At 71.1% G+C, this 106,126-nt stretch carries 88 protein-coding genes, 1 tRNA gene and 1 pseudogene (1 of these 90 only partly in view); 63 read left to right on the top strand and 27 right to left on the bottom strand.

What is annotated here, in order from left to right; translation table 11 throughout:
- The 3 genes from O7631_RS33070 to O7631_RS33060 all read right to left on the bottom strand — a co-directional run.
- Window positions 1–779: ABC transporter permease (locus O7631_RS33070; RefSeq protein WP_278147799.1), on the bottom strand; the 779-nt coding region annotated here is incomplete at its 3' end.
- Entirely contained in the window at window positions 776–1,711 is a 936-nt protein-coding gene (locus tag O7631_RS33065) for an ABC transporter ATP-binding protein (RefSeq protein WP_278142475.1), read from the bottom strand. The genes O7631_RS33070 and O7631_RS33065, both read right to left, overlap by 4 nt.
- 141 nt (window positions 1,712–1,852) lie before the next feature.
- A complete protein-coding gene (locus O7631_RS33060; RefSeq protein WP_278142474.1) occupies window positions 1,853–2,500 on the bottom strand; it encodes a hypothetical protein in 648 nt (215 codons plus the stop codon).
- Between the two features lie 157 nt (window positions 2,501–2,657).
- Here O7631_RS33060 and O7631_RS33055 point away from each other — a divergent pair, with 157 nt between their 5' ends.
- The 9 genes from O7631_RS33055 to O7631_RS33015 all read left to right on the top strand — a co-directional run bounded on the left by O7631_RS33055 (window position 2,658) and on the right by O7631_RS33015 (window position 12,314).
- Window positions 2,658–3,434: a GNAT family N-acyltransferase gene (locus O7631_RS33055; protein WP_278142473.1), complete on the top strand. Its 777-nt coding sequence runs from the start codon at window positions 2,658–2,660 to the stop codon at window positions 3,432–3,434.
- The gene (locus O7631_RS33050; protein WP_278142472.1) at window positions 3,431–4,369 is read left to right on the top strand and encodes a lysophospholipid acyltransferase family protein; all 939 of its coding nucleotides are present in this window, start codon (window positions 3,431–3,433) and stop codon (window positions 4,367–4,369) included. Before O7631_RS33055 ends, O7631_RS33050 begins: the two co-directional genes overlap by 4 nt.
- A gap of 425 nt (window positions 4,370–4,794) precedes the next feature.
- Window positions 4,795–5,622 carry a DUF4097 family beta strand repeat-containing protein gene (locus O7631_RS33045; protein ID WP_278142471.1) on the top strand — a complete coding sequence of 276 codons (828 nt, stop codon included), beginning with the start codon at window positions 4,795–4,797 and terminating at the stop codon, window positions 5,620–5,622.
- Window positions 5,619–6,230, top strand: a complete 612-nt coding sequence (locus O7631_RS33040) for a PadR family transcriptional regulator (RefSeq protein WP_278142470.1) — start codon at window positions 5,619–5,621, stop codon at window positions 6,228–6,230. The genes O7631_RS33045 and O7631_RS33040 overlap by 4 nt, the downstream gene beginning before the upstream one ends.
- 85 nt (window positions 6,231–6,315) lie before the next feature.
- The gene (locus O7631_RS33035) at window positions 6,316–7,017 is read left to right on the top strand and encodes a response regulator transcription factor (RefSeq protein ID WP_030336721.1); all 702 of its coding nucleotides are present in this window, start codon (window positions 6,316–6,318) and stop codon (window positions 7,015–7,017) included.
- Entirely contained in the window at window positions 7,014–8,600 is a 1,587-nt protein-coding gene (locus tag O7631_RS33030) for a HAMP domain-containing sensor histidine kinase (protein ID WP_278142469.1), read from the top strand. The genes O7631_RS33035 and O7631_RS33030 overlap by 4 nt, the downstream gene beginning before the upstream one ends.
- A 62-nt stretch (window positions 8,601–8,662) precedes the next feature.
- Entirely contained in the window at window positions 8,663–10,249 is a 1,587-nt protein-coding gene (locus O7631_RS33025) for a trypsin-like peptidase domain-containing protein (protein WP_278147798.1), read from the top strand.
- Between the two features lie 182 nt (window positions 10,250–10,431).
- Entirely contained in the window at window positions 10,432–11,100 is a 669-nt protein-coding gene (locus tag O7631_RS33020) for a BON domain-containing protein (protein WP_278147797.1), read from the top strand.
- Between the two features lie 158 nt (window positions 11,101–11,258).
- Window positions 11,259–12,314: a glycosyltransferase family 4 protein gene (locus O7631_RS33015; RefSeq protein WP_278148097.1), complete on the top strand. Its 1,056-nt coding sequence runs from the start codon at window positions 11,259–11,261 to the stop codon at window positions 12,312–12,314.
- Between the two features lie 186 nt (window positions 12,315–12,500).
- Here the strand turns inward: O7631_RS33015 and O7631_RS33010 are convergent, their stop codons facing one another.
- Window positions 12,501–13,940: a serine/threonine-protein kinase gene (locus O7631_RS33010; protein ID WP_278147796.1), complete on the bottom strand. Its 1,440-nt coding sequence runs from the start codon at window positions 13,938–13,940 to the stop codon at window positions 12,501–12,503.
- Window positions 13,941–14,104: 164 nt separating this feature from the next.
- Here O7631_RS33010 and O7631_RS33005 point away from each other — a divergent pair, with 164 nt between their 5' ends.
- From O7631_RS33005 to O7631_RS32965, 9 genes are all read left to right on the top strand, one after another.
- Window positions 14,105–14,938: a patatin-like phospholipase family protein gene (locus O7631_RS33005; protein ID WP_278147795.1), complete on the top strand. Its 834-nt coding sequence runs from the start codon at window positions 14,105–14,107 to the stop codon at window positions 14,936–14,938.
- A complete protein-coding gene (locus O7631_RS33000; RefSeq protein ID WP_278147794.1) occupies window positions 14,938–15,942 on the top strand; it encodes a 1-acyl-sn-glycerol-3-phosphate acyltransferase in 1,005 nt (334 codons plus the stop codon). Before O7631_RS33005 ends, O7631_RS33000 begins: the two co-directional genes overlap by 1 nt.
- Window positions 15,943–16,050: 108 nt before the next feature.
- Window positions 16,051–16,371 carry a divalent-cation tolerance protein CutA gene (gene cutA, locus O7631_RS32995; protein WP_278141470.1) on the top strand — a complete coding sequence of 107 codons (321 nt, stop codon included), beginning with the start codon at window positions 16,051–16,053 and terminating at the stop codon, window positions 16,369–16,371.
- A gap of 48 nt (window positions 16,372–16,419) precedes the next feature.
- On the top strand, window positions 16,420–19,989 hold the full coding sequence (locus tag O7631_RS32990) for a hypothetical protein (protein ID WP_278147793.1): 3,570 nt from the start codon (window positions 16,420–16,422) through the stop codon (window positions 19,987–19,989).
- 136 nt (window positions 19,990–20,125) lie between these two features.
- Window positions 20,126–21,178, top strand: coding sequence for an acyl-CoA desaturase (locus tag O7631_RS32985; RefSeq protein ID WP_278147792.1), 1,053 nt, complete (start codon window positions 20,126–20,128; stop codon window positions 21,176–21,178).
- A 591-nt stretch (window positions 21,179–21,769) separates the two neighbouring features.
- Window positions 21,770–30,220 (top strand): DNRLRE domain-containing protein, encoded by an 8,451-nt coding sequence (locus O7631_RS32980; RefSeq protein WP_278147791.1) that lies wholly within the window; start codon window positions 21,770–21,772, stop codon window positions 30,218–30,220.
- Between the two features lie 161 nt (window positions 30,221–30,381).
- Window positions 30,382–30,627, top strand: coding sequence for a hypothetical protein (locus O7631_RS32975; protein ID WP_278147790.1), 246 nt, complete (start codon window positions 30,382–30,384; stop codon window positions 30,625–30,627).
- An 85-nt stretch (window positions 30,628–30,712) separates the two neighbouring features.
- Window positions 30,713–31,006, top strand: coding sequence for a 4a-hydroxytetrahydrobiopterin dehydratase (locus tag O7631_RS32970; protein WP_278147789.1), 294 nt, complete (start codon window positions 30,713–30,715; stop codon window positions 31,004–31,006).
- Window positions 31,003–32,157: an FHA domain-containing protein gene (locus tag O7631_RS32965; protein ID WP_088987833.1), complete on the top strand. Its 1,155-nt coding sequence runs from the start codon at window positions 31,003–31,005 to the stop codon at window positions 32,155–32,157. The genes O7631_RS32970 and O7631_RS32965 overlap by 4 nt, the downstream gene beginning before the upstream one ends.
- Window positions 32,158–32,319: 162 nt before the next feature.
- Here O7631_RS32965 and rocD read toward each other — a convergent pair whose 3' ends face one another.
- The 4 genes from rocD to O7631_RS32945 form a co-directional block, all read right to left on the bottom strand.
- Window positions 32,320–33,534: an ornithine--oxo-acid transaminase gene (gene rocD, locus O7631_RS32960; protein WP_278147788.1), complete on the bottom strand. Its 1,215-nt coding sequence runs from the start codon at window positions 33,532–33,534 to the stop codon at window positions 32,320–32,322.
- Window positions 33,531–34,346, bottom strand: a complete 816-nt coding sequence (gene ddaH, locus O7631_RS32955) for a dimethylargininase (RefSeq protein WP_278148096.1) — start codon at window positions 34,344–34,346, stop codon at window positions 33,531–33,533. The genes rocD and ddaH overlap by 4 nt, the downstream gene beginning before the upstream one ends.
- A gap of 565 nt (window positions 34,347–34,911) precedes the next feature.
- A complete protein-coding gene (locus tag O7631_RS32950; RefSeq protein WP_278147787.1) occupies window positions 34,912–35,826 on the bottom strand; it encodes a DMT family transporter in 915 nt (304 codons plus the stop codon).
- 218 nt (window positions 35,827–36,044) lie between these two features.
- Window positions 36,045–36,308, bottom strand: a complete 264-nt coding sequence (locus tag O7631_RS32945) for a hypothetical protein (RefSeq protein ID WP_278147786.1) — start codon at window positions 36,306–36,308, stop codon at window positions 36,045–36,047.
- 403 nt (window positions 36,309–36,711) lie between these two features.
- On the opposite strand from O7631_RS32945, the gene O7631_RS32940 reads away from it, so the two are divergent.
- The 3 genes from O7631_RS32940 to O7631_RS32930 are packed head-to-tail and all read left to right on the top strand — an operon-like array spanning window position 36,712 to window position 38,649.
- Complete coding sequence (locus tag O7631_RS32940; protein ID WP_278147785.1) at window positions 36,712–37,599, top strand: helix-turn-helix transcriptional regulator; 888 nt, start codon at window positions 36,712–36,714, stop codon at window positions 37,597–37,599.
- The gene (locus O7631_RS32935) at window positions 37,592–37,792 is read left to right on the top strand and encodes a DUF397 domain-containing protein (protein WP_278147784.1); all 201 of its coding nucleotides are present in this window, start codon (window positions 37,592–37,594) and stop codon (window positions 37,790–37,792) included. Before O7631_RS32940 ends, O7631_RS32935 begins: the two co-directional genes overlap by 8 nt.
- Before the next feature lie 47 nt (window positions 37,793–37,839).
- On the top strand, window positions 37,840–38,649 hold the full coding sequence (locus O7631_RS32930) for a DNA-formamidopyrimidine glycosylase family protein (RefSeq protein ID WP_088987838.1): 810 nt from the start codon (window positions 37,840–37,842) through the stop codon (window positions 38,647–38,649).
- 90 nt (window positions 38,650–38,739) lie between these two features.
- On the opposite strand, the gene O7631_RS32925 is transcribed toward O7631_RS32930, so the two are convergent.
- Window positions 38,740–39,612 (bottom strand): aminoglycoside phosphotransferase family protein, encoded by an 873-nt coding sequence (locus O7631_RS32925; protein ID WP_278147783.1) that lies wholly within the window; start codon window positions 39,610–39,612, stop codon window positions 38,740–38,742.
- Between the two features lie 63 nt (window positions 39,613–39,675).
- Between O7631_RS32925 and O7631_RS32920 the strand changes: the two genes are divergently transcribed.
- From O7631_RS32920 to O7631_RS32910, 3 genes are all read left to right on the top strand, one after another.
- On the top strand, window positions 39,676–40,557 hold the full coding sequence (locus tag O7631_RS32920; protein WP_278147782.1) for a fructosamine kinase family protein: 882 nt from the start codon (window positions 39,676–39,678) through the stop codon (window positions 40,555–40,557).
- A gap of 388 nt (window positions 40,558–40,945) precedes the next feature.
- Window positions 40,946–42,211 (top strand): AGE family epimerase/isomerase, encoded by a 1,266-nt coding sequence (locus O7631_RS32915; RefSeq protein WP_347403533.1) that lies wholly within the window; start codon window positions 40,946–40,948, stop codon window positions 42,209–42,211.
- Window positions 42,208–43,161, top strand: a complete 954-nt coding sequence (locus O7631_RS32910) for a carbohydrate kinase (protein ID WP_278147781.1) — start codon at window positions 42,208–42,210, stop codon at window positions 43,159–43,161. Before O7631_RS32915 ends, O7631_RS32910 begins: the two co-directional genes overlap by 4 nt.
- A gap of 109 nt (window positions 43,162–43,270) precedes the next feature.
- Here O7631_RS32910 and O7631_RS32905 read toward each other — a convergent pair whose 3' ends face one another.
- From O7631_RS32905 to O7631_RS32895, 3 genes are all read right to left on the bottom strand, one after another.
- Window positions 43,271–44,239, bottom strand: coding sequence for a LacI family DNA-binding transcriptional regulator (locus O7631_RS32905; protein WP_269683770.1), 969 nt, complete (start codon window positions 44,237–44,239; stop codon window positions 43,271–43,273).
- A gap of 72 nt (window positions 44,240–44,311) precedes the next feature.
- Window positions 44,312–45,691, bottom strand: coding sequence for an FAD-dependent oxidoreductase (locus O7631_RS32900; RefSeq protein ID WP_278147780.1), 1,380 nt, complete (start codon window positions 45,689–45,691; stop codon window positions 44,312–44,314).
- 23 nt (window positions 45,692–45,714) lie between these two features.
- Complete coding sequence (locus O7631_RS32895; protein ID WP_278147779.1) at window positions 45,715–46,851, bottom strand: glutamate--cysteine ligase; 1,137 nt, start codon at window positions 46,849–46,851, stop codon at window positions 45,715–45,717.
- Window positions 46,852–47,010: 159 nt separating this feature from the next.
- Here O7631_RS32895 and O7631_RS32890 point away from each other — a divergent pair, with 159 nt between their 5' ends.
- The 3 genes from O7631_RS32890 to O7631_RS32880 all read left to right on the top strand — a co-directional run bounded on the left by O7631_RS32890 (window position 47,011) and on the right by O7631_RS32880 (window position 49,638).
- The gene (locus O7631_RS32890) at window positions 47,011–47,304 is read left to right on the top strand and encodes a DUF6412 domain-containing protein (RefSeq protein WP_278147778.1); all 294 of its coding nucleotides are present in this window, start codon (window positions 47,011–47,013) and stop codon (window positions 47,302–47,304) included.
- A gap of 100 nt (window positions 47,305–47,404) precedes the next feature.
- Window positions 47,405–48,148 (top strand): membrane protein insertase YidC, encoded by a 744-nt coding sequence (locus tag O7631_RS32885; protein WP_278147777.1) that lies wholly within the window; start codon window positions 47,405–47,407, stop codon window positions 48,146–48,148.
- 104 nt (window positions 48,149–48,252) lie between these two features.
- On the top strand, window positions 48,253–49,638 hold the full coding sequence (locus O7631_RS32880) for a cellulose binding domain-containing protein (protein WP_278147776.1): 1,386 nt from the start codon (window positions 48,253–48,255) through the stop codon (window positions 49,636–49,638).
- 51 nt (window positions 49,639–49,689) lie between these two features.
- Here O7631_RS32880 and O7631_RS32875 read toward each other — a convergent pair whose 3' ends face one another.
- Complete coding sequence (locus O7631_RS32875; protein WP_278147775.1) at window positions 49,690–50,361, bottom strand: DedA family protein; 672 nt, start codon at window positions 50,359–50,361, stop codon at window positions 49,690–49,692.
- 59 nt (window positions 50,362–50,420) lie between these two features.
- Complete coding sequence (locus O7631_RS32870; RefSeq protein ID WP_278147774.1) at window positions 50,421–51,035, bottom strand: DUF1349 domain-containing protein; 615 nt, start codon at window positions 51,033–51,035, stop codon at window positions 50,421–50,423.
- 57 nt (window positions 51,036–51,092) lie between these two features.
- Here O7631_RS32870 and O7631_RS32865 point away from each other — a divergent pair, with 57 nt between their 5' ends.
- Window positions 51,093–52,745 (top strand): alpha-amylase family protein, encoded by a 1,653-nt coding sequence (locus O7631_RS32865; protein ID WP_278147773.1) that lies wholly within the window; start codon window positions 51,093–51,095, stop codon window positions 52,743–52,745.
- 42 nt (window positions 52,746–52,787) lie between these two features.
- Window positions 52,788–53,546: a 3-oxoacyl-ACP reductase FabG gene (gene fabG, locus O7631_RS32860; protein WP_278147772.1), complete on the top strand. Its 759-nt coding sequence runs from the start codon at window positions 52,788–52,790 to the stop codon at window positions 53,544–53,546.
- Window positions 53,547–53,652: 106 nt separating this feature from the next.
- Here the strand turns inward: fabG and O7631_RS32855 are convergent, their stop codons facing one another.
- Together O7631_RS32855 and O7631_RS32850 are read right to left on the bottom strand one after the other, a co-directional pair.
- Window positions 53,653–54,069: a hypothetical protein gene (locus O7631_RS32855; RefSeq protein ID WP_278147771.1), complete on the bottom strand. Its 417-nt coding sequence runs from the start codon at window positions 54,067–54,069 to the stop codon at window positions 53,653–53,655.
- Window positions 54,062–54,489 (bottom strand): annotated as a pseudogene (locus O7631_RS32850) (hypothetical protein). The gene O7631_RS32855 and the pseudogene O7631_RS32850 overlap by 8 nt, the downstream one beginning before the upstream one ends.
- A gap of 335 nt (window positions 54,490–54,824) precedes the next feature.
- Between O7631_RS32850 and O7631_RS32845 the strand changes: the two are divergent.
- Entirely contained in the window at window positions 54,825–55,730 is a 906-nt protein-coding gene (locus O7631_RS32845; RefSeq protein ID WP_278148095.1) for a Gfo/Idh/MocA family oxidoreductase, read from the top strand.
- Window positions 55,731–55,908: 178 nt separating this feature from the next.
- Complete coding sequence (locus O7631_RS32840) at window positions 55,909–57,165, top strand: erythromycin esterase family protein (RefSeq protein ID WP_278147770.1); 1,257 nt, start codon at window positions 55,909–55,911, stop codon at window positions 57,163–57,165.
- 100 nt (window positions 57,166–57,265) lie between these two features.
- Here the strand turns inward: O7631_RS32840 and O7631_RS32835 are convergent, their stop codons facing one another.
- Together O7631_RS32835 and O7631_RS32830 are read right to left on the bottom strand one after the other, a co-directional pair.
- Complete coding sequence (locus tag O7631_RS32835; protein ID WP_278147769.1) at window positions 57,266–59,467, bottom strand: MMPL family transporter; 2,202 nt, start codon at window positions 59,465–59,467, stop codon at window positions 57,266–57,268.
- Window positions 59,467–60,054, bottom strand: coding sequence for a TetR/AcrR family transcriptional regulator (locus O7631_RS32830; RefSeq protein WP_278147768.1), 588 nt, complete (start codon window positions 60,052–60,054; stop codon window positions 59,467–59,469). Before O7631_RS32830 ends, O7631_RS32835 begins: the two co-directional genes overlap by 1 nt.
- A 281-nt stretch (window positions 60,055–60,335) precedes the next feature.
- On the opposite strand from O7631_RS32830, the gene O7631_RS32825 reads away from it, so the two are divergent.
- A complete protein-coding gene (locus O7631_RS32825; protein WP_278147767.1) occupies window positions 60,336–61,325 on the top strand; it encodes an IS481 family transposase in 990 nt (329 codons plus the stop codon).
- Here O7631_RS32825 and O7631_RS32820 read toward each other — a convergent pair.
- Window positions 61,322–61,708 carry a helix-turn-helix domain-containing protein gene (locus tag O7631_RS32820; protein WP_269683771.1) on the bottom strand — a complete coding sequence of 129 codons (387 nt, stop codon included), beginning with the start codon at window positions 61,706–61,708 and terminating at the stop codon, window positions 61,322–61,324. The genes O7631_RS32825 and O7631_RS32820 overlap by 4 nt on opposite strands.
- Window positions 61,709–61,831: 123 nt before the next feature.
- Between O7631_RS32820 and O7631_RS32815 the strand changes: the two genes are divergently transcribed.
- The 5 genes from O7631_RS32815 to O7631_RS32795 all read left to right on the top strand — a co-directional run bounded on the left by O7631_RS32815 (window position 61,832) and on the right by O7631_RS32795 (window position 67,785).
- Window positions 61,832–63,448 carry an MFS transporter gene (locus O7631_RS32815; protein WP_278147766.1) on the top strand — a complete coding sequence of 539 codons (1,617 nt, stop codon included), beginning with the start codon at window positions 61,832–61,834 and terminating at the stop codon, window positions 63,446–63,448.
- Window positions 63,445–64,404 (top strand): ATP-dependent DNA ligase, encoded by a 960-nt coding sequence (locus tag O7631_RS32810; protein ID WP_278147765.1) that lies wholly within the window; start codon window positions 63,445–63,447, stop codon window positions 64,402–64,404. The genes O7631_RS32815 and O7631_RS32810 overlap by 4 nt, the downstream gene beginning before the upstream one ends.
- A 105-nt stretch (window positions 64,405–64,509) precedes the next feature.
- Window positions 64,510–64,959, top strand: coding sequence for a helix-turn-helix transcriptional regulator (locus tag O7631_RS32805; protein ID WP_278147764.1), 450 nt, complete (start codon window positions 64,510–64,512; stop codon window positions 64,957–64,959).
- Window positions 64,960–64,964: 5 nt separating this feature from the next.
- Complete coding sequence (locus O7631_RS32800; RefSeq protein WP_278147763.1) at window positions 64,965–65,375, top strand: VOC family protein; 411 nt, start codon at window positions 64,965–64,967, stop codon at window positions 65,373–65,375.
- Between the two features lie 28 nt (window positions 65,376–65,403).
- A complete protein-coding gene (locus O7631_RS32795; protein WP_278147762.1) occupies window positions 65,404–67,785 on the top strand; it encodes an excinuclease ABC subunit UvrA in 2,382 nt (793 codons plus the stop codon).
- Between the two features lie 53 nt (window positions 67,786–67,838).
- Here O7631_RS32795 and O7631_RS32790 read toward each other — a convergent pair whose 3' ends face one another.
- The 5 genes from O7631_RS32790 to O7631_RS32770 form a co-directional block, all read right to left on the bottom strand.
- Complete coding sequence (locus O7631_RS32790) at window positions 67,839–68,291, bottom strand: hypothetical protein (RefSeq protein WP_278147761.1); 453 nt, start codon at window positions 68,289–68,291, stop codon at window positions 67,839–67,841.
- 174 nt (window positions 68,292–68,465) lie between these two features.
- A tRNA-Arg gene (locus tag O7631_RS32785) sits at window positions 68,466–68,537 on the bottom strand.
- Between the two features lie 92 nt (window positions 68,538–68,629).
- On the bottom strand, window positions 68,630–69,322 hold the full coding sequence (locus tag O7631_RS32780) for a winged helix-turn-helix domain-containing protein (protein ID WP_269683772.1): 693 nt from the start codon (window positions 69,320–69,322) through the stop codon (window positions 68,630–68,632).
- Between the two features lie 785 nt (window positions 69,323–70,107).
- A complete protein-coding gene (locus tag O7631_RS32775) occupies window positions 70,108–70,779 on the bottom strand; it encodes a DUF305 domain-containing protein (protein WP_278147760.1) in 672 nt (223 codons plus the stop codon).
- Between the two features lie 8 nt (window positions 70,780–70,787).
- Window positions 70,788–71,597, bottom strand: a complete 810-nt coding sequence (locus tag O7631_RS32770; RefSeq protein WP_278147759.1) for a DUF3105 domain-containing protein — start codon at window positions 71,595–71,597, stop codon at window positions 70,788–70,790.
- Window positions 71,598–71,694: 97 nt separating this feature from the next.
- Here O7631_RS32770 and argS point away from each other — a divergent pair, with 97 nt between their 5' ends.
- The 9 genes from argS to rho all read left to right on the top strand — a co-directional run bounded on the left by argS (window position 71,695) and on the right by rho (window position 86,394).
- The gene (gene argS / locus O7631_RS32765) at window positions 71,695–73,362 is read left to right on the top strand and encodes an arginine--tRNA ligase (protein WP_278147758.1); all 1,668 of its coding nucleotides are present in this window, start codon (window positions 71,695–71,697) and stop codon (window positions 73,360–73,362) included.
- Window positions 73,363–73,422: 60 nt separating this feature from the next.
- The gene (lysA, locus tag O7631_RS32760; protein ID WP_088987861.1) at window positions 73,423–74,808 is read left to right on the top strand and encodes a diaminopimelate decarboxylase; all 1,386 of its coding nucleotides are present in this window, start codon (window positions 73,423–73,425) and stop codon (window positions 74,806–74,808) included.
- Between the two features lie 8 nt (window positions 74,809–74,816).
- Complete coding sequence (locus O7631_RS32755; protein WP_278148094.1) at window positions 74,817–76,127, top strand: homoserine dehydrogenase; 1,311 nt, start codon at window positions 74,817–74,819, stop codon at window positions 76,125–76,127.
- A gap of 138 nt (window positions 76,128–76,265) precedes the next feature.
- On the top strand, window positions 76,266–77,315 hold the full coding sequence (gene thrC, locus O7631_RS32750; protein WP_278147757.1) for a threonine synthase: 1,050 nt from the start codon (window positions 76,266–76,268) through the stop codon (window positions 77,313–77,315).
- A gap of 116 nt (window positions 77,316–77,431) precedes the next feature.
- Entirely contained in the window at window positions 77,432–80,710 is a 3,279-nt protein-coding gene (locus O7631_RS32745) for an efflux RND transporter permease subunit (protein ID WP_278147756.1), read from the top strand.
- Window positions 80,711–80,850: 140 nt separating this feature from the next.
- Window positions 80,851–81,687, top strand: coding sequence for a polysaccharide deacetylase family protein (locus O7631_RS32740; protein WP_278147755.1), 837 nt, complete (start codon window positions 80,851–80,853; stop codon window positions 81,685–81,687).
- A gap of 11 nt (window positions 81,688–81,698) precedes the next feature.
- Window positions 81,699–82,943 carry an MFS transporter gene (locus O7631_RS32735; RefSeq protein ID WP_278147754.1) on the top strand — a complete coding sequence of 415 codons (1,245 nt, stop codon included), beginning with the start codon at window positions 81,699–81,701 and terminating at the stop codon, window positions 82,941–82,943.
- A 123-nt stretch (window positions 82,944–83,066) separates the two neighbouring features.
- On the top strand, window positions 83,067–84,011 hold the full coding sequence (thrB, locus tag O7631_RS32730) for a homoserine kinase (protein ID WP_278147753.1): 945 nt from the start codon (window positions 83,067–83,069) through the stop codon (window positions 84,009–84,011).
- Window positions 84,012–84,306: 295 nt separating this feature from the next.
- A complete protein-coding gene (gene rho / locus O7631_RS32725) occupies window positions 84,307–86,394 on the top strand; it encodes a transcription termination factor Rho (RefSeq protein WP_278147752.1) in 2,088 nt (695 codons plus the stop codon).
- Between the two features lie 388 nt (window positions 86,395–86,782).
- Here the strand turns inward: rho and O7631_RS32720 are convergent, their stop codons facing one another.
- The gene (locus O7631_RS32720; RefSeq protein ID WP_278147751.1) at window positions 86,783–87,679 is read right to left on the bottom strand and encodes an AAA family ATPase; all 897 of its coding nucleotides are present in this window, start codon (window positions 87,677–87,679) and stop codon (window positions 86,783–86,785) included.
- A gap of 275 nt (window positions 87,680–87,954) precedes the next feature.
- On the opposite strand from O7631_RS32720, the gene rpmE reads away from it, so the two are divergent.
- Both rpmE and prfA read left to right on the top strand, forming a co-directional pair.
- Window positions 87,955–88,179 (top strand): 50S ribosomal protein L31, encoded by a 225-nt coding sequence (rpmE, locus tag O7631_RS32715; protein WP_088987870.1) that lies wholly within the window; start codon window positions 87,955–87,957, stop codon window positions 88,177–88,179.
- 124 nt (window positions 88,180–88,303) lie between these two features.
- Entirely contained in the window at window positions 88,304–89,392 is a 1,089-nt protein-coding gene (prfA, locus tag O7631_RS32710) for a peptide chain release factor 1 (RefSeq protein WP_278147750.1), read from the top strand.
- A 64-nt stretch (window positions 89,393–89,456) separates the two neighbouring features.
- On the opposite strand, the gene O7631_RS32705 is transcribed toward prfA, so the two are convergent.
- On the bottom strand, window positions 89,457–91,004 hold the full coding sequence (locus O7631_RS32705; protein WP_278147749.1) for a GGDEF domain-containing protein: 1,548 nt from the start codon (window positions 91,002–91,004) through the stop codon (window positions 89,457–89,459).
- Between the two features lie 72 nt (window positions 91,005–91,076).
- On the opposite strand from O7631_RS32705, the gene prmC reads away from it, so the two are divergent.
- The 4 genes from prmC to O7631_RS32685 all read left to right on the top strand — a co-directional run bounded on the left by prmC (window position 91,077) and on the right by O7631_RS32685 (window position 95,504).
- Window positions 91,077–92,024, top strand: coding sequence for a peptide chain release factor N(5)-glutamine methyltransferase (gene prmC / locus O7631_RS32700; RefSeq protein ID WP_278147748.1), 948 nt, complete (start codon window positions 91,077–91,079; stop codon window positions 92,022–92,024).
- A complete protein-coding gene (locus O7631_RS32695) occupies window positions 92,024–92,671 on the top strand; it encodes an L-threonylcarbamoyladenylate synthase (RefSeq protein WP_088987874.1) in 648 nt (215 codons plus the stop codon). The genes prmC and O7631_RS32695 overlap by 1 nt, the downstream gene beginning before the upstream one ends.
- Window positions 92,672–93,283, top strand: a complete 612-nt coding sequence (locus tag O7631_RS32690) for a phosphotyrosine protein phosphatase (RefSeq protein ID WP_278147747.1) — start codon at window positions 92,672–92,674, stop codon at window positions 93,281–93,283.
- Window positions 93,284–93,389: 106 nt separating this feature from the next.
- Complete coding sequence (locus O7631_RS32685; protein WP_278147746.1) at window positions 93,390–95,504, top strand: transglycosylase domain-containing protein; 2,115 nt, start codon at window positions 93,390–93,392, stop codon at window positions 95,502–95,504.
- Window positions 95,505–95,514: 10 nt separating this feature from the next.
- Here O7631_RS32685 and O7631_RS32680 read toward each other — a convergent pair whose 3' ends face one another.
- Window positions 95,515–96,978, bottom strand: coding sequence for an SDR family oxidoreductase (locus O7631_RS32680; RefSeq protein WP_278147745.1), 1,464 nt, complete (start codon window positions 96,976–96,978; stop codon window positions 95,515–95,517).
- Between the two features lie 35 nt (window positions 96,979–97,013).
- On the opposite strand from O7631_RS32680, the gene glyA reads away from it, so the two are divergent.
- The 11 genes from glyA to O7631_RS32625 all read left to right on the top strand — a co-directional run.
- A complete protein-coding gene (gene glyA, locus O7631_RS32675) occupies window positions 97,014–98,303 on the top strand; it encodes a serine hydroxymethyltransferase (RefSeq protein ID WP_278147744.1) in 1,290 nt (429 codons plus the stop codon).
- On the top strand, window positions 98,296–98,721 hold the full coding sequence (locus O7631_RS32670; protein WP_278147743.1) for a hypothetical protein: 426 nt from the start codon (window positions 98,296–98,298) through the stop codon (window positions 98,719–98,721). Before glyA ends, O7631_RS32670 begins: the two co-directional genes overlap by 8 nt.
- A gap of 189 nt (window positions 98,722–98,910) precedes the next feature.
- Window positions 98,911–99,147 (top strand): AtpZ/AtpI family protein, encoded by a 237-nt coding sequence (locus O7631_RS32665; RefSeq protein WP_091405894.1) that lies wholly within the window; start codon window positions 98,911–98,913, stop codon window positions 99,145–99,147.
- An 11-nt stretch (window positions 99,148–99,158) separates the two neighbouring features.
- Window positions 99,159–99,956 (top strand): F0F1 ATP synthase subunit A, encoded by a 798-nt coding sequence (atpB, locus tag O7631_RS32660; protein WP_278147742.1) that lies wholly within the window; start codon window positions 99,159–99,161, stop codon window positions 99,954–99,956.
- A 65-nt stretch (window positions 99,957–100,021) separates the two neighbouring features.
- Window positions 100,022–100,255: an ATP synthase F0 subunit C gene (locus O7631_RS32655; RefSeq protein ID WP_091405890.1), complete on the top strand. Its 234-nt coding sequence runs from the start codon at window positions 100,022–100,024 to the stop codon at window positions 100,253–100,255.
- A gap of 32 nt (window positions 100,256–100,287) precedes the next feature.
- Window positions 100,288–100,827 (top strand): F0F1 ATP synthase subunit B, encoded by a 540-nt coding sequence (locus O7631_RS32650; protein ID WP_112584053.1) that lies wholly within the window; start codon window positions 100,288–100,290, stop codon window positions 100,825–100,827.
- A complete protein-coding gene (locus O7631_RS32645; RefSeq protein WP_278147741.1) occupies window positions 100,827–101,648 on the top strand; it encodes a F0F1 ATP synthase subunit delta in 822 nt (273 codons plus the stop codon). Before O7631_RS32650 ends, O7631_RS32645 begins: the two co-directional genes overlap by 1 nt.
- A 165-nt stretch (window positions 101,649–101,813) precedes the next feature.
- Window positions 101,814–103,466: a F0F1 ATP synthase subunit alpha gene (atpA, locus tag O7631_RS32640; protein WP_278147740.1), complete on the top strand. Its 1,653-nt coding sequence runs from the start codon at window positions 101,814–101,816 to the stop codon at window positions 103,464–103,466.
- 4 nt (window positions 103,467–103,470) lie between these two features.
- The gene (locus O7631_RS32635; RefSeq protein WP_278147739.1) at window positions 103,471–104,400 is read left to right on the top strand and encodes a F0F1 ATP synthase subunit gamma; all 930 of its coding nucleotides are present in this window, start codon (window positions 103,471–103,473) and stop codon (window positions 104,398–104,400) included.
- Complete coding sequence (gene atpD, locus O7631_RS32630; protein WP_278147738.1) at window positions 104,400–105,836, top strand: F0F1 ATP synthase subunit beta; 1,437 nt, start codon at window positions 104,400–104,402, stop codon at window positions 105,834–105,836. The genes O7631_RS32635 and atpD overlap by 1 nt, the downstream gene beginning before the upstream one ends.
- 220 nt (window positions 105,837–106,056) lie before the next feature.
- Window positions 106,057–106,126 carry the 5' end (the start) of an LCP family protein gene (locus tag O7631_RS32625; protein ID WP_278147737.1) on the top strand. The gene runs 1,073 nt beyond the window's last position, so 70 of the gene's 1,143 nt are visible here — the first part of the coding sequence; it begins with the start codon at window positions 106,057–106,059; its stop codon lies off the right edge, out of view.

The following is a 106,126-nucleotide window of genomic DNA, read 5'->3' as shown; positions in this document are numbered from 1 at the left end:
GTCACCACCGCGTACCCGATCAGGACGGCGGCCCCGGCCCAGCGCGGCGGGTTGCCCGGGATGTCGGCCCCGGTGACCATCAGCGACGAGGCCAGCGACGGCACCAGCAACTGGAGGTTGTTGATCCAGTCACCCCACCGGTCGGCCAGGATGGCGATCACGAAGATGGCGCCGATCGAGCCGCCCAGGTAGAGCAGGATGCCGGTCACCGTGGCACCGATCTGGCTGCGCAGCAGCACGCCGATGCCGACTCCGAACACCGCCCAGAGCAGGTACGCGAGCAGGTTCAACCCGATCGCCCGCCACGCGGCCTCGTTGCCCAGTTGTGAGTCGAGCCCGATGGCGTTCAGCACCGCCGAACCGGCGACCAGGTTGAACGCGGTGGTCACCAGCCAGAACAGCAGCGCCAGCACGCCCGCCGCCACCAGCTTGGCGCTCATCACGGCGGTGCGGTGCGGGTTGGTGAGGAACGTGGTGGTGACCGTCTGGTGGAAGAACTCGCTGGTCACCACGATGATGCCGAGCAGCATCACGATCAGCAGGCCGAAGAACTGCCCGGTGGTGAACAGGTTCGAGGAGAGCGCGTCCGCGCTGGACGCCGCCGCCAGGGTGTCGGCCTGGTCGGCCGGCACCTCGCCGAGGTTGCCGTTGGTCAGGGTGTCGGCCTGCAGCCAGTTGATCAGCAGGGTGAGCGCCCAGAGCGGCAGCGAGATGAGCGCGAAGATCCACCAGGTGTTGGTGGTACGGATCTTGAGCAGCTCGGATCGGACCAGGTTCATCGGATGCCCGCCTTTCCGGCCGTCAGCTCCAGGAAGACCCGTTCCAGGTCGGGCCGTTCGGTGGTCAGTTCGTGCAGTTCCACGCCGGCCGCGAGGGCAGCGCGGCCGATGGCCGGCGCGTCCACCCCGGTGACCAGCAGCACGCCCTGCTCGTCGACGTTCACCGTCGCCGACTGCGCCTTGAGCGCAGTGGTCAGCGCCTCGGCCTGCGGCGTACGTACCCGGACCTGCGCGCCCTGTGCCATCGACCCGAGCACCTGGTCGACCGGGCCCTGCCGGATCAACTGGCCGGCGGCGATGATCACCACGTCGTCGGCGAGCAGCTGCATCTCGGACAGCAGGTGGCTGGAGACCAGCACCGTACGACCCTCGTGGGCGAGGTTCTTGAGGAACCCACGCATCCACCGGATGCCCTCCGGGTCCAACCCGTTGGCCGGCTCGTCGAGGATCAGCACCCGGGGGTCACCGAGCATCGCCGCGGCGATGCCGAGCCGCTGCTTCATGCCCAGCGAGTAACCCTTGAACTTGCGCTTCGCCGCCGGGGTCAACCCGACCAGTTCCAGCACCTCGGCGGCCCGCTGCTTGGGCAGCCCGGCCGCCGCGCAGATCACCCGCAGGTGGTTGATGCCGGTGCGGCCCTTGTGCGCGCTGGACGCCTCCAGGATCGCGCCGACGTGCCGCAGCGGGTCGGCGAGGTCCGCGTACCGGCTGCCGCTGATGGTGGCCGTGCCGGCGGTCGGGGTGACCAGGTTCAGCAACATGCGCAGCGTGGTGGTCTTACCAGCGCCGTTCGGGCCGAGGAAGCCGGTCACCCGCCCCGGCGCCACGGTGAAGGACAGGTTGTTCACCGCCCGGACGTTCTTGTACTGCTTTGTCAGACCGGACACCTCGATCTGACCGTCGCTGGTGGGGCTTCTCTGCCCGTCAGTCATCGTTCTCCTCCCGTGCGTGGCGTCGAGGTACGCCGTGGCACAGCGTGACGGCCCAATGCAACAAGGTCAATCAGGCACGGTCCGTATGTCCTGATCCGTCTCAGGGTGGAGACGGGTCCTCCCTGCGGTTGACGACCGGGATCAGCGGGCGATCCAGGTCGCCCGTGCCGCGCCCAGCAACGCGCCGTCCGGGCCGTACAGGCTGGTGTGCACGGTCGCCTTGCGCCCGTCGACGCCGAGCAGCGCCCCGGTCACCACGCACTCGTCGCCGGGCGCCGGCAGCGCGGCGACCACGGCGGCGATCCGGCCCAGCAGGTACGGGCGTCCGGGCGCGAGCACCGTCCACCCACCGGGACAGTCCAACGCCGCCCAGACCGTGGCCTCGCTGACTTGTCCGGGGGCCCGGAACGGCGCGGCGGTCCGCCCGTCCGGCAAGGGGCCGGGAAAGATCCGCAGCCCGTCGGACCGCTGCGGTCCGCAGACGTAACAGCCGGGGAACGGATGCTCGACCAGCCCCGGGTAGCGGGTCGCGGCGGCCACCGCGGTCTCCAGGTCGACCGGGGGTACGACGGCATCGACCGCGTCGACCGGGCGTACCTCGGCCACCAGGTCCCCCGCCGGGTCCCGGACCTCGCCGTCGACCAGCCGCAGCTCGGTCTCCAGCGGCGGTGGTCGGCGCAGTGTCACCTCGACCGGCCCGGTTCCGCCCGCCTCGGCGGCGAACACCCCCGCGCTCCATCCGCCGTTGCCGGAGCCGGTGGGCCCGTTGTAGCGGGACTCGATGCGCATCGTCGACCTCCAGGTGGCGTACCAGCGTCCTCGCCGGCCGTCCCGGCAGCCTCGCACGGGCGGAACCCTGTGGTGCTCGCGGTCTCGCCTGCCGGCGTTCATCCGATCGACACCGGTGGTCCCCGTGAATGGCAACCCAGGCACCTACACAGATCCCATGGCCGTTCTGCATGCCGCTGGCGCACCCCTGAAGACCAGCGGATACACCCTGCTGATCGCCGACGACCCCACCCAGGTCGCGGCCGCGCAACGCCTGCGCCACGAGGTGTTCGCCACCGAGCTCGGCGCCACCCTCCGTCCCGGCCAGGCCGGGCTGGACGTGGATCCCTTCGACGCGTACTGCGACCATCTGATCGTCCGTGAGGACAGCACCGGCGCGGTGGTCGGCACCTACCGGCTGCTGCCGCCCGGCCGGACCCCCCGCCGGTACGCCGAGGGCGAGTTCGACCTCACCGCGCTCGACTCCCTCCGCGACGACCTGGTGGAGACGGGCCGGTCCTGTGTGCATCCGGACCACCGCTCCGGCGCGGTGATCAACCTGATGTGGGCCGGTCTGACCCGCTACCTGCACCTGCGCGGCTCCCGCTGGCTCGGCGGCTGCGCCTCGGTGCCGGTGGACGACGGTGGACGGACGGTCGCCGAGGTCTGGGCCCAGGCCCAGACGCGGCACCTGTCGCCGCCGCCGCTGCGGGTCCGTCCGCTCCGACCCTGGTTCGCCGAACCGGCGGCCGCCGCACCGGTGACCGCCGCCGAGCCGGCTGGGCGCGTCGTGGTGCCGCCGCTGCTGCGGGGCTACCTCCGGCTCGGCGCGTGGATCTGCGGTGAACCCGCGTACGACAGCGACTTCGGGTGCGCGGACTTCTACGTGCTCTTCTCGCTGGACCGGATGAACCCGCGGTACCTGCGGCACTTCCTGGGCGGGGAGCAGCGGTGACCACCGTGGCGCACGACCTGTGGCGGCCCTCCTCGGGCTGCGACGACGACTGCCTGCCGGTGGCCGGTGAGGTGCCCACGGTGCCGGTGGCCCGTCGGGCGCTGCGATTGGCGGCGGCGGCCGGCATGTTGGTCGCCGGGGTCGGCCTGGTGCTGCTGCTGCCGGTGCTTCCAACCCGGGAACGGCAGGCGGCGGTACGCGGCTGGGCCCGGGCCACCATTCGCGCCTTCGGCGTCCGGCTGGTGATCCGGGGCCGGCTGCCCCGACGGCGGGCGCTGCTGGTCGCCAACCACGTCTCGTGGCTGGACATCCTCGCGGTCCTGGCGGTCGCGCCCACCCGGATGGTCGCCAAACGGGAGATCCGCTCCTGGCCGGTGGTCGGCCTGTTGGCGGCGGCGGCGGGCACTGTCTTCGTGGACCGGTCCCGCCCGAGAGCACTGCCGAGCACCGTCGGCCGGGTCGCGGACGCGTTGCGCGCCGGCCGGTCGGTGGCGGTCTTCCCGGAGGGTACGACCTGGTGTGCGGGTGACGGTGCCGACGATTGCCGCCCTGGTGGTGGTTTCCGGCCCGCGACGTTCCAGGCGGCGATCGACGCAGGCAGCCCGGTGGTGCCGCTGCGGCTCGCCTACCGCTGCGACGCGACCGGCTCCGCGACCACGGCGACCGCCTTCCTCGGCGCGGACACCCTGCTGCGGTCGGTGGCCCGGGTGGTCGCGGCGCGGGAGATCGTGGTTTCGGTGACGATCGCCGCCGCACTGCACCCCGCCCGGGACGCCGATCGGCGGTTGCTGGCCCGGGCCGCCGAGTCGGCCGTACACCTGCTGCCCGCATCGGACGCGGCGACGCGGACCCGCTTGCGTGCGGTTCCCACAGTGGCCCCGGCGGTCCCCGTCCCGACGCCGACCACAGGAAGCGACCTGGACCTGGCGGCCTAAGCCCGCCCGCCCCCGCCCGCCCCCGTCCCCGCCCCCGCCCTCCACCCCGCGCCCTCCCGGGCCCCCGCCCCGCGCCCTCCCGGGCCCCCGCCCCGCGCCCTCCCGGGCCCCCCGCCCCGCGGCCTCCGCCGCGGGATCACCCGCCAAGATCCGCGCAGGATCGGGGATGTTGCTGCCTCCGGAGCGCCTGAGGCAGCAACATCCGGGAAGTTGCGCGGATCTTGGGCGCGGCGCGGCGCGGCGCGGGGCGGGTGGCGCGGGCGGCGCGGGGCGGGCGGGCGTGGGTGGTGTGGGGGTTTCGGCAGAGGTCTTGGGGGTTGGTGGTCTGGCGGCTCGCGACCTATCTTGTGATGTCGCGATGTATCGCGTTAGTGTCTCCTGGTGTGGCACGTGTCGGCGTGTCGCATCGTCGAGAGGGGGACGCCATGGCCGGATGGACGGTCGAGAGCCCGCAGCGGCTCACCGTGGACGGTCCGGTCACCCGGCTGGACGTCCGGCTGGTGAGCGGACGGCTCAACGTGGTCGCCACCGACGGCCCGACCCGGATCGACGTCACCCAGGTCGGTCGCCGGCCGGTAGTGATCGACCACTCCGACGGCCGGCTCAGCATCCGCCAGGAGCGCGGCCGGAGCTGGTCGGACGTCCTGCGGTGGTTTCGGATGATCCACCGGTACCCGCGGGTGGACGTCTCCGTCGCCGTGCCCGCCGACGTCCTCGCCGATCTGGGTCTGGTCGCGGGCTCGTTGGTCGCCTCCGGCCTGCGCCGGCAGACCACAGTGCACGTCGTCTCCGGCCAGATCACCCTGATGGGCCTGCGGGGCAACACCTCCGCGACCATCACGTCCGGGCCGGTGGAGGCGCTCGGCATCCGTGGCGACCTCTCCATGGAGACGGTCTCCGGCGAGGTGATCCTCGCCGACAGCGCCGCCGACCGGGTGCGGGCGCAGACCGTCTCCGGCGCGATCACCTGCGACCTGGTGGAGAACCCTCGACGCAGCGAGATCCGGCTGACCACCATCTCGGGCGGCATCACCGTCCGGGTCCGCGAGGACAGCGACCTCGCCGTGCAACTGCAGACCGCCTCGGGCCGGATCACCAGTGGCTTTCCGCAGATCCGCACCTCGACGTTCCCACTGCGCAGCAGTGAAGGGGTGCTCGGCGCGGGCGAAGGTAAGCTCTGGGCTTCCGCGACCTCGGGGAGCATCGCCCTGCTCGCCCGAGCCGTCGACGACGATGGGGAGGAGTTGCCGTGACCGCCGTGTTCAGCCACGGACGGCTCCGGCTCTACCTGCTCAAGCTCCTCGACGACGGCCCGAAGCACGGGTACGAGCTGATCCGCCTTCTGGAGGACCGGTTCCTCGGGCTCTACGCGCCCAGCGCCGGCACCATCTACCCCCGCCTCCAACGGTTGGAGGCCGAGGGCCTCGTCAGCCACACCGCAGCCGGTGGCCGCAAGACGTACGACATCACCGACGCTGGTCGTGCCGAGCTGCGCCAGCGGGCCGGCGAGTTGACCGAGCTGGAAGCGGACATCGCCGCCTCGGTGGCCGACCTCTCCAGCCTGGCCGGCGAGATCCGCAGCGAGGTACGCGGGTCGGTACGCGACCTCAAGCGGGAGCTGAGCGAGGCCACCCGGCAGACCCGGCGTACCCGGTGGGAGACGCCCGCACCGCCGCCCCGGCCGGCGTCGGCCACCGGGCCGCACGCCGCGCTGCTCGACGAGTTCGACACGCGGCTGGCCGCGTTCACCTCCGAGGTGGGTCAACTCGTGCGCGCCCGACGGTTCAGCGAGACGCAACTCCGCACCGCGATCAGGTTGCTCGACGGCGCCCTGGACGGGCTGCGCCGCCTGTTGCGCTGAGTCGGAAAACCAGTCGACCGCGACTCACAGGGTTTTTGCAGGAACCGTCCAGCGCCGACGCAGTGATGTCACCGATGATGGGCCCATGCCCGCTACCCAGACCGAGGCGCGACTCCTCGTGGTCGAGGACGACCCCAACATCCTCGAACTGCTCTCCGCGAGCCTGCGGTTCGCGGGCTTCGACGTGGCCACCGCGACAAGTGGGAGCGCGGCGCTCAACGCCGCCAAGGACCACCGGCCCGACCTGGTGGTCCTCGACGTGATGCTGCCGGACCTGGACGGGTTCGAGGTCATCCGCATGCTCCGCGAGGGCGGCACGCGTACCCCGGTGGTCTTCCTGACCGCCCGGGACGCCACCGACGACAAGATCCGTGGCCTCACCCTGGGCGGTGACGACTACGTCACCAAGCCGTTCAGCCTGGAGGAGTTGACCGCCCGGATCCGCGCCGTGCTGCGCCGCACCACGACCGGCGAGCAGGCACCCTCCCGGCTCACCTTCGCCGACCTGGAGTTGGACGAGGAGACCCACGAGGTGCACCGGGCCGGGCAGCGCGTGCAGCTCTCGCCGACGGAGTTCAAGCTGCTGCGGTACCTGATGCTCAACGCCAACCGGGTGCTGTCCAAGGCGCAGATCCTCGACCACGTCTGGAACTACGACTTCCGCGGTGACGACAACATCGTCGAGTCCTACATCTCGTACCTGCGGCGCAAGGTCGACACCACCCAGCCTCGGCTGATCCACACCCTCCGTGGCGTCGGGTACGTCCTGCGCAAGCCGGCGGCGTGAACCCGGTCCAGCAGGCGAAGGGGCGGGTGCGCGGCGTTCCACTGCGGATCAAGCTGGTCACCTCGGTGCTGGCGCTGGTCGCCGTCGCGCTGCTGGTGATCAGCGTCTCGACCGCGTACTTCCTGCACAACTACCTGGTCGACCAGATCGACCTGGAGCTGCGTAGCTCGGCCAAGGGAATCCAGTCCATCACGGAGAAGGGGATCCAGTCGATCACGCCGTCGACGAACACCGTCTCGCTGCCCAGCGACTACGTGGTCGTGCTGACCGACGCGCGGACCGGCAGGGTGCAACCGCCCCTGTACGACTCGTCCCGCTTCGGGGTGGACGATCTGCCGCCGTGGCCGAGTGACGCGAGCGGCTTCCAGGCGCAGGACGAGGCCCGCGAGGGAAATCCGTTCACCGTTCGGGCCCGGGACAGCTCGGTGCGCTGGCGGATGCTCTACACCGAGCTGCCCAACGGCCAGATGGCCGTGATCGGCCAGCACCTGACGGATGTCGACCAGGCCGTCAAACGACTGGCCTGGATCGACCTGCTGGTCGGCGGTGCGGTGCTGATCATGCTGGCCTCGGTCGGCGCGGCGATCGTCCGCACCAGCCTGAAACCGCTGGTGGAGATCGAACGCACCGCCGCCGCCATTGCCGGGGGTGACCTGACCCGCCGGGTGCCCGATCCGGAGCAGGGGCAGGAGCATCCCACCTCCGAGCTGGGGCGGCTCTCCCGCGCGCTCAACGCGATGCTCACCCAGATCGAGGTGGCGTTCACCGCCCGAGCAGCCTCGGAGACCGCGGCGAGGTGGGCGGAGAGCGCCGCCCGGGACGCGGCGGCCTCCGCCCAGGCATCCGAGGCGCGGGCCCGGCGCTCGGAGGAGCGGATGCGGCAGTTCGTCGCGGACGCCTCGCACGAGCTACGGACCCCGCTGACCACCATCCGTGGTTTCGCCGAGCTGTACCGGCAGGGCGCCTCCCGCGCGCCGGAGCAGACCGCCGGCCTGCTGCGCCGCATCGAGGACGAAGCGGCGCGGATGGGACTGCTGGTGGAGGACCTGCTGCTGCTCGCCCGCCTGGACCGGGAACGGCCGCTCTCGCTGACTCCGGTGGAGCTGCCGGTGCTCGCCTCCGACGCGGTGCACGCGGCCCGGGCGATCGCCCCGGACCGGCGCATCGAGCTGGAGATCGCGCCCGACGCGGGCCCGCTCGTGGTCTCCGCCGACGACGCGCGGCTGCGCCAGGTGATCGGCAACCTGGTCACCAACGCGTTGACCCACACTCCGACCGACGCCGAGATCCGTGTGCGGTTGCGCAGCGAACCGGGCGGCTTCGCCGTGGTGGAGGTGGCCGACACCGGCCCGGGCCTCTCCCCGGAGCAGGCCGAACGGGTCTTCGAGCGATTCTACCGGGCGGACGCGGCACGGACCCGGCGGGCTGACGGCAACACCGGCACCGGCCTCGGCCTGGCCATCGTGGCGGCGTTGGTCGCGGCTCACCACGGTTCGGTCGAGGTGGCCGAGACGCCGGGTGGCGGGGCTACCTTCCGGGTCCGGCTTCCGCTGCTGGCACAGGTCGACGACGCCGGCGAGTGACTTTCAGCCAACTTCCAGGACGGTTCCAGCTTGATCGCAGAGCTGGGGGGGAAGGTAGTGCCATGACCGAGTTCGAGTCCGACCCGCAGCGCCGGCCGGCCCCCACCGACGCCGAGCCGTCGCACCCCACCGCCGAGCTGCCGCGCGACGAGCGCGCGCAGTCCGACTCCCCGACCACTCCCATCGAGGTCGTCTCCACCAGCGGTGACGACACGCCGACGAGCGCCGTGACCCCGACCGCGTCGCCCGCGCCGGCCGGCCCCTCCGCGCCCGCCCACCAGCCGACCGGGTACGAGCCGCCGACCGCCTACCAGCCCTCGGCCGCCACCCCGTCCGCGCCGCCGTACCCGGTCTCCGGCTACCCGGCGCACGGCCAGTCCGGCTACCCGCAGCAGAGCGCCGGTCAGTACCCCGGTGCTCCCTGGTACCCGGGCCAGCAGTCCGGCTGGGCCGGCGGGGGCCAGCCGGGCATGGCGTACCCGGGTCAGCACCAGCAGCACGCCCAGCACCCCGGGCAGCACCCCCAGCACCCGGGCCAGCCGGTTCCTCCGTGGGGCCCGCAGGTCGCGCCGCCCGGCAGCGGCCCTCGGCCGGGTCGGATCGCCAAGTTCGCCGGGGCCGGCGTCGCGGTGTTCGCCCTGATGCTCGGGTCGGGCGTCGCCGGTGGCGCGCTCGCCCTGGCCCTCGACGGTGACGGCGGCGGCGTCACCCGCACCTACTCGGCGGCACCGGTGATCAACGGCGCGGACCTGCCGAAGATCGCCGCGTCCGTGCAGGACAGCGTCGTCTCGATCACCACCGACAGCGGTGAGGGTTCCGGGGTGGTGCTCAGCGCCGACGGGTACGTGCTGACCAACAACCACGTGGTCGCCTCCGCCGCCGGTGGCAACGTGCTGGTGATCTTCGCTGACGGCAAGAAGGCCGAGGCGAAGGTCATCGGCACCGACCCGAAGACCGACCTGGCCGTGGTCAAGGCCAACGGCGTGAGCGACCTCAAGGCGGCCAAGTTCGGTGACAGCGACGCCATGCAGGTCGGTGACCAGGTGCTGGCGTTGGGCAGCCCGCTCGGCCTGCAGGGTTCGGTGACGTCGGGCATCCTCAGCGCCCGCGACCGCACCATCCGGGCCGGCGAGGGTCAGCCGCAGGACCCGACCCAGCAGCAGAGCCAGACCGTCAGCTCGATCTCCGGCCTGCTCCAGACCGACGCGCCGATCAACCCCGGCAACTCCGGCGGCGCGCTGGTCAACACCCGGGGCGAGGTGATCGGCGTGAACACCGCCATCGCGACCTCCGGCCAGAGCACCGGCAACATCGGCGTCGGCTTCGCCATCCCCAGCAACAAGGCCAAGGACGTCGCGGGCAAGCTCCAGCGCGGCGAGAAGGTCAGCCACCCGTCGCTCGGGGTCGGCGTCAACCAGGCCGAAGGCGGCGGCGCGCTCGTCGCGTCGGTCACCCCGGGCAGCCCGGCCGAGAAGGCCGGCCTCCAGCGCGGCGACGTCGTCACCCGGTTCGGCGACAAGCCGGTCAACGACTCCGACGACCTGGTCGGCGCGGTGCAGGCCGGCAAGGTCGGCGACCGGGTCGAGGTGCAGTTCAAGCGCAACGGCGACGAGAAGACGGTGACCGTGACGCTCGCCGAGACGCCGTGACACACATCTGAACCTGCCTCCCTCCGGCGGCGGGTGGTGGAGCCGAGGGGGTCGGCTCCGTCACCCGCCGCTCTTTTCCGCCGTGACGGCGGTTCACCCTGATCGGGTGAACCGCCGTCACCCGGTTCTCCGGCACCTTCGGGAGCGACGAGTCTCGGCGACCGGAACCGGGGGTAGGTGTCGTGACCGACGTGGTGGATGTCCGCGACGACCAGCGGATCCAACGCGACGTCCTGGCGCAGCTCGCCTGGGACGCCCAGCTGCAACCGAACGAGATCGGTGTGAGCGTCGACGAGGGTGTGGTCACGCTGACCGGCTTCGTGGACGGTGCCGCCCGCGGTTGGGCGGCGACCCGGTGCGCGCAGCGGGTCCGCGGCGTCCGGGCGGTGGCCGACGAGATCGAGGTGCGGCTGCCGGGCACGCCGGGGCGTACCGACGGCGAGGTCGCCATCGCCGCCGCCCGCGCGCTGGAGTGGGACAGTTTCGTGCCCGCCGAGCGGCTGGACGTGACGGTGGCCAACGGGTGGCTGATGCTCCGCGGTGAGGTCGAGTTCGGGTGGCAGCGGCGTGCCGCCGAGGGGGCGGTGCGCCGGCTCGACGGCGTACGGGGGATCACCAACCTGATCGAGGTGCGACCGCCGGCGCCACCGGCCGAACTGCTGCGTCGGGACGTGCAGCGGGCGCTGGCGCGCACCATCGGTGCCGAGCGGGTGACCGTCGAGGTGGACGGCGACACGCTCGTCCTGGCCGGGGTGGTCCGGTCCTGGTGGGAACGCGACCAGGTCGAGCGGGTGGCCTGGTCCGCGCCGGGCGTACGGGTGGTGCACGACCAACTCCTGGTCGGCGGGTGAGCGTCCGGCTTGTCCGGTTTACCGGGGGCGTCCCGGGGAACTCGCCGCCGACCGTTCCGACCGCCGGTGACGCTTGCACCGGGGACCAACGCGGAGGACTCGTGGCCCTGATCCACCCGCCCGCGGACCGGCCGAGAGGGCGGTCGTTGCGCATCGCGATGGTGGTCCCGCCATGGTTGTCAGTGCCGCCTCCCGGCTACGGCGGCCTCGAACAGGTCGTCGCCGGCCTGGTGGACGCCCTCAGCGTGCAGGGACACGCGGTCACGCTGTTCGGTGCCGGTAGCGACCACGGCACGGCGGCCGACGGCTTCGTCTCCACAGTTCCCGAGGTCCAGTACGAGCGGCTCGGCGAGTCACTGCCGGAGCTGGCCCACCTGGCCCGGGTGAACCGGCTGATCACGGCCGCCGACTTCGACGTGATCCACGACCACACCACGATCGGCCCGCTGGTCGCCGGCCGCCGGGCGGTGCCGACGGTCGCGACCGTGCACGGCAACCCCGTCGGGGAGTACGGCGACGTGCTGAGCGACGTCGACCAGGGCGTCGCCCTGGTGGCCATCTCGCACGCTCAACGTCGCTTGAACACCGACCTGCCCTGGGCCGGCACCGTGCACAACGCACTGGACATCAGTGGTTTCCCGCGGAAGAACGCGCCCGGCCGGGGGCCGGTGCTGTGGCTGGCCCGGTTCAGCCCGGACAAGGGCCCGGAGGTCGCCATCCGGGCCTGCCGGGAGGCCGGGTTGCCCCTGCTGCTGGCCGGCAAGTGCAACGAGCCGGCCGAGCGTCGCTACTACGAGCAGGTCGTCGCGCCGCTGGTCGACGAGGACGTGACTGTCGTGCTCAACGCCGACCGCGCGGAGACGCTGCGGATGCTCGTCGACGCCCGCTGTCTGATCATGCCGATCCAGTGGGACGAGCCGTTCGGCATGGTGATGCTGGAAGCGATGGCGACCGGCACACCTGTGGTGGCGCTCAACCGGGGCGCGGTGCCGGAGCTGGTGCGCCCCGGGCTGACCGGGCTGGTGTGCGAACGGCCGGAGGAGCTGCCCGCCGCGGTGCTCGCCGTCGAGCAGCTCGACCCGGAGGACTGCGTGGCGCACGTCGCGGAGAACTTCTCGGTCGAGCGGATGGCGAACGACTACGTCGAGGTCTACCGAGGTTTCGCCGTCAGGGGTCACGACCTCCGCGAATCGGCCTGGGTGCCGGTCCGCTGACCTGCCCCGGTCTGTGGGCGCGGCCGGCGGTGACCGTCGGTCACCTCCGTCAGGGCGGATGCGACGGTGCGCGATATACCTCAGAGTCATATTTATGACTCTGAGGTATATCGCTCAACAGCACATCGGCACGGTGGGCCAGCCGAAGCGGATGGCGACCACCGACCAGACTTCGGACCCACTCGTCTAGACCCGGGCTGCCCCCAGGTCGGCGATCGCGGCGTCGAGCTGCGACGCGTACCCCGGACTGATGCCACCCTCGCCGAGGCGCACCGCGACCTTTTCCCGCAGCCGGGCCACCGGCGGCGCCAGTTCGTCGCGGCCGGAACTGACCGCGGCCGTCAGGTTGCGCAGCTCGTTGCGCAGGTCGAGACCCACGTCGTCACGGATCTCCCCGGCGTTCAGGCCTGCGGTGATCAGCCCGTCGACCCGGCCGGCCGCCTCGACCAGGCTCCCCGGACGCGACGTGGGCGTGTTGCCGGTGCTCGGCGTCGTCGGCGAGGGCGTGGTCGGCTCGGACGACGGTGGAACTGGCGGGTCGCTGGGCGAGGTCGTCGTCGGGCCCACCGAGGGCTGCGTGCGGGGCGTCGGCCGCTGCTCGGGCAGCAGGGCCACACCGGCCAGTGCCACACCGACGGCCAGGACGAGCAGCAGTGCCAGCCGTCGTCGGGACCAACCCGAGTCGGCCGCCGCCCCTTCGGCCGCCGCCCCTTCGGCCGCCGGCGGCGGGTCGACCGGCTGCGGCGGAAGAGGCCGGGTGGGCACCCGGATGGTCGCGGCCGGGGGATCGGGCGGCAGCAGATGGCCGCGCAACACTGTGGCGACCTGCCGGGCGGTCGGCCGGTCGGCCGGATCCCGGGCGAGGCTGCGCAGGCAGATCCGGGCCACCGGCGGGGGCAGCTCCGGCAGCTCGGCGAGTGTCGGTGGCGGGCCGTCGGCCAGGGCGGCGCTGAGCTGCTCCCAGGTGTCGGCCGGGTACGGAACCCGACCGGTGAGCGCCTCGTACAGCAGCACGCCGAGTGAGTACACGTCGGTGGACGGCTGGGCCGGCGCGCCGTCGAGGCGTTCCGGCGCGACGTACGCGGGCGTGCCGAAGGTCTCGCCGTCCTCGTCCTCGTCCGGTGCGCCGATCCGGGTGGCGATGCCGAAGTCGAGCACCTTGACGCCCGTGCCGGTCATCATCACGTTGGCCGGGGTGATGTCCCGGTGCACGATGCCGAGCCGGTGCGCCGCGGCCAGTGCCTCCGCGACCTGCGCGCCCACCTGGACCGCCTCGGCCCACGGCAACGGCCCCTCGGTGAGGCGCAGCTCCAACTCCTCGCCGTCGAGCAGCTCCATCACCACGAACGAGGTGATCGAACCGTCCGGATCGACAGTCTCGCCGTAGTCGTGCACCGAGGTCAGGTGTGGGTGCACCAACTGGGCCGCGGCCCGGGCCTCCTCGCGCACCATGCCCCGGAAACGCGCGTCGGCGGCCAGCGAAGGAGCGAGGACCTTGAGGGCGACCAGCCGGTCCAGCACCTCGTCCCGGGCGCGCCAGATGACCGACATGCCGCCGGCACCGATCTGGTCGAGAAGTCGATATCTGCGAGCCAGCAACCGGCCCGGATGCAGTGCTGCCTTCACAGATCGCACCTGCCTCAGGGGTGGGAGCGGTATCAGGTTGCGCGAATGTGTCCTGCCTGTCAACGCCGTCGCCGCGCCGGTCGGCGGGCGGTGCCTGGTGTGCGCCGACCGCCCGGCGACGGTGGCCGGCCGGTCGGCTGCGCGCCCGTGCCAGGATGAGGGGCATGGCGGGGGGACCTGTGGCATTCGTGCTCGGCGGCGGGGGCGTGCTCGGCGCGGTCGAGGTGGGCATGTTGCGCGCGTTGTTCCGCGCCGGCATCAAACCCGACATGGTGCTCGGCACCTCGATCGGCGCGGTGAACGGCGCGCTGGTCGCCGCCGACCCGACGGAGGCGGTGACCGACCGGCTCGTCCGGCTCTGGGCCTCGCCGGAGGCGAGCGAGGTGTACGGGGACTCGGTCGCCCGGCAGTTGCGCCGCTTCGCCGCCCGTACCCATCTGCACTCACCTCGCCCACTGCGCCGGTTGCTGGAGACCGAGCTGGGGGTGGACACCACCTTCGCCGACCTGCGGGTGCCCTTTCGCTGCTGCGCCGCGCACATCGAGCGGGCGGCCGAGCACTGGTTCGACAGCGGTCCGGTGGTGCCGGCGGTGCTGGCGTCGGCCTCGGTGCCCGGCCTGCTCCCGCCCATGCAGATCGACGGCGCGCACTACGTGGACGGGGGCATCGTCAACTCCATCCCGATCGGCGAGGCGGTGGCCGTCGGCGCACGTCGGATCTACGTCCTCCAGGTGGGCCGCATCGAGCGGGAGTTGACGCCGCCCCGACGGCCGTGGGAGATCGCCCAGGTCGCGTTCGAGATCTCCCGCCGACACCGGTTCTTCCGCGAGTTGGCGGCGCTGCCCGAGGGAGTGGAGGTGCACGTCCTGCCGACCGGTGGGCTCAACCCCCGCGACGACACGCCGTGGGCGTACCGGGACATGGCGGCCGTGGGGCGGCGGATCAGCCGGGCGTACACCGCCTCCCGCCGCTACCTCGCCACCCACCAGGAGCGATGATGCCGCTGCCCCCCAGGTGGCTGCGTCGGTTGCTGTTCGCCCCCGCCGTGGTGGGGCTGGCGTTCGTGGTGGTCACCACCCTGCCGATCTGGGCGCTGCTCGCCGCCGCCGCGTCTCCGCTGGTCCCGGGTCGGTTGCGGCCGCTGCGGCTGCTCTGGATCGGGTGCGTCTACCTGGTCTGGGACGCCGCCGCGCTGATCGCGCTGTTCCTGCTCTGGGTCGCCTCCGGCTTCGGCTGGCGGACCCGGTCCCCGGCCTTCCAACGCGCGCACTACGTGCTGGCCGGCTGGTTCCTGCGGGTGCTGTTCTGGCAGGCACGGTGGACACTGCGGCTGAGCATCGACGTGGTGGGCACCGACCCGGACACCGCGCTGCCCGGCCGGCCCGAGTTGGTGCTGTGCCGGCACGCCGGGCCGGGCGACTCGTTCATCCTGATCCACGGGCTGGTCAACTGGTTCAAACGGGAGCCACGCATCGTCCTCAAGGACAGCCTCCAGTGGGACCCGGCGATCGACGTGCTGCTCAACAGGCTGCCCAACCGGTTCATCGCGCCGACGCCGGAGCGCGGCGAGGAGACGGTACGCCAGGTCGGACACCTGGCTGCGGGCCTGGACGACAACGACGCGTTCGTGATCTTCCCGGAGGGCGGCAACTTCACCCCCAAGCGGCGGCTGCGTGCCATCGCCCGGCTGCGCTCGCTCGGGATGGAACGGATGGCACTGCGCGCCGAGCGGATGCGTCACGTACTCGCCCCGCAGCCCGGCGGAATGCTGGCCGCGCTGGACGCCGCCCCGGACGCCGGGGTCATCTTCGTCGCCCACACCGGGTTGGACCGGATGCTCACGGTGGCGGACGTCTGGCGGGAACTTCCGATGGACAAGCGGATCGTGATGCGGTTCTGGTCCGTGCCGCCGGAGGACATCCCGGTCGGGCGGCAGCAACGCATCGACTGGCTCTTCGACTGGTGGGCGCAGATCGACACCTGGATCGCCGCCAATCGTTAGGCCCGCGGCCGCGAGCGACCGGCACTCTCGGTGAGCGTGGTGACGCGGAGCGTGGCGATAGCGGACGAAAGGCGGGCTCGGTGGCTTCGTGCCGCGTAGGGTGCGGTCGTGGACCAGATCTGCGTCGTGACGACGGTGGTGGATGCGCGTTCGGTCGCCGACGTGCTGGCGGCTGCGGCCGTCGCCGGCAGGCTCGCCGCCTGCGCCCAGGTGGGTGGTCAGGTGGACAGCACCTACTGGTGGAGGTCCGGAGTGGAGACCAGCACCGAGTGGTCGGTGCAGTTCAAGACCGCACCGGACCGGCTGACCGCGTTGGTGGACCAGATCCGGGTCAGTCACCCGTACGAGGTGCCGGAGATCCTGGTGTCCACGGTGGAGAGCGGTGACCCGGCGTACGCCACCTGGGTGCACGAGCACACCCGACCCTGAGTACGCGCACTCTGGGCCGCGCCCCTGTCGCTTTTGAATGATGGCCGGGTGGACGACACCCGCTATCCCTGCCCCGCATGCGGCGCACCTGCCGATCTGAGCGCCGGCTGCCCCGGCTGTCGGCGTGCGCCCGATCCCGTCGCCGCCGAGGTGGTCGGTCTGGGTCGGCAGATCGCCCGGTTGGAGCCGGAGGTGGAGCGGGCCCGCCACACGTACACCGAGCTGGCCGGTCGCCTGTCGGCCCTGTCGCGGCGACGGGCCGAGCTGGCGGCGGTCGTCCGGGCGGGGTTGGCGGTTCCCCCTGTGGCACCTTCGGTCCCTGCTCGGGTCCCGGCCCCGGTCGCCACCGTGAGCGCGGCGCCGGGCGCCGCCGAGACGTCGACCCGGACGGTCCAGGGGGTGCTCTTCGTCCTCGGTGGACTTCTGCTCGGCACCGCGGCGGTCGTGTTCACGGCGGTGGCCTGGGCGGCGGTGGGGGTCGCCGGGCGGGCGTTGATCCTGGCGGCGTTCACCGCGCTCGCGCTGGCCGTTCCGCTGCTGGCGGTGCGCCGGGGGTTGCGCGGCACGGCGGAGACCTTCGCCGCGGTGGGGTTGCTGCTGGTGGTGCTGGACGGTTATGCGGCCTGGTCGGTCGACCTGGCCGGGGTGGCCGGCTGGCCGGGCAGCCGGTACGCCGCGCTGGTCGGGGGGGTCAGCGCGGCGGTCGCCGCGGCGTACGGCCGGTGGAGCGGGTTGACCGGGCCGTGGTTCGCCGGGCTGGTGGCCGCGCAGCCGGTGTTGCCGTTGCTCGCCGTCGGGGCCGAACCGGGTCCGGCCGGTTGGACGCTGGTCCTGCTCGGGGTGGCGCTGGGGAATCTGGTGGTGCTGGTCGGGCTGCGCGGCCGGGACGGGGCGGCGCGTGTGGTCGGCCGGGTGCTGGCGGGGATCGGACACGTCGGCGGGCTCGTCGCCGCCGCCGCATCCGCCCTGGTACCGCTGGCCGTCGGGCGGGCGGGCGGTTCGCCACTGCTGGCCGGGGTGCCGTTGCTGCTGGTCGCGGTGACGGGCCTCGGCGCGGCCTGGCTGGTCGGCGGGCGGGCGCTGCGCGGGGTGGCCGCCGGGCTGCTGGTGCCGGTCCTCGCCCTCGCCCTGCTGCGCCCGGTGGCCGAGCTGCGGCCGTCGATGCTGCTGATCGCGGCGGCGGCGGTGGCGCTCGGGCTGGCGGTCGCGGTGTGGAGGTTCCCGGTCGCGACCGGCGGGGACGCGGCCGGTGTCGGCGGTTGGCGGACCGGCCCGCGCGCTGGGGCGTTGCTGGTCGCGGGCGGCACGGCGCAGGTGGTCGTACTGGCCACCGCCGTGTTGGCGGTCGCCGCCGTGGGCCGCTCGCTGCCGCCGTGGGGCGGGGCGGGGCTGGGACCGGACCTGGACTGGGGCTGGCAGTTGGCGCCGGCCGTGGCGTTGGCGGTCGCCGCGACGGCGCTGCTGCTGCCCCGGAAGGCGCAGACGGTGCTCGCCACGGCCGGCGCGGTGGCGGTGCTGCTCGCCCTGCCCGCCGGCTGGGCGGCCTCCTGGCCGGCGGTGGTGGCCGTCGACCTGGTCGCAGGGGTGGCGCTGCTGATCGCCGTACTGGTCCGTCCGGCGACCCGTCCGGCCGTCCTGCTCACCTGCGCGCTGGGCGGCGCCGTCCTGCTCGGGCACGGGCTGCTGGTCGCGCTGGCCGCCCCGGTCGGTGTCCTGGTGGCACTCGGCGTGATCGTCGCGGTCGGGCTGGCGCTCGTCGTCCGGCGGGGCTCCGGGGCGTACCGGCGGGTGGCCGGGGTGGGTCTGCTGGTCGCGCAGCTCGCGCTGCCCGGCGTCGCCGTGGTGGCGCTGTTCGCCGGGGGCGCGCCGACGTGGTGGCAGGCGCGGCTCGCGCTGGTGGCCGCCGGGCTCGCGCTGGTCGCGGTGCTCGCGGCGCGTCGCCACCGGGTGGAGCTGACGGGGTACGCGGTGACCGGTGCCGTGGTCGCCGTCATCGTGCCCGGGCTGGCACCGCTGTTCGTGGCGGGCGACGAGCCGATCGCGCTGTACGCGGCCCTGGCGGCGCTGGGCGTGGCGTTCGTCGCCCGTTGGGATCGGCCGGAGCCGGTCGCCGACCAGCCGGCGCGGGCGGGCGAGCCGGCGGTCGGAGAGTCGCCGGTCGACAAGCCGTCGGTCGGGGAGCTGCCGGTCGGGGGGCCGGCGGTTGTGGGGCTGCCGGTCGGGGGGCCGGCGGTCGGGGGGTCGTCGGCGGTCGGGGGGCCGCCGGCGATCACCCGGTCGGGGCCCGTGCTGGTGGTGGGTGGCGCTCTTGGCCTGGTCGCTGTCCTGGCGGCCCTGCCGAGGGTGTGGACCGCGCTCGTCCTGCCGTACGACGGTCCGGCGCGGGTCTGGTCGGGGGTTCCCACCGTCGTCGCCGATCCGGCGTCGTTGCCCGTCGGGCTGGCGTTGGTGGTGCTGGCGGTGGCCGCGGTGTTCACCAGTGGTCGGGCGGTCCGCCCGGCGGTGCTGCCCGCACTACCCTTCGCCGCCGGGGCGCTGCCGGTGCTGCTCGTCGCGGTTGGCACGCCGTGGCCGGTGCTGCCGGCCGCGGTCCTGCTCGCCGGGTTGGCCGCGTTGCTCCTCGCCGCTCTGGTTGGGCCTCGCCCGGCGCTCGCACCGGTCGTCGTACCCCTGGGTGTGGTGCTGGCCGCCTCCGGGTTGGCGGGGCTGCTGGCCACCCGGGCCGGGTCGCTCGCCGCAGAGGGCGCGCTGCTGGTCGCGGCGGTGGTCGTCGCCGCCGGGGGACGCACTGTCGGGGTGCGTGTCGCCGGCTGCCTCGCGGCGGTGGGTGCGGCGTCCGCGCTGGCGGTGACCGCCTCGCTGGCCGCCGGGCTGCCGTTGCGGGGGGCCGCGTACCCACTGGTGGCGGTGGCGGCCCTGGTGCTGGCCGTCGCCGCGGCGACGCCGGCGCGGGCGCTGGTCGGTCGGGTGCTGGACGCTGCCGCGCAGGCGGTGGCGTTGGTGGCGGCGATACTCGCCGCCCAGGTGGCGCAACACCTCGCCACGATCTGTGTGCTCTGGGGGGTCGCCGTCGCGGTGCGGCTGCTGCGCCGGGGCGAGTCGACCGGCCGACGGTGGGCGTTCGCCGCGGTCGCCGCCGGCAGCGAGTTGCTGGCAGCGTGGGTGCTGTTGGCCGCCGGTGGGGTGACGGTGCTGGAGGCGTACACGGTGCCGGCGGCGGGGCTCGCCATCGGCGCGGGCCTGCTGGCGCTGCGGGCCCGACCCGGGCTGACCAGCTGGCCGGCCCTCGGCCCGGGGCTGGTCGCGGCGCTCGCGCCGAGCCTCGTGTCGGTGTTGATCGGGCCGGATCCGCAGCCGTGGCGGCGACTGCTCCTCGGCGCGGCGGCGCTCGGAGCGGTGCTGGCCGGCGCGACCCGCCGCTGGCAGGCGCCGGTGCTGCTCGGCGGTGGGGTGCTGGCGCTGTTGGCGCTGCACGAGTTGGCCCGAGGCTGGGATCTGCTGCCCCGGTGGATCTACCTGGGTGTCGGTGGGCTCGCCCTGGTCGCGTTGGCCGCCACCTACGAGCGACGGCGACGTGACCTGGCGCGACTGCGCTCTGCGGTGGGCCGACTGAGCTGAGCCGAACCATGGGGGGTAGGGCCTGCCCTACCCCCCATTCGGGGGCTGTCGGGGTTACTCAGCGCTACCGCGATCGGGAGACTTGACGACAAGCCCGAACCACCGTGGAGCGGGCGCTGGCTGATCGGGGGCAGGGATGGCGCTCGGAGCGGTGGCGGAACCGCCGGTGCGGCGGCGAGGCAGCGACTACGCACAGTTGTCGCGACGGATCAGTCAGGCTGGGCTGCTGGAGCGCCGCCCCGGCTGGTACGTCGCCCGCATCGTGCTCACCCTCGGCGCGTTCGTGGCCGGCTGGGTGGCCGTGTTCCTGCTCGGCGACTCCTGGTGGCAGCTGCCGCTCGCGGCCGTGATGGCGGTGGCCACCACCCAGGTCGCGTTCCTCGGTCACGACGCCGGGCACCGCCAGATGTTCCGGCGGCGCGGGCCCAGCGAGATGGTCGGGCTGTTCGCGGGCAACCTGGCGGTGGGGCTCAGCTACGGCTGGTGGGTCGACAAGCACAACCGTCACCACGCCAACCCGAACCACGAGGACGAGGACCCGGACGTCGGCGCGGGCGCCCTGGTGTGGACTCCCGAGCAGGCGCTGGAGACCCGTGGGTTCGGCCGGTGGTTGGCGCAGCGGCAGGCGTTCCTCTTCTTCCCGATGCTCCTGCTGGAGAGTCTGAACCTGCACGTGGCGAGCATCCGGGCGATCGTCGGGCGGGAGCCGGACGGTCGGTACAGCACCCCGATGCGGCGCCGGGCGGTGGAGGGGCTGCTGCTCGTCGTGCACACCGTCGGGTACGTGGCGCTGCTGTTGGCGGTCATGTCACCGGTCAAGGCGCTGCTGTTCGCCGTCGTGCACCAGGCGCTGTGGGGCCTGTACATGGGTTGCTCGTTCGCGCCGAACCACAAGGGCATGCCCATGCCGACCGCGGAGGACGAGCTGGACTTCCTGCGGAAGCAGGTGCTGACCTCCCGCAACGTGCGGGGCGGCCGGTTCGTGGACACCGCGCTGGGTGGGCTCAACTACCAGATCGAGCACCACCTCTTCCCGAACATGCCGCGCGCCAACCTGCGCCGGGCCCAGCCGATCGTCCGCGCCTACTGCGTGGAGCAGGGCATCCCGTACGCGGAGACCGGGCTGATCGAGTCGTACCGGCAGGCGCTCGGTCACCTGCACGAGGTGGGGCGGCCGCTGCGCGGCTGAACGGGGGCGGCCGCTGCGCGGCTGATGCGAGGACTGAGCGGTGGGGCGGGCATCTGATGATGCCCGCCCCACCGCCGTGTACCGGGACCACGGTTCGCGGCGGCCGACAGCCGCCGCCGAACTAACCAATCTTAATGTCCATATTGGGTCGTTGTTTCTAGCCTTAGGGCAAAAATTGCCCTGGGTAAATAGTTGCTGCGATCAATCACCGGTTGCTAGTTTCACTGCGGCACCCACGGGGGGCGCTGATCCGACTCATTTCTGAGCCTCGTCGCGGTGTCCGGCGCTGCTTCAGCGCGCGCCGATTCCCTTCTTCGTGGCAGTTCGACCGGCACGTCATGTGCCGTGGTCCTCGTGTCCTCGTCGTACGCGTCGCCTGAAGGGCAATTGATGAGCAGAACTGGTAATGGACGCCGCCTTATTGCGGCATTGACCGGTGTCGTGCTGGTGATTTCCGGCGCTCCGGCGTACGGAAAACCGGCAGGTGGTGCCGATCCGGCCCCTCGACCCGGCACCGTACTGCGCCCGCCGACGCCGCAGGGCCGAGACGTGCCGGAGACCCCGCCGGGTCCGGGGAAGGTTCTGCCCTCGGTGGCCACTCCGGTCACCGCCGAGGCGATACCGCCGGCACGCCGGGTCCGCGAACTCGCCGACCGCCGCACCGCGAGCACCAAGGTCTTCCTGCTGGCCGACGGGCGGATGCAGGCGGAGGCCAGTCGTGAGCCGGTCCACTACCGCGACAGCAAGGGTCGCTGGCAGGACATCAAGACGACAGTGTCGAGCGGTGGCACCTCGGGGTATCCGTACGCCGCCACCCAGAACGAGTTCGTCAGCAGGTTCGGCGACCGCAGTGACCGTGTGCTGTCGTACTCGACAGGCGACCACGGATTGACCCTCGGGCTGACCGGCGGCCCGCGTGCCCTGCGCCCGACGGCGAGCGGCAACCGGGTTACCTATCCGGGTGCCGTCGCCGGGGCTGACCTCGTCTACGAGGTGACGCCGTCAGCGGTGAAGGAGCAGATCGTGTTGGCCGCCCCGCCGAGCGGGCCGGCCACGTACACGTTCACGCTGGACACCGACTCGGTCCGCGCGGTGCCGCAGGCCGACGGCTCGGTGTCGTTCTTCGCCACGGACCGGCAAGGGCCGGCGCTGTTCACGATGCCTCGGCCGTACATGTACGACAGCGCCGACGACCAGGCCTCGGTGGTCGGCAAGGCGATGAGCTACCAGGTCAGCCAACGGGTCAGCCAGGAGGACGGCCGCACGCTGGTGACGGTCGCCGCTGACGACGCCTGGCTGCGCGACCCGGCCCGCAAGTACCCGGTGGTGATCGATCCGACGATCAAGGTTCAACCGACGTTGAACCAGGCCCAGGACGTGATGCTCGCCTCCGGTGGCCCCACGGAGAACTTCGACAGCACCTGGAAGCTCTCCGCCGGTGCCTCGACGGGGGGCACGTTCCGTTCCCTGACCAAGTTCGACCTGTCCAAGGTGCCGGCCAACACCGTCCTGGACTCGGCGCAGTTGCAGATGTACTTCGACCAGACCCACGGTGGCGCCGACGACGCCGCGATGGCGTTCGAGGCGCGTCGGGTGACCGCGGCGTGGAACGAGACCACCGCGACGTGGAGCAGCATGAGCGCCAAGTTCGCCGAGGTCGGGGAGAACCGGGAGCAGGTGGACGAGGCGGAAACCGCGAAGGTGTCCGCCAGCGGTGAGTGGGTGGGTGCCACGGCCACCGACCGCAGCCTGGCGAACAACGGTGCCTACCGGTACAACGCCGACGCGTCCACCGGCCAGACGTTCACCTGGGTGCCGCGCGTGACCGAGGACGGTCAGTACGAGGTGTACGTGCACTACGTGCCGGGCTCGGACCGGGCCACGAACGCGCCCTACACCGTCTACTACGACGGCGGTTCGGTGGTCAAGACGGTCAACCAGACCACCGGTTCCGGCAGCCAGAACTGGGTGTCGATCGGCACCTACGGCTTCAAGGCGGGCACCACGCACAAGGTGGTGCTCGGTGACGTGGCCAACAAGAAGGTCGTGGCCGACGCGGTGCGGCTGGTCAAGCGGGCCGAGGTGACCAAGCCACTGCACCAGACCAACGCCTGGCACAGCTACAGCGTCCGTTCGATCGTGCAGAGCTGGCTGGACAATCCCGCGACGAATTACGGCTTCATGGTCAAGGGCAAGGACGAGACCAACAAGAACGGCGGCCCACGGTACGAGTCCGGCGACTTCTCCTACGGCGGCGAGGACGACCACGGCCCGAAGCTGGTGCTGACCTGGGGTAAGCCCGGCGTCGCGCTGAACCCGGTGACCACCGTCCGGGCCACCGGCGCCGACCTGTCCTGGTCGTCGTACACCGACCCCTCGTCGTCGCCGGACGACGACCTGGTCGAGTACCAGGTGCATTCCAGCACGACGCAGAACTTCATGCCGAACGCGTCCACCCTGGTCGCCCCGATCCGACCGGGCCGCACCACGTACTCGGACACCCACGCGACGCCCACCCCGGCGAACTCGGCGAGCCAGTTCGGCGAGGCCTACTTCTACATGGTCGCCGTGCGGTTGCGCGACGGCACTGTCATCCCGGCGCAGACCCAGATGGTGCGGCTGCCCAAGGCCGGCCAGGTGATCAGGTTCTTCACCGGCGCGGACGACAACACGTTGACAAGCGCAAAGCCGGACAACAACTGGGACAAGTTGGATGCCGGCGGCGAGCTTCAGGTCGGCAACAAGGGCTCGATCTACGGCAACAGCCGAGTGGTGCTGAAGTTCCCCAACGTCACCGGGCTGCCGGCGCAGGCGAAGATCGTCAACGCGCAGGTCGGCCTGTGGGGCTGGTACACCGAGGGCGACGGCGCCGGCCAGCAGCAGTTCCAGCTCCGTGGGTTGACCCGCGACTTCAGTGAGACGACGTCGACGTGGAACAGCGCCCAGTCCGGGACGCGCTGGACCACGGCGGGCGGCGACGTGGAGTCGACGGTGCAGTCCACTGTCGGCTCGCTCAACGGTGACCCGGGCTGGGTCAACTGGGAGGCCGGTCCGCTGGTGCAGCGTTGGGTGGACAACGCGAGCAACAACAAGGGTGTGCAGATCCGGCTTGCCAACGAGGCCGGCGTGGAGCAGCGGGTGCTGTTCCTCTCCGCCGAGGCGGCCGAGCCGTCGCTGCGGCCCCGGCTGCGGGTCATCTACACGGTGCCGAACAGCGCCAGCACCTACCACGCGCCGAACACGCCGAGCCGGATGATCCCGGGCGACCAGTACCTGGTGCCGGTCACCGTCACCAACACCACGTCGTCGGTGTGGTCGCCGTCGGACTGGGTGCTGTCGTACCACTGGACGCGCCCGGACGGCACCCCTGCCACCAACGCGGGCAACCCGATCGAGACGCCGTTGCCGTCGGCGCAGGCGCCAGGCGGCGTGGTCACCATCAACGCCACCGTGAAGGCCCCCGCCGGCGGTGGTGACGGAGATCGCCGTGAGGACTACGTCCTGAAGTGGGACCTGCGTAACAAGAACTCCGGGCAGTGGTTGTCGGAGGGCACTCAGATCCAACCCCTCGACCAGGCGGTGGCCGTCGAGGACCCCACGTCCGACCAGCTCGGGCTGGAGAAGTTCTACCAGTACGCCGGCGGCAGCGCGGGCTCCGGCTCGTCGCTGATGGTCAACCAGTTCTCCGGTAACGCCGTCTTCGGCTACAACCCGCTGGCCAACCCGAGCCGAGGCGTGTCGACCTTCGTCCGGTTGACCTACAACAGTCAGGACACGTCCACCTCGTCGATGGGGTTGGGCTGGTCGTTGTCCACGTCGAGTGCCGTCCGGCTCGGGTCGCCGTTGCAGTTCCGGGGCGGGGACAGCACGTGGCCGCAGCAGGTCGCGATGACCGACGGTGACGGCACCACCCATCTGTTCAACCTGGACAAACACAACAGCGCGAACACCGCGGACTGGCGCTACGTGCAGCCCGCCGGGGTGCACCTGTACCTGCAACGCACCGGCAGCGGCGACACCAGCCAGGCGTGGACGATGACGCGACCGGACCGCAGCCAGTTCGTCTTCGACGAGCAGGGCTACCAGAGTGCCGTGCGGGACCGCAACGGCAACCAGCTCCTGTTCACCTACGAGCGGATGCAGGTCGACTACCGCAACACCGCGATGCTGCGTTACCTGACCGATCCGGAAAACCGGCGGACGTTGTCCCTGGACTACTACGCCGCGGGGGACAGCTACACCGCGTTCGTCAACGGCACGAAGCAGAGCCTGACGAACCTGCAGAACCGGCGGATCATCAACCAGCTCAAATCGATCACCGACGTGAGCGGGCGGGTGATGTCCTTCGTCTACAGCGACAGTGGACTGCTCCGGGAGGTCACCGACGGATCCGGCACCGCCGACGCCAAGCCCTTCGGCTTCGTCTACGACGAGTCGCAGGGGCCGCAGAACGCCCGCCTGACCAGGGTGGTCGACCCGCGGACGGCCGTGTCGAAGATCGCCTACAACGAGGCAGGTGACCAGTTCCTCCAGGGCAAGGTGAGCATGGTCACCGACCGGTTGCTCAAGAACACCCTGGTGGACTACCAGGACCCGGACGGCGAAGCCAGCGACGGGGTGCTCACCACGGTGACCGACCCCAAGGGTCGGACCACCGAGAGCATGATCGACGGTTTCGGTCGGGCCACCCGTATCACCAACGCCAAGAACCAGGCCACCCTCCTGGGCTGGGACGCGGACAACAACGTCTCCCGGATGGAGGAGGCGAACGGGGCGATCACCACCTGGCGGTTCGACCAGGTGACCGGCTACCCGCTGGAGATCAAGGATCCCGAGGCCAACCGGAACAACACCCCCGGCCTGCGGATGGACTACCGGTACGGGCTGGCCGGGCATACCGCCGAGCTGACCGACAAGTACTCGCCGGAGGGCCGGCACTGGAAGTTCGGGTACGACGCCGTCGGCAATCTCACCTCGGTGACCGATCCCAAGGGCACCGCCACGAGCCTCGAGGGTGACTACACCTCCAGCTACGCCTACGACACGTTCGGGCGGATGACCACGGCGACGGACGCCAACAAGCACAGCACCGTCTACGCCGACTACGACCCGGTCGGTTACCCGCGCACGATCACCAACCCGTTGACCGAGGTCACGAAGTACACGTACTCGCCGATCGGCAGCGTGCTCACCGTCACCGACCCGAAGCCGCGCACCACGACCTACACGTACGACGGCTTCGGTCGTCCGTTGACCCAGAAGGTTCCGAAGGATGCCGCGAACGGCGTGTACATCACCACCCCCGCTCCTGTGTACGACAAGAACGACAACGTCACCCAGCAGACGTCGCCGACCGGGGCGGTGACGACAGCGGTCTACGACGCGCTGGACCGGCCGAGCACTGTCACCACACCGAAGGACACTTCCAACTCCGAGGCGTCGACCACCAAGTACGAGTACGACCAGGTGGGCAACGTCATCAAGGTGACCGAGCCGAAGGGCATGCTGACCGCGGCCGACCCGTTGGACTACGCCACCGTGTACGTCTACGACGAGCTGAACCGGCCCAAGGAGGTCACCGACGCGCTCAACGGCCGACTCAGCATCGACTACGACCTGGCCGGTAACGTCCGGCAGCAGATCGACCAGCGGAAGAACGCGACGTCCGACCCCAACGACTGGTCCGCGCAGTTCACCTACGACCTGAACCGCCGGATCAAGACGACGATCGACCCGAAGGGCAACAGCACGGGCGTCGAGTACGACCGGGACGGCAACCCGACCGTCTCGATCGACCAGGACGGCAACCGGGCGCAGATGACGTACGACGAGCGCTCGGCGCTGATCGAGGAGAAGGTGCCGTACCAGTCGGTAAACGGCACGATCACCTACCGCACCACGAAGTACGAGTACGACGGGGTCGGCAACCTCAGCCGGCAGATCAGCCCGCGCGGAGTGGAGACCACCAACGATCCGGACGACTTCGCCACCGTAACGCTCTACGACGCGGTGAACCGGGTCCGAGAGGTCCAGCAACCGTACGACCGGGACGACTCGCAGTTCACCACGCCGCCGGTCACCACGTACCACTACGACACGGTCGGCAACCTGGAGCGGATTTCCGCACCGCCGTCGAACAACCAGTCGGCCCGCAACGACACCATCCAGACCTTCTTCGACAACGGCTGGCTCCGCACCTCAAAGGACGTCGGCTGGAACATCACCACCACGTACGGCTACGACGACAACGGTGCGCAGACCTCCCGGACGGTCGCCGGTGCCAGCGGCACCCCGCGCCAGATGGACTGGTCCTACTACCCGGACGGCAAGAAGAAGACCCAGTCCGACAACGGCGCCGGCTCGGGCACACCGAGCAAGAACTTCGCCTACGAGTACGACGTCAACAGCAACCTCGCCAAGATGCTGGACACCAGCACCGGGGCGGCCATCGACACCTACGCCGTGTCGTACGACATGCTCAACCGCGTCGCCAGCGTGGAAGAGAAGAAGAGTACGGCGGTCAAGAACACCACCACGTTCGCGTACGAGCCGAACGACCTTCTCAAGAAGCGCACCCACGACACGCAGATTTCCGAGTACACCTACGAGACCGAGCGGGACCTCGCCACCGAGATCAAGAACTCGACGTCGCCGACCGACCCGAAGCCGAAGTACACGCGCTACAGCTACACCAAGCGCGGGCAGACGGCGACCGAGACCAAGGGCAACGGCAACGTCGTCACCACCGACTACTTCCTCAACGGCTCGGTGCAGAGCCAGGTGGAGAAGAAGTCCGGCGGCGCGGTGGTCAACCAGCACACCTACGAGTACGCGGCCAACGGGCAGAAGTCGAAGGACGTCTCGCACAAGCAGAACGCGGACAACCGCAGCGCGTACGTCGACACGACGAGCACATTCGCCTACGACCCGCAGGACCGGATCCGTACGGTCACCAAGACCGGCAGCGGCGCGGGCACCGAGAGCTACGTGCACGACGCCAACAGCAACGTCGTCAAGCAGACCGTCAACAGCGTCACCACCGACTTCGAGTACGACAAGAACCGCCTGACGAAGGCCACCGCCAGCGTCGGTGGCGCAGCGGACTACGCATACGACCCGTATGGCCGGCTCAAGACGGTGACCTCGCTCGGAACCACGCTGGAGAGTTACACCTACGACGGCTTCGACCACGTCGTCACCAACGTCAAGAACCCGGGCAACAAGACCACGACCTACACCTACGACCCGCTGGACCGGCAGGCGACCCGCACCTACGGCGGCAAGACCACCACGTACGCGTATCTCGGGCTGACCGGCGACATTTCCGCCGAGTTGGAGGGCACCAAGGTCGTCAAGTCCTACCAGCGCGGTCCGGCCGGTGACCTGTTGTCGCAGGTGAAGACCAACACCGACGACACCCAGGAGGACTCGTACGTCGGTTACGACGGGTCCTCGGACATCGGGCAGATCACCGACGACAAGGGCGAAGGTCGGGCCACCTACGGCTACACCGCCTACGGCAAGAACGATGCTGGTCAGTTCACCGGTGTCGACAAGCCCGAGGCCGGCAACCCCGATAACCCGGACAAGACGCCGTACAACTCGTACCGGTTCCAGTCCAAGCGCTTCGACCAGTCGACCGGCGACTACGACATGGGCTTCCGGGACTATGACCCGGGAATCAACCGGTTCCTCTCCCGGGACTCGTACAACGGGGCGCTGGACGACCTGGGCCTGGCTGTCGACCCGTACACCGGCAACCGGTACGCGTTCGCCGGTGGCAACCCGATCAGCAACGTGGAGTTGGACGGTCACAACTGGCTCTCCGACGCCGTCGACGAGGTCGGTGACTTCGTGAAGGACGCGGCTTCGGCGATCGGTTCCGACGCGAAGGGTGTCGCCCAGGGCTTCGCGCAGATGGCCTACGACACCGCGGTCGGCGGCAACCCCGCGGTCGACAAGGAAACCAGTGACGCGGCCAAGAGTCGGGGTAAGGCGCGCGGTGACGCGCTGAAGAAGACGCTGAGCAACCCGGGTCAGGCCGTGAAGGACTGGTCCGACGGGTTGACCAACGACGTCAAGTCCGGTCACCCCGGTAGGGCCGCCGGCCACCTGCTGTTCGACGCGTTCAGCATCGCCGCCGGCGGCGGCGGGGGCGGCGCGGCCAAGGGCGGCGCGGCTGCGGGTGCCAAGGGCGGGGTTCGTAGCGGAGCCAGTGGCGGCGGGAAGGCCGCTTCACGGACCGGCGCCGACTGCCTGTCCAACAGCTTCGTGCCGGGCACGCTGGTGCTGATGGCCGACGGGAGTACCAAGCCCATCGAGGCAGTCGAACTTGGTGATCAGGTGCTGGCCAGCTCTCCTGAGACGGGCGAGACCGAGGCCAAGCCGGTGACCCGGCTGATCCGTGGCGAGGGTGAGCGGGACCTGGTGGACGTCACCGTCGCCGTGGGCGGCGCGGCCGAGGGCGAGACCGCCGACATCACCGCGACCGCCGGTCACCCCTTCTGGGTGGAGGACGAGCAGCGGTGGATCGAGGCCGGGCAACTGCTCGCGGGTGACCAGGTGATCAGCTCGGACGGCCGTGAGTTGTCGGTGGTGAGCACACGTCGCTGGACGGAGCACGCCACGGTCTACAACCTCACCGTCGAGGACATCCACACCTACTATGTTCTCGGTGGCACTACCCCCGTGCTGGTGCACAACTGTGGCCGCGCAACGATGGTGGCGGACGCAAGCGGAACCACAGTGCCCACTAGTGCTTCACGGCTGGAGTCAGGATTGCAGGCGGCGGTCGACGCTGGAGAGGCTGGGTTCAGCACCTTCCCCACGCGTTCGGCAGGTAGGGGCTTCCAACTACCGGACGGCAGCAGGATCCGCATCATGCAGCCGTCTGCCAACGGAAACGCGGGGCTTCGAGCCTCGTTTACCAACAGCGCCGATGCGCCGGTCAGTCCATTCACGGGCAAGCCGGTGCAGCCACCAAGGGGCGTGAGTCCGAAGCCATATGTCCGATCCCGGACGCACATCGAGTTGGGCCCATAGTGCTCCCATGGATAGCGGAAATCACGTCGTTCCTCCCGCTTACAGTGACTGGCGTCGAGGCGGATGCTGACGGCGTATGTCTGAGCGGACGGCAGTGGCGCCTACGTGTTAACACAAATTGGCGCGTGCTGGCACGTGGAGTTGACGCAACGTCTCCGCCGGTGTCAGGAGGTGAAGCGCAGGCTCTTGGCCTCGATGACCTGATCGAAGACGAGATCGTTCAGGTAGGCGCGCAGTCCCGTGATGTCGGGCTCGATCTAAGTTTGACGACCCGCGCCGGACACATCTTCGAGATAACTAGTGACTATCCGTACGGAGAGTGGATCCTCTCGGTGTGGCACCCCGACGATGAACGCCAGGTGCCCGTGTTTGATCTCGAAGGGCCTGTAGCGCCTGATTTAACGTGAGAGCGCCCAGGATCTAGGGCTAGGCCCCGGCCCTCCGCCGGTGGCGCGTCCGGCTCGTCCGACGCGCCACCGGTAGGGTCTGCTCATGGCAGACCTGCTCACCGCGGACGCGGTGCGAGAAGAGCTGGGCCGGTTGCCCGACTGGTCGGGTGACCCGACCGGCATCGGTCGCACCGCTCAGCTCGGCAGTTTCCCGGACGCCATCGCTGTGGTGGACCGGGTGGCGGCGGTGGCCGAGGAACTCGACCACCATCCCGACATCGACATCCGATGGCGGACCCTGACCTTCCGCTGTGTCACGCACTCGGCCGGTGGGGTCACCCGCCGTGACTTCGAGCTGGCCCGGCGCATTGACGACATCGTCCGGAGTGCGGCATGAGATTCGAGATCAGCAAGGTCCTGGATGCCATCGAGGGACGGGTCTGCACCGACCCGTCGCTGGCCCGAGCGGTGCTCGACCTGGCCGAGGTGATCCGCTACCAGGACATCGACGGCGGTCGGCCGGCCAGCCTGCTGCGCCTCGGCATGGTCATCGACGCCCTGTCCCGGGAGCTGGAAGAGGACAGCGTCCAGGTCTACGCGGTGGTGCACCGGGCTCTGCTCTCCGACGCCGACCTCACCTCCAACGAGCGGATGGTGGTCCGCCGCTGGGCCGACGACGGGCTCGTCGAGGTGCTCGACAACCCGGGCGACCGGATGTTGGAGGTCGCCGACCTGCTCGGGTTGCCGGTGCTCAGCCGGGTCCGCTTCGACGGGCTGCGCGGGCGGTTCCCGTGGCTGGTCGAGCAGCCCGGTCGGGTGGTGGCCCCGGTGCCGGGCGCCGGTGGGCCGGCGTTCATCGCGCACGTCGGCGGCGGCCACGCGCCGGTCGCCGGCAAGCGTTCGCCGACCGGCGCGAAGCTGCTGGCCCGGCAGTGGCGGTGCCCGGAGTCAGGCTGCGCGCTGTTCGGAGGCGGTGGCGGTGGTGGCGCGTTCGCCGACCTGGCCGGGGGTGCCGACCGCAGCCCCGCCGCGCAGCCGCCGCCCGCGCTGCGCAACGGCGTGCCGACCTGCCCCCGACATGGGGCACGCCTCGGTGACGGCGGCCCGCGTCCGCGTAGCGAGGTGCTCGCGGTGCGCGTCGGTGGCCTGGTCCGGCGGCGGTTCGTGCTGACCGAGGAGCAGCCGATCGTGGCCGGTCGGGCTCCCGAGCAGGACGGCGGGATCATGCTGGGGCAGTGGCTCAACGACGAGGCCCGGCGGTGGATCAGCCGTGGTCACGTCCAGTTCGAGCTGCGGGTCGGTGAGGTGATCGTGACCGACATCAGCACCAACGGTTCCGGCATCCGTCCGGCCGGTTCGATGACGGAGTCGGACCGCATTCCGCTGGCTCCGCAGCAGTCCCGGGTGCTCGGCGAGAACGACATGATCGAGCTGTACCCGGGCGTGCAGATCGGCCGGGCGGAGGAACTGCCCACCGGCGCCCCGTTCACCCCCACCTCGGTCATGGCCGAGGCTCCGACGATGGCGATGCGCCTACCCCGCCCCTGACGCCGCCCCCCGCATCACCCCACTCCACTCCACCCCGCGCCGCGCCGCGCCGCCCCGGCGCGGCGCGGCAAGATCCGCACATGAACAGGGAAAGTGCTGCCTCAGTTGGTGTCAAGGCAGCACTTTCCCTGTCGTTGCGCAGATCTTGGCCGGTGCGGTCCGTCAGCCGGCGAGCACCTCGGCGAGCGCGGCCACCGCCAGGTCGATCTCCTCCTCGGTGATGACCAGCGGCGGGGCGAGCCGGATCGTGGAGCCGTGGGTGTCCTTGGCGAGGATGCCGCGCTCCATCAGGCGCTCGCACGCCTGCCGACCGCTCATCAGCGCCGGGTCGATGTCCACGCCGGCCCACAGACCGCGTACGCGCACCCCGACCAGACCTTTGCCGACCAGCCCTTCCAGGCCGGCCCGCAGCCGCTCACCCAGCTCCGCCGAGCGGCGCTGGAACTCGCCGGTCGCCAGCAGCCGCACCACCTCGACGGCCACCGCGCAGGCGAGCGGGTTGCCGCCGAAGGTCGAACCGTGCTGGCCGGGCTTGAGCACGCCGAGCACGTCGGCGTTCGCGGCCACCGCGGACACCGGCACGATGCCGCCGCCGAGGGCCTTGCCGAGCAGGTACATGTCCGGCACGACGCCCTCGTGGTCACAGGCGAAGGTCGCGCCGGTACGCCCCAGACCCGACTGGATCTCGTCGGCGATGAAGAGGACGTCGCGCTCGGTGCAGACCTGTCGTACACCCGGCAGGTAGCCCTCCGGCGGCACCACCACGCCCTGCTCGCCCTGGATCGGCTCGAGCAGGACCGCGACGGTGTTCTCGTCGATCGCGGCGGCCAGGGCGTCCAGGTCGCCGTACGGCACGATCTTGAAGCCCGGGGTGTACGGCCCGAAGTCGGCGCGGGCGTCGTCGTCGGTGGAGAAGCTCACGATGGTGGTCGTACGGCCGTGGAAGTTGCCCTCGGCGACCACGATGTTGGCCTGACCGGCGGGCACGCCCTTGACCTGGTAGCCCCACTTACGGGCCACCTTGATCCCGGTCTCGACCGCCTCGGCGCCGGTGTTCATCGGCAGCACCAGGTCCTTGCCGCACAGCTCGGCCAGCTCCTGGCAGAAGTCGGCGAACTGGTCGTGGATGAACGCGCGGCTGGTCAGCGTGAGCCGGTCCAGTTGCGCGTGCGCGGCGGCGATCAGTTGCGGGTGCCGGTGGCCGAAGTTCAGCGCGGAGTAGCCGGCCAGGCAGTCCAGGTAGCGCTTGCCGTCCACGTCGGTCAGCCAGGCGCCCTCGGCGGACGAGATAACCACCGGCAGCGGGTGGTAGTTGTGCGCCGTCCAGCGCTCGGCGTCCCGGACCGCTCCCGGCGTCCGCAGCATGTCATCGATCACTTGCTTGCCTTTCCCTGACGGAGTCGCAGCGTGCAGCACTTCGGTCCGCCGCCGGCCTTACGGAGTTCGGACAGGTCGACACCGATGGTCTCGTAGCCCCGGTCACGCAGCTTGGCGGCCAGGTCGGTGGCCTGGGCCGGCAGCACCACGTGCCGGCCGTCGCTCACCGCGTTGAGGCCCAGCACCTCGGCGTCGGCCATGGTGGCGTGCACGGCGTCGGGGAAGAGCCGGCGCAGCACCGCCTGACTGCCGGGGGAGAACGCCTCCGGCAGGTACGCCACGGTCTGCTCGTCGAGCACTGTCAGCGCGGTGTCCAGGTGGTAGAAGCGCGGGTCGACGAGCTGCATGGTGATCACCGGGTAGCCGAAGACCTCCTGCAACTGGGCGTGCGAGGCGTGCGCCGTGCGGAAGCCGGTGCCGGCCAGCAGGTGGTCGCCGGCCAGCAGGACGTCGCCCTCGCCCTCGTTGACGTGCTTCGGGTCGTACATCTCGAAGCCGGCGTCCTCGAACCAGGCCCGGTAGGCGGGCGCCTCGTCGGCGCGCTGCGGGTCGCGGAACTGCACGGCCATCGCCTTGCCGTCGATCACCGTGCCGCCGTTGGCGGCGAAGACCATGTCGGGCAGGCCGGGCACCGGAGTGATCTCCTCGACGGTGTGGCCCAGGTCAAGGTACGTCTGGCGCAGCTGCTCCCACTGCCGGACGGCCAGCGCGGGGTCCACCGGCGCGGTCGGGTCCATCCAGGGGTTGATCGCGTAGTCGACGGCGAAGTACGTCGGCCGGCACATCAACAGGCGCTGGCTGGTGGCGTCCATCGTCATTGTCCTGCTCCCAGGGGTCGGGCGCGCCCGGCCACCGTGGCCCACGGGCTGGCGCCGTTGCTCAACGTTATGCGGCTTAAGCGGCAGGATCCACCACTGAGAGTTGCGCAGACCGAAGATTCGTTGCGTGTGGCTGGCTGTCTGACGCGATTCGTTGCGTTGGAGCGTGGAGGTGCCGGGCCGAGGGCCGGGGGCTGGAGCCGAGGGCCTGGGTCGGGCCGGAGGCCAGGGGCTCGTTCGGAGCCTTTGCTCTGCTGCCCTATGTGCACCACCCGGCCGGGACACGGCGCCGCGCGACGGTCGCCTGCCGGACGCGCCGTGGCGCATATGGGTATGCAGAGCAAAGGACGGTGTACGTGGTTCTCCCGGCGGCGGGGACGCACGAGATCGCCGCGCGGCGATCTGGACCGAAACCGTCTAACCTGAAAAACACTTCAGGGGCGGCGAACCGCCGCCCCTGAAAGGGTGTCTGCCCGGCCGGTGAACCACCGGGTTGTTCGGGCTGCCGGCGAACCGCCGGCGTTTGCCGGTGCATCACCGGCGAGCGGAACAGTGCCCGCTAGAAACGATCGACAAACTGTGAGTCAAGCCACTCGCGGAAGCGCTGCACCCAGTCGCCGTCGGTGGTCGGCCAGTCGAACTGCCCGGTCATCGCGAGCACCCCGATGACCACTGCGGCAAGCCCGATGAGCACGCCGAACAGGGCGTCCGTCTTGCCGGCGACGTGCCGACGGCGGGTGGCCATCAGGCCGAGCACCGCGAGCACCGCGCCGAACGCGCCGAGCCCGATGCCGTACCCGGCCAGGGTCCCGGTCAGCACGAACAGGGCACCGGCGACGGAGACGATCAGGCCGAGGGTGGCCAGCAGGCTGGCCCGCGGCTTCGGGCCGCGCGTCACCGGCGCCTCGGGCGCGGTCGGGTCGGCCGGGCGATCGGTGGTGACCCGGTCCGTGGTGTCGGTTCGCCGGGTCGTGCTGTCGAGGTCCGCGTCCCGCTCGGCGGTGCGCGTCGCGGTCGCGGCGGTGCCGCTGCGGGACTCGGTCTCGACCGGACGGGCGGTGCCGCTGCGGGACTCGGTCTCGACCGGACGGGCGGTGCTGCTCCGGGACTCGGTCTCGACCGGTCCGGTGGCGCCGCTGCGGGACTCGGTCTCGACCGGACGGGCGGGGGTCGCCCCGCTCTCCGCCGGCCGGGCGGTGGCCGCGCGGGCGACCGCGGCTCGTGCGGCGGCGCGCCGCTCGGCCTCGCCGGGCTGGTCGTCGGTCGCGGCGGCGCTGCGGTACGTCGTCTGGTCGGCGTCCCGGTCCGCGACCGCCGGACGGCCGGTGTCGCCGTCGCTGGTCCGGCCGCCGGTCACCGTCGAGTCGTCCCGGTCGGCGAGCTGGGTGTCGCGGCCGTCGATGCGACCGTCGAGGTTCTCGTCCCGCGTCGGTGCCGGCTCGGACCGGCGGGACAGCGAAGGAATCCTGACCACTACACACCTCCTGTTGAATGCGTGGTGGCCGTCGGAAGAGGGTGGCACCCACGCGGTACGACCCCTGAACTACCCCGCTGCACGTTTCCTGACACCATTTCCGGGTACGGCCGCCCGGACCGGCCCTGATCGACTCGGCTTGCGCGGAGATCGGGGCGTCGGCTCGCTCGTACAGCCCGACTTCCGTGAACACGAGTCGATCAAAGGACACCTGTCGATCAACGGGCCGACCGTCTCCGCGCGGGCAGGGGTACGGGCGCGGCGCGCAGCACCCGCAGCCCGGCCTGTTGCACGAACACCTCGCGCTTGTCCACGGCCAGGCCCTTGTCGTTCAGCACGTAGCCGGTCAGCCAGACCCATCCCTGGTACGTCGGCCGCGGATCGACGCTCACCAGGCGGAGACGCAGCTCCCGGTCGTCGGCGAACTGCACCGAGCACGCCGCGCCGATCAGCAGCAGGTCGCCGGGCTTGAGGTCGGTCATGTGGGCCAGTGCCCACGGCTGATCGGAAGGCGGTGGCGGGCCCGGCAGGGCAGTTCCGCGCCGCACCGGCACACAGTGCGCCAGCGCGCCCAACTCCACACCGGCCGGTGTCGACGGGCGAGGGTCAGCGCGGTGACCAAGAGGTATTCGTTGTACGACACGCGCATTCGTGGTGTTCCTCCCGAGGAATAGCGCGTGCCGTGCTGCGGGCGCGCTATTGCCGACGCCATTGTCGACGTCACTTCTGGGCTCCCCTGACACGTGACAGCCTGTTCCACGCTGGCCACCTTGTGCAATCTCCTGACCCGCCCTAACCTCAGCCCGGAATGACGCACGAGGAATGCAATGGAAATGCGCGCGTGGTGAAACATTCCGTGTTGCACGAGGAGGGCGGTGATGTTGCATGACGGATGAAACAAGCGGGTCGACAGTCCCTCGACGACAGCTAGGGAGGCTGCTCACGCAGCTCCGTGAGGAAGCCTCGGTGACGCTGGACGCCGCAGCGGAGGCACTGGACTGCTCGCGGCAGAAGGTCTGGCGCATCGAGAAGGGGCTGGTTCCGGTGCGGGTGGTGGACGCCCGCGCGATGTGTGCCCTCTATCGCGTGCCGGCCGCGATGGGGGAGATTGTCGCTGGCCTCGCGAAGGAGACCCGTGCCAAAGGTTGGTGGCACTCGTACGGCGATGTGGTGCCGTCGTGGTTCTCGCTCTACGTCGGCCTGGAATCGTCCGCCGCGCTGATTCGCCGATACGATTCGGAGCTGATCCCCGGCCTTCTGCAAACCCGCGAGTACGCCGCCGAACTTTTCCGCCGGAAGAATCCGACGATGACCGCCGAGGAGCGGGAGAAGTTGGTGGAGGTGCGGTTGCAGCGGCAGGGCATCCTCGTCCGCCGGCTGCCCACCGCGCCCACCCTGCGGGTCGTCCTGAGCGAGGCCGTGCTGCGGCGCACCATCCCCGACCGTCGGGCGATGACCCAGCAGTTGCGACACCTGCTGGACGTGGCCGCGCTGCCGACGGTGAGTCTGCGGGTGCTGCCGCTGGCCGCCGGTCCGCCGCTGGCCAGCGAGACCGGCACCTTCGTCCTGCTGGACTTCCCGCAGGCGTTCGGCCGGGCGTCGACCGAGCCGACCACCGTCTACCTGGAGAACATCACCGGCGCGCTGTACCTGGACAAGCCGACCGAGGTCGCCGCCTTCGAACATGTCTGGTCGGACCTGGAGACGCTCGCGTCAGGTGAGGCAGAATCAGAGAAAATGATCACTTCGATCATCGAGGAGCATCATGACTGACCTTGCCGGTGCCACCTGGCGCAAGAGCACCCGCAGCGGCGGGAGTGGCGGTGACTGCGTCGAGGTGGCCGACAACCTGCCCGGCGTCGTGGGCGTACGGGACAGCAAGGACCCGACCGGGGCCGCGCTGGTCTTCGCCACCGCCACCTGGGCCGCGTTCGTCGACGGCGTGAAGGAGCAACGCCAGCGCTGACCGCGCCGCCCTCTGCGCCTCGGGGCGGCTGGCTATCCTTGGTACCCGTGCCAGAGGGACACACGATCCACCGCCTTGCGGCCCGGCACGCCGAGCTGTTCGCCGGGGACAAGCTGCACGCCGCCAGCCCACAGGGCCGCTTCGCCGAGGGTGCGGCCCGGCTCTCCGGGACCGTTCTGGAGGGCACCGAGGCGTACGGCAAGCACCTGCTGCACCACTACGCCGGCGAGCTGACGCTGCACGTACACCTCGGGTTGTACGGCAAGTTCAGCGACGGGCCGGGAGAGCCGCCCGAGCCGGTCGGTCAGGTGCGGCTGCGGCTGGCCAGCGACCGGCACTGGCTGGACCTGCGCGGGCCCACCGCCTGCGACCTGCTCACCCCACCCGAGGTGGCCGCCCTGCGGGACCGCCTCGGGCCGGACCCGCTGCGCGGCGACGCCGACCCCGAGCGGGCGTACACCCGGATCTCCCGCAGCCCGACGCCGCTGGCCGCCCTGCTGTTGGATCAGTCGGTGGTGGCCGGCACCGGGCTCATCTTCGTGACCGAGGCGCTGTTCCGGGCCGGGCTGCCACCGAGGATGCCCGGCCGAGCACTGAGCCGCGCCGACTGGGACGCGCTCTGGGCGGACCTGGTCGGGCTGATGCGGCTCGCGGTCGCGCACGGCCGGATCGACACCGTGCGCGACGTGCACCTGCCGGAGGCGATGGGCCGGCCGGCGCGGGTGGATCGGCACGGCGGTGAGGTGTACGTCTACCGCCGCCCCGGCGCGCCCTGCCACGTCTGCGGCACCGAGGTCAGCCGCGGCGAGCTGGCCGGCCGCAACCTCTACTGGTGTCGTACCTGCCAGCCGGGCTGATCCTGCGCGGGTGATCGACGCCAGGTCGGCGATAGGGCGGTGTCGTCGACGCAGGATGACACCACCTCACCGATATGGCGTCGATCATGGTCAGCTCCGCCACCCGTCGAGCAGCCAGCGGACCACCTCGATCTGGTGCGGGAAGACGCTGTCGTCGGTTAGGCTCCAGGCCAGCGTGTGCCCGATGGTCCAGCCCCGGACCCGCTCCCGGTCCAGGTTCAGCTCGGCGGTCAGCCGGTCCAACCGGCGCCGGACTGCCCCCGGTGAGTGGCCGAGTTCCGGACCACGCACCAGCGGTACTACCGAAAACTCGCGCTCGCCGGTCAGCGGCTTCGGGTCGATCACCAGCCAGGGTTCGCGGTCGGCGGCGAGGACGTTGCCGGCGTGCAGGTCCTGGTTGACCAGCACCTGCTCGCCCTGGCTCGACACCAGGTCGGTGAGCAGGGCGAGGGCGGCGTCCAACAGCCGTCGCTCGTACGGGCGGCCGTGCGCCGCCCACCTGCGGGGCATCCGGTCGATCCAGCCGGCGGCCTCCTCGGCGAGCGGGGTGAACGGCCCGCCGGCCGGTCGCCAGAGCCGGGGCAGCAGCCCGGTCATCGCGTCCAGTGCCCGGTCGCCCGGCAGTTCGTACAACGGAGTGCCGGGTCGGCAGCGCTCCACTAGCAGGGCGCGTCGCTCCGGGTCGTGGGCGAGCAGACGGATCGCCCCGTCACCGTCCCAGTGGGTCAGCGCGTCGGCCTCGTGGCGGCTGTCCTCGTCGGGGTACTGGAGCTTGAGCACGGCCGCCGTGCCGTCGGGCAGATCGGCGGGGAGCGCCAGTGAGGCGTACGCCTGCCGGAACGGTGGGCCGAGGCGCAGCGACCACTGCTCGGCGCACTCCGCCAGCCACGTCGGGAGGGTGGCCAGCCAACTCCGGCCGGTCGCCGTTCCGCGTACCCAGTCGAGTCCTTCGGGCAGCATCATGCCGCCATCCTGCCTGGCGGTCGGATCTTGAACATGCCCCCGGACATGAAGGATCCTGTGCTGATGCGATCAGCGTCGTTCCTGCTGGACCGACTGGCGCAAGCCGGGATGCGCGATGTCGTCACGGTCGAGCCCGCCACGGGTGGGCTCGCGGCGCTCGCTGGCATAGCGACCCGCCGGGAGGCCCCGTCGGTGTTCGTGAAGGCCTTCGCCGAAGCTCCGGACGACGACGTCTTCGTGGCGGAGGCCGAAGGGCTGGCCGCGCTGCGTGAGCTGGGCGGCGTGGTGACACCCGAGGTGATCCTGGCGGACCGGGAGCTGCTCGTGTTGTCGGTGCTGCGACCGAGACCGCGCACGGAGGCCTTCTGGGAGCGGTTCGCGCACATGCTCGCCCACCTGCACCTGAGCACGACGCATCCGCGCTTCGGTTGGCACCGGGACAACTGGCTGGGCCGCCGCCGGCAGACCAACGGGTGGCACGACGACGGCTTCACGTTCTTCGCCCAGCACCGGCTGCTCCGATGGCTGGGGGAGCCCCGCGTCGAGGCGGCGCTCGACCGGGACGATCGCCTCGCGCTGGAGCGGCTCTGCCACCGGCTGCCCGACCTGCTGCCGGACCGGCCGGCATGCCTGACGCACGGCGACCTCTGGGCACAGAACGTCCTGTCCACTGCGGACGGGCAGCCCGCGTTGATCGACCCGGCGGTGTCCTACCTGTGGGCCGAGGTGGACCTCGCCCACGTGTGGTCGACAGCGCCCCCGCCAGAGGCGCAACGGTTCTTCGCGGTCTACGCGGAGCTGACCTCCCTCGATGGCGACTGGCGGGCCCGAATGCCGATCGTCCAACTGCGACAACACCTCGCCGTGCTGGCCCAGTTCGACGACGACTGGGGCGCGGCCGACCAGATCCGCGCCACGCTCGCCCCCTTCCGGACGCGACCCTGACCGGAGTACGGGCGGTCGGGGTGGCTCACCGTCCCGCCGTCGAGGACGCCGGCGACCCGCCCGGCGCGGACACGGCTGGCCGGCCCGGCGCGGACACGGATGCCCGGCCCGGCGCGGACACGGATGCCCGGCCCGGCGCGGACACGGCTGCCCGACGCGGTGTGACGCAACCGGAATTGACAGTTGACCTGCCGCCGGAGCAGGGTTGCAGAGTGACAACGATGTCAACGGACAGAGGGGGAGGAATCGTACGGATGGTCCTTCCGCCTGCGCAACCGGTACGGCCAGCCGGTTCGTGGTGTCCTGTTGACGGTTTCCCGGCGCGGACCCGGTCCGCCCGCCGATCCTGGCCGTATGTCCCTTCCCTACCCGACGGTGACCAGCTGAGATGACCGACCTGCCCCGATCCGACGCCGCCCCGACCCCCGCCCCCGCCGGGTCACCCGAACTGCCCGACCTGGACGAGTTCCTCGCCGACCAGACCCGCACACTGCTCGACACCGCCGGCCGGTCGGTCCGGCCCGAGGGCGGCTTCTGGTGGCTCACCGACGACCGCACTCCGGACCGGGGCGAACCGGTGTTCACCTGGATCACCTGCCGGATGACCCACGTGGCCGCCCTCGCCCACCGCGCCGGCGACCCGGACGCCGCCGCCCTCGTCGACCACGGTGTCGCCGCGCTCAGCACACTGCTGCGCGACGACCGGTACGGCGGCTGGTTCAGCGCTGTCGACCAGCAGGGCGCACCCGTCGACGACCGGAAGGCCGGCTACGACCACGCGTTCGTGGTGCTCGCCGCGTCCAGCGCCGCCCGCGCCGGCCGACCCGGCGCGGAGCAGTTGCTCGCCGACGCGCTGGCAGTGGTGCGGGACCGGTTCTGGGACGACGAGGTCGGTGCGGTCCGCGAGTCGTGGAACCGGGACTGGACCGTCACCGAGGACTACCGGGGCGCCAACAGCAGCATGCACATGGTCGAGGCGTTCCTCGCGGCCACCGCCGCGACCGGCGACGCGAGCTGGGCCGACCGGGCGCTGCGGATCGCCACCCACCTGGTGCACGGTGAGGCCGCGCGGCACGACTGGCGGCTCCCCGAGCACTTCACCGCCGACTGGACACCGCTGCCCGACTACAACTCCGACCAGCCCGCCGACCCGTTCCGCCCGTACGGCTCCACCATCGGCCACTGGCTCGAATGGGCCCGCCTGCTGCTGGAGCTGGAGGCTGTCCTTCCGCAGCCACCACGCTGGCTGCTCAGCGACGCCCGCGCCCTGTTCGCCGCGTCCGTACGGCGTGGATGGGCGGTCGACGGGGCCGACGGCTTCGTCTACACGATCGACTGGGACGACCGGCCGGTGGTCCGCTCCCGCATGCACTGGGTGCTCGCCGAGGCGGTCGGTGCGGCCATCACCCTGCACCGACGCACCGGGGACGAGGTCTACGCCGACTGGTACCGGGTCTTCTGGGCGTACGCCCGGCGCAACCTCATCGACGGCACCGGATGGCGGCACGAGCTGGACACGCAGAACCTGCCCTCCGACACGGTCTGGCACGGCCGACCGGACGTCTACCACGCGTACCAGGCGGTGCTGCTGTCCCGTTCGGCGGAAGGGCTCGGCGGCGCCGGCCCGCTCGCACCGGGCGAGGTGACCGCGTGATCGTGGTCGCGGGCGAGGCGTTGATCGACCTGGTGGTCACCCCCGACGGAGAACGGGCCGTGCCGGGAGGCTCCCCGGCGAACGTGGCGGTCACCCTGGCCCGGCTCGACCAGCCGGTACGACTGCTGGCCCGGCTCGGCACCGACGACTACGGCCGGCAGGTCGCCGAGCACCTGAGGACCAACCAGGTCGACCTGGAGTGGGCGGTCCGCGCCGAGGAGCCCACCTCGGTGGCGGTGGCCACGTTGAACGCCACCGGGCAGGCCAGCTACGAGTTCCGGCTGGCCGGCGCGGCGGACTGGCAGTGGGCGCCGCAGGAGCTGCCCGAGCTGGCCGGGTCGTCGGCTGTCGCGTTCCACACGGGGTCGCTCGCGCTCGCGCTGGCCCCCGGCGCGCAGGTGTTGGAGGACCTGCTCGCCCGCGAACGCCGCCGGGACGGTCTCACCCTCTCGATCGACCTCAACCTGCGGCCGAGCATCGTCACCGACCGGGAGGCGGAGCAGGCCCGGGTACGCCGGCAGGTGCCCCTCGCGCACCTGGTCAAGGCGAGTGACGAGGACCTGGCCTGGCTGTACCCGGACCGGTCGGTGGCCGACGTGATGGCCGAGTGGCGTGAGGTCGGGGTGTCCTGCGCGGTGGTGACCCGGGGTGGTGAGGGCGCCTGGCTGCTGGCCCCGAACGGCACCCTGCACGAGGCGACGGCGGTACGCACCACGGTCGTCGACACCGTCGGCGCCGGCGACTCGTTCACCGGTGGCCTGCTCGCCGCGCTGGCCGACCTCGACGCGCTCGGGGACCGACCGGCCGACCGCCTCGCCGCGGTGACCGAGCAGCAGTGGGACGCGGTGCTCCGGCAGGCTGCCACGGTGGCCGCGCTGACCTGCGGTCGCCGAGGTGCCGACCCGCCCCGCCGCGACGAGCTCAACGCCCTGCTGACCCCGCAGACCTGACGAACCCGGTCGATCATGGAGTTGTGGTGCCCCGCATCTGCCGCGGATCACCGTTAAACGACCACCACAACTCCATGATCGACCGAAGAGGGGGCGGGGACGCGGTTGGTTAGGCCAGGCCTCGGGGTCGCAGGTGGGTGGGGAGGACTGTGGTGGCGGGCGGCGAATCGTCGCCGGCTATCCGGCCGAACAGCCGCTCGGTGGCGACCCGGGCCAGCTCCCGGGTGTCGTACGCGACGACGGTCAGCGGCCGGGGCATCAGGTGGGCCAGCTCGAAGTCGTCGAAGCCGACCAGCGCCGCGTCGTTGCCCCGCCGGTGCAGCTCCTGAAGCGCACCCACCGTGAGCCGGTTGTTGGCGCAGAAGAACGCGGTGGGTGGATCCGCCAGGTCGAGCAGTTCGCCGACCGCCCGGCCGGCCTCCTCCGGCGCGATCAGCCTCTCGCGGACCAGCGACTCGTCCGGCTCGACCCCGGCGGCGTCCAACGCCGCCCGCGCCCCGGCCAACCGCTCGCGCATCGTGGGCACGCTCGGCGCACCCAGCAGGAGGCCCACCCGGCGGTGCCCCTCGTCGAGCAGCGCGCCCACCCCGGCGTGGCTGCCGCCCCGGTTGTCCAACAGCACCGCGTCGGCCTGTAGCCCCTGCGGCGGCCGGTCCAGGAACACGACGGGCATCCCCAGCTCGACCTCGCGACGCAGGAACGAATGGTCCAGGCCCGCCGGCACCACCAGGAGCCCGTCCACCCGGCGTTGGGTGAAGTCCTGGAGCAGGGCGCGTTCCCGCTCCGGGTCCTCCTCGGACGAGGCGGTGATCAGCATGGTGCCGTGGGCGGCGGCGATCTCGGCGGCGACGCTGGCGATGGTCGCGTAGAACGGGTTGGCGATCTCCTCGATGAGCAACCCGACAGTGGCGTTGAGCTGCCGGGAGCGCAGGTTGCGCGCGATGTCGTTGCGCCGGAAGCCCAGCTCGGCGATGGCGGCCAGCACCCGGCTGACCAGTTCCTGCCCCACCGGCTCGTCGTTGACCACACGGGAGACCGTCTTCAGGCTGACGTCGGCACGTCGGGCCACGTCGACCATCGTCGGGCGTCGGCGCACCGTCGGCCGGGTCGGGGTCTGGGTCACGGGGTGGTCCTCCACGGCGAACGCGGGTCAGCGGTCGAGCGCGGAGAGCGCATCGACAGCTTTTCGGGCGGCGATGAGCACCGGATCCCACACCGGCGCGTACGGCGGAGCGTAGCCCAGGTCCAGTGCCGTCATATCGTCCACCGTCATGCCGTTCCACAGTGCGACGGCAAGTGCGTCGATCCGTTTCGCCGCCTCCGACCAGCCGACGATCTGCGCGCCGAGCAGCCGACCGTTGGGACGTTCGGCGATCAGCTTCACCGTCATCGGGCGGGCGCCCGGGTAGTAGCCGGCCCGGTTGGTCGACTCGGCGATCACCGAGATGAAGTCGAAGCCGGCCGCCTCGGCCTCGCCCTCGCGCAGGCCCGTCCGGCCCACCTCCAGGTCACAGACCTTGGTCACCGCCGTGCCGATCACCCCGGCGAAGGTGGCGTACCCGCCGCCGATGTTGATCCCCGCCACCCGGCCCTGCTTGTTGGCGTGCGTGCCCAGCGGCACGTGCACGGGCATCCCGCTGACCCGGTGCAGCGTCTCCACACAGTCGCCGGCCGCCCAGATGCCGGGCATCCCCAGCACCCGCATCCGGCGGTCCACCTGGACCCCACCGGTCGTGCCGATCGGCAGCCCGGCAGCAGCGGCGAGCGCGGAGTTGGGGCGTACACCCAGGCCCAGGACCACGACGTCGGTGGGCATCGGCCCCTCGGCCGTGACCACCGCGGACACCCGGCCGTCCCGCTCTTCCAGGCCGGTCACCGGCAGGCCGGCGCGGATCGTGATGCCGAGGCCGCGCATGGCCTCGGCCACCAGCTCGCCCATGTCGGGATCCACCGTCGACATGGGCTGGGCGCCCGCCTCGACCAGGGTCACCGAGAGGCCGCGCTGGATCAGGGCCTCGGCGATCTCGACGCCGATGTAGCCGCCGCCGACCACCACGGCCCGGCGTGGTCGCGGCTCGGCGTCCAGCCACTCGCGCAGCGCCGCCCCGTCGTCCAGGGTCTGCATGCCGAACACGCCACCCGCGTCGGTGGCCGCCCACGGTGGCTTCACCGGCACCGCGCCGGTGGCGTACATCAGCTCGTCGAAGCGCTCGCGGACCTCGCCGCCGCCCTCCAGGTCCTGGGCCACCACCTCCCGGCGTTCCAGGTCGATGGTCGTGACCTCGTGCCGCATCCGTACGTCCATCGCGTATTCGGTGCGGAACGTCTGCGGATCCCGGGCGATCAGCGCCTCCGGGCCGGACACCAGGCCGCTGATCCAGTACGGGATGCCGCACGCCGAGTAGGACGTGAAGTGGCCGCGTTCGAAGACCGTGATCTCCAGGTCGTCACGGCCACGGCGGCGACGGGCCTGGGACGCCGCCGACATGCCGGCGGCGTCCCCGCCGATGACGATCAACCGTTGCGCCACGGGATCATCCTGTCACGAGGTGTTCAGCCGCGGGTCTGTCGCGCGACGTCCTGCACCACGTCGGTGAGTCGGCCGGTGCGCGCGTACACCGCGCGTTGCCGCGCCGCCCCGCTGCCGTGCCGGCGCAACCCACCCAGCAGGTCGGTCACCTCGGCCCAGTCGCCGTGCTGCTCCAGCGCCGGCCGCATCCGCTCCACGAACCGGTCCAACAGCTCCCAGGCGGAGGCCAGCTCACCGGTGGTGACGTCGACGGCCTCGCCCTCCAGGCCGTCGTGGGCGGCCCGCCAGTGCGCACCGACCAGCAGGTGGTGGTCGGTCCGCAAGGCCGGTCGGCCGGCCTCGACATCCGACATGGCGGTGGACACCAGGGCCCGGACCAGCGCGGCGACCAGCACCGCGTCGTCCACCGACGGGCAGACGTCTCCGATCCGCAGCTCCACCGTCGGGTACTTCGCCGACAGGCGGGCGTACCAGTAGAGCATCCCCTCGTCGAGCATCACCCCGCTGGAGATCAACTGGCGGATCAACCGCTGGTAGTGCTCGTGCGACTCCAGCCACGGCGTCGGGGCCACCGAGGGCCAGCGCTCCCACTCCACCGACCGCCAACTGGCGTAGCCGGTGTCCGCCCCCCGGGCGAACGGCGAGTTGGTGGTCACCGCGTGCAGCAGCGGCAGCCACGGCCGCACGTGGTTGAGCACCTGGACGCCGGTCTCCGGGTCGGGCACGCCCACGTGCACGTGCATGCCGTTGTTGCCGGGGCCGGGGACGAGCAGCTGGAACCGCTCGATCATCCGGTCGAACCGGGGCTTGTCCACCACCGGCGGCACCGGGCCGTCCACCGGACCGGTGCCGATGGCGAGCAGGCGTACGCCGGCCCGCTCGGCGGCGTCGGCGAGCGCCCGACGCAGCACGCCGAGGGAGTGCCGGATCGAGGAGAGCTCCACACCGGGTGGGCTGCCGATCTCGATCTGACTGGTCTGGAACTCCCGCTCGACCTGCCCGCGCAACTCCGCCGGCACCTGCTCCATGACCAGGTCGACGGCCGGGACCGCAGCCCCGGTGTGGGGGTCGACGAGCAGGAATTCCTCCTCGACGCCCACGGTGAGCAATCCGGTCGCCGCAGCCGTTCCGCTGGGCGCCTCCGCCACCTGCCCGGTCATCGACACCACCGTCCGTTCCTACCGTTCGCGGTCCGTCCGCGTCGGTCCGTCGCTTGGTTACCCAACGTGGCGATGCCGGGAAACGTGGCGGCGCGACCTCTTACCCCGCGTGCCGGCGATCCGGACGGACGACGTGACACGGCGTCCTATGCTGAGCCCGTGCCGGTGCCGCTGGGATTCCTCGGGTTCGCGTGGGCGTACGCGTTCGCCCAGCTCACAGTGCTCGCGGACCGGCCCGTCGACCTGCTCGCGGGCGCCGCGCTGACCGCGCTGGTGCTGCTCGCCGTGATGCTGGCGGCACGGGTACGCGACCGCTCGGGCGCACCCGGCGGCGGACCTCGTTGGGCCGGCCTGCGGGCCCGTTCCCGTGGTCGACGGATGCCCCGGCAGATCGACCCGGACGCCGCCGGTCGACCCCGTCCCCGCGCTCCCGGGCACCCCTCGGCCGCGTAGCGCCACGCCGCCGCGCGGCCGATCCCGCCGTCACCGGTCCCCCCGCTGTGCGGACGCCGCCCGGGGAGGACCTCACCGGAATCGGACCGAGGGGTTTCCCATGCTTGCCTTCGCACCACTGCACGGCGCTGTCGGCGCTGCCGGCACCGCGTTGTCCTGGCTCACCGATCTGCTCGAACCGCTGGCCGGCGGCATGGCGACCGCCGCCGCCATCGTGCTCTTCACCATCGCCATCCGCCTGCTGATCTCGCCCCTCACCGTGGTGCAGGTCCGCGGGGAGCGACGCCGCGCGGCCCTCGCCCCGCAGGTGCGTGATCTCCAGCGGCGGTACGCCGACGACCCGGCCACACTCCAGCGTGAGGTGTTCGCGTTGTACCGGGAGGCTGGGGCGAACCCGATCGCCGGCTGCCTGCCGTTGCTGCTCCAGGCACCGTTCCTGCTGGTCCTGTACCGGCTGTTCACCACCAGCGAGGGTGGCACCGGGCTGCTGGAGGAGCGCCTGGCGGGAGTGCCCCTGGGCCACCACCTCACCGACGGACTGACCGGGGCGGCGGGTCCGCTCTTCGCCGTGTTGCTGGCGGTGTTGGTGGCGGTGGCCTGGTGGTCGTCGCGGCGGGCCCGTCGGGCGTCGGCGGCGGTCGGCACGGTGGCCGGTGCGCCCACCGAGGGGCCGGGGGCGGCCGTGCTCGGGCGGCTGCTGCCCCTGCTGCCGTTCACGACTGTGCTGGTGGCGCTGGTGCTGCCGCTCGCCGCAGTGATCTACCTGGTGACCACGAGTGTGTGGTCGGCGGCCGAGCAGGCGGTGCTCCGTCGGCCGCAGGCGGTGCCGGCGAACGCCGAGTAGATCGGTGCCCTCCGCGCCGACAGCTGGACAGAAACAGTTAACTGTCTTAATAATAAGCGAAACGTCGACGTCCATGGATGCCCGAGCCGGGCGCGGAGGGCCGCATGAAACGCTCCAGATCACTCGTCCTGTCCCTGGTCACCGCGCTCGCCGCCACGGTCGGCGCGGCCTGGGTGGCGCTGCCCGCGTACGCCGCCGAGGCCACCGCCAGCTTCGTCAAGACCGCCGACTGGGGCTCCGGTTGGGAGGGGAAGTACACCATCACCAACGGTGGCACCTCGACCATCAACGGCTGGAGCCTCGCCTTCGACCTGCCGTCGGGCACCACCCTCGGCAGCTACTGGGACGCGCTGCTCACCTCCGCCGGCCAACGGCACACCTTCACCAACAGGTCCTGGAACGGCGCCATCGCCCCGGGCGCCTCGGTCTCCTTCGGCTTCCTGGGCAGCGGCTCCGGCTCGCCCAGCGGCTGCCAGCTCAACGGCGCGTCGTGCGGCGGCGGCACCCCGCCCACCACGCCACCGCCCACCACGCCGCCGCCGACGACCCCACCGCCCACCACGCCGCCACCGACGGACCCGCCCACCGGTGACCTGCCCAGGCACCTGCTCACCGGCTACTGGCACAACTTCGACAACCCGGCCGTCGAGCTACGGCTGCGCGACGTCCCCACCGAGTACGACCTGGTGGCAGTCGCCTTCGCCGAGGCCACGTCGACACCCGGCGCGCTCACCTTCGGCATCGACCCCGGGCTCGCCGCGTCGCTCGGCGGTTACACCGACGCGGACTTCACCAACGACGTACGCACCCTGCACAGCCGGGGCAAGAAGGTGATCCTCTCGGTCGGCGGCGAGACCGGCCGGGTCACCGTCAACGACGCCGCGTCGGCCACCGTGTTCGCCGACACGGCCGCCGCGCTGATCGCCCGCTACGGCTTCGACGGCATCGACATCGACCTGGAGAACGGCCTCAACCCGACCTACATGGCGCAGGCGCTCCGCGCGCTGCGAGCCAAGATCGGGTCGAGCCTGATCATCGCGATGGCGCCGCAGACGATCGACATGCAGAACCCGGCCGGCGGCTACTTCAAGCTGGCGCTCGACATCAAGGACATCCTCACCGTCGTCAACACCCAGTTCTACAACTCCGGTGCGATGCTCGGCTGCGACCAGAACGCCGCGTACGGCCAGGGCACCGTGAACTTCATCGTCGCGCTGGCCTGCATCCAACTGGAAGCCGGGCTCCGACCCGACCAGGTCGGCCTCGGCCTGCCCGCCGGACCGGGGGCGGCCGGTGGTGGCATCGTCGCGCCCAGCGTGGTCAACGCGGCACTGGACTGCCTGGCTCGGGGCACCAACTGCGGCAGCTTCCGCCCGCCGCGCACCTACCCCGGCATCCGGGGCGCGATGACCTGGTCGGTGAACTGGGACGTCAGCAACGGCAACACCTTCGCCCGCACGGTGGCCCCGCACCTGGACACCCTGCCCTGACAGTCCCGGCTGGCGTCCGTGCAAGGTGCCGGCGGTAACCGGTAGCGCGGATCAGCGACCGGCGGTCACCGACCGCCGGTCGTCGCGTTCCCGGCGTCGCCGGATCTTGCGGATGACCCAGGCGGCCACCAGCATCACGAAGACCGCGACGATCGCGTAGTTGAACCAGTCGCTGTAGCGCTCGACGTCCTGCCACCGGCTGCCCAGCGCGTAGCCGGCCCCCACGACGAGGCCGTTCCACACCCCACTGCCGATCGTGGTGAACAGGATGAACTCGCCCAGCGGCATCCGGTTGGCGCCGGCCGGCACGGAGACCAGGCTGCGGACCACCGGCACCACCCGGCCGATCAACACCGCCCACCGGCCGTGCCGCTCGAACCAGCGGTCGGCCCTCTCCAGGTCGTCGCTGTCCACCAGCGGGATGCGGTCCAGCCAGCGCTTGAGTCGATCCTCGCCGAGCGCCGCGCCGAGCCAGTAGAGCACCAGTGCACCGATGAGGGAACCGACAGTCGCGGCCACCACCACGACCACCAGGTTGAACCGGCCCTCGTGAGCCAGGAAGCCGGCCATCGCCAACACGATCTCGCTGGGGATGGGCGGGACGATGCTCTCCAACGCCACCAGCAGCGCCACGCCGACCGGGCCCATCGCCTCGATCACGGTGGCCACCCACCCGGTCAGCCCGGTGAACTCGGACGGGTCGCCACTCTGGGCGTACGCCATGGTCGTCCTTCCGCGTCGGCTCCAGGGAATCGGGTGGTGATACCCGACGGGGGCGGTCGTTACACCTCCGGGTGCAGCGCGGCGTCCGCCGGCCCCCGCCGCCAACCACTGAACACCACTGTCAGGCCGGCGCGGGACGGCGCGCAGCAGAACGGGCCGGCGACCGCCTCCACCGTCGGGTCCAGCGGGGTGAGCCGGACCAGTCGCCACGGCTCGTCACCGGCCCGGGCCCGGACGGTCAGCGCGTCGCCGGCGCGGCTGACCCGTACCGTCACCTCCCGGCCCGACCACTGCGGTACCGGCGCCACCGACCAGTCGGAGAACTCCCGGGTCACCACCGCGCCCAGTTGCGACTCGCCGTCACTCATCTCGACGCCGGCCTTGGTCCAGGTCCGTTCGTCGACCCGGACGAGCACGCCGGCCTGGTCGAACTGGGCCGAGAAATCGAGCCGGAAACTCACCTCCATGGCCTCGCCCAGCGGAAGAGGCGCCAGCAGAGCCGGAGCGTCGTCGTGGACGAATCCGTAACTGGTCCGCCGCCACAGGTCGCTCCCGGCGGCCGGTTCGACGACCAGCTCACCGGCCGGACCCTCCTCGACGCGTACCGGCGGGTGCAGCCACCTGCCCTCGGACCATTCCATCGGTGCGCTCGGCGGCACGAGGTCGTCTCCCATGACCGGCACGATAGCCAAGGGTTTGCCGCGCTGGTCGTTCGGAGATGTTCCTCCGGCATGGGTGACCGTTGGTATTCCGAAGCCGTCGTCTACTGCCTCGACATCGACACGTACGCCGACTCGGACGGCGACGGTGTCGGTGACATCCGCGGGCTGATCGGGAGACTGGACTATCTGGCCCGTCTCGGGGTGACCTGCCTGTGGCTGCACCCCATCCACCCGTCGCCCAACCGTGACGACGGCTACGACGTCACCGACTTCTACAACGTGGACCCGCGCTTCGGCACCCTGGGCGACTTCGCCGAGCTGCTGCACCAGGCGCAGAACCGGGGCATCCGCGTGATCATCGACCTGGTGGTCAACCACACCTCCGACGAACACCCGTGGTTCCAGTCCGCCCGCTCCTCGCCGGACTCGCCGTACCGGGACTGGTACGTCTGGTCCGACACGGAGCCGGACGACCGGCACCAGGGCATGGTCTTCCCCGGCGAGCAGGACGAGACCTGGAGCTACGACCGGACCGCCAAGGCCTGGTTCTACCACCGCTTCTACAAGTTCCAGCCGGACCTCAACTTCGCCAACCCGGAGGTCCGGGCCGAGGTCAAGAAGATCATGTCGTTCTGGCTCCAGCTCGGCGTCTCCGGCTTCCGGATGGACGCGGTGCCGTTCATCATCGAGCTGACCGAGCCGGGCAACCCGAACTCGCCGAAGGACTTCGAGTTCCTCACCGAGATGCGCCAACACGTGCAGTGGCGTCGCGGCGACGCCGTCCTGCTGGCCGAGGCGAACGTCGAGCCGGACCAGCTACCGACGTTCTTCGGCGACTCCAGTGGCTCCGGCAACCGGATCCACATGCTGTTCGACTTCATGCTCAACGGTCGGCTCATGCTCGCGCTGGCCCGACAGGACCCGGAGTCCCTGATCGAGGCGCTGCGCGACACCCCGAAGCTGCCGGTCGGCGGGCAGTGGGCCACCTTCCTGCGCAACCACGACGAGATCGACCTGTCCCGGCTCACCACCGAACAACGCAACCAGGTGTACGCGCAGTTCGGCCCGGACGAGAACATGCGCATCTACGACCGGGGCATCCGTCGCCGGTTCGCCCCGATGCTCGGCAACGACCGGCGGCACCTGGAGTTGGCGTACGCCCTGCAGTTCTCGATGCGCGGCACGCCGGTGTTGCGCTACGGCGAGGAGATCGGGATGGGCGAGGACCTGTCGCTGCCCGGTCGGGAGGCGATCCGTACCCCCATGCAGTGGTCGTACCAGCCGAACGCCGGCTTCTCCACCGCGGACCCGGAGAAGCTGGTCCGTCCGGTGATCGACAAGGGTGAGTTCGGTTACCAGAATGTCAACGTCACCGCCCAGCGCAACGACTCGAAGTCGCTGCTCGCCTGGTTCGAGCGCATGATCCGTACGCTGCGTGAGGCCCCCGAGATCGGCTCCGGCTCGACCACCCACATCGACGTGGCGATGCCGGCCGGCGTGCTCGCGCACCGGGCGGACGGGCCGACCGGGACCATGGTGTTCCTGCACAACCTGGGCACCGATGACGTCGAGGTGGACCTGAGCAGCCTCGAACCGGAGGCCGACCTGCCGATCGACGTGCTCGCCGACCGTGGCTACGGCGAGCTGGGCAAGCTCGGCGCGGTGAAGGTGTCCGGGCACGGATACCGGTGGATTCGCCTATGCCGGGGTCGGGGGTTCTGACGCTAAGCTCCTCCGATCACCCCAAGTTACTCGGAGGTAGTCATGTCGGAGGAGCCCCGCGTCGCCATCGTCACCGGAGCCGCGCGCGGTATCGGCGCGGCCACCGCCCGGCGGTTGGCCGCTGACGGGATGGCCGTCGCCGTGGTCGACATCGAGGAGTCCGCCACCAAGGAGACGGTGGACGCCATCGCGGCCGACGGCGGGCGGGCGCTCGGCGTGGGCGCCGACGTGTCCGACCGGGACCAGGTGGAGGCGGCCGTGGAACGGATCGCCACCGAGTTGGGCGCACCCACCGTCCTGGTCAACAACGCCGGCGTCCTGCGCGACAACCTGCTCTTCAAGATGACCAACGCCGACTGGGACACCGTGATGGGCGTGCACCTGCGTGGCGCGTTCCTGTTCAGCCAGGCCGCGCAGAAGCACATGGTGGAGCGCAGGTGGGGGCGGATCGTCAACCTCTCCAGCACCTCCGCCCTGGGCAACCGGGGCCAGGCGAACTACGCCGCCGCCAAGGCCGGCCTCCAGGGCTTCACCAAGACGCTCGCCATCGAGCTGGGACCGTTCGGGGTGACTGTCAACGCTGTCGCGCCCGGCTTCATCGTCACCGACATGACGGCGGCCACCGCCGCGCGCATGAAGGTCGACTTCGAGGACTTCAAGAAGCACGCGTCGGCCGAGATCCCGGTGCGCCGCCCAGGGCTCCCGGAGGACGTCGCGCACACCATCTCGTTCCTGACCAGCGAGGGTGCCGGTTTCGTCTCAGGCCAGGTCATCTACGTCGCCGGCGGTCCCCGGGACTGACCCGTACTCCCGACGGGGTCGCTCCTTCGCGAAGGGGTGGCCCCGTCGCCGCGTCAGGCGGCCGTGCGGTGTCGCCGCGTCAGGGCGGCCGTGCGCTGTCGCCGCGTCAGGCGGCGTCGCGGCGGGTGCGCCAGAGCCAGATCAGGCCGAGCACCGGCAGCACCAGCGGGATGTAGCCGTACCCGCTGCCGAACTGCGACCAGACCGTCTCGTCCGGAAACAGCTCCTTGTCGACCAGGCTCAGGATGCCGACCGCGACCACACCGACCAGCTCCACGGAGCAGCAGGCCAACGCCACCCGCCGGCCGGTGTGCCCGGCCCGGGCCAACCCCACCGCCGCCACGATGTAGATGAGCGCGGCCAGCGCGGACAGCAGGTACGCCACCGGGGCCTCGTCGAACTTGGTGGCGATCTGCAAGCCGGCCCGGCTCGTCGCGGCGATGGCGAAGAGCAGGTAGACCGCGATCAGCAGCCGACCGGGGCCGGAGTTCGTGCGGCGCCGAGCCGTTTCGGTCTCAACCACCGAGCACCTCCCAGGTCTGCTGCAACCGGACCACGACCACCGGGGTCACCAGGCAGACCGCGCACACGATGGCCGAACCCCATCGGGTCGGCTCCATCCGGGCCAGCACCCAGGCCAGCGGCGGCAGGCAGACCAGCGTGACCAGGTAACCGAAGAAGGCGCCGGGCTCGCCGGGCCGATCGCCGCCGCCCACCGCGACGAGCGCGAGCACGCCCAGCACGAGCAACGACACCTCGAGTACGGCCAGACCGACGAACTGGGCCCGGTCCGGCGGTCGTTGGCGTACCGCCACGACCAGCGCCCACGCCGCGACGAGCAGCGACAGCACGATCGACACCGTCGCGACGATCCCGTCCACCGGCGAGTCGGTGCTCACGCTGGTCACCGGCCCCACCCGGTCGTTGCCTCGGTCACCGGCACAGCCTACTAACCGTCGTAGTAAACGGCTGAACCCGCCTCGGCGCGCGTCCGTCTGGCTGCCGGTGGCCCGTCTGGCTGCCGGTGGCCCGTCTGCTGCCGGCACGGCGGACTGGTCCTTTGCTTTGCATACCTCCGCGCACCACGCACAGCCGGCGTCAGGCACTGTCGCCTATTGATAAGCAAAGCAAAGGCTGGCCGGACCAGGGTCGGGTCCGGTCTGACACCGAACGTGAGCTGCTCCGGTTGGTCGACCCGCCGCCGGTGCCCCCGCTGGGGCGACTAGCGTGGATCACGTCCGTGGCGTCGCCACGGCGGGGGGAAAAGCGGAGGCACACGTGCTGCGGTTCGGGTTGTTCGGCACCGGTCACTGGGCGATCGAGACGCACGGGAAGGCGTTGCACGCCCACCCGGACGCGGAGTTGGTCGGGGTGTGGGGTCGCAACCCGGAGCGCGCCGCCGCGCTGGCCGAGCGGTACGGGGTGCCCGCATACGCCGACGTCGACGCGCTCATCGAGCAGTGCGAGGCGGTCGCCGTCGCCCTGCCGCCGGACGTCCAGGCCGACATCGCGGTGCGGGCCGCCTCCGCCGGGCGGCACCTGCTGCTGGACAAGCCGCTGGCGCTCAGCGTGGCCGACGCCGACCGGGTGGTGGCCGCCGCGGAGGAGTCCGGGGTCGCCTCGGTCGTCTTCTTCACCCAGCGATTCCAGCCGAACGTCACCGCTTTCCTCGCCGCCACCGCCGCCGCCGGGGGTTGGCAGCACGGCCGGACCACAGCGTTCGCCTCGATCTTCCAGGACGGCAGCCCCTACGGCGGCTCGTTGTGGCGTCGGGAGCACGGCGCTCTCTGGGACATCGCCCCGCACGCGCTGTCCATCCTCCTGCCCGTCCTGGGTCGGGTGACCCAGGTGGCGGCGATGGACGGGCCGAGCGGCATGGTGCACCTGCTGCTCACCCACGAGGGCGGTGCCACGAGCAGCGCCTCGCTCTCCCTGGACGCCCCGACCGAGTCGATGACCAGGGAGTTCGTGTTCTACGGCGAGAACGGCATCGAGAACGTCCCGTTCGGCGAGAACGACGCCGCCACGGCGTTCGGCGTCGCCATCGACCAACTGGTCGAGCAGGTGCGGGCCGGTACGCGGGACCACCGCTGCGACGTCCGCTTCGGCCGCGAGGTCGTCGAGATCATCGCCGCCGCCGAGACCGCCCGCGCCGAATCCCGCACCGTCCCCCTCCCCGCCTAACCTCAATCCCCAACCCCCAACCCCAACCCCCGCCCTCCTGCCCCGCGCTCCTGCCCGGGGTGATCAAGAGGTTTGCGTCACGACACGCCGTAGCGGATGACGCAAACCTCTTGATCACGTGCGAATGGGGTGGGGTGGGGTTGCGGTTTGTCGCAGTGGCGGCCGGGTAGCCGCTGGCATGCTGGTTCAGCGGCTCGGCGCGCCGAGCGATTTCGACCCGTTGCTGGAGCGCGTCCGGGACGCCCGGGTGGTGATGATCGGCGAGTCCACCCACGGCAGTTACGACTACTACCGGTTGCGGGAGCAGCTCACCCGTCGGTTGATCGCCGAGTGCGGCTTCTCCTTCGTGGCGGTCGAGGGTGACTGGCCGGATTGTGACCGGGTGCACCGCTCGGTGACCGCCGCGCCGGGTGGCGCACTCGACCCGCAGCTCGCTCTCGACCAGTTTGAGCGGTGGCCGACCTGGATGTGGGCCAATGCCGAGGTTGCCCGGTTCACCAGTTGGTTGCGGGCCTGGAACATGGAGCGGCCGGAGGAGGAACGGGCCGGATTCCACGGGCTCGACGTGTACAGCCTCTGGGAGTCGATGCAGGCGATCTTCGACTACCTGGGGGAGGAGGACCCGAAGTCGTTGGAGGCGGCGCAGGACGCGTACCGCTGCTTCGAGCCGTACGGCAAGAGGGTCGAGGAGTACGGCGCGGCCTCCAGGTTCGTCTCCGCCCGATGCGAGGAGGAGGTGGTCCGGCTCCTCGCCCGGACCCGTGAGCACGCCCTCTCCGACGGTCCGGACCGTTTCTCGGCCTGGCAGAACGCGGAGGTCGTGGCCGGCGCGGAGCGTTACTACCGGGCGATGGTGGCCGGTGGGCCGGATTCGTGGAACATCCGCGACACGCACATGCAGGACACCCTGGACCGGCTGCTGGACCGGTACGGGCCGGACGCCCGGGGGATCGTCTGGGCGCACAACACGCACGTCGGGGATGCCCGGGCCACCGACATGGCCGCCGACGGGATGGTCAACATCGGCCAGTTGGCCCGGGAACGGCACGGCGACGACGACGTGGTGCTGATCGGCTTCGGTAGCTACCGGGGCACGGTGATCGCCGCTCCGCGCTGGGGGTCACCGCCTGAGGGGTTGGTGGTGCCGCCGGCTCGGGAGGGGTCGATCGAGCGCCGGTTGCACGAGCTGATGCCGGAGCGGGCGGTACTGATCTTCGGTGGTGACGACCAGCCGGGCTGGGTCACCGACACCGCCGATCACCGGGCGATCGGGGTCGTCTACGACCCGTCGTTCGAGTCCTGGGGCAACTACGTTCCGACCCGCCTGGGTGACCGTTACGACGCCTTCATCTGGTGCGACGAGACGACGGCCCTGCACCCGCTGCCGGTCCCGGCGGCCCCCGGCGAGATGCAGACGTACCCGGCGGGCGTCTGACCGGGGCTCGGTCTCGTCGATCATGGAGTTGTGGTGCTGGACGAAGGCCTCTGATCGGGGCACGACGGGCACCACAACTCCATGATCGACCAAGTGCGGGTTAGACCCTCGCGGGGACCCGGTCCTCCAGGTGCTCGCGTAGGCCCTCGCCCTCGATGTCCACGTTGGGCAGGGCCCGGTTCAGCCAGCGGGGGAGCCACCAGGCACGGTCGCCGAGCAGCGACATCACCGCTGGAACGATGGTCATCCGGACCACGAACGCGTCGATGGCCACGCCGATGGCGAGTGCGAAGCCCATCGACTTGATGATCGGGTCTTCGAGGAACACGAAGCCGCCGAAGACGGACATCATGATCAGCGCGGCGGCCGTGACCACCCGGGCACCGTGGCCCATGCCGCTGATCGTGGCCTCACGCGCGGTGTCGCCGTGCACGAAGTCCTCCCGCATCCGGGAGACCAGGAACACCTCGTAGTCCATGGCCAACCCGAACAGGATGCCGATCAGCAGGATGGGCAGGAAGCTGACCAGCGGGGCCGGGCTGTCCAGGCCGACCAGGTCGGCGAGGTGACCCTGCTGGAAGATCGCCACCGTGATGCCGAACGTGGCGGCCACGGTGAGCAGGAAGCCCAGCGCCGCCTTGAGCGGCACCAGCAGCGAGCGGAACACCAGCATCAGCAGCAGCACCGAGAGCCCGACGACCAGCAGCAGGTAGATCGGCAGCGCGTCCGAGAGCTTCTCCGAGACGTCGATGCCGATCGCCGTGGCACCGGTGAGCAGCACCTCGGCGCCCTTGACCCCGCTGACCGCGCCGCGGACGTCGTGCACAAGGGTCTCGGTGGCCTCGTCGGTCGGGCCGGTCTTCGGCACCACGCCGAGCAGCGCGGTCCGACCGTCCGGGCTCAGCTGCGGCGGCGCCACCGCGAGGACGTTCTCGGTGCGTTGGATCATCGCGGCCACCTGCGGCACCGCAGCCGCCGTCGCCTGGGCGTCGTCGCCCGCCACCACCACCGCGAGCCGGCCGGTGAAACCGGGACCGAAGCCCTCGGTGGTCAGGTCGCTCGCCACCCGGGCCGGTGAGCCCACCGTCGCCGTGCTGGCGTCCGGCAGGGCCAGTCGCATGTCCGGCGTGGGCAGCGCGAGCAGCCCCAGGCCGAGCAGCGAGACCAGGATGACCGGCACCCGGAAGCGGATGACGAACCGCGCCCAGCGGAAGCCGAACCCGGAGCGGTCCTCGACCGGCAGCGTCTCCTCGCCCGAGGGCTCGCCCGGTCCGGCGGCGGCGACAGTGGAGCGTAGCCGGCGGGGGAGTACCCGACGGCCGGCGAAGCCGAGCAGCGCCGGCTGGAGGGTGATCGCGACGAGTACCGCGACGGTGACCGTACCGGCGGCGGCGAGACCCATCACGGTGAGGAACGGGATGTTCACCACGGCGAGCCCGGCGAGCGCGATGACGACGGTGGCACCGGCGAAGACGACTGCGGAACCGGCGGTGCCCACCGCCCGGCCGACCGCCTCCTCCGGGGACAGGCCTTCGAGCAGGTTCTGTCGGTGCCGGGAGGTGATGAACAGTGAGTAGTCGATGCCGACCGCCAGGCCGAGCATCAGCGCCAGGATCGGGGCGGTGCTGGTCAACTCGATGACGCCGCTGAGCGCGAACAGGCCGGCCATGCCGACGCCCACACCGATCAACGCGTTGAGCATGGTCATGCCGGCGGCGACCAGGGAACCGAACGTGATGATCAGGACGATCGCGGCGACCAGTACGCCGAGCGCCTCGGTGGAGCCGATCTCGGGCTCACCGCCGAGCACCTCGCCGCCCGGGGCGACCTGCCAACCCTGTGCCTTCGCCGCCGCGCCCACCTCCTCGTACGCGGTGCGCTGCTCGTCGGTCACCTCGTCTCCGCCGGTCGCGAACTGGACCTGGACCAGCGCGTACCGGCCGTTGGGTGTGACCGCGCCGACCTGGAACGGGTCGACGGCGCCGACCACGCCGGGCAGCGTGGAGGCCTGCTGGACCAACTCCCGGACCACGGTCTGGCCCTGCGGTGTGGCCAGTTGGCCGTCGGCCGGCGCCTTGACCGTGATGGTGCCGGTGGCGCCGCTGGCGGCGGGGAACTGCTCGGCGAGCAGGTCGAGGGCGCGTTGGCTCTCGGTGCCGGGCATGGTGAAGTTGCTCGCCGTCGGGCCGCGCAGGGTCGCCGCGGCCAGGCCGGCGACGACGAGTACGACGAGCCAGAGCGCGACGACGAGCCGTCGCCGGCGCAACGCGCCCCGGCCGAGCCGGTAGAGCAGGGTGGCCATCAGGAGTCCTTGTCCTCGGTCGTGGGTGGTTGGGGCAGGGGAACGGCGACGGGCTCGACGGCCCGTCGGACGAGGGTGAGCAGGGCGGAGCGCAGTTCGTCGTCGGGGATGTCCACGAACTCGGCGCACGCCTCGGAGATGCCGGCGAGGAGGACGAGCGCCGCGATCCGGGCACTCGGCCGGTCGGAGTGACCGGCCAGCGCGTCTCGCAGCCGGTCGGAGATCTCCTGGATGTGCGCGAAGGCCGGCTGGCAGAGCAGTTCCGGGAATTCGCCGCGGAGCACAGCGATCTCGCGCCGGAAACGGACCGCGAGGTCGACGAAGCCCTGTGCGGCGACCTCCTGGGCCGCCGCCGCGGTGAGGCCGCCGAGTCGGTCGTCGAGGTCGCGCAGCACGCCGATCGCCGGGGCCATCAGCTCGGCGAGCAGGGCTTCCTTGTTGGCGAAGTGGTAGAGCACAGTGGCCTTGGAGCAGCCGACCTCGCGGGCGATGTCCTGAAGCGAGGTGCCCCGGTAGCCGGTCACCGCGAACCGCCGCGCCGCCGCGGCGAGGATCTCGCCGTGCGTCTCGGACACCGCTCGTGCCATCACTGGTCCACCTCCGCAAACCAGCATGCCTGACCGATCGGTCAGACCCTGACCGATCGGTCAGACTGAAGCGGTGGCGTTCACCACACCTCGGCCGCGTTTAGGGCTTGTGTCATAAGAACTCGGCACCCCGACTCCGCCTCGGCTCGACCGCCCTTATGAAACAGGCCCTAGCTGTTCTGTCCATGGACGTTGGTGACAGGGCGTAGATCTTGCAATGGGTGAGGACCTCCGGGTGAGGTGGAGCTTGTCGAAGGTTCCGCATCACCCGGGAGGTCCTCGTGACCCACGCTAATGCACCCCTGACCGAACGCGGCAGACTGCGTCTGGCCCGCTGCGTCGTCGACGATGAGTGGCCGCTGCGCCGGGCCGCGGAACGGTTCCAGGTCAGCCCGACGACAGCGAAACGCTGGGCTGAGCGCTACCGCCTTGAAGGCGTCGCAGGCATGAAAGACCGCTCCAGCCGGCCACGACACAGCCCGAACCGCACCCGCCCCTACGTAGAACGCCAGGTGCTGCATTTACGGACCAGCCGGCGTTGGGGACCCGCACGGATCGGCGGACGCCTGGATCTGCCCGCCTCAACCTGCCACGCGATCCTGCGCCGCGCGGGCGTTACCCGCCTGGCCCATCTCGACCGGGCTACCCGGGAACCGATCCGCCGCTACGAACACCCCCATCCCGGCGACCTGGTCCACGTCGACATCAAGAAGCTCGGCAACATCCCCGACGGCGGCGGCTGGCGCACCCAAGGTCGTGCTCGAGGGAAACTCAACCGCACGGCCACCGCAGGTCACCGCACCGACGCGTGGGGCGGTGCCCGGCTCGGCTACGCCTATCTGCACACCGCGATCGACGACCACTCACGGCTGGCCTACACCGAAATCCTTCCCGACGAACGTCAAGACACCGCTGCCGCGTTCTGGCAACGCGCCTACGCCTGGTTCAGCTCGTCCGGCATCACCATCCGCCGCGTCCTGACCGACAACGGCTCCTGCTACAAGTCCCGGCTCTGGCATGACACCTGCAACCAGCTCGGTGTCACCGTCAAGAAGACCCGCCCCTACCGACCCCAAACAAACGGCAAGGTCGAGCGTTTCCACCGAACCATGACCGACGAATGGGCCTACGCCAAACCCTACCGATCAGAGACCGCCCGACGAGCGGCCCTACCCGCCTGGCTCCACGCCTACAATCACCACCGCCATCACACCGCACTCGGCGGCCCACCCGCCAGCCGCGTCCCCAACCTCTCTGGACAGAACACCTAGCCGCCGTGCTCGGCGTCGTACCTGGTCCGCGCCTCGGCGATGGCCCGGCGGTGCCGCTCGGCCCAGCTGGTGAGCGCCACCAGCGACTCGTACAGCTCCAGCGCCATCGGGGTGGCCGTGTACTCGACCTTGGGTGGGACGGTCGGATAGACGGTGCGGTGCAGCAGGCCGTCCCGTTCCAGGTTGCGCAGCGTCAGCGTGAGCATCCGCCGACTGATCCCCTCGACGTGCCGCTCCAACTCGGTGAAGCGCACCGGGCCGTGCGAGGCGGACACCAGGATGCTGATGCTCCATTTGCCGCCGACCCGGTCGAGCACCTCGCGGACGGTGCACGCCCGGGCCTGGCCCGGGGTGAACGGCACGTTGTCGGCTGTGCAGGTCACCTCGGCCGCGACCTGCTCGGACACATCGCTGTTCCTCTGGGACACAACAGTGCCTCCTTCCGCTCCGGCTCATGGTCACAGACGATGACCTCGGTAACAAACCGTGCACCAAGGAGGAGTGTCGTGGACCGAGTCGTCCCGTCCCGCTGGCTGGCCCTGCTCATTCTCTGCGCCGGCAGCCTGATGATCATTCTGGATGGCACAGTCGTCGCGGTGGCGCTGCCGGCCGTACAACGGGATCTGGGTTTCACCGCCGCCGGCCTGGCCTGGGTGGTCAACGCCTACCTGGTCGCGTTCGGCGGGCTGCTACTGCTCGCCGGACGCCTCGGCGACCTGCTCGGCCGGCGGACGGTCTTCCTCGCCGGCGTCGCGCTGTTCACACTGTCCTCGCTCGCGTGCGCGGCCGCCACCGGACCGGCAGTGCTGGTCGGCGCACGCTTCGGGCAGGGCGTGGGTGGCGCCCTGGCCATGGCGGTCAGTCTCGGCATGATCGTGCGGCTGTATCCCGAGCCGGCCGAGCGGGCCCGTGCCATCGCCGTTTTCAGCTTCACCGGCGCGGCCGGCGCGTCGGTCGGCACCGTCGCCGGAGGTGTGCTCACCGACGTGGCCGGCTGGCGGTCGATCTTCCTGGTCAACCTGCCGATCGGCGCGGTCATCCTGCTCGCCGCCGTCCGCCGGCTCCCCGCCGAACGGGGCATCGGCCTGCGCGCCGGCCTGGACGTGCCCGGCGCGCTGCTCGCCACCGCCGGTCTGATGGCAGCCGTGCTGGGCATCGTGGGCACCGCCGAGCATGGCTGGACCAGCGCCCGCACCCTCGCCACGGCAGCGCTCGCGGCGCTGCTGCTCGGCGGGTTCGCCGTACGCCAGCGGATGGCGGCCACCCCGCTGCTGCCGCCCCGGGTGCTGCGCGTACCGGGTCTGGTGGCGGCGAACGCGGTGCAGTTCCTCATGGTCTGCGCGTACTTCGGCTTCCAGTTCCTGCTCGCCGTGGAGTTGCAGGTGGTGCTCGGGCTGGGCGCGTCGGCGACCGGCTGGGCCTTCCTGCCCACCCCGGTGATGATCGCTGTGGTGTCGCTCGGGCTGGCCGGTCGGCTCATCGCCCGCTGGGGTGCCCGGGCCGTGCTCCTGACCGGGCTCGGCCTGGCGACGGTCGGTTTCCTGCTGCTCGCCCGGCTCCCCGTCGACGGCGCCTACGCGGTGGACGTACTCCCCGCGATGTTGATCTTCGGTCTGGCTGGTGGCCTGACCCTGCCGGCGGTCACGACGGTGGCCATGGCCGGGGCTACCGACGCGGACGCCGGGCTCGCCTCCGGGCTCGCCAACACCACCCAGCAGGTCGGCGGCGCGGTCGGCCTGGCCGTGCTGGCCACCCTGGCGGCCAGTCGCAGCGACGGCCTACGGGCCGCCGGCTGGGCCGAGACCGCCGCGCTCGCCGGCGGCTACCGGACCGCGTTCGCCGTGGCCGCCGGCCTGGTGGTCGCCGCGCTGCTGGTGGCGTCGGTGACACTGCCCCGACGCCCGGCCGGGTCGTCGTCGGACGCCGAACCGTCGGGCCCGGCCGGGTCGTCGTCGGACGCCGAACCGTCGGGCCCGGCCGGGTCGTCGTCGGACGCCGAACCGTCGGGCCCGGCCGGGTCGTCGTCGGACGCCGAACCGTCGGGCCCGGCCACGACGAGCACCGACGACGATCGGCAGGTCCGGTTGACCGGCGGCACCGGGGCCGGGAGGGTGGTCGGGTGACCAAGGCTGACGAGACCCGCGACGGCGTGGCCCTGACCAACCTGGACCAGCCGCTGTCCGACCGCGACGACGCGACGAAGCGTGACCTGGTCGACTACCTCGACGCGGTCCACGACCGGATCCTCCCGCACCTGCGGGGCCGGCCGCTGTCGGTGATCCGGGTCCGCCCCGGCCAGCCACCGTTCATGCAGAAGAACCTGCCCCGCTACACCCCCGACTGGGTGCGTCGGGCACCGGTGTGGGCAGAGGCGTCCCACCGGGAGATCTCGTACGCCCTCTGCGACGACCGGCGCACCCTGCTCTGGTTCGCCAACCAGCGGGCGGTGGAGTACCACCCGACACTGGCGACCACGACCGACCTGCACCGTCCGACCCACCTGGTGCTCGACCTGGACCCGCCGGATGGCGACGGGTTCCGCGCGGCCGTCGGCGCGGCCCTGCTGGTCCGCCAGGCGCTCGCCGACGCCGGCCTGGCCGGCGCGGTCAAGACCAGCGGAGCGAAGGGCGTGCACGTCTTCGTCCCGGTGACCGACGAATCCACGGCGGAGGAGCTGGCCGCCGCCACCCGGGCGCTCGCCGTCCGCGCCGAGCGGCTCGACCCGGCGTTGGCCACCACGGCGTACATCAAGGAGGACCGGGGTGGCCGGGTCTTCGTCGACGCCACCCGGGCCGGCGGTGCGACGGTGGCCGCCGCGTACAGCCCCCGGCTGCGGCCCGGGATGCCGGTCTCGTTCCCGGTCGACTGGGCCGACCTGACCGCTGTGACCCCCGCCGACTTCACCATCCGGACCGCGCCGACGCTGCTCGCCGACGGCGACCCGTGGGCCGCGCTGATGCCGGCCCCGCAGTCCCTCCCCGTCGACCTGATCGCCGAGGGCCGGACCATCCCGGTGGCCCGGGTGCAGGCCATGCACGAGGGGAAGCGCCGCGCCCGCGCCCGGCGCGAGGCCGGCTGACCGGGCCCGACGACCCGCCGCTCGCGTTCGGCCGAGCGGCCTCGCCGGCGACGCACGCGCCCGGCTGGCGGCTGATTGTCGGGGGGTTGTGGCACGATTTCCCAGGTGAGCAGCAAACCCGACGCGACGCAGCGCCTCGCCGACCTGGCGCGGCTGCGCCGGGTTCGTGACCGGATCGACAGGGAGTACGCGCAGCCCCTCGACGTCGAGGCGCTCGCCCGGGGCGCGCACATGTCGGCGGGGCACCTCAGCCGCGAGTTCCGGCTCGCCTACGGCGAATCGCCCTACAGCTACCTCATGACGCGGCGCATCGAGCGGGCGATGGCCCTGCTGCGCCGTGGCGACATGAGCGTCACCGCTGTCTGTTTCGCTGTCGGTTGTTCGTCGCTGGGCACCTTCAGCACCCGCTTCGCCGAGCTGGTGGGCGTGCCGCCGAGTGTCTACCGGCGGCAGGCGGCGCAGGCGACCGCGGGGATGCCGTCGTGCGTGGCGAAACAGGTGACCAGACCGGTCAGGAATCAAGAAGCGCGGGTCACAGCCCCGCAACTAGCGTGATCGCCATGGACATCACCATTCACTCGAGCTTCCTCCCGCACACCGATCCGGAGGCCTCACTGGCCTTCTACCGGGACATCCTCGGCTTCGAGGTCCGCCTCGACGTCGGGTACGAGGGCATGCGCTGGATCACGGTCGGGCCGGTCGGCCAGCCCAGCACCGCCATCGTCCTGCACCCACCGGCCGCCAACCCCGGCATCACCGACGCCGAGCGGCAGACCATCCTCGAACTGATGGCCAAGGGCAGCTACTTCGGGGTCAACCTGGCCACCTCCGACCTGGACGCCACCTTCGCGAAGCTGGAGGGCAGCGACGCCGAGGTCGTCCAGGAGCCGACCGAGCAGCCGTACGGCGTGCGCGACTGCGCTTTCCGGGACCCCGCGGGCAATATGATCCGCATCCAGGAAGTGCGCTGAGCCGTCCGTTCCGACAGATGGAGACACGATGAGCACGGCCTCCCAGCCGTCCGCGCCGCACGTTGCCGACAGCCACGACCTGATCCGTGTGCAGGGCGCGCGGGTGAACAACCTCAGGGACGTCAGCGTCGAGATCCCGAAGCGGCGGCTGACGGTGTTCACAGGTGTCTCCGGCTCCGGCAAGAGCTCGCTGGTGTTCGGCACCATCGCCGCCGAGTCGCAGCGGATGATCAACGAGACCTACAGTGCGTTCGTGCAGGGCTTCATGCCGACGCTGGCACGCCCCGAGGTCGACCTGCTGGACGGTCTGACGACGGCGATCATCGTGGACCAGGAGCGGATGGGGGCCAACTCCCGGTCCACAGTGGGCACCGCCACCGACGCCAACGCGATGCTGCGCATCCTGTTCAGCCGGCTCGGGCAGCCGCACATCGGCTCGCCCAACGCGTACTCCTTCAACGTCCCGTCGGTGAAGGCCACCGGCGCGATCACCGTCGAGCGCGGTGCCGGCAGGACGAAGACCGAGAAGGCGACCTTCACCCGGCTCGGGGGCATGTGCCCCCGGTGTGAGGGCATGGGTGCGGTCACCGACATCGACCTGTCCGCGCTGTACGACGACAGCCTCTCGCTCAACGAGGGCGCGATCACCATCCCGGGCTACAGCATGGAGGGCTGGTACGGCCGGATCTTCCGTGGCTGCGGCTACTTCGACCCGGACAAGCCGATCGGTAAGTTCACCAAGCGGGAGCAGCACGACCTGCTCCACCGCGAGCCCACCAAAATCAAGATCGACGGCATCAACCTGACGTACGCCGGCCTCATCCCGTCGATCCAGAAGTCCTTCCTCTCCAAGGACATCGACGCGTTGCAGCCGCACATCCGCGCCTTCGTGGAACGGGCGGTGACCTTCACGACCTGCCCGGAGTGCGCCGGCACCCGGCTCAGCCAGGAGGCCAGGTCGTCGAAGATCCAGGGAAAGAACATCGCCGACGCGTGCGCGATGCAGATCAGCGACCTGGCCGCCTGGGTACGCGGCATCGACGAGCCGTCGGTGGCCCCGCTGCTGGCCGGGCTGCAACACCTCCTCGACTCGTTCGAGGAGATCGGGTTGGGTTATCTCTCGCTGGACCGGCCCTCGGGCACCCTCTCCGGCGGCGAGGCGCAGCGCACCAAGATGATCCGCCACCTCGGCTCGTCGCTCACCGACGTCACCTACGTCTTCGACGAGCCGACGATCGGGCTGCACCCGCACGACATCCAGCGCATGAACGAGCTGCTGCTCCAACTCCGCGACAAGGGCAACACGGTGCTGGTCGTGGAGCACAAGCCGGAAGCCATCGCCATCGCCGACCACGTCGTCGACCTCGGTCCCGGCGCGGGCACCGACGGCGGCACCGTCTGCTACGAGGGCAGCCTGGAGGGCCTGCGCGCCAGCGGCACCATCACCGGCCGCCACCTCGACGACCGGGCAGCCCTCAAAGACCAGGTACGCACGCCCACCGGCAAGTTGGAGATCCGCGGCGCGACGGCCAACAACCTCCGGAACGTCGACGTCGACGTACCCCTCGGGGTGCTCGTCGTCGTGACAGGCGTCGCCGGCTCCGGCAAGAGTTCCCTGGTGCACGGGTCCATCCCTCCCGGCGCGGGTGTGGTGTCGATCGACCAGGGCGCGATCCGTGGCTCGCGGCGCAGCAACCCGGCCACGTACACCGGGCTGTTGGACCCGATCCGCAAGGCGTTCGCGAAGGCCAACGGCGTGAAGCCGGCGCTGTTCAGCGCCAACTCCGAGGGCGCCTGCCCGAGCTGCAACGGCGCCGGTGTCATCTACACCGACCTGGGGATGATGGCCGGCGTCGCCGCACCCTGCGAGGACTGCGAGGGCAAGCGGTTCCAGGCGTCGGTGCTGGAATACCGCCTCGGCGGTCGCGACATCAGTGAGGTGCTCGCGATGTCCGTGACGGAGGCGGAGAAGTTCTTCGGCGCCGGTGACGCCCGTACGCCGGCCGCGCACGCCATCCTCGACCGGCTCGCCGACGTCGGGCTCGGCTACCTCAGCCTGGGTCAACCGCTCACCACCCTGTCCGGCGGCGAGCGGCAACGACTCAAGCTGGCCACCCACATGGCCGAGAAGGGCGGCGTCTACGTCCTCGACGAGCCGACCACCGGCCTGCACCTGGCCGACGTCGAGCAACTGCTCGGTCTGCTGGACCGCCTCGTCGACTCCGGCAAGTCGGTGATCGTCATCGAGCACCACCAGGCGGTCATGGCGCACGCCGACTGGATCATCGACCTCGGTCCCGGCGCCGGCCACGACGGTGGTCAGGTCGTCTTCGAGGGCACCCCCGCCGACCTCGTCGCCGACCGCTCCACCCTCACCGGTGAGCACCTGGCGGCGTACGTCGGCGGCTGACGATCGGGTCCGGCCCGTCTCCCGTTCCGGCTCTGCGGCTGCCGGTCCGCGGTTCAGGCGACAGGCGGTCGTGTCTTCTCTGCCGTCCTGGTAGCGAGGGCTGCGCAGAGGACGGCAACCAACCCGAGGGCGACGGTGGCCGGGGTGACATATCCGGGCACCGACGAGGTGACGTACGACCCGCCGCCGGTGAGGTGGCACTCGAAGTGCATCGGAAAGAGGCTGACGTCGTAACCGTCGACCATGCTCGCCACCTGTGGCCCGACCTCCCGGCAGGGTTCGATCGGGGAGGCGCCGGTTCCGCCGTCCTCCGCCCGCATCACCGCGTAGCCGAGGTTGAGCAGGCCCCACGCGTACACGGCGACGGCCCCCGCGCCGACGAGGAGCGCGGCGGCCCGCAGCCGCCCCGGCCGCCTCCGGAACACCGCTCTGAGCCCACGGACGGCGAGGATCGTCGCGGCGACGGCGCCGGCCAGCGCGGCGAGGATCAGCCCGAGAAACAGCATGACGAAATCTTGATCTTGCCGGGTCGCAGATGCAAGAACCGGGGAGCTGCGCCCCTCTCAGGAGGCACCCGCCTCGCCCAGGGCGCTTCGCGGCCGGACATACGAGTAAGGCCCCTGACCGGGTTTCCCCTGGTCAAAGGCCTTCTGGTGCTGGTGGAGCTTTCTTAGCAAGTGTGCCCCCGGCAGGATTCGAACCTGCGCCCCCGCCTCCGGAGGGCGGTGCTCTATCCCCTGAGCTACGGGGGCTCAGCGACTGGAAAAGACTAGCAAACCTCCCCTCCGTACGCCGAATCGGTATCGGGTGAGCCGATCGTGTCGACGACCGGCCCACCCGGCGGTCAGGCCGCTACCGCCCGCCCGCAACTGGGGAGCGGGTGCAGGACGATCCGGCGCGGGAGCCGGCGCGGCCACTCGTTGCGCGGCCAGGAGCCGTCCACGATCAGATGCACGGTGCGCTGCTCCTCGCCACTGAGCCGCAGCACGAAGTCGCGGGGGAGCGGCGGGTCCACCGTCGGCGTCGTGATCATGAAGCGCACCCGACCACGGGACGAGACCGCCGAGATCACGTCCGCGGCCGGCATCGTGCCGCGCAGCCGGACCCGACCGATCCAGTAGACCTCCGCGAGATGCTCCTGGGCGGCCCGGGTGATCGCCGGGTACTCGCTGCGAACCCAGCGCTCCACCGCACTGACGCAGAGCCCGCAGGCGCGCTCGCGCGGCTCGCGCGGACCCAACCCCCAGGCCCGCAGGTACGCCCCGACGGCGCCAGTGTCCAACGGCAGGTCGAAGCGCCGCTGGATGAGCGTGGTGAGGCTCTGCCTCGTCCACAGCTCCTCGTCCAGCCCGAACTCGTCCGGGTGGACGCCCCGCAGCGCGTCGATCAGTTCGAGTTCCTGTTCGCGGCTGAGCATTCCCGGCTCGCCCTGCCGCTGTCCGCGACGGACGGCTGCCACCGCCCCGTCACCACCGATGGTGTGGCGTCGGCACCAGCTGGTGACCGAACGCCGTGCGTCTCTGAGTGCAACCCCCACGTCTTGGGCAACGAGCCCGAATCGCAACTGGTCACGATATGTGCGGAGAAAACTCTCTAACCAACGTAATCGCCTGGACCGCTCGAATCACCCAACGCGGACAAATGTGGCTAAGAGGGGGTGAATGGGTGTCTGGTGCGCGCCTTGATCGACTTGTCTTCGTGGGAAACGGGGGTGTCTCGTCGCGGTGATGGGCCGGTTTCTCGAAACGCGAGTTGATCACCGCTCCGCCCCGGTGCTCGGTGCCCACGCCTCGTGCTCGGCGCTTGGCCTGATCGACTCGGGTTCCTGAAAGTCGGGGCGTCCTGTCGCGTTGATGCCCCGGTTTCCTGAAAGGCGAGTCGATCACCAGGCCAGGCGGGGCGGGGGGTCAGGCGGCGTCAGGCGGGGCCCGGGGTAGGCGGGGCGAGGGCTATGCGGGGCGAGGGTCAGGCGGCGTCAGGCGGGGCCCGGGGTAGGCGGGGCGAGGGCTTTGCGGGGCGGGGGTCAGGCGGCGTCAGGCGGGGCCCAGGGGCAGGCGTGGCCGGGCGGCGGGGTGGGGGCGAACTGGGCGGGGGTGGGATCAGGGCGGCGGGATGGACGATCTTGCCCCGTGGCTCGCGGCTCGTGGCTCGCGGCTCGCGGCTCGTGGCAGAACGGCGATGTGGCGGTGTCCGGACGCCCGGAACACCGCCACATCGGCGACCTTGTGTGGATCTTGCAGACGAGATCGGCCACTGCGCGGTCGGAGGGCGCTTGCCGACGCCTCCGGACGACGCGGGCCGGTGGTGCCTCGGCCGGTCGGATCAGCCCTTGGCTGCCTGCGCCTGGAGCTGCCGGAGGTTGTTCAACTCGGACTGCTGGGTGGCCTTCATGGTCTTCGCCACCCGCAGCACCTCGTCGTTGTCGGTCTCGCCGAGCGCCGCGTCGATCATGTGGATGCCGCCCAGGTGGTGGGCGTACATCAGGCTCAGGAACTGTCTGTCGACCTCGATGCCCCGCGCATCCCGCAGGGAGGCCATCTGCGCCGGTGTGGCCATGCCCGGCATCAGGCCGTCCTTGACGGTGGCGCCGTCGGACATCCACGACATCGGTGGCTGCGAGCCGGTGGGGCTCAGGTCCCACTCGCGGAGCCACGTCTGCATGGCGCCGATCTCGCCCTGCTGCCCGGTGGCGATGTCGACGGCGATCTGCCGGACCTCGGGAAGGGTTGCCGACCGGTACGCGATCAGGCTCATCTCCACCGCCTGCGCGTGGTGGGTCGTCATGTCCCGGGCGAAGCCCGCCTCGACCGACGAGTCACCGGGCCGGGTGAGTCGGGGGGTGAGCAGGCCGCCCGCATACCCGAGGAGCAACCCCACCACCACCATGATGGCGAGCGCCACCACGCCGTAACGCGCCGGCTGGGCCCGGCCGCCCTCGTCCGGGGCGGCCGGGATGTCGTCGTACTCGCTGTCGGTGGTGGTGGGGGCGGTCATCGGGGTCCTTACTGGGTGGGCTGCTGCTGGAGCTCACGCGGCGTGGTGCCGGTGGCGGTGATGCCGGTGTTGCACAGCGCCGTGGGGCCTTCGACCGAGGCGTTGACCCGCAGGTCCTTGATGAACTCGTCGATCCGCGAGTCGTCGGCGTTGTCGACCTTGAGTTGGTAGCCCCACGCCTGGAGGGAGATCGGCTTGTCCAGACCCTCGTAGGGGCTCATGAAGGTCTTCTCGACGCCGCGCACCTTGCCGGCGAGCTTGTCGACCTGGTCCTTGGGGAGGTCGGGCCGGTAGGTGATCCAGACGGCGCCGTGCTCCAGGCTGTGCACGGCGTGCTCGTTGGCGATCGGGGCGTCGTAGACGTCGCCCATGCAGTTCTGCCAGGCGGCGTTGTGCACGCCACCCACCGGCGGCGAGTAGTTCCAGGTCAGCGGGCCCGACTTGTGCGACTCGTACTTGAGGCTGTCGGGGTCGGACTTGCGGATGTTCGCGATGCCGTCGATGGCGTTGGCCCGCTTGTCCCACGGCTTGGAGCCCTGGAACGACGCCCAGGCGCCGTACCCGATGATGCCGGCTGCCAGCACGCCGACCGCGACGAAGAGCGCGATCGGCCCCCAGGCGCGGCCCTGGGTCACCTTGACCGGGGTGACCGGCTTGCGCGGGCCCTTGCCGCCGGCCCGCGGGGAGCCCGCCGGCTTGCCCGTCGGCTTGCCGGAACCGGCCTTGGCGCCGGACGCAGGCCGGCCCGCTGCCGGCTTCTTGCCGGTGCTGACCACGGTCGGGCGGCGCTCCGGGCCACCCGGGGTGCTGATGCTCATCGTGCCTCGTCAAGTCGGTCGGTCAGGGGAGTGGCGGGCCGGATGACGCGCAGGGGAGCCGCCGAGTGCCCGAGTCTACCCCCGATAACATGGTTGGGTGACTCCTGCAGAACTAGCCTCGGTCGTCCTTGCCGCCGCCCACGCCGTCTTCGAGCAGCGTGGGCTCGACCGCGCCGCGTTGCCGACGAGCACTGTGGTGGAGCGACCGCGCAACCCCGAGCACGGCGATTACGCCTCGACGCTCGCTCTGCAGTTGAGCAAGAAGGTGGGCGTGCCGCCCCGGGAGCTGGCGACGGCCCTGGCCGACGAGCTGGGTCGGGCAGCGGGTGTCAAATCGGTGGAAATCGCCGGGCCGGGCTTCCTGAACATCCGGCTCGACGCGGCTGCCGCCGGTCAGCTCGCCCGGGTGATCGTCGAGGCCGGCGCGGAGTACGGCCGCAGCGACCGCCTCGCCGGCGAGAAGATCAACCTGGAGTTCGTCTCGGCCAACCCGACCGGCCCGGTGCACATCGGCGGGGTCCGTTGGGCGGCCGTCGGTGACGCGCTGAGCCGGCTGCTGCGTGCCACCGGGGCCGACGTCGGCACTGAGTACTACTTCAACGACGCCGGTTCGCAGATCGACAGGTTCGCCCGGTCGCTGCTGGCCGCCGCCAAGGGTGAGCCGGCGCCGGAGGACGGCTACGGCGGGGCGTACATCGCCGAGATCGCCACCGAGGTGCAGGCCCGCCGGCCGGAGGTGCGATCGCTCGACGACGACGCCGCCCAGGAGGTCTTCCGGGTCGAGGGCGTCGCGTTGATGTTCGACGAGATCCGCTCCTCGCTCCGGGACTTCGGGGTGGAGTTCGACACCTACTTCAACGAGAAGGATCTGCACGACCGGGGTGAGCTGGACCTGGCGCTGAACCGGCTGCGCGCGCAGGGGCACCTCTACGAGTCCGAGGGCGCCACCTGGTTGCGCACCACCGACTTCGGCGACGACAAGGACCGGGTGCTGCGCAAGTCCAACGGCGAGTGGACGTACTTCGCCGCGGACTGCGCCTACTACCTGGACAAGCGGGAGCGCGGCTTCGAGCGGGTCGTGATCATGCTGGGTGCCGATCACCACGGCTACATCGGCCGGATGAAGGCCATGGCCGCGTGCTTCGGCGACGACCCGGAGCGCAACCTGGAGATCCTCATCGGGCAGCTGGTCAACCTGCTGCGCGACGGCGCTCCGATGCGGATGAGCAAGCGGGCCGGCACGGTGATCACCCTGGAGGACCTGGTCGACGCGATCGGGGTGGACGCCGCCCGGTACGCGCTGGCCCGCTACTCCAGCGATTCCCCGATCGACATCGACATCGAGCTGTGGACGCGGGCGACCCGCGACAACCCGGTCTACTACGTGCAGTACGTGGCCGCCCGGACGGCGGGCGTGGCCCGCAACGCCGCCGAGGTGGGGCTGGTTCCGGGTGACGCCGACGCGTTCCGCCCCGAGCTGCTCGCCCACGAGAAGGAGAACGAGCTGCTCAAGGCGCTCGCCGAGTTCCCGGCGGTGGTGGCGACCGCAGCCGAGCTGCGCGAGCCGCACCGGGTGGCCCGCTACCTGGAGGAGGGCGTCGCTGCCTCCTACCACCGGTTCTACGACAACTGCCGGGTGCTGCCGTTGGGCGACGAGGAGGTCACCGACCTGCACCGGGCCCGGCTCTGGCTGAACAACGCCACCCGCACGGTGATCGCCAACGGCCTTCACCTGCTCGGCGTCTCCGCACCCGAGAGGATGTGATCGCGTGCGAGCGCGAGGAGTGAGCTTGCGAGCCCCGCAGTCGCGAAGCGGAGACAAGTAATGAGGGCTCACGAGGCGGGGGCGCTACACGCGGACATCAGCAACCGGGGGCCGGCGTGGCTGCGTACCCCGGAGGACGTTAACGCCCTGCTGCCCACGCTGTGGCCGCGCAGCGTGACGCGCGGCGCGGACGGCGCGGTCGCCGTCGCGGGCCTGAGCGTCCGCGACATCGCGGCCGAGTTCGGCACCCCGGTGTACGTCCTCGACGAGGACGACCTGCGGTCGCGTTGCCGTGACTTCCGGGCGGCCTTCCCGACCGAGGACGTCTTCTACGCCGGCAAGGCGTTCCTCTGCCGGGCGGTGGTCCGGATGATCGCCGAGGAGGGCCTGCACCTGGACGTCTGCAGCGGTGGTGAGCTGGCCACCGCGCTCTCGGCCGGGATGCCGCCGGAGCGGATCGGCTTCCACGGCAACAACAAGTCGGTCGCCGAACTGGGCCGGGCGTTGGACGCCGGGGTGGGCCGGATCATCGTCGACTCGTTCACCGAGATCGACAGGCTCACCGCGTTGGCCCGCGAGCGCGGCGTGCGGCCCCGGGTGCTGGTCCGGGTGACGGTGGGCGTCGAGGCGCACACCCACGAGTTCATCGCCACCGCCCACGAGGACCAGAAGTTCGGCTTCTCGCTGGCCGGCGGCGCCGCCGCGAACGCCGCCTTCAAGATCCTCGACGAGGGTGTGCTGGAGCTGCGTGGCCTGCACTCGCACATCGGCTCGCAGATCTTCGACGCCAGCGGCTTCGAGGTCTCCGCCCGCCGGGTGCTCGCCCTCCAGGCGCAGATCCGTGACGCGCGCGGGGTGGAGCTTCCCGAGCTGGACCTGGGCGGCGGCTTCGGCATCGCGTACACCACGCAGGACGACCCGGCCACCCCGCAGGACCTGGCCAAGCGACTGCGCAAGATCGTCGACTCGGAGTGCGCGGCGGAGAACCTGGCCGTGCCCCACCTGTCGATCGAGCCGGGCCGGGCCATCGTCGGGCCGGCCGTGTTCACCCTCTACGAGGTCGGCACGGTCAAGACCCTCGACGGCATCAGGACGTACGTCAGCGTCGACGGCGGGATGAGCGACAACATCCGTACCGCCCTGTACGACGCGTCGTACTCGGCCACGCTGGCCTCGCGGGCCTCGACGGCGCAGCCGTTGCTCGCCCGCGTGGTGGGAAAGCACTGTGAGTCCGGGGACATCGTGGTGAAGGATGAATTCCTGCCCGCCGACGTGCAGCCCGGAGATCTTGTCGCGGTGCCCGGCACCGGTGCGTACTGCCGCAGCATGGCCAGCAACTACAACCATGTGCCGCGTCCACCGGTGATCGCGGTACGCGACGGCCAGGCACGCCTGATCGTCCGGCGGGAAACCGAAGAGGACCTGCTCGCATTGGATGTTGGATGACGTCACCTGTGCGCTTGGCGCTGCTCGGCTGCGGCACTGTCGGCCAGGAGGTGGTCCGCCTGCTGCACGAGCAGTCGGCCGACCTGGCCGCCCGGGTCGGCGCTCCGCTGGAGATCGCCGGCATCGCCGTACGGCGGCTCGGCCGCGACCGGGGTGACCTGCCGGTCGACGAGAGCCTGTTCACCACCGACGCGCTCGGGCTGATCAAGCGCGACGACGTGGACGTGGTGATCGAGGTGGTCGGCGGCATCGAGCCGGCCCGCGGCTGGCTGGTCGAGGCGCTGCGCGCCGGCAAGAGCGTGGTCACCGCCAACAAGGCGCTGCTCGCCGAGGACGGCGTGGCCCTGCACGAGGCGGCGGCCGAGGGCGGCGGCGACCTCTACTACGAGGCGTCCGTGGCGGGGGCCATCCCGCTGCTGCGCCCGCTGCGCGAGTCGCTGCACGGCGACCGGATCAACCGGGTCACCGGCATCGTCAACGGCACCACCAACTTCATCCTCTCCGCGATGGACGCGACCGGCGCCGGTTTCGCCGAGGCACTGGAAGAGGCAACCGCACTGGGGTACGCGGAGGCCGACCCGACCGCCGACGTCGAGGGCTTCGACGCGGCGGCGAAGGCGGCGATCCTCGCGTCGCTGGCGTTCCACACCCGGGTCGGCGCGGCGGACGTGCACCGTGAGGGCATCACCGAGGTGACCGCCGCGGACATGGCCAGCGCCCAGGCGATGGGCTGCACGATCAAGCTGCTCTGCATCGCGGCCCGGGGTGTCGACCCGACCGGCCGGGAGACCGTCAGCGTCCGCGTGCACCCGGCGATGATCCCGCGCAGCCACCCACTGGCCAGCGTGGGTGACGCGTTCAACGCGGTCTTCGTGGAGGCGGACGCCGCCGGGCAGTTGATGTTCTACGGCCGGGGGGCCGGGGGTGCGCCGACCGCGAGCGCGGTGCTCGGTGACGTGGTCGCGGTGTCCCGCAACCGGCTCGCCGGGGTGCGCGCGGCCAGCGAGAGCGCGTACGCGGACCTGTCGGTGCGGCCGATGGGCGAGGCGTTGACCCGTTACCACGTCAGCCTCGACGTGGCCGACCGTCCGGGTGTGCTGGCCGCGGTGGCGGGCGTGTTCGCCCGGCACGACGTGTCGATCGCGACAGTGCGGCAGGGCTCCGCGGGTGGGGCTCCCGGCCGGGACGGCGACGCGGAGCTGGTCATCGTCACCCACGTGGCACCGGACGCCGCGCTCGCCGCGACGGTGGGTGAGCTGCGCGGTCTGGACATCGTGCGGTCGGTGACGAGTGTGCTGCGGGTCGAGGGCGGCGCCTGAGTCGTTGGACCATCGACGGGGCTGCTCGCGCGTCCCGCCAGGTGGGTAAGCCCGGGTCTGCCCTCGACAGCTGGTGCAACGTGGTCCAAGGTGGCCCCGACGAGGTCGGCGCACGATGCCAGAGGCGAGGAGAGCGACATGTGGCGGGGTCTGATCGAGGCGTACCGGGATCGGCTGCCGGTCACCGAGGCCACGCCGGTCGTCACGCTGCATGAGGGGAACACCCCGCTGTTGCCCGCGCCGGTGCTGTCCGCCCGGATCGGCTGCGACGTGCACCTGAAGGTGGAGGGCGCCAACCCGACCGGCTCGTTCAAGGACCGGGGCATGACCGTTGCGGTGTCCAAGGCGGTCGAGGCCGGCAACAAGGCGATCATCTGCGCCTCCACCGGCAACACCAGCGCCTCCGCTGCGGCGTACGCGGCGCGGGCCGGGCTGACCTGCGCGGTGCTGGTGCCGCAGGGCAAGATCGCACTGGGCAAGCTCGCCCAGGCGCTGGTGCACGGCGCGAAGCTCCTCCAGGTGAGTGGCAACTTCGACGACTGCCTCGCCCTTGCCGCGAAGCTGGCCCAGGACCACCCGGTCGCCCTGGTCAACTCGGTCAACATCGACCGACTGCACGGCCAGAAGACCGCCGCCTTCGAGATCGTCGAGGCGCTCGGCGACGCACCCGACATCCACTGCCTACCGGTCGGCAACGCCGGCAACATTTCCGCCTACTGGATGGGATATTCCGAGGAGCGGGACGCCGGCACCACCACCCGCACGCCGAAGATGTACGGCTTCCAGGCCGCCGGGGCGGCCCCGATCGTGACCGGCAAGGTGGTGCCGGAGCCGTCGACCATCGCCACGGCGATCCGGATCGGCAACCCGGCGAGCTGGACCAAGGCGCTGGACGCCCGGGACACCTCCGGTGGGCTGATCGCCGCCGTGACCGACCGGGAGATCCTCTCCGCGTACCGGCTGCTCGCCCGGGAGGTCGGGGTCTTCGTCGAGCTGGGCAGCGCGGCGAGCGTCGCCGGCCTGCTCCAGCAGGCCGCGGCGGGCGCGGTGCCGCCCGGTTCGACTGTCGTCTGCACCGTGACCGGCCACGGTCTGAAGGACCCGGAGTGGGCGATCTCCACGGCGCCGGCACCGTTGACCATCGCGAACGACCCGATGGCGGCTGCCCGGGCTCTCGACCTGGCCTGAGCACGCCACCGGCGACGGTGGGCCGCCCCCGGGGGGCGGCGGGGGTTCCGGTGATCGAGTCCGGCACACTTTCACGTATCCCCGCCCGCATTCTCGTTCAGGAGTGAACCAGGCCGATGTCGCTGCTCGCCAGATTCAGCCTCGCCAACCGAGGGCTGATCGCCCTCATCGCGGTGGTGACCACGGTGTTCGGAGCGTTCGCCGTACCGTCGCTGAAGCAGCAACTGCTGCCGTCGCTCGAGTTCCCGGCCGCGTTCATCGTGGCCGCCTACCCCGGTGCCGGTCCCGAGATCGTCGAGTCGCAGGTGACCGAGCCGATCGAGAACGCCCTCCAGGGCATCCCGGGGCTCGACAAGATCACCTCCACGTCCCGCGAGGGGTCGGCCACCGTCCAGGTGACGTACGAGTTCGGCACCGACCTGGACGACGTGGTCAACAAGATGCAGACCGCGTTGAGCCGGATCGACGCCCAGCTGCCGGAGAGCGTCGACCCGCAGGTCATCGCGGGTAGCACCGACGACCTCCCGGCGGTGGTGCTGGCCGCCGCCGGCACTGCCGACGGGCGGGCGCTCGCCGAGAAGCTGCGCGCGACGGTCGTGCCCGAGCTGGAGGGCATCGAGGGGGTACGCACCGTCGAGGTGACCGGCACCCGCGACGACGTCGTGGTGGTCACCCCGGATCCGGCGAAGCTGGCCGCCGCGAAGATCCAGCCGACGGCGATCGGCGCGGCGTTGAAGACCAACGGCGTGGCGGTTCCGGCCGGCGCGGTGACCAGCGGGGCGTTGGCCCTTCCGGTCCAGGTCGGCTCGCCGATCGGCACCATCGAGGACCTGCGCGGCATCGTCGTCGCCCCGGGCGCGGCACCCGTGCGGCTCAGCGACGTGGCGACTGTCGAGCAGCAGCTCGCGCCGGCCACCGCGATCACCCGTACCAACGGCAAGGACAGCCTCGGCATCGCGGTCACCGCCTCGCCGGACGGCAACGCCGTGCTGATCTCGCACGAGATCCGCGACCGGCTCGCCGACCTGAAGGACGCCTCCGGCGCGGAGTTGACAGTCGTCTTCGACCAGGCGCCGTTCGTCGAGAAGTCGATCGAGTCGCTGACCACCGAGGGCCTGCTGGGCCTGGTGATGGCGGTCATCGTCATCCTGGTGTTCCTGCTGTCGGTGCGCTCGACGGTGGTCACCGCCGTCTCCATCCCGCTCTCCGTGCTGGTGGCGCTGATCGTCCTGTGGATCGGTGACTACTCGCTCAACCTGCTCACCCTCGGCGCGTTGACCATCGCGGTGGGCCGGGTGGTGGACGACTCGATCGTGGTGTTGGAGAACATCAAACGCCATCTGGAGTACGGCGAGGAGAAGCGGCACGCCATCATCACCGGCGTCCGCGAGGTCGCCGGCGCGGTGACCGCGTCCACCCTCACCACGGTGGCGGTGTTCGCGCCGATCGCGCTGGTCGGCGGGTTCGTGGGTCAGCTCTTCGCGCCGTTCGCGATCACCGTGACGGTGGCGCTGCTCGCCTCGCTGCTGGTCTCGCTGACCGTGATCCCGGTGCTGGCGTACTGGTTCCTCAAGCCGCGCGGCGGCACCGCGGACGACGAGGCGGTGCGGCGCGACGCGGAGGAGAAGGAGCTGCGCAGCCCCTTGCAGCGGGCGTACCTGCCGGTGATCGGCTTCGCCACCCGCAAGCGGTCGACCCGCTGGATCACCGTCGGGCTCGGTCTGCTGGTGCTCTTCGGCACCTTCGGTCTGGCGCAGAAGCTGGAGACCAACTTCCTGGACGACTCCGGCCAGGACACCCTGAACATCAGCCAGGAGTTGCCGGCCGGCAGTGGCCTGGCGGCCACCGACGAGGCGGCCAAGCAGGTCGAGTCGGTGCTGTCCCGCACGGAGGGCGTCGAGACGTACCAGGTGACCGCTGGCGCCGGGGACAACCCCTGGGCGGGCGGCGGCGGCAACAACGTCGCGAGCTGGTCGCTGGCGCTCAACGGTGACACCGACGCCAAGCAGATGCGCGAGGTGCTGCGTAAGGAGTTCGACAAGCTCGGCACGAGCGTGGGTGAGATCAGCTTCGGTGGTGGGCAGGAGGCGTCGACCAGTCAGCTCGAGGTCATCGTCCAGGCCAGCGACCCGGAGGCGCTGACCCGGGCGGCCGAGGAGGCGCGGGCGGCGATGGCCGGTGTGCCGGACGTCGAGGACGTCTCCACCAGCCTGGCCGAGCGGGTGCCGAGGGTCGACGTGACCGTCGACCGGGTCGCCGCCGGTCGGGTCGGGCTCACCGAGGCCGCTGTCGGGCAACTGGTGTCGCAGGCGTTCCGGGGTGCGCCGCTCGGGCAGGTCGCGCTCGACGGTCAGCAGCAGAACGTGGTGCTGCGACTGGGCACGAAGCCGCCGGTGACGGTGGAGGAACTGCGGGCACTGCCGGTGGGGCCGGTCAAGCTGGACGACATCGCTGACGTCACGCAGGGCGAGGGGCCGCAGCAGGTCACCCGGATCGACGGTGAGCGCAGCGTGTCGGTGACCGGCACGGCGACCGGGTCGAACCTGGGCGCGACGAGCAAGGAGTTGCAGAAGCGCCTGGACGGCATCGACGTCCCGGGTGCCAGCTTCACCATCGGTGGCGTCAGCGCGGATCAGGCCGACGCCTTCGGTGACCTGGGCCTGGCGGTGCTGGCCGCCATCGCGATCGTCTTCCTGATCATGGTGGCCACGTTCCGTAGCCTCACCCAGTCACTGATCCTGCTGATCTCCATCCCGTTCGCGTCGACCGGCGCGATCGGCCTGCTGCTGATTACCGGGACGCCGCTCGGCGTACCGGCGCTCATCGGTGTGCTGATGCTGGTCGGCATCGTGGTGACGAACGCGATCGTCCTGCTCGACCTGATCAACCAGTACCGTGCGCAGGGCATGGGGGTCCGGGAGGCGGTGGTCGAGGGCGGCCGACGCCGGCTGCGTCCCATCCTGATGACCGCGGTGGCGACCATCTTCGCGTTGCTGCCGATGGCGCTCGGGTTGACCGGCGAGGGCGGCTTCATCTCGCAGCCGCTGGCGGTCGTGGTGATCGGTGGTCTGCTCAGCTCGACGGTGCTCACGTTGATCCTGGTGCCGACGCTGTACACGATGGTGGAGCACACCAAGGAGTCGCTGCGGAGCCGGCGTGATCGGCGGCGTTCGGGCGAACCGGTGGTGGACGGAGCGGAGGCCGACGAGGCGGCCGCCCCGAACCAGGTCGCGGTGCCCAGCGGCGCGCCCGCCCGGGCGGCGACCGAGGGTACGCTGCCGGCCCCGCGCCCCGCCCCGTCGGGCGCGTTGGTGGAGGGCACGGACCAGTTCGAGGTGCTGCGGCTGCCCCGTAGTCGTACCTCGCCGCTGCCTCCGTCGGAGCCGACCGAGTAGGTCCGACCGCAGCACGGAACGCCCCCGGCAGGGACCTGCCGGGGGCGTTTCCGGCTTCGCCGGCCACGACACTCCGATCCGACCGTGCCTGCACGGCCTGTCACGTCTTGCATACTCCAAGTGATACGTGGAGGGTGCGGGTGACGCAGGACGGGCGGACGGCCGAGGGTGCGCGCGGGTGGGGGCGGCGCGACCTGCTGCGCCGCGGCGTGCTGGTCGCCGGCGGTGTGGCGGTCGGCGCGGGGACCTCCGAACTGTGGTGGAGCACCCACCGACGGGCACCGCTCGCCAGCGGCCCCGCCAGCGCGACCTTCGGCAACCGGCACCAGGACGTCGGCGCCGGCAGGTTGGAGGTGGTCTGGTCGGGGCCGACCCAGGAGCGACTGGTGGCCCTCACCTTCGACGACGGCCCCGCACCACAATGGACGTCGATGGTGCTCGACACCCTCGCCCAACACCGGGTTCCGGCCACCTTCTTCCTGGTCGGAGCGCAGGTCCGGCGGCATGCCGACGTCATCCGTAACCGGCTCGCCGGGCACGAGGTGGGCAACCACAGCTGGGACCACCGGGACCTGGCCGCACTGGACACCACCGAGGCGTACGACGATCTGCGCCGCAGCCACGACGCCATCACCGACGTGACAGGCACGCCACCCCGCCTGCTCCGCCCTCCGTACGGCCACCTGGGCGGGGCGGTGCTGCACGCGGCCGCCCGGCTGGACTACCGGCTGGTGCTCTGGACGCTGCAGATGGTGGAGCGTGAGTTCCCCCACGATCCCGCCGGCCACGCCCGACGCATCGTGGCCGATGTCCGACCGGGAACGATCGTGCTCGGTCACGATGTCGGCGCGTCCCGGCGGCTGGTCGCGCTGCGTGGCCTCGCCGACATGATCAACGGCCTGCGGGCGCGTGGCTACACGTTCGTCACTGTCTCTGCCCTGCTGGGAGCAGGCGTGCCGCCCACACCGACCGGGTAGGGTGCCGCTCCGTGGCGTCCACCCTCTCGGTTCTGACCGGCAATCGGAGCTTCCGCAATCTCTTCCTCGCCGAGTTGGTGGTCTTCGGCGCCGACTGGTTCGTCATGGTGCCGCTGCTGGTCCTGCTGCCGCACCTGACCGGCAGCGGAGTCTGGGGCGCACTGGTGTTGGCGGTGGACACCGGCATCGTGGCGCTGCTGCTGCCGTACACCGGCACGATCGCCGACCGCTTCGACCGGCGGAAGATCATGATCGCGGCGAACGTGGCCGCGCTGGCGGGCGTACTGCTGCTGCTCGGCGTTCGGGGCGCGAGCACCGCGTGGTTGGCGCTCGTCGCGATCGGCGTGGTGGCGGTCGCCAAGGCGTTCTACTCGCCAGCCGCCCAGGCCGCGCTGCCCAACGTGCTGGAGCCGCACGAGTTGGCCGCCGGTAACGCCGTGGCCGGCTCCGCCTGGGGCACCATGACAGTCGTCGGCGCCTCACTCGGCGGGGTGCTCAGCACTGTCGCCGGCCCGTACGCCTGCTTCTGGGTGGCGGCGGTGGGCCTGGCGATGGCCGCGGGCCTCGCCACCCGGATCCGCCGGCCCCTCCAGGCGCCCCGGGACGCCAACCGGCCGGTCCAGCGGACCTGGGCGGCGGTCCGCGAGGCGCTCGGCTACATCGGGCACCGGCCCCGGGTGCTCGCGCTGGTCACCGTGAAGTCGGCCGTCGGCCTGGGCAACGGCGTCCTGACCGTGTTCCCGTTGCTGGCCGGCGTGTACGGCGTGGGCCCGCTCGGCGCCGGTCTGCTCTTCGCCGTACGCGGAGCAGGGGCGTTGGTGGGCCCGATCCTGATGCGCCGGGTGCTGACCAGGCGAGCCTGGCTGCTACCCGGGCTCGCGCTGTCCATGTCGTTCTACGGCCTGTCCTACCTGGGCGCGTCCGTGGCCCGGTGGTTCCCGTTGGTGCTGCTGCTGGTCTTCGTGGCGCACTTCGCGGGCGGCAGCAACTGGGTGATCTCCAACTTCGCCCTCCAGGGTGAGGTCCCCGACCACCTGCGTGGGCGCGTCTTCGCCACCGACATGATGCTCGCGACGCTGGCGATCTCGGTGAGCCAACTGGCGGTGGCCATGGTGGTCGACGTGGTCGACGAGCGGGTCGTGCTCGCCGGCTGCGGGCTGATCACCGTCGTCTACGCCGTCGGCTGGCGGATCGCCACCCGTCGACTCTCGCTCACCGACCCGGCCACCGAACCGGTAGCTGGCGCCGCCGGCTGAACCCGGCACGCCCCGTCCACAGAGCAGATCCACCGGCGCCGAACGAGGTGTGCACAGCGGTGGCGGGTTCCCAGGCTGCGGACGCGCGACCGGATCGTCGGTGCCGGGCCCTAGCATGAGCGCGTGCCGACGAACTTCACCGCCGGGCCGGTCCGTGTCCGGGTCCCCGCGACCAGCGCCAACCTGGGCCCGGGCTTCGACGCGTTGGGTCTCGCCCTCGGGCTCTACGACGACCTGGCCGCCGAGGTCACGTCGGGTGGGGTCCGGGTGACGGTGACCGGGCAGGGCGCCGGCGAGCTGCCCGACGACGACCGGCACCTGGTGGTGCGGGCCATGCGCGCCGGCTTCGACGCGCTCGGCGTCCAGCCCGAGGGGTTGAGCGTGGAGTGCGTCAACCGGATCCCCCAGGCGCGCGGGCTCGGCTCCTCGTCCGCCGCGATCGTCGCCGGGGTGTTGCTGGCCCGCGCGCTCGTCACCGACGGGGACGACCGGCTGGACGAGGTCGGCGTGCTCCGGTTGGCAGCCGAGATCGAGGGCCACCCCGACAACGTCGCGCCCTGCCTGCTCGGGGGCTTCACCGTGGCCTGGTCCGAGTCGACAGGCGCCCGGGCGGTGTCAGTGCCGGTCGCCGACGGGGTGCGGCCGGTCGTCTTCGTGCCGGCGGAACGCGGATTGACCGCCACCGCACGGGCCGCGTTGCCGGTCTCCGTCCCGCACGGCGACGCCGCGTTGACGGCCGGGCGGGCCGCGTTGCTGGTGCACGCGCTCACCACCGACCCGACCCTGCTGCTGCCGGCCACCGTCGACCGGCTCCACCAGGATTACCGCGCAGCTGGAATGCCGGCCACGTCTTCCCTGGTCAGCGCGTTGCGAGCGGCAGGCGTGGCGGCTGTGGTCAGTGGGGCTGGCCCGACTGTGCTGGCGCTCAGCGAGCCTCCGGCTGACGTTCAGGCGGGAACAGACTGGGAGATCTGGCAGTTACCGATAGACGTCAGCGGCGCTCGGGTTGCTCGGGGTAGACTGGGACACGCCGAGCGGGACCCTGTTGCCGCAGGTCGGAAGAGTTGATTACGCTCTAGACCTAGCACAGCCGCGAAGCACGCGATCTCCTGCGGGGCGGCGCACCCCCGAAGCTCTCGGCGGTCAGCCCGTCAACCCCTGCCAAGGCCCACGCCGCGCCGCAGTTTCCACAGGTCGCCGCAGACGGCGAGACCTGCTCACCGACGTTGGTGAGTCGGGATACCACCGGCTGCTGTGTCACAGACTCCCGCGACGCGTCCTTGCGAGGCGGGTGCACCGAGGCCGCCCGGCCACCTGAGTTCCGACTCCGGGCAGTCCCGGCCTTATCGAGGGAAGGAATCCATTGAGCGACACCACCGACGTGACGTCGGATGTTTCCAACGTCGCTGGCGATGCCACCGCAGCCGCTCCCGCCCGTCGTCGGCGTAGCGGCACCGGTCTGTCGGCGATGCTGCTGCCAGAGCTGCAGAGCCTGGCTGCGTCGCTCGGCATCTCCGGCACGGCTCGCATGCGCAAGGGCGAGCTGATCGCCGCGATCTCCGAGCGGCAGGGCGGCAACGCCGCCGGGACCCCTCGACCGCGGGCCGAGGTCGCGGCCGCGGCCGCTCCCACCCGTGAGGGTGTCCGTGCCGAGGTGCGGGAGACCGCCGACCGGCCGGCAGCCGAAGGGCGTGGCGCCGAGCAGGCGTCGGCCGAGCCGGCAGCCGAAACCGAGGGCCGTGGTCGCACCCGGCGCACCCGGTCCGCAGCGGCCGAGTCGCGTGCGGCTGAGTCGCGTCCGACGGAGTCGCGTGCGGCTGAGTCGCGTCCGGCCGAGTCGCGTACCGACGAGGCGGAAGCCACCGAGCGGACCGACCGCGGCGAGACCCGCCGTGAGCGTGCCGAGCGTCCGGATCGTGCCGAGCGGGGCGAGCGGGCCGACCGGGGTGAGCGTGCCGACCGTGGTGAGCGCGCGGACCGTGGCGAACGGGCCGAGCGTAACGAGCGGGGCGAGCGTGCCGACCGTGGTGAGCGGGCCGAGCGCAACGACCGTGGCGAGCGTGCCGACCGTGGTGAGCGGGGCGACCGTAACGACCGTTCGGACCGTAACGACCGTTCGGACCGCAACGACCGGGGCGACCGCAACGACCGCGGCCAGCGTGCCGAGCGGGACAGCGACGACGACGACGGCGAGGGCGGTGGCCGGCGCGGCCGGCGCAGCCGCTTCCGGGACCGTCGCCGGGGACGCGGCGACCGCGCCGAGACCGGTGCTGACACCGGTGGGCGTGAGCCGCAGGTCAACGAGGACGACGTGCTCGTCCCGGTGGCCGGCATCATCGACGTGCTCGACAACTACGCCTTCGTGCGGACGACCGGTTACCTGGCCGGCCCGAACGACGTGTACGTCTCGATGTCCCAGATCAAGAAGTACGGTCTGCGCCGCGGTGACGCGATCACCGGTGCGGTGCGGGCGGCCCGCGAGGGCGGCAACAGCGGCGACCAGCGGCGGGACAAGTACAACCCGCTGATGCGGCTGGACACGATCAACGGGATGGAGCCGGATGAGGCCCGGCGCCGGCCGGAGTTCTACAAGCTCACTCCGCTCTACCCGCAGGAGCGCCTGCGCCTGGAGACCGAGCCGCACATCCTGACCACCCGGGTCATCGACCTGGTCATGCCGATCGGAAAGGGCCAGCGGGCACTGATCCAGTCGCCGCCAAAGGCGGGTAAGACGATGGTGCTGCAGGCGATCGCCAACGCGATCACCCGCAACAACCCGGAGTGCCACCTGATGGTGGTGCTGGTGGACGAGCGGCCCGAAGAGGTCACCGACATGCAGCGGTCGATCAAGGGCGAGGTCATCGCGGCCACGTTCGACCGTCCGCCGCAGGACCACACCACGGTGGCCGAGTTGGCCATCGAGCGGGCCAAGCGCCTGGTCGAGCTCGGGCACGACGTGGTCGTGCTGCTCGACTCGGTGACCCGGCTCGGTCGGTCGTACAACCTGGCGGCTCCGGCCAGTGGCCGGATCATGTCGGGTGGTATCGACTCCACCGCGCTCTACCCGCCGAAGCGCTTCCTCGGCGCGGCCCGCAACATCGAGAACGGCGGGTCGTTGACCATCATCGCCACGGCGCTGGTGGAGACCGGTTCCATGGCGGACACGGTCATCTTCGAGGAGTTCAAGGGCACCGGTAACGCGGAGCTGAAGCTGGACCGGAAGATCGCCGACAAGCGGACCTTCCCGGCCATCGACATCAACCCGTCCGGTACGCGTAAGGAAGAGGTCCTGCTCGCACCCGAAGAGCTGGCCATCATCCACAAGCTCCGGAAGGTGCTGCACTCGCTGGACTCGCAGGCCGCCATGGACCTGCTGCTGGACCGGCTCAAGCAGTCCCGCACCAACATCGAGTTCCTGATGCAGATCGCGAAGTCGACGCCGGGGGAGTAGCCATCCCCGCGTGACCGACGACGAAAGGGCACGGCCGTCATGGCCGTGCCCTTTCGTCATGTGCCTCCCGCGTGCCGATCGGCCGTCGAGGAGCCTGACCCCACCAGGCCTCCCACGCATCCTTTGCTCTGCTTATGCGGAGGCACCAGTGTGGACCGTGAGGGTGGTGCGTCCGCATAAGCAGAGCAAAGGCGGGTGGCAGGGTGGTCGGCCTCGGCGGCCTTGGCGGTCTTGGGACCTCGGTCTCGGCGGCGCGGCGGCAGCGCGAGGCATGCCCGGTTCGGCCGGGGTCGCGGGGGCCGCACCGCCGAGCACGGGCCGGGGCGGGGGCAGGGTGACCAGGTCGTCAGGCTGCGGCGAGGCGGCCGCGTGCCGAGGCTGTGCCTTCTCAGAAGTCGCCGTCGGCAACCTGGAAGACGGTCAGGCCGAGGGCCCGCCACATCTGGACCACCTGGACGCGGTCGTCGAAGACGCCGGCCACCCGGTAACGGTCCCGGATCTCCCGGTCGTAGATCTCCCGCTTCACGATCGAGTCCTTACGTGTGTCGCCGACTGCCCGCATGTGCAGGCCGAGGTGGGGGACCCGGACGTGCCGGGCCAGCCACGCCTCGGTGGCCGCGCGGGCGGAGTCGTCCCTCCCCGAACAGAAGACCACCCCGTACCCGGCGGCGTGCATCGCCCGGACCGCGGCGATCACCGCCGTGTTCGGCTCGTCCTCGCCGACCCGGGTCATGTCGTACGGGCTGCGGGACACGGCCAGCGCGACGGTGCCGTCGATGTCCACCAGGACGATCTCCGCTGGTTCGGTCGACGGCGGATGGACCACGGCGGGGCGTCCGGTGCGGGCCTGCGGCACCGGCAACGGCAGCGCCCGCCCCTCCAGGTAGCGGTCGTGCAGCCGGCGAATCGCCTCCGCGCCGACCTGGTCGGCTGCCGGCCGGGCGGCGTCCCGGCGCAGGCACTCGGCCAACGGCACGTCGGTGAAGTCGTGCACCTCGAAGTCCGCGCCGTAGCGCGCGGCCAGATCGACCCAGCCCCGCAGTGTCCGCGCGCGCAGGTTGGTGTCGTCCACGCAGACGTCCGCGCGGGCCCGCAGCAGCGCCTCGACCTGAGCCCGCTGCACGACTGTCACCTGGGCCTCGGCCCACTGGGTGAAGAGCCGCTCCCCGTGCAGCATCCGGCGCAGGTCGTCGCGGTTGACCCGGAGAACGGACGGCTGGAGGGTACGGGCGAACGTCGTCTTGCCCGAGGCGGGCAGCCCTCGGGTGGCGATCAGGCGGGTCATCGGCGCACCTCCGGCTCGGCGGGCGTACCCCGTTCGGGGTACCCGGCGGCGGTCCGCCGGGTGGGCGAATGCCCCGTCGGGCGGCGGGAATGCGGATGGGGAGGCACGTGTTGACGATGCCGGACGAGGTGTGCGGCCCGATTACCGGGTCGGCTCAGGCCCATGGCACACTGGTCAATCGGCCACCGGTTCCGGTTCACGCCCGAGCCCGTCGCGTACGGCGCGACGAGCGATGACGGCGACCCGGCGACCACCAACGAGAGGACCGAGGCGAGATGAAGGCAAACATCCACCCGGAGTACACGACCACCGAGGTCAGCTGCTCCTGTGGCAACACGTTCACGACCCGCAGCACCGCCAAGGGCGGGGCGATCCACGTCGAGACCTGCAGCGCCTGCCACCCGTTCTACACCGGTAAGCAGCGCGTTCTCGACACCGCCGGCCGGGTCGCGAAGTTCCAGCAGAAGTACGCCAAGGTTCAGGCCAAGAAGGCCAAGTAGCTCCTCGTTCGGCGCCCGTGTCCGGTTTCCCGCCGGACACGGGCGCCGTCCGTGTTTCACCCAGTTTCCGCCCGGCCGTCGGCCAATCCGGCCCGCCGCGCGCCTTCGAAGGAGCATCCGCAGCATGAGCAGCGAGCGTCTGGCCGGCCTCCTCGACGAGTACGCGGAGTTGGAGAAGCGGCTGGCCGATCCGGCCATCCACGCCGACCAGGCCACCGCCCGCAGGGTCGGCCGCCGGTACGCCGAGTTGGTGCCCCTGCACAAGGCCGCGGGTGAGCTGGAACAGGCCCGTGCCGACCTAGTGGCGGCTCGCGAACTGGCCGCCGAGGATCCGACCTTCGCGGGTGAGGCGGAGTCCATCGCCGCGTCCCTGCCGGTGCTGGAGGAACGCCTCGCCGAGCTGCTCATTCCCCGCGACCCGCACGACGCCAAGGACGTGATCGTCGAGATCAAGGCCGGCGAGGGCGGTGAGGAGTCGGCGCTGTTCGCCGGTGACCTGCTCCGGATGTACACCCGGTACGCCGAGCGGCACGGCTGGGTCACCGAGGTGATCGACGCACAGGACTCCGACCTCGGCGGGGTCAAGGACGTCTCCCTGGCGATCAAGACCAAGGGTGTGCCGGACGGCGGCAACGGCGTGTGGTCGCGACTCAAGTGGGAGGGCGGCGTGCACCGGGTGCAGCGCGTCCCGGTGACCGAGTCGCAGGGCCGCATCCACACCAGTGCCGCCGGGGTGCTGGTGCTGCCCGAGGCCGAGGACGTCGACGTCACGATCGACCAGAACGACCTGCGCATCGACGTGTTCCGTTCGTCCGGTCCGGGCGGCCAGTCGGTGAACACCACCGACTCGGCGGTGCGGATCACCCACCTGCCGACCGGCATCGTCGTCTCCTGCCAGAACGAGAAGTCCCAGTTGCAGAACCGGGAGCAGGCGATGCGGATCCTGCGGGCCCGACTGCTCGCCAACGCCCAGGAGCAGGCCGACGCCGCCGCCTCGGACGCCCGCAAGGCGCAGGTGCGGACGGTGGACCGCTCGGAGCGGATCCGCACCTACAACTTCCCGCAGAACCGGATCACCGACCACCGGATCGGCTACACGGCGTACAACCTGGATCTGGCACTCGCCGGTGAACTGGACGGGGTGCTGGACGCCCTCACCGAGGCCGACCGCGCCGCCCGGCTCGCCGGCGACACCGAGCTCACCCGCCGCTGACCGCGGCCGAGCTGACCCGCCGCTGATCGCGGCCGAGCTGACCCGCCGCGGACCGCGCGGGTGATCAGCTCGCGCGGGGGCGGGACTTGGCGCGGAGCATCTCCCGGTCGGCCAGCTCGAAGGCGACGCTGAGCGCGTCGCGTAACCCGCTGCCGCCGGAGACCTCCGCGAAGCCGATGCTCACCCCGACCGGCGTCCCCGGCACCAGCGACTCCCAGTCCTCCAGGCGAACCGCGGCCTCGATCCGGCGGGCCACCTCGGCGGCCTCGGCCATGTTGGTGTCCGGCAGCACCACCACGAACTCGTCACCGCCGTAGCGGGCGACGAAGTCGCCCCGCCGCATCACCCTGTTGATGACGCCGGCGATGCGTTGGAGCACCAGGTCGCCGGAGTGGTGCCCGTGCCGGGTGTTGACCGCCTTGAAGCCGTCCAGGTCGCAGACGCCGATGACCACCCGCTCGCCCCGGGTGACCACGGCGGTGATGTACCGCTCCAGCCGACGTCGGTTGGGCAGCCCGGTCAGCGGATCGGTCAGTGCCTCGCCCTCGAAGCGGGCCGCCTCGCGGCGCATCTCCTCGTGGTCGATCCGGGCGGCGATGCCGTCGATGTAGACGTCGCGCAGCCTGTCGTTGCGCTGGGCGGCGAGCCGGAATGCCAGGCGGTCGGCCCGGTGTGCCGCCAGGTGGTCGCCGGCACGGGTCAGCGCGATGCTGCGCAGCCGGGCCGGCTCGGCTGCCCCGAGCGTCTCGTTGGACACCTGGACGGTGTCCAACCGGGCGACGGCCTCGATCGGCCGCCCGTCGGCCACCGCGAGGCACACCTGGCCGAGTTGTCGCATGTCGCGCGCGCGGGCGCTGTCCCCACCGTGGCTGATCAACCGGGCCGGCTGGACGTCCCCGCTGGTCTCCACGTGGTCGCCGAGCGCCGCCTGCCGGGCCGCCGCGTAGCCGTACGCGGCGAGGCTGCTGGGGCGGAGCTGGCCGGCCCGGCCGGTACGGACGAATCGGGCCAGGTCGGAGGCCACGTCCCGGAGCACCCGTAGGCAGCCGTCGCTGTCGCCGTTGTGGTCCAGTGCCACCGCGTTGCGCAACCGGATGCCGGGCGCGGCGAACGTCTCCTCCGGGATGCCGGCGGTCACCCCGAGCTGCCGGGCCCGCTCGATGGCTCCCAGGGCGTACCCGTGGAAGCTGAGGTAGCTGTAGGCCATCGCCAGGTCGTGCCAGCCCCACGCGGTGTCCCGGTCCGGGTCCTCCACCGCGCCGAGGGCGCGGGCGGCTCTGACGAGGTGCATGACGCAGCGGTCGAGGGCGCCCTGGTGGTGGGCGGCGAGAGCGGCCAGCGCGTTGAGGTGCCCGTGCAGGTACGGCTCGGCGAGGTCGCGGACCGCCGCCGACGCCTCCTCGATCGCGCGGGTGAACTCCGCGGTCCGACCGAGATTGATCAGCGCGGAGAGGCGCTGCACCATGGCGTCCGCTCGGGCCGCCGGGTCGGAGGTGGTGCGGATCACACGCTCCAGGAGGACGTACGCCTCCGCGGAACGGCTGGCCTCCTGCAACGCCCGGGCGCGCGTGAGCGCATCAACCTGGTCATCGACCCGGTCGAGCCAGCCCACCCGCCAACCTCCTGCCGTGCGCCCTTGGCGCACCCGTTCGTCACGTCGCCCGCGACGCTTCATGATTATGTCGTGAGTACTTTGCCGCAACACCCCCCCGAAGGGACAGGTCCCATCCGGCCGTCCGCCGCGGTGGCCCGGGCGGCCCGGGTGCTCGCCGCCGCCGGGATCGGCTCGGCGCGGGCGGAGGCGGAGTTGCTGGCCGCGTACGTGCTCGGGGTGCCCCGGGGTCGGCTGGCGCTCGCCGACGATCTCGACGTCGACCAGGTGGCGCGGCTGGACGAGTTGACGCGTCGTCGGGCCGGGCGGGAGCCGTTGCAGCATCTGACCGGCCGGGCGGGGTTCCGGCATCTCGAACTGTCGGTCGGTCCGGGTGTCTTCGTGCCCCGGCCGGAGACCGAGCTGCTCGCCGGGTGGGGTGTCGAGCAGGCGCGAGGGCTGCCCGACCCGGTGGTGGTCGACCTGTGCAGCGGCTCGGGCGCGATCGCGCTGGCGGTGGCGCAGGAGCTGCCGGAGGCGCGGGTGATCGCTGTGGAGCGGTCCCCCGCGGCGTTGGCCTGGTTGCGGCGTAACGCGGCGGAGCGGGCGAGGGCGGGGGATCGGCCGATTGAGGTGGTCGAGGCCGACGTGACCGCTCCGGATCTGTTGGCGGACCTGGTGGGCCGGGTGGATGTGCTGCTCTGCAACCCGCCGTACGTGCCGGACGCCGTGGTGGTTCCTCCGGAGGTGGCCGGACACGACCCGGCGGAGGCGGTCTTCGGGGGCGCGGACGGTCTGGCGGTGATCCGGCCGGTCGTCACACGGGCGCCGACGCTGCTGCGTCCCGGTGGCGCGTTCGGTGTCGAACACGACGACACGCACGGTTCGGCGGTGCCCGGGCTGCTCGCCGAGGAGGGCGGTTTCAGTGACGTCACGGAGCACCGGGACCTCGCCGGGCGCCCCCGCTTCGCCACCGCGTCCCGACGGGCGGACGGCCAGGACGCCCCGATCGGGGCGGCGTGGCAGACTGACTCCTCGTGATGCTCTACGACTGCCGGTCGCCCGCCGACCGGGACCGCGGCATCGCTGCGGCGATCGAGGCGGTCAAGAACGGCGAGCTGGTCGTCCTCCCGACCGACACCGTGTACGGGATCGGCGCGGACGCGTTCACCCCGTATGCGGTCAAGGCGCTGCTCGATGCCAAGGGCCGGGGTCGGCAGATGCCGCCGCCGGTGCTGATCGGCTCGCGGCACACCCTGGACGGGTTGGTCTTCTCGCTGCCCACTGCCGCTCGTGATCTCGTCGAGGCGTTCTGGCCGGGTGCTCTGACGATCGTGATCGAGCACTCGCCGAGCCTGCAGTGGGACCTGGGCGACAAGACGGGCACTGTGGCGGTGCGGATGCCGCTGCACCCGGTGGCGCTGGAGGTGCTGCGCGAGACCGGTCCGATGGCGGTGTCGTCGGCCAACAAGACCGGGCAGCCCGCCGCGGTGACCGCCGAGGAGGCGCGTGACCAGCTCAGCTACTCGGTGCGGGCCTACCTGGAGGCGGGGCCCTGCCCGGACCCGGTGCCCAGCACGATCGTGGACCTGACCGGTGAGGTGCCGCAGTTGCTGCGGGCGGGGGCGATCCCGTTGGAGAAGCTGCGGGACGTTGTACCGGATCTCGTCGACGGTCGGGGGGTCTGAGTGCCCCCGTTCACGGTTCTGCACGTCTGCATGGGCAACATCTGCCGCTCGCCGATGGCGGAGCGGCTGCTCGCTCTGGCGGTGCGGGAGCGTCTGACGCGGCGTGCGGAGGACCCGGCTCAGGCCGAGGAGATGGTGCACAGCCACAGCGCGGGGACGGGTGGTTGGCACGCGGGCGAGGAGATGAACCCGCCGGCGGCACGACAGGTGACCGGCCGTGGTGGTGACGTCGAGGGGTTCGCGGCCCGCAAGTTGCGCTCGGACCACATCGACGCCGCCGACCTGGTCCTGACCGCGACCGCCGACCAGCAGGAGTACGTGGTGGCGCTGCGTCCGGACGCGGCGGCCCGCACGTTCGTGCTGGGTGAGTTCGGCCGGCTGTTGGCCGCTGTGGACGTCACCGCACTGCCGTCGGCCGAGGCGACCCCGGAGGCGGTGTACGCCCGGGGTGTGGCGTTGGTGGCTGCGGCTCACGACGCCCGGTTGGGGGCGTCGGCGCTGCCCACCGACGATCTGGACGACCCGTGGGGTCGCGGCGACCAGTGTTTCAGCCGGGTCGCCGACGAGATCGAGGAGACGGTCCACCCGCTGGCCGGCGCACTGCTGCCCTGAGCGCGGTGCGAGTTTCCTCCGGGTTTGGGGAAAACCAGGGGCTAAAGGGGCATTCCGGGTCATTCTGAACGGGTCCTAGCGTGACCGGCTCCTGCGGGGAGAGCTGATGATCCGGGCCCATCTCGACAAACTGCTGACCGTGGTGATCGCCGGAGTGCTGGCCGGGTTGGTACTGGCCGCAGCCGCCCTGCCGGCGGCCCTGGTCTTCGGGATCGGCTTCAGCAACCTGTCCACGCCGTATTCGGAGCTGCCGAACACGCTCCGCACGCCGCCGACAGCGCAGCGCTCCAACCTCTACGCCAACGACGGCACCACCCTGATCACCTCCTTCTACCAGGAGGACCGGGTGGACGTGCCGCTGCACGAGGTGGCTCCGGTCATGCGCCAGGCGATCATCGCCGCCGAGGACGTCCGGTTCTACCAGCACAGCGGCGTCGACCTGCGGGGCGTGGTGCGCGCGTTCACCGTCAACAAGCGCGACGGCCAGACCCGGCAGGGCGCGAGCACGCTCACCATGCAGTACGTCCGCAACGTGCTCAGCAGTGATCCGCGGCTGACCGAGGCGCAGCGGGTGGCCGCCACCGAGGTCACCACGGTGCGCAAACTCCAGGAGATGCGGTACGCGCTCGCGCTGGAACGGGAACTCGACAAGGAGGAGATCCTCACCCGCTACCTCAACATCGCGTACTTCGGCGCCGGGGCGTACGGCATCGCGGCGGCCAGCAAGCGCTACTTCTCCCGGTCTCCGGCGGACCTGACCCTGGCCCAGGCGGCGCTGCTGGCCGGCCTGGTCCGGTCGCCGGACAGCGACGACCCGATCAACGGCGACGCCGACAGCGCGTTGGAGCGGCGGGCGTACGTGTTGGAGCGGCTGGTGGAGTCGGGACAGGTGCCGGCGGACGTGGCGGCGGCGGCGCGGGCCGAGCCGTTGCAGCTGCGACCCAGCGAGACCCCGAACGACTGCACGGGGGTGCCCGAGACGCACAACGACTGGGGCTTCTTCTGCGACTGGTTCACCCGGTGGTGGAGCAGCCAGGCCGCGTTCGGGGCGAGCGCCGACGAGCGCCAGCGCACGCTGCGCCGGGGCGGATTCTCCATCGTGTCGTCGCTGGACCCGGCGGTGCAGCAGGCCACCACCGAGCAGGTGCTGAAGATCTACCGACCGACGGATGCGGAGGCCGTGCCGACCGCCGTGGTGCAGCCGGGCACCGGACGGGTGCTGGCCATGTCGGTGAACCGCGCCTACAGCGTGCAGGACAACCCGGTCGGGCAGAAGAACCGCCCGAACACCGTCAACCAGCTGGTCGCCGGTGGTGGGGCGATCGAGGGGTACCAGGGTGGCTCGACGTTCAAGCTCTTCACCATGCTGGCCGCGTTGGAGTCCGGCCTGCCGCTGTCGACCGAGTTCGTGGCGCCCACCCAACTGCTCACCCGGTTCCCGGTCACCGGGCAGGGGAGCTGCGACGGCCGCTGGTGTCCGTCGAACGCGAGTCCGTCGTCGATGGATGGCCCCCGCACCATGTGGAGCGCGTTCGGCCGCTCGGTGAACACGTACTTCGCCTGGCTCACCGAGAAGGTCGGCGCCGACCGGGTGGTGGAGATGGCCGAGCGGCTCGGCATCGTGCTGCGGGCCGACTCCGACGCCAACCTGGCCCGGCACGGCGCGAAGAACTGGGGTCCGTTCACCCTGGGCGTGGCCGCCACCACCCCGCTGGACCTGGCCACCGCGTACGCCACGGTGGCGGCGGAGGGGACCTGGTGCGCACCGTTGCCGGTGGTCTCGATCAGCGACTCGGGCGGTCGCCCGGTCGACGCCGCCAAGCCGGACTGCCGGCAGGTGCTCGACGCCGACGTGGCCAGGGCGGCCACCGACGCCTCGCGCTGCCCGGTCGGCGACCAGTCGATGTACGGGCGATGCGACGGCGCGACAGCGCCCGGACTGCGCGCGCAGGTCGGCCGCCCGGTGGCGGGCAAGACCGGAAGCTCGGAGCGGTACGAGACGGAGACGGTGGTGGCGTTCACGCCGCAGTTGGCGGTCGCCTCGATGGCGGCGAACCCGGACGACCCCCGGGACGCGGTCGGTCAGGCGGTGCAGGCCCGGATGGTGGACGCGGTCGGCAAGGTGCTCGTCGTCGGCCTGCGCGACCAGCCGGTACGCGACTTCGTCCCGCCCAGCGAACGAACCGCTCTCCAACTCACCGGCCCCCGCACCGGCAACTGACCCGGTCGGGTCAGGGGGATTGTTCGGCGTTGCGGGCTATGTTGCGGGCCATTCCGCCGAAGACCACAGCGTGGAACGGGGCCACCGACCCCCAGTAGGCGTGTCCGGCCAGGCCCCGGGGCAGGAAGACGGCACGTTGCTGGTACCGGCTGCGGCCGTCGTCGGCCGGCAGCACCCGCATCTCCAGCCAGGCCCGGCCGGGCAGCCGCATCTCGGCGCGCAGTCGCAGCAGCTCGCCCGGGACGATCTCCTCGACCCGCCAGAAGTCCAACGCCTCGCCGACCTGTAGGCGGTGCGGGTCGCGTCGGCCCCGACGCAGCCCGACCCCGCCGACCAGGCGGTCCAGCCAACCCCGGACGGACCAGGCGAGCGGGAACGAATACCAGCCGTGTTCGCCGCCGACACCTTCGACGACCCGCCAGAGCGCCGCCGGCGACGCGTCCACCGCCCGCTCCCGGACGTCGGTGTACGCGGTGCCACCGGACCATTCCGGGTCGCTGGGCAGCGGCTCCGCGGGGGCGTCCGGGCCGCTCGCCGTCGACCAGCGGGTCTCCACCTGGGCGTCGCGCACCTTGGCCAGCGCCAGCGCCACCGCCTCGTCGAAACCGGTCAGCCCGCCGGGTGGGTCGGGAACGTACCTGGCGATGTCGTGTTCGTGGGCGACCGCCTCGTGGATCAGGCTCTCCACCAGGGGACGAGCGATCGCGTTCGGCACCGGGGTGATCAGGCCGACCCAGTGCGAGGAGAGCGACGGGGTGAGCGGGCGGACCGGCAGGATGATCCGTCGGCGCAACCCGGCCACCCGGGCGTAGCGCTGCATCATGTCGAGGAAGGTCAGCACGTCCGGTCCGCCGACGTCGAAGCCCCGGTTGACCTCCGACGGCAGCTCGACGCAGCCGGCCAGGTAGTGCAGCACGTCGCGCACCGCGATCGGTTGGATCCGGTTGCGGACCCAGCGCGGGGTGATCATCGCGGGCAGCCGCTCGGTCAGGTAGCGCAGCATCTCGAACGACGCCGAACCGGACCCGATGATCACCGCGGCGCGCAGCACCGCCGTGGGCACCCCGCTGGACAGCAGGATCCGGCCCACTTCGGCGCGGGAGCGCAGGTGCGGGGAGGGGACCTCCTCGTCGGCGGCCGGCTCCGGGCCGCCCAGGTACACGATTCGGCGTACGCCGGCAGCGCGGGCCGCCGTCGCGAAGTTGGTGGCCGCCGTCCGGTCGGCCTGCTCGAAGTCGGGCCGACCCAGCGAGTGGACCAGGAAGTAGGCGACGTCCACGTCGGCGAACGCGGCCGCAAGCGTCTCCGGTCTGCTGAGGTCGCCCTCGACGATCTCCGCCGCGCCGGCCCAGGGCACGTCCCGCAGCCGCACCGCCTTGCGGGCGAGGCAGCGGACGGTGTGCCCGTTCGCGAGAAGCAGGGGCGTCAACCGCCCGCCGATGTATCCGGTGGCTCCGGTGACGAGGCATCTCACGGGTCCCAGTCTGCGGCCCCCTAGACTCGTTCGCTGTGGAGACCGAGACGAGCACCTTCTGGGGGCCGGATTTCGCGCAGCTCAGGGCCACCGATCCGGAGATCGCCGGGGTGGTCCTCGGCGAGCTGGAGCGGTTGCGGGGCGGCCTTCAGCTGATCGCCAGCGAGAACCTGACCTCGCCGGCGGTGCTGGCCGCGCTCGGTTCGACGCTCACCAACAAGTACGCCGAGGGCTACCCGGGCCGGCGTTACTACGGCGGCTGTGCCGAGGTGGACCGGGCGGAGGAGATCGGCATCGCCCGCGCCAAGGAGCTCTTCGGGGCGGAGCACGCCAACCTCCAGCCGCACTCCGGGGCGAGCGCCAACCTGGCCGCGTACGCCGCGCTGGTGCAGCCGGGTGACACGGTGCTGGCGATGGACCTGCCGCACGGCGGGCACCTCACCCACGGCAGCCGGGTGAACTTCTCCGGCAAGTGGTTCCACCCGGTCGGCTACCCGGTCCGGCCGGACACCGAGCTGATCGACTACGACGAGGTCCGGGACCTCGCTCGGACCCACCGACCCAAGCTGATCATCTGTGGTGCCACCGCGTACCCGCGCCTGATCGACTTCGCGCGGTTCCGGGAGATTGCCGACGAGGTCGGCGCGTACCTGATGGTGGACGCCGCGCACTTCATCGGTCTGGTCGCCGGCCGGGCGATCCCGTCCCCGGTGCCGTACGCCGACGTCGTCTGCGCCACCACCCACAAGGTGCTGCGCGGCCCGCGCGGCGGCATGATCCTGTGCCGCGAGGCGCTGGCCCAGCGGATCGACAAGGCGGTCTTCCCGTTCACCCAGGGCGGCCCGCTGATGCACGCCGTCGCGGCGAAGGCGGTCGCGCTGCGCGAGGCCGCCCAGCCGGAGTTCCAGACGTACGCCAGCCAGGTCGTCCGCAACGCCCAGGCGCTCGCCGCCGGGCTGGCCGACGAGGGGATGCGCCCGGTGTCGGGTGGCACCGACACCCATCTCGCGCTGATCGACCTGCGGGAGCTGGGGGTGACCGGCGCGGACGCCGAGCGCCGCTGCGACGCCGCGTCGATCACCCTGAACAAGAACGCCATCCCGTACGACCCGCAGCCGCCGATGGTGGCCTCCGGCATCCGGGTGGGCACGCCGAGCGTCACCACCCAGGGGATGCGCGAGGGGGAGCTGCGGCAGGTGGCCACGTTGATCGCGCGCGCGGTACGCACCGATCCCGGGGCGCCGGGAGGCACCGACGAGCTGACCCGGCTGGGTGCCGAGGTCGCCGAGCTGGTCGCGGCGTTTCCGGCGTACCCCCGTGGCTGAGCCCGGGGTGGTCGAGCCTGACAGCGACCGGCGGTGGCGGCTGCGGCACCTGCCGGTGTTGTTGGCCGCGTCGGTGGCGCTCGCCGTGGTCGCGGCGGTCGTCGGTGCGGTGACCGGCGGTGCGACGGCGGCGTTCGGCGCGGCGGCCGGGGTGGGCGTCACGGTGCTCAGCTACACGCTGACCACTGTGGTGCTGGCCCGGGCCGACCAGGTCAACCCTCAGCTGCTGCTCCCGCTCGGTGTGGGCCTGTACGTGCTGAAGTTCAGCCTGCTGGGTGGGGTGCTGGTGGCGGTGGGGTCCACCGGTTGGGCGGGGTTGATCCCGCTCTGCCTCGGCATCGTCGCCGGGGTGGCAGTGTGGACTGCGGTGCACCTCTGGTGGCTGACCACGGTGCACGCCCGCCGGCCGCGGGGCTGACCTGGCCGTCGGCCGGTCGTCCCACCAAGCGGACGCGCCGCAATGTGTCGGCCTCCGGTCATTTTCCCACGGGCGGAAGGGGAGTAGCGTGCCCACAGACGACGGCGCCCACGAGAAGCCCACACAACGACGGTTGTGCGGGGGGTGAGGCACAGCCTCGTCTTCCCGGCTGATATCGTTCGCCCCGTCATGGCTGGTGACCAAACCCCCCGTCCCGCCGGTGAACCTGACGATTATCCGTCCGGTGCCGGTCAGGGTTGGACCGCGCTCAGCTACCTCATCGGAGGAATGCTCGTGTGGGGTTTCATCGGCTGGCTGGTCGACCAGTGGCTCGATACAGGTGGCGTCGCCACCGGGATCGGCGTCGTGCTCGGCGTGACCGGGGGGATCATCCTCGTCGTCCGTCGGCTCGGCACGCCTACTTAGGAAGGGACACGGTGTTCGGACAGGCGAACGTTCTGGCAGCGGGCCAGGCGGCATTCCCACCCAGCGTGGACGACTTCTACCTGCCCGCGATCGTGCCCTGGGGCGCGGAGAACGCCCCGTGGTTCACCAAGTTCACGCTGATGATCTGGCTCGCGGTCGGCGTTTTGATCATCTTCTTCCTGGCGACCTATCGGAACCCGAAGTTGGTGCCGACCAAGAAGCAGTGGTTCGCCGAGTCGATCTACGGCTTCGTGCGCAACAACATCTCGGTCGACATGATCGGGCACCAGGGTGTGCGGTTCGCGCCCTACTTCACGACGCTCTTCTGCTTCGTGCTGCTGACGAACGCGTTCGCGATCATTCCGTTCTTCCAGATCTCGCCGAACTCGCACATCGCCTTCCCGGCGATCCTCGCGGTGATCAGCTACGTGCTGTTCAACTACATCGGCATCCGGCACCACGGGTTCGGCAAATACTTCAAGCACGCCCTGATCCCGCCGGCACCGTGGTACATCCTGCCGCTGCTGATCCCGATCGAGGCGTTCTCGACCTTCATCATTCGGCCGTTCTCGCTTGCCGTTCGTCTCTTCGCGAACATGTTCGCCGGCCACATGCTCCTGCTGGTCTTCACGCTCGGCGGCTTCGCGATGCTCAACGCCAACGCCTGGCTGGCGCCGATCTCGGTGGTCTCCTGGGTGATGACCGTGGCGCTGACCCTCCTCGAGGCGCTGGTCATCGTGTTGCAGGCCTACGTCTTCACCGTGCTGAGCGCCAGCTACATCCAGGGCGCGCTCGCCGAAGAGCACTGATCCACGCACCAACCGTTGTCGTCCCGCGTGAGAGTCACGCGTGATAACCAGGAGGAACCACACCAATGGACGCTAGCGTTCTCGCCGAGGTCACCGGTAGCACCGCTGCCATCGGCTACGGTCTCGCCGCCATCGGCCCGGGCATCGGCGTTGGCCTGGTCTTCGCCGCCTACATCCAGTCGACCGCCCGGCAGCCCGAGTCGTCGCGCATGACCCTGCCGTACGTCTGGATCGGCTTCGCCGTCATCGAGGCGCTCGCGCTGTTCGGCATCGCCTTCGGCTTCATCTGGGCCGGCTGATTCCGCCCCTTCCGACCGGGAGGTCACCCATGTTGTTCCTCCTCGCCGCCGAGGGTGGTGAGTCAGACCACAACCCGATCATTCCGATCTGGCAGGAGATCGTGGTCGGCACGGTCGCCTTCGCCGTGCTCTGCTTCGTGCTGATGAAGTTCGTCTTCCCGCGCATGGAGCAGACGTTCCAGGCTCGGGTCGACGCGATCGAGGGCGGCATCAAGCGCGCCGAGGCCGCCCAGGCCGAGGCGAACCAGCTGCTCGAGCAGTACCGTGCCCAGCTCGCCGAGGCCCGGACCGACGCCGCCAAGATCCGTGACGACGCTCGGGCCGACGCCGAGGGCATCCGGCAGGACATCCTCGCCAAGGCGCGGGAGGAGTCCGACCGGGTCATCCAGGCCGGCAAGGACGCGCTCGCCGCCGAGCGGGCCACCATCGTGCGCGAGCTGCGCGCGGAGGTCGGCACCATCGCGGTGGACCTGGCCAGCAAGATCGTCGGCGAGTCGCTGGCCGACGAGGCACGGCGCAAGGGCACCGTCGACCGGTTCCTGAGCGGTCTCGAGAGCACGGGGGCCCGCTGATGCAGGCCGCCAGCCGGGAGTCGTACAAGCTCGCGGCCGAGCGCCTCGACGCGTACGTCCGCGGCGCGGAGCCGTCGGCGGTGGCCTCCACCGCCGACGCCATCCTCTCCGTGGCGGGGCTGCTGCGGCGCGAGCCGCGGCTGCGCCGGGCGTTGTCCGAGCCGGCCCGTTCCGGTGAGGACCGCGGGGCGCTGCTCGGCGACATGCTGGGCGGGCGGATCGGCGCCGATGCGCTCGACCTGCTCGTCTCCCTGGTCTCCGGCCGCTGGTCGGCACCGTCGGAGTTGCTCGACGGCACCGAGCGGCTGGGTGTGGAGGCGCTGCTCGCCAGCGCCGACAAGGCCGGCGAGCTGGGCGAGGTCGAGGACGAGCTGTTCCGCTTCGGTCAGGTGGTGACCGGTCAGACGGCGCTGAGCAACGCGCTCGCCGACCCGGTCGCCCCGGTCGAGCAGCGGGCCACCCTGGCCCGCGAGCTGCTCGCCGACAAGGCCCGCCCGGTCACCGTCCGCCTCGTCGAGGCAGCGCTCGGCGGGTTCGGGGGACGCTCCTTCAGTGGCGCGCTCACCCGGCTGGTCGAGCTGGCCGCCGACCGGCGTGACCGGCAGGTGGCGTACGTGACCGTCGCGGCCCCGTTGAGTGACGAGGACGAGCGTCGACTGGGTGCGAGCCTCACCGCGATATACGGTCGAGAGGTGTCCGTCAAGCAGACGGTCGACCCCGCCGTTCTCGGTGGCGTGAGCGTCCGGGTCGGTTCCGACCTGTACGACGGCACCATCCTGCGCCGCCTCAACGAGACCCGCAACGCGCTCGCGAAGCGCTGAGCAGCTTCGCCGCTCACACACTGAGCGGCTTCGCCGCCCAGTGTCAGGGCGGTTGTGTCGCCCAGCATCCGGGCGGCTCCGCCGCCCAGCGCCCGGATTGACAGACGCCATTCGGACCGGTTGGTACTAGGTATCCCGGGCCCCTGAATTTTAAGGAAGCAGAGGATGGCCGAGCTGACCATCTCGACGGAGGAGATTCGCGGCGCCCTGGAGCGCTACGTCTCCTCCTACTCGTCCGACGTCTCCCGCGAGGAGGTCGGCACCGTCGCCGACACCGGTGACGGTATCGCCCACGTCGAGGGCCTGCCCTCGACCAAGACCAACGAGCTCCTGGAGTTCGAGGACGGCACGCTCGGCGTGGCGTTGAACCTCGACGTGCGGGAGATCGGCGTCGTCGTCCTCGGTGACTCCGCCAAGCTGGAGGAGGGGCAGCGGGTCAAGCGCACCGACCGCGTGCTCTCGGTTCCGGTTGGTGACGCCTTCCTCGGCCGCGTGGTCAACGCGCTCGGCCAGCCGATCGACGGCCTCGGCGACATCGCCGAAGAGGGCTACCGCGAGCTGGAGCTGCAGGCTCCGAACGTGATGGCCCGGCAGTCCGTGTTCGAGCCGCTGCAGACCGGCATCAAGGCCATCGACGCCATGACCCCGATCGGTCGGGGCCAGCGGCAGCTGATCATCGGTGACCGGAAGACCGGCAAGACCACCGTCGCGCTGGACGCCATCCTCAACCAGCGGGACAACTGGCGCACCGGCGACCCGAAGAAGCAGGTCCGCTGCATCTACGTCGCCATCGGCCAGAAGGCCTCCACCATCGCCTCGATCAAGGGGCAGCTGGAGGAGGCGGGCGCGCTGGAGTACACGACCATCGTCGCCTCGCCCGCGTCCGACCCGGCCGGCTTCAAGTACCTGGCCCCGTACACCGGCTCGTCCATCGGGCAGCACTGGATGTACGGCGGCAAGCACGTCCTGATCGTCTTCGACGACCTGAGCAAGCAGGCCGAGGCGTACCGGGCCGTGTCGCTGCTGCTGCGTCGCCCGCCGGGCCGTGAGGCGTACCCGGGTGACGTCTTCTACCTGCACTCGCGTCTGCTGGAGCGCTGCGCGAAGCTCTCCGACGAGCTGGGTGGCGGCTCGATGACCGGTCTGCCGATCATCGAGACGAAGGCCAACGACATCTCGGCCTTCATCCCGACCAACGTCATCTCGATCACCGACGGCCAGATCTTCCTGGAGACCGACCTGTTCAACCAGGGCGTTCGTCCGGCGATCAACGTCGGCACCTCGGTCTCCCGGGTCGGCGGCGCCGCCCAGGTGAAGCCGATGCGCAAGGTCGCCGGTTCGCTGCGGCTCAACCTGGCCCAGTACCGCGAGCTGGAGGCGTTCGCCGCCTTCGCCTCCGACCTGGACCGGGCCTCCCGGGCCCAGCTGGACCGCGGTGTCCGGCTGGTCGAGCTGCTCAAGCAGCCGAACTACTCGCCGTACCCGGTGCAGGAAGAGGTCGTCTCGGTCTGGGCCGGCACCGAGGGCAAGCTGGACGACATCCCGGTGGGTGACGTCCGGCGCTTCGAGGCCGAGTTCCTCCAGTACCTGCGGCACAAGCACGAGGGTGTGCTGGCCGGGATCGCCGACAACCAGTGGGGCGACGACATCGTCAACTCGCTGGACACGGCGATCACCGAGTTCAAGCAGGTCTTCCTCAACAAGGAGGACGAGCGCAAGGTCAACGACGCGCCGGCCGCTCCGCTCGAGGGTGACGAGAACCGCGAGACGGTGACCCGCTTCCGCGACGGCGCGACCGACCGCCCGGCCGAGAGCTGATCCCATGGCGGCCCAGGTACGCGTTCTTCGTCAACGAATCCGCTCGGCGAAGTCGATGAAGAAGATCACCAAGGCGATGGAGCTCGTGGCGACGAGCCGGATCGCCAAGGCTCAGGCCCGGGTGCAGGCGTCCCTGCCGTACGCCCAGGCCATCACCGGCGTGCTCACGGCGCTGGCGTCCAACGCGCGGATCGACCACCCGTTGCTCACCCCGCGCGAGCGGGTGCGGCGGGCGGGCGTCCTGTTGGTCACCAGCGACCGTGGCCTGGCCGGCGGCTACAGCTCCAACGCGATCAGGATGGCCGAGTCGCTGATCGCGCGCCTCAGGGCGGACGGCAAGGAGCCGGTGCTCTACGTCATCGGACGTAAGGGTGTCGGGTTCTACCGATTCCGTGACCGGCCGATCGAGGCGAACTGGACCGGCTTCAGCGAGCAGCCGTCGTTCGAGGACGCCCGTGCCGTGGGTGAGACGCTGATCAAGGCGTTCACGGCCGGTGCGGACGACGTCGACGGCGGCGCTGGCGCGGACGGGGTGCTCGGCGTCGACGAGTTGCACATCGTCTACACCGAGTTCCACTCGCTGATGACGCAGAACCCGGTCACCAAGGTCATCGGTCCGATGCAGGTGGAGGACCGGCCGCGCTCCGAGGGGCTGCTGCCGGCGTACGAGTTCGAGCCGGAGGCGGAGGCGCTGCTCGACGCGCTCCTGCCGAGGTACATCAACACGCGGATCTACGCGGCGTTGATCGAGTCGGCGGCGAGTGAGTCGGCGGCGAGGCGGCGGGCGATGAAGAGCGCCACCGACAACGCCGAAGAGATGATCGAGAAGTACACGCGTGAGATGAACTCGGCCCGCCAGGCTGGGATCACCCAGGAGATCAGCGAGATCGTCGGCGGCGCCAACGCGCTGGCCGCGTCGGGAAGTGAAGTGTGATGACTGCCCCAGTAGAGACCAAGACGGCCACGGGTCGCGTGGTCCGGGTCATCGGCCCGGTCGTCGACGCCGAGTTCCCGCGCGACGCCATGCCGGCCCTGTTCAACGCCCTGAACGTCACCGTGAGCCTGTCCGGCGGTGAGAAGACGCTGACCCTGGAGGTCGCCCAGCACCTGGGTGACAACCTGGTCCGCGCGATCTCGATGCAGCCGACGGACGGTCTGGTTCGCGGCGCGGAGGTTCGTGACTCCGGTTCGCCGATCACCGTTCCGGTGGGCGACGCGGTCAAGGGCCACGTGTTCAACGCGATCGGCGAGGTGCTCAACCTCAAGGAGGGCGAGACCCTCACCCCGGACGACCGGTGGGGTATCCACCGCAAGGCCCCGGCCTTCGCGGACCTGGAGCCGAAGACCGAGATGCTGGAGACCGGCATCAAGGTCATCGACCTGCTCGCCCCGTACGTCAAGGGCGGCAAGATCGGCCTGTTCGGTGGCGCGGGCGTGGGCAAGACGGTGCTCATCCAGGAGATGATCACCCGTGTCGCCCGTAACTTCGGTGGTACCTCGGTCTTCGCCGGCGTGGGTGAGCGCACCCGTGAGGGCAACGACCTCATCGCCGAGATGACCGAGTCCGGCGTCATCGACAAGACCGCGCTGGTCTACGGCCAGATGGACGAGCCGCCGGGCACCCGTCTGCGGGTGGCGCTCTCCGCGCTGACCATGGCGGAGTACTTCCGGGACGTGAAGAAGCAGGAGGTGCTGCTCTTCATCGACAACATCTTCCGCTTCACCCAGGCCGGTTCGGAGGTCTCCACCCTGCTCGGCCGTATGCCGAGCGCCGTGGGTTACCAGCCGACCCTGGCCGACGAGATGGGCGAGCTCCAGGAGCGGATCACCTCCGTCCGGGGCCAGGCCATCACCTCGATGCAGGCGATCTACGTGCCGGCGGACGACTACACCGACCCCGCCCCGGCCACCACGTTCGCCCACCTGGACGCGACCACCAACCTGGAGCGGTCGATCTCCGACAAGGGCATCTACCCGGCCGTGGACCCGCTGGCGTCCTCGTCCCGGATCCTTGCCCCGGAGTTCGTCGGCCAGGACCACTTCCAGGTCGCCACCGAGGTGAAGCGGATCCTGCAGCGCTACAAGGACCTGCAGGACATCATCGCCATCCTCGGTATCGAGGAGCTCTCCGAGGAAGACAAGATCACCGTGGCCCGGGCCCGGCGGATCGAGCGCTTCCTGTCGCAGAACACGTACGCCGCGGAGCAGTTCACCGGTGTTCCGGGCTCGACGGTTCCGATCAAGGAGACCATCGAGGCGTTCCGTAAGATCAGCGAGGGTGAGTACGATCACTTCCCCGAGCAGGCGTTCTTCATGTGCGGCGGTCTCGAGGACCTGGAGAAGAAGGCTGAGGAGCTGATGAAGGGCTGACCAGCCCGATCAGATCCGCAACAAAAAGACTGCCCCGGCAACGCCGGGGCAGTCTTTTGTTCATGTTCGCGTCCTATCATCGTCGCGGTCCGTTAGCGGTGGTCGTCGGTTCCACGGCACCCGAGATACGGTCGTTCCGCGCTCACCCGAACGAGCGTTGATCCTTGCAACCTTTCGGCGACGTGCGCCCGTCTTTAACCCGTGGGCGTAACGAACGGAGATGCTCGTGGGTAAGGCCGGCAAGAGTGGCCGCAGGTCGTCCGTCTGGCGGGGTGTGCCGCGTTGGGCCA

It is taken from the genome of Micromonospora sp. WMMD967 (genome assembly GCF_029626165.1).
Lineage (GTDB): Bacteria > Actinomycetota > Actinomycetes > Mycobacteriales > Micromonosporaceae > Micromonospora > Micromonospora taraxaci.
Note: the sequence above shows the minus strand (reverse complement) of the source record. Positions and strands in the feature narration are given on the sequence as shown.

Bases quoted from the DNA above. Each gene is read 5' to 3' on its own strand.
- O7631_RS33065 (WP_278142475.1), bottom strand. From the start codon at position 1,711: ATGACTGACGGGCAGAGAAGCCCCACCAGCGACGGTCAGATCGAGGTG.
- O7631_RS33060 (WP_278142474.1), bottom strand. From the start codon at position 2,500: ATGCGCATCGAGTCCCGCTACAACGGGCCCACCGGCTCCGGCAACGGC.
- O7631_RS33055 (WP_278142473.1), top strand. From the start codon at position 2,658: ATGGCCGTTCTGCATGCCGCTGGCGCACCCCTGAAGACCAGCGGATAC.
- O7631_RS33045 (WP_278142471.1), top strand. From the start codon at position 4,795: ATGGCCGGATGGACGGTCGAGAGCCCGCAGCGGCTCACCGTGGACGGT.
- O7631_RS33035 (WP_030336721.1), top strand. From the start codon at position 6,316: ATGCCCGCTACCCAGACCGAGGCGCGACTCCTCGTGGTCGAGGACGAC.
- O7631_RS33025 (WP_278147798.1), top strand. From the start codon at position 8,663: ATGACCGAGTTCGAGTCCGACCCGCAGCGCCGGCCGGCCCCCACCGAC.
- O7631_RS33015 (WP_278148097.1), top strand. From the start codon at position 11,259: ATGGTGGTCCCGCCATGGTTGTCAGTGCCGCCTCCCGGCTACGGCGGC.
- O7631_RS33005 (WP_278147795.1), top strand. From the start codon at position 14,105: ATGGCGGGGGGACCTGTGGCATTCGTGCTCGGCGGCGGGGGCGTGCTC.
- O7631_RS33000 (WP_278147794.1), top strand. From the start codon at position 14,938: ATGCCGCTGCCCCCCAGGTGGCTGCGTCGGTTGCTGTTCGCCCCCGCC.
- O7631_RS32985 (WP_278147792.1), top strand. From the start codon at position 20,126: ATGGCGCTCGGAGCGGTGGCGGAACCGCCGGTGCGGCGGCGAGGCAGC.
- O7631_RS32970 (WP_278147789.1), top strand. From the start codon at position 30,713: ATGGCAGACCTGCTCACCGCGGACGCGGTGCGAGAAGAGCTGGGCCGG.
- O7631_RS32965 (WP_088987833.1), top strand. From the start codon at position 31,003: ATGAGATTCGAGATCAGCAAGGTCCTGGATGCCATCGAGGGACGGGTC.
- ddaH (WP_278148096.1), bottom strand. From the start codon at position 34,346: ATGGACGCCACCAGCCAGCGCCTGTTGATGTGCCGGCCGACGTACTTC.
- O7631_RS32945 (WP_278147786.1), bottom strand. From the start codon at position 36,308: ATGACCGACCTCAAGCCCGGCGACCTGCTGCTGATCGGCGCGGCGTGC.
- O7631_RS32940 (WP_278147785.1), top strand. From the start codon at position 36,712: ATGACGGATGAAACAAGCGGGTCGACAGTCCCTCGACGACAGCTAGGG.
- O7631_RS32935 (WP_278147784.1), top strand. From the start codon at position 37,592: ATGACTGACCTTGCCGGTGCCACCTGGCGCAAGAGCACCCGCAGCGGC.
- O7631_RS32925 (WP_278147783.1), bottom strand. From the start codon at position 39,612: ATGATGCTGCCCGAAGGACTCGACTGGGTACGCGGAACGGCGACCGGC.
- O7631_RS32920 (WP_278147782.1), top strand. From the start codon at position 39,676: ATGCGATCAGCGTCGTTCCTGCTGGACCGACTGGCGCAAGCCGGGATG.
- O7631_RS32915 (WP_347403533.1), top strand. From the start codon at position 40,946: ATGACCGACCTGCCCCGATCCGACGCCGCCCCGACCCCCGCCCCCGCC.
- O7631_RS32905 (WP_269683770.1), bottom strand. From the start codon at position 44,239: ATGGTCGACGTGGCCCGACGTGCCGACGTCAGCCTGAAGACGGTCTCC.
- O7631_RS32895 (WP_278147779.1), bottom strand. From the start codon at position 46,851: ATGACCGGGCAGGTGGCGGAGGCGCCCAGCGGAACGGCTGCGGCGACC.
- O7631_RS32885 (WP_278147777.1), top strand. From the start codon at position 47,405: ATGCTTGCCTTCGCACCACTGCACGGCGCTGTCGGCGCTGCCGGCACC.
- O7631_RS32880 (WP_278147776.1), top strand. From the start codon at position 48,253: ATGAAACGCTCCAGATCACTCGTCCTGTCCCTGGTCACCGCGCTCGCC.
- O7631_RS32875 (WP_278147775.1), bottom strand. From the start codon at position 50,361: ATGGCGTACGCCCAGAGTGGCGACCCGTCCGAGTTCACCGGGCTGACC.
- O7631_RS32870 (WP_278147774.1), bottom strand. From the start codon at position 51,035: ATGGGAGACGACCTCGTGCCGCCGAGCGCACCGATGGAATGGTCCGAG.
- O7631_RS32865 (WP_278147773.1), top strand. From the start codon at position 51,093: ATGGGTGACCGTTGGTATTCCGAAGCCGTCGTCTACTGCCTCGACATC.
- fabG (WP_278147772.1), top strand. From the start codon at position 52,788: ATGTCGGAGGAGCCCCGCGTCGCCATCGTCACCGGAGCCGCGCGCGGT.
- O7631_RS32840 (WP_278147770.1), top strand. From the start codon at position 55,909: ATGCTGGTTCAGCGGCTCGGCGCGCCGAGCGATTTCGACCCGTTGCTG.
- O7631_RS32835 (WP_278147769.1), bottom strand. From the start codon at position 59,467: ATGGCCACCCTGCTCTACCGGCTCGGCCGGGGCGCGTTGCGCCGGCGA.
- O7631_RS32830 (WP_278147768.1), bottom strand. From the start codon at position 60,054: ATGGCACGAGCGGTGTCCGAGACGCACGGCGAGATCCTCGCCGCGGCG.
- O7631_RS32800 (WP_278147763.1), top strand. From the start codon at position 64,965: ATGGACATCACCATTCACTCGAGCTTCCTCCCGCACACCGATCCGGAG.
- O7631_RS32795 (WP_278147762.1), top strand. From the start codon at position 65,404: ATGAGCACGGCCTCCCAGCCGTCCGCGCCGCACGTTGCCGACAGCCAC.
- O7631_RS32790 (WP_278147761.1), bottom strand. From the start codon at position 68,291: ATGCTGTTTCTCGGGCTGATCCTCGCCGCGCTGGCCGGCGCCGTCGCC.
- O7631_RS32775 (WP_278147760.1), bottom strand. From the start codon at position 70,779: ATGACCGCCCCCACCACCACCGACAGCGAGTACGACGACATCCCGGCC.
- O7631_RS32770 (WP_278147759.1), bottom strand. From the start codon at position 71,597: ATGAGCATCAGCACCCCGGGTGGCCCGGAGCGCCGCCCGACCGTGGTC.
- lysA (WP_088987861.1), top strand. From the start codon at position 73,423: ATGAGGGCTCACGAGGCGGGGGCGCTACACGCGGACATCAGCAACCGG.
- thrC (WP_278147757.1), top strand. From the start codon at position 76,266: ATGTGGCGGGGTCTGATCGAGGCGTACCGGGATCGGCTGCCGGTCACC.
- O7631_RS32745 (WP_278147756.1), top strand. From the start codon at position 77,432: ATGTCGCTGCTCGCCAGATTCAGCCTCGCCAACCGAGGGCTGATCGCC.
- O7631_RS32720 (WP_278147751.1), bottom strand. From the start codon at position 87,679: ATGACCCGCCTGATCGCCACCCGAGGGCTGCCCGCCTCGGGCAAGACG.
- rpmE (WP_088987870.1), top strand. From the start codon at position 87,955: ATGAAGGCAAACATCCACCCGGAGTACACGACCACCGAGGTCAGCTGC.
- prfA (WP_278147750.1), top strand. From the start codon at position 88,304: ATGAGCAGCGAGCGTCTGGCCGGCCTCCTCGACGAGTACGCGGAGTTG.
- O7631_RS32695 (WP_088987874.1), top strand. From the start codon at position 92,024: ATGCTCTACGACTGCCGGTCGCCCGCCGACCGGGACCGCGGCATCGCT.
- O7631_RS32685 (WP_278147746.1), top strand. From the start codon at position 93,390: ATGATCCGGGCCCATCTCGACAAACTGCTGACCGTGGTGATCGCCGGA.
- O7631_RS32665 (WP_091405894.1), top strand. From the start codon at position 98,911: ATGGCTGGTGACCAAACCCCCCGTCCCGCCGGTGAACCTGACGATTAT.
- O7631_RS32655 (WP_091405890.1), top strand. From the start codon at position 100,022: ATGGACGCTAGCGTTCTCGCCGAGGTCACCGGTAGCACCGCTGCCATC.
- O7631_RS32645 (WP_278147741.1), top strand. From the start codon at position 100,827: ATGCAGGCCGCCAGCCGGGAGTCGTACAAGCTCGCGGCCGAGCGCCTC.
- atpA (WP_278147740.1), top strand. From the start codon at position 101,814: ATGGCCGAGCTGACCATCTCGACGGAGGAGATTCGCGGCGCCCTGGAG.
- O7631_RS32635 (WP_278147739.1), top strand. From the start codon at position 103,471: ATGGCGGCCCAGGTACGCGTTCTTCGTCAACGAATCCGCTCGGCGAAG.
- atpD (WP_278147738.1), top strand. From the start codon at position 104,400: ATGACTGCCCCAGTAGAGACCAAGACGGCCACGGGTCGCGTGGTCCGG.